The following is a 104,731-nucleotide window of genomic DNA, read 5'->3' as shown; positions in this document are numbered from 1 at the left end:
TAGCCTCTGGGGGGGGGGCCCGCCCCCCCCCCCCCCCGCGCGGACGCCCCCCCACCCACGGACGTCCGGCGCACATGGGTGGGCGCGCCCGGAGCCGGAGAGCCGTCTCAAATGGAAACACCAGCCCGCCGGCGTGCGTGGATCGCCGACGGGCTGGTGAGCCGGTGGGTGGTGCTCAGTCGATTTCCTCGTCGATGCGGCCGATGCGGGAATCGGGGGCGTGGCCGTCGATGGAGATGCCGGGGTAGCCGCGTTCGGCGAGTTCGGTGCACATGCGGCGGTATTTGCCCACGCCGCCGACGTAGCCCATGAAGGTGGTGGGTTTGCCGGCGATGTTCGAGCCGCGGTACCAGGAGTCGGTGCCGGCGTAGAGCGTCTGGCCGACGGTTTCCTCGGTGATGGTCACCCAGTCGTCCTGGGCCTCGCTGGTGGGTTCGATGACCTGGGCGCCCTGGGACTTGGCGTGGTCGATGAGCCCGGTGATCCAGTCGACGGCCTGCTCGATGGTGACGATGACGTTGCTGACGAGTGCGGGGCTCTGCGGGCCGCCGATCATGAAGAAGTTCGGGAACCCGGCGGTCATGATGCCCAGCAGGGTGCGGGTGCCGTCGCTCCACGCGTCCTGCAGCTTGCCCGCCTGCGGCGTGGTGATGTTGAGCGCGAACAGCGGGCCGGTGAAGGCGTCGAACCCGATGGCCAGCACCAGGGCGTCGACGGGGTAGGACTCGTTGCTGGTGATGATGCTGTCGGCGGTCATGGTCTCGATGGGTTCGTCGCGCAGCGAGACCACGGAGACGTTGGGGCGGTTGAAGGTTTCGTAGTAGTCGGTGCCGAAGCAGCTGCGCTTGGCGCCCAGCGGGTGGTACCGGGGCTCCAGGACGCGTGCCTTCTCGGGGAGGTCGACGATCTCGCGGATCTTCCCGCGCATGAATTCCGCGGCGGTCTCGTTGGCCTCGGTGTCGAGGAGCAGGTCGGCGAACTCCGCGCCGACGCCGAGGAATCCGCTGCGTTCGTAGGCCTTCTCGTAGCGCTGGTGCCGTTCTTCGGCGGGGACGTCGAAGGCGCGGTCGGTGACCGGCCGGTCCGGGATGCCGCCGGGGGAGTGGCGGCATTCTTCGCGGATGGCGGGGTAGTTGCTCTTGATCTTCTCGACGGTGTCGGGGTCGAGCGGGGCGTTGCGGGCGGGGAAGACGTAGTTGGGGGTGCGCTGGAAAACGGTGAGGTGCTCGGCGACCTCGGCGATGAGCGGGATGCACTGCACGCCGGATGATCCGGTGCCGATGACGGCGACGCGTTTGCCTCCGAGGTCGTCCAGGGAGATGTTCCAGCGGCTGGTGGACACCGTGATCCCGGTGAAGTTCTCCTGCCCGGGCACGTCGACGTCCTTCGGCGTTGACAAGCCGCCCGATCCGGCGAGCAGGTAGCGGCCCCGGCGGGTTTCGCCGGAGTCGAGCGCGACCTCCCAGAGGTGCTCGTCGGCCAGCCAGGTCGCGGAGACCACCCGGGTGTTGAACTGGAAGTGCCGGCGGAGGTCGAAGCGGTCCGCCACGTGATTGATGTAGGCCAGGATCTCGGCCTGCGGGGCGAAGCGCTCGCTCCAGGTCCACTCCTGCTGGAGCTCTTCGCTGAAGGAGTAGGAGTAGTAGACGCTTTCGACGTCGCAGCGGGCACCGGGGTAGGTGTTCCAGTACCAGGTTCCGCCGACGCTGGGAGCGGTCTCGAATCCGGCGAAGCTCCAGCCCTTCTCGGTGGTCTTGTACGCGGCGTACAGCCCGGAGAACCCGGCGCCGACGCACAGCACGTCCACAACAGGGGCGGTCGACGAAGGGGTGTCAGTCATGGTCTCTGCCTTCTCGTCGTCTGGAGCGGGTCATGGACAAGCCACACAAGATAGATTGTCAGCTGTCTGGGTCATTTGACTAAGAAGTTAAGCGCGGGCTGTTCGTTCGTCAATGGCAGGACCGCGCCTCAGGAAGGTGAGGGCGGCGCGGCGAGGCCGCGCAGATGGCGAACGACGTCGTCGATCGCCGCGTCGGTCTTGGCGAAGACGCCGACCTCGGTGAAGAAGCCGTGGAACACCCCCCGATAGCGGATCGCGGTCACCGCAACGCTGTCGTGGCGCAGTCGCTCGGCGTAGGCCTCGGCGTCGTCGCGCAGCGGGTCGACCTCGGCGGTCAGGACCAGCGCGGGTGGCAGAGCTCGCAACGACCGAGCCCTCATCGGGGCCGCGAGGTGTCCGACGTCCCCGCAACCGGCGCCGACGTACTGCTCCCAGAGCCAGCGGGCGTCGGCAGCGGTCAGCAGGGGTGCGTCGGCGAACTCCGTCCAGGACGGTCTGGAGAACGAATCGTCGACGGCGGGGTAGATGAGGACCTGCGAGGCGGGCCGGGGCAGTGCGAGGTCCCGGATCTGGAGGCAGAGCGCGGCGGCGAGGTTGCCGCCTGCCGAGTCTCCGCCCACCGCGATCACGTCCGGGTCGATGCCGAGCTCGGGTGCCGATCGGCGGAGCCAGGTCAACGCGTCGAAGGAGTCTTCGAGGGCGGCCGGGTGTGGGTGCTCCGGGGCAAGTCGGTACTCCGGGGACAGCACCGCCCACCCGGACCGCGCGGCGATGGCGCGGCAGACCTCGTCGGCGCCGTCGAGGGTGCCGAGGACGAATCCGCCGCCGTGGAGGTAGATCAGCGCCGGTCGTGGGTCTGCTGTGGCGGAGCGGGGCGGGTGGTACAGGCGAGCCCGGAGGTGTCCCGACCTGCCGGGCACGGTCAGCTCGTCGACGCGGTCCAGGTGGGTCTTGGGGTTCTCGGAAGGCGCTGTGGACAACAGCTCTCGCGCCGATTCGGCTCCGAGTTCGCGGAGCGGGCTCCTCAGCACTTCGGCGTTGGCCTGGGCGACGAGTTGGGCGTCGGCGTCGAGGTGGCCCCAGTGCGAGGGGCGGGGCTTGGTCACGCGATGACTCTCCAGGTTGAGGTGGGTTGGGGTGTTGACAGTGTGTGACCTGTGCCGCAACATAGTCAAACGTCCAAGTCGCCTGACTAAGACCGCCGGGTGGTGGAACGGGTGACTCTCCGCGCTTCGCGTGTGATCTCGCGAATTCGAAAGGACCACAAGATGACCGAAACCGCGACGGTCCCCACGGCGCCCCCTGCGGGTGCCGGACAGGTCGAGGTCAGGACCGAGGATGATGCGAGCCCGATCGTTCGGTTGATCGGGCGCACCTTGCGGGACTCAGCCCGGGCCGGGCACGCGTTCGAGACCCTGCGCAGGTCGGCGGGAACGGTGGCGATCTGTTCGCACGACACGCCGCAGGCGGCGACGATCGCCTTCGGCGACAACGGAATCGACGTGTCCAGCGGCGTGTTCGTCGCGCCGAACGTGACGCTCACCGTCGACCTCAACGCGCGGTTCGCGCCGGTCGGGGATCCCGTGGGCGATGCCGATCTCGCTGCCGGGATCCTCGCCGCCCTGGCTCCGCCGCTGCCGGACTGGCGCGCGGCGGCGCAGCACTTCTGGGAGGCCGCTCGGTCCATGCCGGGCATCCCCGACGTCTTGATCGCGGTGACCGAAGGTCCGGACGGCGTGGAACAAGCTGTTGTGGGCCAAGGGAGTTCGCAGTACTTGATCGCGGGCGAACCGGAAACGCTGGCCGGGATCTTCTCCGGCGCGGACGATCTGCTCGCGGTGCTGTCCTCGGGTGTGCTGGGGATCCAGGGCACGTTGTCTCAGCTGTCCGTGATGGTCGGCGCTTCCTGGAAGGTTCGTTACGATGACTGAACTCACCACGGCTGCACGGGGTGCGCACGCCCTGGAAACTCGTTCGCGGACGGTGCGTCTGGAGGCGACGAACCCAGAGGGGAGTTTCCTGGGCAAGAACGTCGCTCGGGAGAAGTTCGCCTCCGGTGCGGACTCCGGTTTCGCCTTCGCTGATCTGCTGTTCGGTCTGGACCTGGGCAATGCCCCGGCGTTCGGGTTCGCCTACCCGGAGTGGCGCGGGCATCTGGACGACGTCTACTTCCGCCCCGACATGTCGACGCTGGTGGAGTGGGCGCCGGGACTCGACGCGGTGATCGGTGATTACTGGCTCAAGGACGGAACGCCCGTTCCGCTGTGCCCGCGCAACCTCGTGCGGAAGATGGTTGATCGGCTCTCGGCTTCCGGTTTCACCGCCGCCGTCGCCGTCGAGATCGAGGCGACGGTCTTCGAGGAGTCGGTTCAGGAGGCGCGGTCCCGCGGTTACCGCGATCTCACGCCTCTCGGTGGGACCGCGGGAACGGCCTACCACCTCGCGAAGTCGAAGGACTGGGTCGAGTACATGAGCGCGGTCACACGTCGTCTCGACGAGGTGGGCATCGCGTGGGAGGCGTGGAGCGACGAGGACGCCGCCGGTCAGATCGAGCTGAACCTCGCGCCGGGTGATCCGATCGCGGTCGGGGATGCGTGGGCGCGGACCCGGCAGGTCATGCGGGAGGTCGCGTTCGAGCAGGGGCGCACCGTGACGTTCATGGCCAAGCCCACCGCCGGCTACGGCCAGGCGTCGCACCTGAACGTGTCGCTGCAGCGCGACGGGGTCAACGCCTTCCACGCCGAGGACGGGCCGTCGGCGACGATGCGCCACGCCATCGGTGGGCTGCTGGCGACGATCGAGGGCAACACGTCGATCGTGCTGCCGCAGATCACGTCGTACCGGCGGTTGGTCGACCTCAGCGGACCGCCGGTGACGATCACGTGGGGCATCAGCAACAAGACCACCGCGGTGCGGGCGGTGTGCGGGCATCCGACGCAGTCCCGCCTGGAGTACCGGCTCCCCGGTGCGGACGCGAACCTGTACCTCGCGCTGGCGGGTGTGCTGGCGGGCGTGATCGCGGGCGTGGAGCGCAAGATCGAGCCACCGGAGCCGGTGAGCGAGATGGCGTGGTGCCTGCCGCCGGGGCTGGGCGTCGAGCGGTTGCCGGACACCATGACCAAGGCTGCCGACAAGCTCGAGCAGGATCCGCTCCTCCGGGATCTGCTGGGCGGGGAGTTCGTGGACTACTGGGTCGGGTCTCGCCGGTGGGAGTGGATGCAGTTCCACACCGCAGGCGGTGATCCGTTCGCCGAGCTCTCGGAGTGGGAGTCGGCCCGGTACTTCGAACTGCCGTGACGGCGATGACCACCGACACCTCACCCCTGACGCGGCCGCTCATCGGCATCACCGGCCGGCGCTACCGCCTGGATCTGCTCGGAGGGGATCGCCGCTACGGCGATCGCTGCGCGGACAGCTACATGTCGGACTTCGCCGACCGGATCGCCCGAGCCGGTGGGCTGCCGGTGCACCTGTCGTACGACACCGATGTGGTGGCGATCTGCCAGTGGCTGTGCGGGGTGGTCATCACCGGCGGGCAGGACCTGCACCCGGCGTGCTGGGGCGGGGACACCTCGGTGGTCCGCGGGGTTGATCCTCGCGCGGATCCGATGGTCCACGACGTCGAGCGCGACGAGTACGAGATCGCACTCGCGCGCGCCGCCCTGGCGCGCGGGCTACCGGTGCTGGGTGTGTGCCGGGGCATGCAGGTCCTCAACGTCGCGCTCGGCGGCACCCTCGTCGCCGACCTCCCGCCGAGCGCGGTGCGGCACCTCTCGGAGGAGTCGGCGCCGACCGACGGCGCGGCCGACCACGTCGTGGTCTTCGAACCAGGCTCGATCGCGGCGGAACTGCTCGGGGACCGGGCGGTGACCAACTCGTGGCACCACCAGGCCGTCGACCGCTGCGGTGCGGGGCTCGTGGTGACCGGCCGGACGAGCGACGGCGTGGTCGAGGCCGTGGAGCTCCCCGGTTCACCGGTCCTCGGCGTGCAGTGGCATCCGGAGTGGATGGTGCGTGCCGATCCGACGATGAGCTGGATCGTCGAGGAGTCGGCCCGCCGGGTTCCCACGACAGCAACATCGACGAACGCGAGAGAAAGGCAGCAGTCATCGTGAACGAGTGGGGCGAAGGGGCCGACGTCGCGTCGCTGTGTGGTCAGCAATCGGTCGTGGCGATGGAGCGCATCGGGGACGACCCGTCCACTCCGACGCTGAACGCTCTGCTGTCCGCGTGCGCGACGCGCTTCCCCGACGAGGAGTTCCTGCGGTTCGGCGACACGTCGTGGACCTTCGCCGAGATCGACAGGTGGACGTCGAAGTTGGCGCACCGGCTGATCGAGGTCGATGGCGTTCGGGTGGGTGACCGCGTCGCGATCATGCTGCCGAACATCGTGCACTGGCCGGTCGCGTGGCTGGCCGCGCTCAAGGCCGGTGCCGTGGCCGTGCCGATCAACTCCTCGTACAAGAGCGCAGATCTCGCGTTCGTCCTGGAGGACTCGGGCGCGCGAATCGTGGTCACCGACAGGGAACGCGCACCGCTCGTGAACGACGCGGCAGCCGAACGCGGCCTGGAGGAGGTGCGCATCGTTGATCTCGCCGAGGACGGGACCGGTCCGTTCCCGGCGACCGCGCCGGAGGTGGTCGTCGACGCCGACACGCTCGCCAACCTGCAGTACACCTCGGGCACGACCGGTTTCCCGAAGGCGTGCGTGCTCACCCACGACTACTGGGTCCGCCTGGGCTGGGTCTGCGCCGCGGTCACCGAGCTCGGGCCCGAGGACGTCCTGCTGACGGCCCAACCGTTCTCGTACATGGATCCGCAGTGGAACACCGCGCTCGCGCTGACGGTCGCGGCTCCCCTGGTGGTGCTGCCGCGGTTCTCCGCCTCCGGCTTCTTCGCCGACGTCCGCCGTCATCGGGCCACGTTCTGCTACGTGCTCGGCTCGATGCCGACCCTGCTGTTCAAGCAGGCACCGCACCCCGATGACCTGGACAACGACCTCCGCCTGGTGCTGTGCTCGGGCATTCCAGTGGGCCTGCACGCCCAGCTGGAACAGCGCTGGGGAGCCCCGTGGCGGGAGGTCTTCGGCATGACCGAGTCCGGGGTCGATCTGTTCAGCCCGGTCGACGACACCGGCGCGGTCGGGAGTGGCAGCCTCGGTATTCCCGTGCCGACCAAGACGATTCGCGTGGTCGATCCGGACGGCAACGATGCTCCCGACGGCGAACCGGGTGAGATGGTCATCTCCGGCAAGCCGATGATGAACGGCTACTGGAACAGGCCGGAGGCGACCGCGGAGGTGCTGCGGGACGGTTGTCTCCGCACCGGCGACGTCGTCCTCCGCCGACCGGATGGCGGCATCCAGCTGGTCGGGCGGGTCAAGGACATGGTGCGCCGCGGCGGTGAGAACGTCGCGAGCGCCGAGGTCGAGGCCGCGCTGGAACGCGACGACGTGGTCGTCGACTCCGCCGTCGTCGCCGAACCCGACGAGGTGCTCGGCGAAGAGGTGAAGGCCTTCATCCAGCTCGCCGAGGGGATCGTGCCCGAGCGGGCGACAGCCGAGCGGGTCATCGAGCGCGTCCGTCACCAGCTGGCGCACTTCAAGGTGCCGCGCTACGTCGAGTTCGTGCCGGGGTTTCCCCGCACGCCGTCGGAGCGGATCAACAAGCCGGCGCTCAAGGCGCGCGCGGCGGACGAGCCCGGGATCACCTACGACCTGCGTCCGCGCCGTGAGAACACCTCGGCGACGGCGAGTTCTGGCGTCGTGGACGTCGAGGTCGTGCGGGAGGTGGCCGTGGTGACGTTGCGCCGCCCGGAGAAGCTGAACGCCCTGGACGTCGAGGCGCGGGTGCGGCTGGCGGAGGCCATCCGCGAGCACGGAACAGGTGACGCGGCCCGCGGGATCGTGCTCACCGGCGAGGGACGGGCGTTCTCGGCAGGGGAGGACCTCTCCTCCGCTCCCACCTCCTACGAACAGCTCCGGTCGGCCTTGGAGACGTTCCACGACATCACGCGAGCGATCCTGCAGACGAACGTTCCGGTCATCGCCGCGGTCAACGGCCTCGCCGTGGGCGGGGCTTCGGAGATCACGCTGTGCTGCGATGCGCGGATCGCGAACCCTGCGGCGGAGTACTACCAGCCGGAGAACCGCCGTGGCCTGACCATCTCCAACGCGTCGAGCGTGCTGCTCCCGCGGCTGGTCGGCAACCACGCGATGCGGATGATCCTCGGCTCGCCGCGCATCGGCGCCGACGAGGCACTGCGGATCGGGTTGGTGGACGAGATCGTGCCGCCGGACGAACTCATCGACCGGGCCATCCGCACCGTCCACGCCTGGACCCCGGAGAACAGCACGACGGCTCCCCACCTGGCACTCCTGCGGCCGCAGCTCGAGGAGATCGAGAAGGCCTTCGCCCGCGAGGACGTCGCCGGGCAGCAGGCGTGGGACAGCGGGGTGGTCAGCGCGGGCATCGCGGGCTTCTGGACGGCCAAGGCAGGTCGACCGTGACCCGGAAAGCCCAGAGCCGAAACGTCCATCGCACAGCAGAGGAGTGCGCGACATGATCGAGACGAAGGCCGCGGTCCTGAACGCGGTCAACGAGCCGTTGGACCTGGCCGCGATCCAGGCCGACGAGCCGGAACCGCTGGAAGTGCGCGTCGAAGTCACTCACGTGGGTCTGTGCCACAGCGACCTGCACTACATGACCGGAACCGTGCCCATCGACCTGCCGGTGGTTCTCGGCCACGAGGTCGCCGGCGTCGTCGAGTCTGTGGGGTCGTCGGTGTCCGATCTGCACCCGGGAGACCGGGTCGTCGGGGCGCTGACGCCGTCCTGCGGCCGGTGCACCAACTGCGAAGCGGGCCGGTCGACGCAGTGCCAGCGGGTGGCGGAGATCCGCCGGCGACCACGACCGGCCTTCCAGTTCCAGGACGGCAGGCCGGTCGAGCGGCTCGGCGACATCGGAGGTTTCTCGCAGCACACCCTCATGCGGGAGAACGCTCTGGTGAAGGTCGCCGACGACGTGCCGCTGCACGTCGGCTGCTTGCTCTCGTGCTGCATCACCACCGGCGTCGGCGCCGTCTTCCGCGGCGCCCAGATGCGCCCCGGCAGCACCGCCGCCGTCATCGGATGCGGTGGAGTCGGCTCGGCCATCATCCAAGGGGCCCGGCTCGCGGGAGCGTCGGCCATCGTCGCCATCGACCTCGACGAAGCACGGCTGAAGGCGGCCCGCGGCTACGGCGCGACCCACGTCGTCAACGGCGGAGCCGACGACGTCGTCGCACAGGTGCGCGAGCAGCTCGGAGACGGCGTCGACTACGCGTTCGAGGCGGTCGGCTCGGCGCGCACCGCGGCGACGGCCCTGGCCGTCGTGCGACCGACGGGCACCGCGTGCCTGGTGGGCATCGCCCCGGGAGGCACGGAACTGAGCCTGCCCGCACTGGACTTCTTCTTCGAGGAGAAGCGACTCATCGGCTCCTACATGGGCTCGGGCCAGGCGCGCCAGGACATCGCGCAGTTCGCCAGGCTGTACCAGCAGGGCCAGCTGCTCCTCGACGAGATGGTCACGCAGGTGATCCCGTTCCGCGAGATCAACGAGGGCTTCGAAGCGATGAAATCCGGTGACGTGACACGCGTCGTCGTCGACCTGCAGTCCTGAACACAGCACGAAGGCGATCCCCACTATGGCGAGCAAGGACAACAGGATTCCCCAGCCGGTGAACTACATCGCCGACGACTGGAGCGCATGCGAGGCGGTCCACGACGCGTGGAACGTCGACCCCAACACGCGAGAACCCGTTCACCGCGCGGTCACGACCGCTCCCGGTGAGCTGGAACGCGCGCTGCACCACGCGCAGCGGGTGTACGACATCGGGCGCTGGGACGACGAGGCCCGCCACGAGCGAGCGGACGTGCTCGAGCGCGTCGCCGCGCTCCTCGAGGCCCGCGTCGAGGACATCGCTCGGACCGATTCCCTCACCAGCGGTGCCCCGATCAGCATCACCCGGACAGCTGCGGCGTTCCTCCCGGCCAGGATTCGATCCGCGGCGAGCGATCTGCTGAGCATCCCCCGCGTGACGGCGTTGGAAGCGGGTGGCCGCGATGTCCGCCTCCACAAGGTCCCGTGGGGTGCGGCCGCGATCCTGACTCCGTGGAACGGCCCGAGCTTCATCCCCGCGGCGAAGGTCGTCAGCGCGGTCGCGGCGGGCTGCCCGGTGGTCCTGAAGCCGTCGGAGCACGCGCCGAGCAGTGCGCAGATCATCGTCGAGTGCTTCGTGGAGGCGGGCCTGCCCAGCGGTGCGCTGCAGCTCGTGCACGGTGCCGGTGACGTCGGCGCCGCGCTGACCAGCGATCCGCGCATCAAGATCGTCTCGTTCACCGGGGGACCGGGCGCGGGCCGCGCGATCGCCCGGGCAGCCGCGGAGGACTTCACGGTGCTGCAGCTGGAGCTCGGCGGCAACAACCCAGCGCTCGTGCTGGAGGACGCGGACGTCGAGGTCGCCGCCGACGGCATCCTCGAGGGCATGACCAAGCTGAACGGTCAGTGGTGCGAAGGCCCCGGGAAGGTGCTCGCGCACCGCCGTCTGGCCGATCCGCTGCTCGAGGCGTTGACCGAGCGCATCGCCAAGCTCGTGGTCGGCCACTCGCTCGACGAGGACGTCGAGATCGGCCCCCTCTCGAACGCGCCGCACTTCCAGACCCTGCAGGGCAGGATCGAGGGGCTGCGCGATCGCGGCGCGAGCATCCACCAGCCGGCCCGGCTGCCGGGCCTCGACGGGTTCTTCCTCTCGCCCACGATCGCCGTCCACGCCGATCCCGCGCAGGCCACCGCCGAACTCTTCGGGCCGGTCGTGTCGCTGCACCCCGTCGACTCCGACGAGGAAGCCTTGCGCACCGCCAACGCGACACCTTCGGGGCTCGCCGCCTACGTGTTCGGCACCGACACCGGCCACGCGATGGAGATCGGCTCGCGCGTCCTGTCCGGCGAGGTGCGCGTCAACGGCGCCAAACTCGCCGACCTCGGCGAGGACTCGGCGCAGAGCTTCTGGGGCCCGGCCGGAATCGGCGGCCACGGGCCTGCCGAGTCGGTTCGCGTCTTCTGCGGCGACAGGGTCGTCGGTGTCGACTCGCCCGACCTTCCGCTGTGAGACCGCGGAGCGGCGCTCGCGCCGAGCCGAGGGAGCCGATCACAGTGCGGCGGGCGACGTTTCGAGTCGAGTCGCGAGCCAGCTCTCCAGAACGGAAGTGGTGACCTGCATCTGTTCCGCTGCGGCGGATCGATCGCCGTAGGTCAGCCAGTTCAGGCCGAAGCCGTCGGCCAAGCTCGCGATGACGTAAGCGAGGTGGTCGACGGTCTCCGGTTCGAGCGGCTGGTCCGCGGCCGCGGACCGGAGCGTGGCGCGCAGGGTTTCCATGGCCTTGTCGTACACCGTGATGGCGTGGTCTCGGTTCTGCCGCCGTGCCCAGTTGGTGACCTCCAGGGCCGTCGACCCGAGGTTGGGCGATTCGAGGTAGAACTCCATGACGCCACGCAGGAGCGCACGAGCCGTTTCGACCAGGTCGGCGTGCGGGTCGCTGTCGGTGATGGCCTCGCGGAACCTGCCTGCGACGTGGTCGAAGACGTCGGCCAGCAGGTCCTCCTTGGAGTTGTAGCAGTAGTGCAGCGTCGCCAGCGGCGCCTGCGCCTGCTCGGCGATGCGCCGTGTCGTCGCGCCGTCGATGCCGTGGGTCGCGATGACGTCGACCGCTGCGCGGACGAAGTCGTTGCGCCGCTCCGCGGCGGAGATGCGTGGCACGAAGTCCTCCCGATCTCAGGGCGTCCGCAGCTAGTTGGACACTTGACCCAGTCAAGTACAAGCCTAACAGGCGCGCCGGAATCGGACGGCGAGGTTTCGATCTGAAAAACTTGGTCAAACGACTGGCTCAAATGACTAAGACGCGGCTAGGATATGGCCGGGATCACAAGTTCCTGGTCTGCGGCACGCAACCGCTGATGGCGAGCACACGCCACCCGCCACACCGGGTGTGCGTGTCCTGAATCAGTCGCCCGCGCCGACCGTCTCCACATCGGGCGCCGAGAACAGCGCACCGGTCTCCGGCGCAGGAGCGAAGGCTCGACCCAGAGGACAAGGAAAATGAAAGACCTGCTCTTCATGCTGGCCGATCTGTGGATGATCTTCGCCGGCTTCTTCTACGGGTGGAAGTTCATCCGGAACTACGGCAACTACCTGCTCGGCTTGGAATGGATGGTCGTGGCCACCTCGGGCACGAACTTCCTGATCTGGGCGCTCACCGGTGGTCACGACGGCAGCGTGCTGTACAGCATCGCCTACTTCTTCGACGCCTTCTCGCGATCGGTCGGCATCACGCTCATCCTCGTCATGGGCCTCATGCGGGTCACCCACCGCTACAAGCCCAGCGTGGTGGTCGATGTCGCCGCGTTCGGGTTGGCCATCGCCGCCGGGCTGTACCTCCAGCAGTTCCGCGCCCCCGCGTTCTACGTCGGCCCGGCCGTGTTCTACGTCGTGGTCAACGTGCTCACCACGCTCTTCCTCGTCTACTTCTCGTGGCGGCTCTGGCGCATCGGCGCCAAGCGGCTGGCCGTCGGAGCGGGGCTGGCGACGGCAGCGGCATCCGCCATCGCGATCACCTACGACTTCTTCCCGATCCCGGGCGACGACGCGCACCGGACGGTCTTCTACACCGCCGCGCTGGCCGTCTGGGGAACCCAGATGTGCGTGTACTACTTCGCCTACCGCGCCGCGCACGACCACAACGTGGCGACGGGTGTGGAGCCGACGGCGAACGACCGGAGCACGGCACGACTCTGAGCGTCGAGGCCTGAACAACGCATCTGCGAGGAGCACGTCAATGAGGACGAGCAACGTGGAGTACGAGCCCTTCAGCGGTTGGGTCGATCCTCCCGGTGATGTTCAGCCCGCCTTGGCCGACGACCGCACCTGCTCGGTCGCGGTCATCGGCGGCGGCATCAACGGCATGTCCACGGCGCTGCGGCTGGCCGAGCGCGGTCAGGACGTCCTGCTGCTGGAGGCGGAGTTCTGCGGTCACGGTTCCAGTTCCCGCAACGCCGGGCAGCTGGCCGGAGCCCCGGGCGGCGACCTGCAGCTGCTGAACCTGTTGTTCGGCAAGAAGATGCCCGCCATGGCGCGCTTCGCCGACCACGCCGCGCACCACGTGGAAGATGTGATCAAGCGGTACGACGTCGACTGCGACTACGAGCCGGTCGGCAACTGCTTCGCCGCGGTCTCACCTGGACAGATGGGGCGCGTGCGCCGAGTGGCCAAGATCCTGCGGAAGGCCGGTACCGACGTCGAGCTCGGCACCAGCGACGAACTCGGCATCCCGCGGGGATTCCTCGGTGGAATGCGCGAGGTGGTCGGCGGGATCATGAACCCCGGCAAGTTCGCCCTGGGCCTGCGCCGAGCCCTGCTGTCGTCGGACGCCCAGGTCTTCGAGCGGACGAAGGTCACCGACGTGGCCCGCGAGGGAGGCCAGGTCGTCATCTCCACCCCGCGCGGTGTTGTTCGTGCGGACGAGGTGGTGCTCGCGACCAACGCCTTCGCCGGCGAGTGGGACATCACCCCACGGCACCTCGCCGTTCCCATCTGGGTCTGCGAGGTCGAAACCGAGCCGATCGATCCCGAGCGCCTGACCGCGCTGGGCTGGACCAGTCGGTCGGGACTGGTGACTCAGCACGCCATCATGGAGAACTACCGGCTGACCTCGCGCAACACCATCGTCTTCGGCGTCCGCCGGCTCGAGCGGGGCAGGACCTACCCGCTTCCGTCGAAAACGCCGGATCCGGCACTGGTCGAGGAACTCGCGGAAGCCTTCGCGATGCGCTTCCCGGCCCTGGCCGATGTGTCCGTCGATCGCGCGTGGGGAGGCTGGATCGCGATCACCTCGACCTGGTTGCCGCTCGCCGGCAAACTCGGCGACGACATCCTCTACTCGATCGCGTGCAACGGGCACGGGCTCGCCCAGGCGCCCTACGTCGGGTCGCTCATGGCCGATCTGATCGTCGACGGCCAGCGGCACGAAGACCTCGAGGTCTTGTGGAAGAAGACGCCCAACTTCCCCCGCCCGATGATGATGGGCCCGCTGGGACTGCGCACCATCTGGGCCGTCGACCGGTTCAACGACGTGGTGAACGGCAGCCGGCGACGTGCTCGACGGCGTTCGATGCCAACGGCGTGAAAGCCGACTGAGCACATCCCGTCCTCTGGCACGTCGTCGCCGGCGACCGGCCGGCGCGTCTCCTGAGCGATGGCCCGATCTCGGTGGCGGATTGCCCCTCCCACATGCCGGCAAATGACCATTGGAAACGAACATGACCAGACTGACCAAATCGGTAAGTCCTGCGGCTCCAACGAGGGTTGGCCCTTCGCGCGGTGCGCTCATCAGCGTCGCGGCCGTCCTCGCCACCGTGACCAACGCGGTCTCCTTCATGTTCCCGCCCCTGCTTCCTCTGATGCAGGCGCAGTTCGAGCTCGACGTCCCGGCGTCGGCGTGGATCTTCACCGCGGCGACGCTGGGCGGTGGCGCAGGTTTCGTCCTGCTCCCGCGTCTCGCCGACGTGCTCAACGACCGCACCACGTCGCTGTTGTCCGGTGCTGTGCTCACGGTCGGCGCGCTCACGCCTGCCATCGGCAATTCGTACGTGACGCTGCTGATCGGGTCCGCGTTCCTCGGGTTCGGCAGCTCCGCCCAGCTGCTGCCGCTCGGCTTCCTGCGCCGGCACCTGCCAGGTGATGCGGTCTCCACGGCGGTCAGCGTGCTGATCATGGCCACCGGCTCCGGGACCGTTGCCGGCATGATCGGCGGCGGGCTGACGGTGAAGTTCCTGTCGCTGCAGAGCTTCTTCTTCATCCTGACCGCGGCCGTGGTGGCGACCACGGTGGCCTTGGTCGTCGTCATCCCCTCGTCCACACCGGAATCGTCGGGAAAGATCGGCATTCCCGGAACGGCCTGGATGATCGCGTGGCTCACCCTCATCCTGCTCGCGCTGACCCAGGGCCTCCTGTGGGGCGGTGCGGCGATCGTGCTGCTGCTCGCCGGTATCGCGGGTGGCGTGGCGTGGGTTCGGGTGGAGCGCCGTTCCACGTCGGCGGTGTTCGACGTCAAGGTGCTGCAGAAGCCCTTCGTCAAACCGGCGTGCTTCGCGGCCGCGATGTTCGGTTGCGTGGACGCCGGATTCCTCCTGCTGGCGTCCTACTACACCCAGACGCCCACCTCGGCCGGATACGGACTGGGTGTGGACGCTCTGGGCACGGGCCTTCTCATGCTGCCCTTCGCGCTGATGATGTTCGTCGGTGGGAAGGCCGCTGAAAGGGCTGTCGCGAAGGGCCGCAAGGCCGCCGTCCTCGTCGTCGGCGCCACGGTCTGCGCCATCGGGCTCGCCTGGCTCGCGGTCGCCCACCAGGAGTGGTGGCATTACCTCATCGGTGCCGCTCTCGTCGGGGGAGGTAGCCGCGTGGGCTACAGCGGCAGCTTCGCTGCCCCGCAGATGGTCGTTCCGGAGCACAAGGCCGGCATGGCCGCGGGCATGGTGGGCACCCTCATGGCCATCGGCATCGCATTCGGCGCGGCACTGGTCACCGGACTGCTCACGGTCGCCACCGTCCCCGGTACCAGCGTGCCGGAGCCATACCTCTACACGATCGGCTACGCGATCACCCTCGGCTTCTCGCTGCTGGTCCTGCTCGTCACGCTCATCGCGCGACTACGCCAGCGCAGAAGTCGCCCGGCGACCACCACGAGGATCACGCCTCACCCGCCTGCCCATGCCTCCAGGACGGGCACGGGACCCGAGCTCCCTTGACAGCGGAAGCCATTTCAAGAGAGGTAGCGCTGGGTTTCTACCCCGCACGAGGGGTCTCATCTGACGATGGGGCCTAGCCTTGAGTGTGCACCGATAGGGCGCGGGTAGGAATTATGGTCAACGAACAGACCGCGGAGCGGGCTGGGTGGTTTCACGCCCTGCCGGTGGCTACGGCTGTGTTCGACACCCACGGACGCGTGCTGGAGGCCAACGCGGCGCTCGGCGCACTGCTGGGCTACCCGCGCGAGGAGCTGCTGCGGCTCAGTGCGGTCGACCTGCTGCACCCGGGGGAGCGGGCCGACGAGTTCACGGGGGACGAGCGAAGGCTGGTCCGTGCCGATGGGCACTGCGTGTTCTGCGATATGTCGAGCATCGCGACCACGCGCGGCGATGGCAGCCGCGCGTGGCTGACCACGTTCGTCGACGTCGGCCAGCGGCGTCACGACATCGGGGTGTTGGAGCACGAGGCCAGCCACGACGAGCTGACCGGGCTGCTCAACAGGAGGGGCACCAAGGAACTGCTGAGCCAACTGCTGACCGAGGAAGCTGCGGAAGCCGACCGGCAGGTGGCGGTGCTGTTCTGCGACATCGACAACTTCAAGCGCATCAACGACGCGCTGGGCCACGAGGTCGGCGACGAACTCCTGGTGGCGCTCGCGCAGCGCTTGGAAGCCGGTTTGCCGCACGGGTGCACGCCGGCCCGGCATTCCGGTGATGAGTTCCTCGTCATCTGCTCGGATTTGGTCGCGGCCGGTGGCCTGGAGAAGCTCACCGACGAGGTCCTGAGGTTGCTGAGAACCACCGCGGCTCCGCACGGGTACGTGGTCGGGGTGTCGGCCTCCATCGGAGCCGCCACCGTGCATCATTCCGCGCAAACCCCCGAGGATCTGCTGCGCTTCGCCGACACGGCGATGTATCACGCCAAGGATCAAGGCCCCGGCCGCGTGGTCCGCGCCGATCCCGCTTTGGTCGCCTCCGTCGAGCACGAGGTACGTCTGGAAGGGGACTTGTGCCGGGCCCTCGCTCACGACGAGCTGGAGCTGCACTACCAACCCGTCGTGGATGGGGCCGGCAACGTGATCGGCGCCGAGGCGCTGCTGCGCTGGCCGCATCCGCAGCACGGCTGGCTGTCCCCGGGGGTGATCCTGCCCGCAGCCCGTCACGCTGGCCTGCTCAACGAGCTGGACCGGTGGGTGCTGCGTACCGCGGTGCGCCAGGCCGCGGTCTGGCCCGAACCCCACGGCCCGGTCGGGGTCGCGGTCAACCTCGGCAGCCAGCTGCTGCACGAGCCCGATTTCGGCTCGACCGTCACCGAGATCGTCACCGACGCCGCGCTGTCCTGGCATCGCCTAATTCTGGAGATCTCCGAAACCGACTTGCTCGACCTCGCCCCCGGCACTCACGAGGCGATGAGTGAGCTGGTCGCACGCGGGGCCCGGTTTGCCGTGGACGACTTCGGGACCGGCTACTCCACGCTGGAGCGCCTCAAGGAACTGCCCGTGCAGGTCATCAAACTCGACCGCACCTTCGTAGCCGGTATCGAGGACAACCCGGTCGATGCGGCGATCGCCGGGGCCGCCCTGAGCATCGCCCACGCCCGAAACAGCACCTGCGTGGCCGAAGGCGTGGAAACCACCGGACAGCTCTATCGGCTAGCCGCCCTCGGCTACGACACCTTCCAAGGGTTTCTGTTCGCCGGCGCCGTCCCTGCACCCGAGCTGCACACCCTCATCACCCGAGGAGGGTCCCGTGCGCTGCCCAGCACCGAACTACCCCCTCAACTCGAGGGCGAGCACAGCAGCACGTCAGAGCCGGACACCGAGGCTGCCCGAGCGGGCGGGCGCAGGCAGGGCGAGGTCACCGACGCCCGCAACCTCGTGCCTGACGGACACCTGTGCTGGGCCTACCAGCACCCGGACGACTTCCAAGCCCGCGCCCGGGAATATGCCCTCGACGGCCTGTCGGCCGGCCAACAGGTCGAATACGTCGGCAACGCCCCCACCTGGCAGCTACGGGCACAGCTGGCCGCCGACGACGCACTCGCCGGAGCCCTCGACACGGGCGCGCTCAAGGTGTCCTCGGTGCACGAGGCCTATCGCGCCGGTGCCGTCGGCCTTGTCGACCCGGACGCAGCCGTGGCCGTTCGCATCGACGTCACCAACGAGGCCCTCGCCGCCGGCTACAGCGGATTCCGCACGATCGTCGACGCCACCGAGATGGTCCGCACCCGCACCCAGCGCGAAGCCTTCGCCCACTTCGAATACCTCATCGACCACGTGATGAGCCACCAACCGGTCACCGCGCTCTGCGCCTACGACCTCGCCGAGCTCGGGAGCGCCGCCGTGGCCGAAATTGCCTGCCTGCACCCGCTGACCAGCCCCCAGACCAGCCCGTTCCGGCTCTACACCGACCACCCCAACACCGACGGCAGTGACCACCTCGCCCTCGCCGGGCACATCGACCTGCCCTGCGCCGCGCTGCTCGCCCAGGCCTTGCGTCACGCCCAGCACGACGAACTGATCATCAACGACCGCGGACTGACCTTCCTCGACCGCCACGCACTCCAGGTCCTGGACCACCACGCTCGCGAACACGACCAACACGTCCTGCTGCGTCTCGCCCAACCGCTGGCGACCCGCCTGACCCCACTGCCCGATCTCACCCACACCCGCATCGAACCAACCACCCACTGACCCACTGCGACCTCGAGCAAGACCACCAGGCGCACGGCTCCCACGAAGGATCCCCGCCGAGCCACCCCGGCCGCAGCACCACTGGCACCGCAGCCAGCGGCCATAGCTGGCCCTACCGGCGCTGGGTCGGTGTCCCACCGTCGAGCTGGAGGGCAGCCCGGGCACCGGACGGGGCATGAGCGCTCGGCCCTCTGGAGGAAACCACCCAGGACGAGGCTGATCTGTCCGCTTCGGACCTATGTTCCGTGGAGTCCTAGGAACGTCTGATCAAAGAGGACGAGGAGAAGCTGGGCGCTTACAAGCGCGATCCAAAAGCGTTCGACAACAAGCGTATTCTCGAGAAGGCGCCGAACGATGAGGTGCGCCAGCGAATCACCGATCGACCGGAAGCCGGTGGGCGTCACCGGCAGCCGGTGCCCAGGCAGTTGACGTGCAGGAACATCCTGTTGTCGAGCCGGATGACGTAGTCCTCTCGCTGGGCCGGGGTGCCCGCTGCGGTGACCACGCCGTGAACGGTCACCGCTGCGTTGTCCGGTGTCGAAGCCGTGCACTCGACGGTGAAGTCGGAGCCGAGGCGGGCGGTCTCGGCGCCGGTGCTGCGGCAAGCCGGGCGTTCTCGTAGCAGAACGCCGTGCTTCGCCAACTCGGTCCGAGCGCCCAGGGATACGGCGTTGCGGTGCCCGGCGGCCGAGATCGCCTTGGCCGGGTCCGCGCAGCCGGTAAGCACCAGGGCGACCAGTGCCAGTGCCAGCGCCAGTCCGGTCCTCATCTCCCACTTTCCGTCGCGGCCTCGATGGTCTCCACCACCACGTCCGGACATTCCCATGCCAACTGGTGCCGGCTGTGGGGCAGCAGACGGTGGTGACCTCCCAGGAGCCGTGCGAGGCGGGTGTGGCACCTCGTCCACCGCACGGCCGCGCTCGCGCGCATCCCACCGACGGCGGTGAGAATCCACACGGGAACGGGAGGGAACGTCGTGCGCTGTCGGAGCACGGCGAGGTCTCGCAGCATCGGCTCGAAGGCGAGGTATTCCTGCCATGCTGCGGTGAGCGCGGCCGGTGAGCGGAATCGTGCACGTCCTGCCGCTCGCACTGCCGGTGGCAGCGGTCGGGACGTTTGCGCGCGCGCACCGGCCGTCCAGATGGCTGGTCCGAACGGTGCGATGCAGGTGGCCGCGTGGCGGCCCAGCGCTTCTGCGGCCAGCAGCGACCACTCCGGGTGCGGCGAAGCGCTGCCGCAACTCGGGTCCAGCAGCACGAGCGCGCGCAGCGAGCTCGGATGCCGTCGACCCATCGCCTCGGCGTGCAGCGCCGAGACCGAATGCGCGACCACCACCGCACCGCCGTGTCGGTCCGCGGCGGCGCTCAGTCGGTCGGCCTCGTCGTGCAGGCTCGGTAACCCTGGTCGGGGAGTGCGCCCGTCGAGGCCGGGGCGTTCCAGCCGATGCACGCGATGCGGCGCTGACAACGCGGTCAGGACGGGTTCCCAGTCGTAGGCAGCACCGGCCATTCCCGAGGTCAGCAGCACCGCGGGCGATTCAGGCATCGATGCCACCCGCGGATCGCGTTCGGCGGGTGTGGTTGACGGCCAATGCGATCAGCCACGTCGCGATGAGGCCGAGCTGCGCTCGTTGGGTCACCCCGGCTCCCGTGCCCATCCACAGCGCTCCCAGCGTCGCCACCGTTGCCAGCCCGGTCACCGAACACCACGCCCAGCCCCAGCGCGCGTGCGGCCCGATACCGGCCCTGGCCAGGCCGCCCATGGCCACGAGCATGCCCAGCGCCGCAACGGAGCTGGTCATCTCGTGCAACGTGTGGGTGGCGGGGAGCGCTCCCACGAGCTCTCGCACCGCGCATCCCGAGTCGACGAAGCTCGCGCACGTCATCGGGGTCAGCGCTCCGTCCAGCCCGGTGGCGACGCCGAAGACCAGCAGACCGCTCCACCCCACGACCCCGCGGCCGTCGTACCGGATCCCGGCCACGGCAGCTGCGGTGGCCAGCAACCCGGCGAGTCCGTCACCCATGCGGAAGAGCCGGCTCCCCGGCTGGTCACGGGCGGCGAATTCGCTGACGTAGCCGTTGAGCGCGTCCAGATCCGGATTGATCCACGGTCCCAGCAGCCACAGGCTGTAGAGCGCAGCGGCGCCCACGCAGCATCCCGCGATTACACGGGCCTCCCACCGGGCCGCAACCCGGGCATCGGAGTCGGCCAGCATGAACTGTCCTAGGGTCGTGAGGTCAGCGTCGATCGTCCACTGCATGCCAGCTTAAGTGGAGGAGGTACGGATGGGTCGGGCAGCATCGGTGGGCCGGTCGCCGAGCGAGTGGGTGCCTGCGACTGAGCCGGTCTGGACGGCTCGAGTCCCGCGGATCGTGGCCGGGACATTGGCGTGCATCGCGGCCCTGTGCGCCTTGGCCGCTGTCGGAGCGGCGTTCCGAAGCGGGATGCAGCCGGTGCGCGAGTTCATCGACCTGGTGCTGTTCCCCGCTCCTGCGAACCTCGGATATGCGGCCTTCCTGCTGGTGTTGGCAGGGGCGTTGGGGCGCCGCAAGCGCATCGCCTACTGGATCCTGCTGCTGGTGCTGGCCTTGCAACTCCTCCTGTCGGGGCTGGTGCTGCTGATCGTCCTGGCGATCCCGTGGGAGCCGGGTTTCGTCGACCAGGTGCTGCCGAGCGGTCTGCGGTGGTCGCTGGGTGCGAACGTGCTGCTCACCATGACCGCGATGGTGGTGCTGGGGTTGGCCTCGCGGCAGTTCTACGGACGGGTGCAGCGTGCCAGCGTGCCCAAGGCGCTGGTGACGTTCGCCGGACTCGCCGCGGTGTTCATCGTGCTGGGCTACGGACTGGTCACGGCGTTCTCAGGCTCGTTGCACGACTCCGCTGACCAGTTCAGCTGGACGGTCGAACGAGTCCTGGGAGGTGCGGTGACCCTGGACATCACCCGTACCGGGGAAGCTCCGGGCTGGGTGAACCTCGTGCTCGGCACGTTCGGGATGGCCACGCTGTTCGCCACGCTGGCGGTGCTCTTCCGATCCCAGCGCACCGCCTCGGTTCTGCCTGCTGCCGACGAGCGCCGGGTGAGGAGGTTGTTGGCCGATCACGGCGAGGTCGACTCGTTGGGGTACTTCGCAACGCGGCGGGACAAGGCGGTGCTCTTCTCGAACAGCGGCAAGGGCGCCATCAGCTATCGCGTGGTCGCAGGCGTCTGCCTGGCCAGCGGTGACCCGCTCGGTGACCCCGAAGCGTGGGGACCGGCGATCGAGCGATGGCTGGGGATGTGCCGGGATTACGCCTGGCGGCCGGCCGTGATCGGTGCCGGCGAGCGCGGCGCCCGCGCCTACGCGCGGGCCGGCTTGAAGATCCTTCGGTTGGGCGACGAAGCGGTTCTGGATCTGTCCACCTTCAACCTGGAAGGCCGCGAGATGCGGCCGGTGCGCCAGGCGGTGAACCGGTTGCATCGCGCCGGATACCGGGCGCGGATCCGCAGGCAGGAGGAGATCTCGGCGGAGGAGATGGCCGAGGTCGCTCGCCGTGCTGTTCGGTGGCGCGGAGGCGACACCGAACGCGGCTTCTCGATGGCGTTGGGCCGCTGGGGCGACCCGGCCGATGGCGGATGCGTGCTGGTCGAAGCCGTCAACACCGACGGTGAGGTGTGCGCGATGCTGTCCTTCGTGCCGTGGGGGCGCACCGGCCTGTCCTTGGAAGCCATGCGCCGGGCGCCCGGGAGCGACAACGGGCTGGTGGAGTTGATGATCAGCTCCCTGGCGCGTTCGGGAGGGCGCGGGCGGGGTGCGACGCCTGCGGGCCTCCAGCGGCTCTCGCTGAACTTCGCGGTCTTCCGAGAGGTGTTCGAGGGTGGTGCCCGGTTGGGCGCGGGTCCGGTGCTGCGGTCCTGGCGCGGGATCCTGCTGTTCTTCTCGCGTTGGTGGCAGTTGGAGTCGTTGTACCGTTCGAACGCCAAGTACCAGCCCGACTGGGTGCCTCGGTTCATCGGTTTCGGCGATCGGCGCGATCTGGCCCGAGTCGGGTTCGCCTCCGCGGTGGCCGAGGGGTTCGTACCCCTGCTCGGTTCGAGTGGCACCGCCACCCCTGCCGCGGCCGCACCAGGTGAGGACCGGATGCCGGTGATCGAGCCGCACGAGCAGGAGCCCCGTCGGCGATCGGTCCCCGAGCAGATGCGGGTTCGCCTGGACACGGTCGCCAAGATCCGGGAAGCCGGGGGCGATCCGTACCCGGTGCAGGTCCCGCGCACCGATTCCTGCGCGGAGATCGTCGACCGGCATGCCGGAACCGCACCGGACACCCGCACCGGCGAACGCACCGCGGTCACCGGCCGAGTCGTGTTGATGCGTGACCACGGACGGTTGTGCTTCGCCACCTTGCGCGATTGGTCCGGGGACCTGCAGACCATGTTCACCACCTCCGACACGGGTACAGCTCGGTGGCGAGCTTGGAAGAACGAGATCGACATCGGCGACCAGGTCTCGGTGCAGGGGGAGGTCATCACCACTCGTCACGGCGAGACCACGGTGTTGGCCGATGATTGGACCTTGGCCTCCAAGTGCCTGCGTCCCCTGCCGGACAAGCATGCCGGTCTCACCGATCCGGAGACCCGATCTCGTGCACGCTCGGTGGACCTCATCGTCGGCACCGAGGCCCGGGACATGTTGCGGGCGCGCTCGGCCGCCTTGCAGGCGTTGCGCTCGACGCTGACCGCCGACCGGTTCCTGGAGGTGGAGACGCCGATCCTCCAACCCGTGCACGGTGGTGCCTCGGCGCAGCCGTTCCGGACTCACATCAACGCCTACGACATGCCGCTGTACTTGCGCATCGCCCCGGAGCTCTACCTGAAGCGGCTGTGCGTGGGCGGGGTGGAACGGGTCTTCGAACTCGGACGCACGTTCCGCAACGAGGGGGTTTCGGCCCGGCACAACCCGGAATTCACGATGCTGGAGGCTTATCAGGCCCACGCCGACTACACGGTGATGCGGCAGCGGTGCGAAGAGCTGGTGCAGGCCGCGGCCACTGCTGTGCACGGGGCGCCGGTAGCTCGGCGGCAGGGCACCGGCGATCATGCCGAGGAGATCGACCTGTCCGGAAGCTGGCCGGTGATCACCGTGCACGAGGCGTTGTCCTCGGCGTTGGGGGAGGAGATCACCCCGGAGACTCCGCCGGAACACTTGCGGTCGTTGTGCGAGCGGACGCAGGTCTCCTGCGATCCGGACTGGCCACGTGGCGCGTTCGTGGTCGAGCTCTACGAGCGCTTGGTCGAGCGCCACACGACGCGTCCGACCTTCTACACCGATTTTCCCGTCGACGTTTCTCCGCTGACCCGCCCCCACCGCCACGACCCGAGGCTGGCCGAACGCTGGGACCTGGTCGCCTTCGGCGTGGAGATCGGAACCGCCTACTCCGAACTCGTCGATCCGATCGAGCAGCGCCGCCGTTTGACCGAGCAGTCGTTGCAGGCGGCCGGTGGTGATCCGGAGGCGATGGAGCTGGACGAGGACTTCCTGCGCTCGTTGGAATTCGCCATGCCGCCCACCGGCGGACTCGGGCTGGGAGTGGACCGCCTGCTGATGTTGCTCACCGGTCGGCCGATTCGGGAGACGTTGCCGTTTCCACTGACCCGTCCCGCGCGTGGCGCGGTCGTGTCTTCGACTTGACCTTCGCGGGCGAGGGATTGCTTCAGCCTGGCCGGCTGTTCGGTGGGCGGTGGCTGGTGAGCGTGCGGGTGATCCCGCGGGCGGCGGCCAGGAGTGCGGGGATGCCCGCTTGGGCGTGTTCGTCGTTGGGGACGATGATCGACAGGCTGGCGACGACTTCGTTGAGCGTGTTGCGGACGGGGACGGCGATACCGGTTGCGTCCTCGTGGACGTGGCCGGGGAGAAAGGCGTAGCCCTGCCTGCGCACGGCTGCCCACGCGCGGTCGAGTTGGTCCGGGGTGGTGATCGTCGCCGCGGTGTAGCGGGGCATCGGCTGCTGCAGCACGCGATCTCGGACCTCGGGTGGTGCGTGGGCGGCGAGCACGTGTCCGCTGGAGGAGGCGTGCACCGGCAGTCGTCCGGCGATCTGCGAGTAGTTGATCACGGCGTCGCGGGCGGAGAGACGTTCGGCGAACAGCACGTCGTCGCCGTCGAGCACGCCGAGTTGGGCGTGGTGGCCGACGACCGCGTGCAGGTCCTCCAGGTAGGGCATCGCCGCGTCGCGCAGCGACGAGATGGGGGATGCCCGGGAGGCGAGTTCCCACAGCCTGACGCCGATCCGGACGTCGCGGTCGGGACCCCGGGCGAGCAGCCCGTGCGTGGTGAGTTCGGCGATGAGCCTGGAAGCGGTGGCGATGTGCAGTCCCGTGCGCCGCGCGATCTCGGTGACGGTCAGGGACGTCTCCTCGGCGGTGAACGCGGCGATGATCCGCGCGGCTCGCGCGATGGACGACTCGCCGGTGGCGGCTCGTGGCATACCCCTGAGTGTCGTGAGTCACCGGTCGTCTTGTCCATTGAGAGTTCGTTTTGCGTTGATCCGGACATCGGCGACGGTCGTGGGGCACGTCGAGGAAGGATCAACGATGACCCTGATGAGTGCGCGGGACGTGGCCAGGTTGCGCGTCCGGAGCAAGACCGTGGCGGCCGATGGCGTGGTGGCGGTCGAGTTGGTCGCCGCCGATGGCGGCCGGCTGAAGGACTGGACTCCCGGTTCGCACATCGACCTGGTGTTGCCGAACGGGATGACCCGGCAGTACTCGCTGTGCGGCGATCGCTGGGATCCGCGGCAGTACCGGCTCGGGGTGTTGCGCGAGCCCGGTGGGCGTGGTGGATCGGCTTACGTGCACGACGCGCTCGACGTCGGCGACGTGGTCGGTGCGGGGGGTCCGCGGAACAACTTCCCACTGGTGCCCTCGCCGGAGTACCTGTTCGTCGCCGGCGGTATCGGGATCACCCCGCTCCTGCCGATGGTGCGGCAAGCCGAGCTGCTCGGGGCCCGGTGGCGGCTGCTCTACGGCGGCCGGACCCGCGCGGCGATGGCGTTCCTCGACGAACTCGACGCCTGCGGCGACCGCGTCGAGGTCCGCCCGCAGGACGAGCACGGGCTGCTCGACCTACCCGGATTCCTCGGCGTCCCCCGCCCAGGAGTGAAGATCTACGCCTGCGGCCCGGCGCCGCTGCTGGACGCGGTCGAGCGCACCTGCTCCGCGTGGCCGCCGCACACCCTGCGCACCGAGCGGTTCGTCGGCGACAACTCCGCCGCGCCCGCCCGCGCAGCGCCGTTCGAAGTCGAGCTGGCCCGCACCGGCGGGAGCGTCACGGTGGCGACCGAGGCCAGCGTGCTCGACGCCCTCGCGGACGCGGGCGTCGACGTTCTGTCGTCGTGCCGCCAGGGCACGTGCGGCACGTGTGAAACGACTGTGCTCGCGGGCCGTCCTGAGCACCGCGACGCGATTCTGGAGGATCACGAACGCACCGCGGACGACTGCATGTTCGTCTGCGTGTCCCGTTCCCTGTCCGACCGGCTCGTCCTCGACCTGTGACCCGCGGAGGCAACCATGACGACTCCCACAACACCGTGTCCGGTCATCGTCGGTGACCCGTTCGATCACGCCGTCCTGGAAGACCCGCTGCCGTTGCACGCCGAACTGCGGGAAGCCGGGCCGGTCGTGTACCTGCCCGAGTACGACGTCTTCGCCGTCGCCCGCTACGAGCAGGTGCGTGCCGCGCTCACCGACTGGCAGCGGTTCCAGTCCGCCGCAGGCGTGGGTCTGGCGAACTTCCGCACCGAAAAGCCTTGGCGGCAACCGAGTCTGCTGCTGGAGGCCGACCCGCCTCATCACGACGCGCCACGTCGGGTGCTGAGCAAGGTCCTCGGTCCCCGCGCCCTGCGCCGGCTGCGCGAGCAGTGGATGGCCGACGCGGACGAGCTCGTCGACCAGGTTCTGGCCCGGGGAACGCGGTTCGACGGTGCCGCCGAGTTGAGCCATGTCTTTCCGCTGCGGGTGTTCCCGGACGCCGTCGGGCTTCCGGTGGCGGGGCGGGAGAACCTGCTGCCTTACGGGGACCACGCGTTCAACGCGTTCGGCCCGAACAACGCCCTCGTCGCCAAAGGCGCGCCCCGGGTCGAGGAGCTGTCGGACTGGGTCGGCGAGCAGTGCTGTCGCGAAACCCTCGCCCCTGAGGGCTTCGGTGCGGACATCTGGGCCGCCGCCGACCGCGGCGACATCCTGCCGGAACAGGCCCCGCTGATCGTGCGGTCTCTTCTGACCGCCGGAGTCGACACGACCGTGCACGCGCTTTCGGCCGTGCTGTACGCCTTCGCCACGCACGCCGACCAGTGGGCACGGCTGCGGAACAACCCCGGATTGGCGCGTGTGGCGTTCGACGAAGCCGTGCGATGGGAATCGCCGGTGCAAACGTTCTTCCGCACCACGACCACCGAAGTGACTGCAGGCAATGTCCACATCCCGGAGGGCCACAAGGTTCTGATGTTCCTCGCCGCCGCCAACCGCGACCCCCGCCGCTGGGAAAACCCCGATGCCTTCGACCTGTCCCGCGATCCCTCCGGCCATGTCGGCTTCGGCATGGGCCTGCACCAATGCGTCGGGCAGCACGTCGCCCGCCTCGAATCCGAAGCACTGCTCACCGCCCTCGCCCGCCGGATCGAAACCATGGAACTCGACGGCACACCCATCCGACACCACAACAACACCCTCCGCGCATGGGACTCCGTTCCCGTCCGCGTGGGTGTCGCGAACTAACGCCCGTCGTCGAGGGTGATCGCAGTCGTTCGCACCTTTGACGCATGCGTCGGTACCCGTGCTGATGGGCGTTACGAGCCGTGGCGCAGCTCGCCGTGGACGAAGGTGGGGCTGGTCCCAGGGCTGAGGACCGGGCGGGCGGTCAGCTCGCTGGTGGGGAAGAACTGCAGAAACCGGCTGTCGCGCTGGGAGCGGTCGACGAGGGTCTTCTCCACCACGCAGGAGTTGTACTGCGCTGCGGTGGTTTCCAGCACGTTGGCGTTGAGGATGACCTCTTGGCCCCAGCTGCGGGCCCAGCCCTTCACGCCGGGGATCTTGCTGTGCTCCGGTGTGAGGCACTCGGTGGCGATCATGTTCTCCGACAGCGCCCACACGCCGGTGTCGGTGTTGAGGACCAGGGTCTGGTTGCCGGTGGCGTGCCCAGGGGTGCGGATGATGGCCACCCCGGGGGCCAGCAGCCGGTCGCCGTCGATGGGCATGATCCGCTCGGGGTCCAGATCGACGTAGGTCTCGGGCTGGTACCACGGCCGCTGCAGCGGGTGCAGGTCGCGCATGGCCTCCAGTTCGGTGCGCTGCACCACCAGCTTGGCGTTCGGAAGCCAGGCCGGGACCGGGGCGTTCGGCGAGATGTCGGCCTGCGGCTTGGTGGTGCCGATCAGATGGCGCACGTCCTGGGTGTGCAGGTGGTCGAAGGCCACGTAGTCGACCTCGCCGGCATCGATGCCCACCTCGGCCAGGCGCTCGAGCACCGTCGCCTTGAAGTGGACCACGGTGCCCATCAGCGGCTTGGGGGTGCGGGCCTGCAGCGTTGCGAAGTAGGGGGTGTTGCCGTCCAGCTCGGTGTCGCTGGGCTCCCACAGCAGGGTCCTGCGCTGGCCGTCGGTGTCGGTCCAGCGGACGATCACCAACCGGTTGGTGATGAACAAGAACGGCGAGGGAGACACCGGGGCGCGCCACAGCCCGAACTTCGTCGGGTACGGCAGAGTGATCAGGTCGTGGGTGGACACGTGCGCGGGCGTGCCGGTGGCGGTGAACTCGCGTTTGAAGTCGGCCGCGGCCGTGCGAGCCATCCGCAAGCCCGCACCTGGGCCGCCCTCGGTGCGGTGGATGCGCTCCAACGTCGTGATCGGCGCGCCCAGCTCGACGACCTCCGGGACCGGGATGGCCAGCGGCGGGGCAGCGGTAGGTGCGGTCGGCAGTGGGTTGAGCCGCTTGCGCGCGGCGGTGGGGGTCGCGGCCATCGGGGTCTCCTCTTTCAGTGCGGTGCCCGGTTTTCGGGGGCGGATGCTCTGGTCAGCGGGAAAGCCGGTTGAACACCTCGCGGATCAGCCAGGAGGGGGCCACCCGGTTGACCACGGCGGTGGCCTTCGTCCGGCGGCCGATGATGCGGTGCGGGTGCGGCAGCCGGGGCCGATGCTCGGCCGCGGCGAACACGGCCTTGGCCACCTTCTCGGCCGTCAGGCTGCCCGAGAGGCGTTTGATGCGGGTGCCGGGCATGGACACCGCACCCATGTCGGTGGCCACGAAGGTCGGCTGCACATCGCACACGCGGATGTCCTGGCGCGACCATTCCATCTCCAGGGCCTCGGTCAGGGACCGGACCGCGGCCTTGGTCGCCGAATAGGTGGCCAGGCCCGCTACGCCGTACATGGCGCTGGCCGAGCACAGGTTGACCACGACCGAACCCGGGGTGCGCTTCAAGTGCGGGAAGGCGGTGTGGCAGCCGTTGAGCATGCCCTTGAAGTTGATCTCCACGATGGCGGCGTGCCGGGCGAGGGGCACCTCGGCGAAGTCGCCGGTGGTGAGGATGCCGGCGTTGTTGACCAGCACGTCGAGCCGTCCGCCGGACGCGGACCAGAACTGCTCGAGGCAGGCCTGCCAGGCGGCGGGGTCGGCCACGTCCAGTGCGCTGGAGGTGGTGGTGCCCTCGCCGGTGGTGGCGGCGATTTCCTTCGCGGTGGTGGCCGCGCCGTGGGCGTCGATGTCGTAGAGGCCGACGAAGTAGCCGGCGCGGGCGAAGTGCTCGGCGGTGGCGCGGCCGATGCCGCGGGCGGCCCCGGTGATGAAGACGGCCTTGCGGCGCATGGGATCTCCTCGGATGTGCAGGGCGGTCAGTCGGGGTTGGACTCGGCCGATGGTCCGTTGATGGCCTGGGCCGCAGGCGAGCTCGCCAGGTACGCCAGGGCCTGGTCGGTGGAGCCGTGCTCGATGGGGTGGTACTTGGGGTTGAGGAACTGCGGGATGGCCTCGAAGAGCAACTTCGGGCGCGGCAGCAGCCCTTGTTTGGCGGCTCGGCGCCATTCGCGCAGCACCTGCGCGTCGCGCAGCCTGCCGCGGTAGCGGCGCTTGGTCGGCTCGTCCACGGTGGGATCGGCCAGCATCAAGAACGCCGCGCCGTCGATCATCAGCTTCATCAGGCTGGGGAAGACCAGAGTCATCATGACGGTCTGGCGCAGCGGGTAGTTGCCGGAGATGTGCTGGTACGCGTCGAAGGCCACGGCTCGGTGCTCGACTTCTTCCGCGCCGTGCCAGCGCAGCAGGTCCAGCATGACCGGATCGGCTCCGACCGCATCGAGCTCCTCGGCGTCCAGCAACCACTGGCCCAGCACGGCGGTGTAGTGCTCGAGCGCTGCGATGGCGGCGATCCGGGCTTCCAGCCATCGGTTGCGCAGGGCTCGCGGGGCGGTGTCGTCGCTGAGGATCTGGCTGAAGACGTGCTCGACGCGCTCCATGTAGGCGGTGCAGTCCATCCCTTGGGCCTGCAGGTGGTCCAAGGCGGTGGTGTGGGCCACGGCGTGCACGCCTTCTTGGCCCATGAAGGCCCGGACCTGCTCGCGCAGCAGTTGGTCGGTGATGCGGGGCAGGATCTGCCGGTAGTCGTGGATGAACCAGCGCTCCAGCGGGGGCAGCAGCATGTGGAACACGTTGATCATGTGGCCGACGAACGGATCGTCGGCCTTGACCCAGTGCAGCGGGGTGTTCGACCAGTCGAAGCTGACCTGGCGCACGGTGGGGATCGCGGCGTGGTCCTCCGCCGAGGAGGTCGTGGGGTTCGTGGGGGTGTCTCCAGACGAGTCCATGGGTTTCTCCAGGGGTTGGTTCAGGATTCGATGCGGCAACGTCACAGGTCGTAGTTCACGACGACGGTGGGAGTGGTCGGCCGCGCTTGGCAGGTCAGCACGTAGTCGTCGGCGATCTCGTCGTCGTGCAGGGCGTTGTTGGCCGCCATCTCGACGCTGCCGGTGCAGACCTTGGCTCGACAGGTGGCGCACGCAGCGGCCAGGCACGAGTAGGGCATGTCGCCGCGGATGCGCATCGCCGCGTCCAGGATCGTCTCGGTGCCGGGCACCAGCGGGAACGAGGTCTCCTCCTCGTCCACGATCACGGTGACCTCGCTGGGCGCCACTCCTGCGGGGGCGGCGGGTTCGTCCACCCCGGGCTGACGGGTGGACCCGGCGACGAACAGCTCCAGGTGCACGTGCTGGGAATCGACCCCGTGGGCCAGCAGGGTGTCGCGGGCGGGCAGGACCATCGGCTGCGGCCCGCACAGGAACCACTCGTCGGCGTCCTCCGGTGGCACGAACTCCTCGAAAAGGCCTGCCAGGGCCTCGGGGGTCAGCTGCCCGGCGGCCACGTCGCCATCGACGAGGATCGGGCTGTCTGCGGGCTCGTCGCTGAAGTAGTGCCGGATGCGCAGCCGGTCGGGGAAGCGGCGCTGGAGTGCGGCCAGCTCGTCCCGGAACATGATCGAGTCCCAGGTCCGGTTGCCGTACAGCAGCGTGCACCGGCTCTTCTCCTCCTCCTCGAGCACCGTGGCCAGGATGGACAGGATCGGGGTGATGCCCGAGCCGCCGACGATGCCCACGTAGTGCTTGGCGTTGGCCGGATCCAGTTCGGTGAAGAACCGCCCGGTGGGCGTCATGATCTCCAGCACGTCCCCGACCTGCAGCTGCTCCATCGCGTAGGTGGAGAACGTCCCGCCCGGCAGGAGCTTGATGCCGATGCGCAGCCGACCGGAGCTCACCGGTTCGCAGATCGAGTAGTTGCGGCGCACGCCCTCGCCACCCAGGTCGGTCTGGACGGTGATGTGCTGACCCTGGGTGAACCGGTAGGCCTCGCGCAGTTCCTCAGGTACGTCGAAGGTGACCGCCACGCTGTCGGCGGTCAGCAGCTCGATCTCCGCGACGCGCAGCGGGTGGAACGTGCCGTGCCGCGGCTTCTTCGCCGGTGCCTGGGCCTGCTCGCGTCGGGCGCGGTCCTCGGTGACCTCGACCAGCTCGCCGATCCAGGCCGCCAGCCGCTCGGGGTGGGTCAGCTGGATCCAGTGCCCGGCCTCGGGCAGGTCCCGCCGCCACAGGTGGGGCAACCGGGAAGCGGTCTCCTCGTACATCCCCGGGGCCACGCACAGGTCGTGGCCGCCGATGACCACCTGCACCGGGACCTCCGTGCGCCCGTCTCCGGGGTGCAGCAGCTTGTGGGTGAAGTTGGCCCGGTACATCCACATGCCGCGCTTGGCGTCTGCGGCATTCGGGCCGGCGTACTCGGGTCCGGGGCGGATGCCCTCGCGGCGGCGCATCAGACCGAACCAGGCCCGTCCGGCTCTCGACAGCCACGCCAGCGGGGCGATCCCGGGCAGGTGGAACGCGCAGATGTACCAGGAGCGGGTCATCTGGTCGGCGAGGGCGGCCATGTGGCGCGGGATGGGGTGGCGCAGGCGGTCGCGGATCCACCAGGAGGCGTGATCCAGGCAGGGAGCGCCGAAGGCCGTGTAGGAAGCGAATCGGCGGGCGATGCGGGTACCGGTGACGGCCTCCCAACCCTGGATCGCTCCCCAGTCGTGGCCGACCAGGTGCACCTTCTTGCCGGGGGCGGTGATGTCCAGCACGGCCTTGAGATCGCCGACCAGCCGGTCGAGTTCGTAGCCGCCGTAGGACCAGCCCGGCCCGGACCGGCCGGAACCCCGCACGTCGTAGGCCACCACGTGGTAGCGGTCGGTCAGGTGCGGCAGCAACGGGTTCCAGACATCGCCGGTGTCGGGGTAGCCGTGGACGAGCACCACGGTGGGCGCATCCGGCTCGCCCCATTCGCGGGCGTGGAGCGTGACCCCGCCGCTGCCGGAGATCCGGTGTTCCTTCATCGCTGCACTCCTTGGATCCACGAGGCGGTCGTCCACTGCCACGACCAGTCGTCGGAGGCCACAGCCGCCCTGAGCTGGGAAGCGAGTGGCGTTACGTCGACGTTAAAGATCGTGGGCGTTCACCGGGAGCCGCTCCGTGGCCAAGGATTTAACATTTCCGGACAGGCTCACAGGGAGGCTTCGATGAGCGATTGGGATCTGCCTCGCGCCCCGGCGAGCGCCCTGGTGCTGACCGGACTGGGCGTGGAGAACGGAGTGCCGCACGAAGTCAGCTTGCGCGGGACCCGTCTGGACCCGGATGCGCTCGCCGACACCCAGGCCACCGTGACCGCCCACCAGGAGCTTCAGATCATCCGCAACCTGCTCAACGCTCTTGGCGAAGACGTGCCGTTGGGAATCGAGGCCGGGATGCGCTACCACCTGACCACCCACGGCATCTGGGGCTTCGCCCTGTCCAGCAGCCCCACCTTGCGCTCCGCGATCGCCGTCGGCCTGCGGTACGTGAACCTGACCTTCGCCTTCACCCGGATGTCCGCCGTCGAGCAGGACGACGGGATGCGACTGGTGCTCGACGGCTCGCACCTGCCCTCCGACGTCCGCCGCTTCCTGGTGGAACGCGAAATGGCCTCGAGCATTCACCTGGCCCGGCAGCTCTTGTCGGACCAGGGCGCCGTTTTCGAGGTGCACTTCCGGCACGCCGCTCCTCCTGCGAGCGCACCGCATGAGAAGGCGTTCGGCATGCGGCCGACCTTCCAAAGCGCCGACAACGCCGCCGTGGTCCCCGTCGAGCTGCTGGATCGTCCCTTGCCCCAGGCGGATGCCCACACCGCGGCGGTCACCGAAGACCAGTGCCGCCGGCTGCTGGCAGACCGGCGGGCCCGGGCAGGCATCGCAGGCACGGTGCGCGATCGCCTGGCGGCCCAGCCGGGGGACATGCCCGACATCGAGACGGTCGCCGCCGAGCTGCACATGAGCTCCCGTTCCCTGCGCCGGCGGCTGACCGCCGAAGGCACCTCCTACCGGGCGCTGGCCGATGAGGTCCGCGAACACCTCGCCGAGGAACTGCTGGCCACCAAAGCGCTGAGCGTGGAAGAGATCGGCCGCCGCCTCGGCTACGCCGCCACGCCGGCCTTCACCACCGCGTTCAAACGCTGGAAGGGCATGTCACCCCAGGCCTACGCTCGCCGCTGAACCATTCCGGTGGCCGGCTCGCCCGGCGGATCATCGTGGCGAGCCGGTGCGGGAGCCTCCCGTCACCGAGTGAGCAAGCCGCGGAGGTGCCCGCCAACTCAGTGAAATCGCTCCCGCTCGCGAGGACCGCCGGCACCAGCCGGTCGACATCCCGTCGTTGGCACGATGCCCTCCGGTTTTGCGGCCACGTGCGCTTCTGGCGGTGGCGAATTCGTCGACGTGGCGTGACATAGCACTCCCTCGCCCGGGTTGTGGATCTCCCCGTCGGGTCGTTACGGTCCCCGCCGGAACAAGGGTAGGCAAACCTAATTGGGTCTGGATGGTGAGCCGCGCGTGAACAACCGCGGCCGGTCCGGCCGTTCCTCGCCGCTTCGCGGCGCGAAATCGCACAACCCGACTACGAGGTGGAGCGCACGTGACGATCAGTACCCAGCTAGCGGGTGGCAGCAGCGGTCCCGGATTCTTGCGTCCGCTGCTGGCCACCGCGCTCGAGGCTCTCGAGAAGGGGACTGTTGAGCGCGATGGCCCCTTGCCCGCAGGCGGTCCGGGCGCCGTCAGGTCGCTGTTCTCCGGCGAGGTGCTTCCGGCGGAGGGACAGGGCGCGGAGACCGCGCTCGCCGGTGTGGCGCAGGGCTTCACCACAGGGGCGGCGGATCCGGCCGACCCGGGATGCGTGGCGCACCTGCACACGCCCCCGTTGGCGGTCGCGGTCGCGGCGGATCTCGTCGCAGGGGTGTTGAACTCCTCTTTGGACTCCTGGGACCAGGCGCCTTCGGGCACCCAGATCGAATCGGAAGTCGTGCGCGCGCTGTCCTCGCTGGTCGGCTACGACCCCGACGTCGCCTCCGGGGCGGTGACCTCGGGTGGTACCGAATCCAACCTCACGGGCCTCCTGCTGGCGCGGGAACACGCGGTTGCTCGAGCTTTCGGCGCGCAGGCGGTCGCTTCGGGAATTCCACCGGAGGCGCACGGGCGGCTTCGGGTTCTGTGCTCAGCGACGTCGCACTTCTCGGTCGCGCGCAGCGCGGGAGTGCTCGGACTCGGCGAGGACTGCATCGTGCACGTTCCCGTCGATGACCAACAGCGGATGGACGCGAACGCACTTCGCGTGGTGCTGTCCGACTTGAGCGACCGCGGCGACATCCCGATCGCGGTGATCGCCACGGCAGGTACGACCGACCTCGGCACCGTGGACGCGCTGTCGGACATCGCCGACATCGCCGCCGAGCACGAGGTGTGGATGCACGTCGATGCCGCGTACGGCGGAGGTGCGTTGTTCTCCGAGCGGCTGGGTCCGTTGCTGGACGGGATCGGGCGCGCTGACTCGGTCGCCATCGACCTGCACAAGCTGGGCTGGCAACCTGTCGCGGCCGGGGTGCTGCTCGCGCGGAGAGCCGCCGCGTTCGATCCGATGGAACGCAGGGTTGCCTACCTCAACACCGAAGATGACGAGGTCGCCGGATTCCAGAGCCTGCTGGGGCGTTCGTTGCGCACGACCCGTCGACCGGACGCGCTCAAGATCGCGGTGACCTTCCGCGCCCTGGGGCGTCGCGGGCTCGGTGAGCTCGTTGATCAATGTCACGAGCAGGCGTTGCACGCCGCCGCGGTGTTCCGCGACAGTCCCGATTTCGAGCTCTACCAGGATCCTGTGCTGACCACGGTGATCTTCCGCTACCGGCCGGAATCCCGCGACTCGGACCAGGTCAACGCCGAATTGCGGCGGACACTGCTGACCGAGGGCCGGGCGGTGGTCGGGCGCACCGAACTGGACGGCTCGGTGTGGCTCAAGCTCACGCTGCTCAACCCGCACACCACGCCCGTCGAGATCTCTGCGCTGATCGACGACGTGCGCGCCGCTGGAGAAAGGGAAAGCCGATGACCGGCATCGCGAGCGCGATGGACCACTCTCGTGTCGCCGATGCGGCGACCATCAACGGACTGCTGCGGTGCTGGTTGCGCGAAACCGCCGCGGAGGTACCGGAATCGGGGGTCCTGCAGTTGCCGCTTCCTGCCGCTGGGACGAGCGTGCACGTCGATGTGCTGCGCTGCTCGCCGACCGGTCACCACCAGTTCGGTGAGGTGCGGTTCCCCGGCGGTGGTGTGGTCAACGCCGTGACGTTGGCGGGGCTGCTGTCCGCGGAGAGCACGACCGACCCCGACACGGCCTCGGACCTCGTCGGACGCGTGGCGGACTCGCAGTACCGCACGGCTCGCCACCTGCGTGAACGTCGCGCTGAGACGGTCGTTCCGCAGGAAATCACGCCGTTCCTGGCCGCCGAGCAGGCCCTCCTGCTGGGGCACCCCATGCATCCCACGCCGAAGAGCCGCGTGGGCTGGACCGATGCCGAGGCCACCGCCTACTCCCCGGAACTGCGCGGGGCTTTCCAGCTCCACTGGTTCGCCGCGGACCGGTCCGTGGTGTCCTCGCAAGGCGAAGTCGCCGACCTGCTGGGCGGCTATGCCCCGGAGGTCGACGCGGGAGCGGTCGCGGTGCCCTTGCACCCGTGGCAAGCGGCAGAGGTGCGCGAAAGGCCTGGTGTGCGAGAGCTGTTCGACACCGGACTGCTGCGCGACCTCGGACCATCAGGCGTGCCGTGGTTCCCCACCGCGTCGATCCGGACGCTGTACCGGCCGGACGCCCCGGTGATGCTCAAGTTCTCGCTGGGCATGCCGATCACGAACTCCAAACGGGAGAACCTCCGCAAGGAGCTGCACCGCGGCGTCGAGATCGACCGCTTGTTGGGATCGGGGCTGGCCGCCGAGATCTCCGCGGCTCATCCCGGGTTCTCCATCGTGCGCGACCCTGCCTGGCTGGCCGTGGACCCGGCCGCCGGCAGCGGCAGGCAGGAGAGCGGGATCGAGGTGGTCGTTCGGGACAACCCGTTCGGCGTCGACGAGCGCGCGGCATGCGTGGCCGGGCTGCTCGCCGAGCGGCCCGACTTGGGCCGATCCGCGCTCGGAGAGCTCATCGCGGGATTGGCCGACCGGACCGGCACGACGGTCGCGGAAGTCTCCGAGCAGTGGTGCGCCCGCTACTTCGACAACGTGATCGCGCCGGTGCTGTGGCTCTACCGCGCCCACGGGCTGGGACTCGAAGCGCACCAGCAGAACACCGTCGTGGCCCTGGACGCCGAGGGCTGGCCGTGCGGCGGGTGGTATCGGGACAACCAGGGCTACTACATCTCCGCGACCCGGGTCGGCGAGCTGGAGCGGTTCCTGCCGGGCGTGGGCGAGTTCGGTGACAACCGGGTCGAGGACGCCGTCATCGACGAGCGCCTGGGCTACTACATCGGCGTCAACAACCTGCTCGGGCTCGTCGGTGCGTTCGGCTCGCAGGGTCTGGCCGACGAGCGGCGGCTGCTGGGGCTGCTCGGTGAACGGCTGCGGGAGTTCTCCGACCTGCCGCTGGCCAAAACGCTCGCCGACGCGACGACCCTGCGCTGCAAGGCCAACCTGCTCACCCGCATCGACGGACTCGACGAACTCGTCGGGCCGCTTGAAACGCAATCGGTCTACGTCGACATCGACAACCCGTTCGCAGAGGGGGAGACCGTCGCATGACCCGTGTGCACGACCTCGTCGGAGTCGGCATCGGACCGTTCAACCTGTCCCTGGCGGCCCTGGCCGAGCCGGTGGACGATCTCTCGGTCGCGTTCTTCGACGCCAAGCCGGAGTTCTCCTGGCACTCCGGCTTGCTCATCGACGGCACCACCTTGCAGGTGCCGTTCCTGGCGGACCTGACGACCCTGGTGGACCCGACCAGCCGCTGGTCGTTCTTGTCCTACCTCCGCGAGCACGAGCGGCTCTTCCCGTTCTACTTCGCGGAGAACTTCCACATCTCGCGCCGCGAATACGATCACTACTGCCGGTGGGTGGCCGATTCGCTGCCGTCCTGCCGCTTCGGACACCGCGTCACCGAAGTGCGCTGGGACGCCGACGACCAGGTGTTCCACGTCGAAGCCGAGGACGTCCAGACGGCGCGCCGGGAGACCGCGGTCACCCGCAACGTGGTCCTCGGCGTGGGCACCGAGCCCGTGGTGCCGCAGCCGTTGCGCGGGCTGCTGGGCAAGGAGGTCTTCCACGCCTCGTCCTACCTGGAACGCCTGGAGTCGCTGCGCGGCGCCGAGGACGTGACGGTGATCGGCTCCGGGCAGTCGGGCGCCGAGGTCGTGCTCGACCTGCTGCGGCACCAGGAAGAAATGGGGTGGCGGCTGCGCTGGCTGACGCGCTCGCAGGCGTTCGCGCCGATGGAGTACTCGAAGCTCGGCCTCGAGCACTTCACCCCGGACTACACCCGCTACTTCCGAACCCTGCCGCAGGAAACGCGGGACCGCGTGGTGCCCGCGCAGTGGCAGCTCTACAAGGCCAGCAGTGCCGGAACGCTCGCGGAGATCCACGACGTGCTCTACGAGCGCAGCATCGGTGGACGCTTTCCGGACGTGACGCTCATGCCGAACGTGGCCGTGACAGGTGCGCACCAGGACGGCTGCGGTCTTGAGCTGGCGTGCCACCACATCGAGCAGGATCGCGCGTTCGACGTCCGCACCGACCGGGTCGTGCTCGCCACCGGGTACTCGGCCAACACGCCGTCCTGCTTGCACTCGCTGACCGACGTGATCGACTGGGACGACCGCGGTCGCTACCAGGTCGACGACCACTACCGATTGGCGCTGTCCGACGAGGTCACCGGCGAGGTCTACGTCCAGAACGCGGAGATGCACAGCCACGGCGTGGGCGCACCCGACCTCGGACTGGGCGCGCACCGCGCCGCGGTGATCCTCAACTCCGTCTCCGGTCGCGACGCGTACGCGCTGCCGCAGCGCAACGCGTTCACGACCTTCGGCGTCGAGTGATGCGCTCGCGGCACGTCCTGCTCACGGCGGCAGGACTGCACATGGTGACCGAAACCGCACTGGCCCCGTTCTACCCGGAACTGTTCCGAGCCGCGTTCGGGGTGCACGACCTCGCCGCGACCGGCTGGTTCGTGGGCCTGAGCCGCATCGCGGCGATCCTCGCACTCCCGTTGTGGGGGCTGGCCACGCGGCGGTGGCGCATGGAACACCTTGTGCTGTGCGGTCAATCGATTGCCGTCGTGCTGACCGGATGTCTCGCGCTGGCACCGAGCTGGGCGGTGTTCACCGCCATCGGCGTCGCCCTGGTCGCTGCCAAGGCGGTCGTGCTGCTGGCCTATCCGGCCACGGCCCGCACCCATCCGGAAGGACTGCTGTCGGGCGTGCGCCAGTACGTCGCGGTGCTGCAGATCGCGATCGTCGCCGCGTCCGGACTTGGTGCGCTGATCGTCAGTGCTCCCGATCCGACGCAGGCGTTGCCGCTGCTCGCGGTGGTCGAGGGCGTGCTCCTCGTGGTGTGCGCCGTCGCGCTGCGGTCCCGACGGGCGACAGGCGAGGAAACGACGGTCAAGCCGGCGGACGTCGTGCCCCTCACGGCACGAGTGGTGCTACCGACGGCGGTGCTGGTGCTGGGTTTCCACCTCGCCGGCAACGTGGTGCGGCCCTACTTCACCGAATACTCGTCCGAAGCGGGCTTTTCGGAATTCGCCGGTGCGTTGCTGTTCGTCGTCGCCCACCTCGCGGCGCTGGTCGCCGTGAAGCAGGTGCGGACGAGGCCGCCCGGGCTCGTCGTGCCCTTCGCCGTGGCTGCGGCGGGACTGGTCCTGCAGGCGGTGACGGCGGACCCGTTGCTGCTCGCGCTGGGGCGCGCGGTGTTCGGGGCCGGCCTCGGCCTCGGTCAGGTCGCGCTGGACGTCCGGGTCCTGACGACCACCCGGGGCTCGGAGGCGGTCTACGGGCTGATCGCCGCTGCCCAGCACACCGCTCTGCTGTCGGCGCCGCTGATCGCCACAGCCGGCGCCACCTGGGACCTGGCCGTTCCGCTCGCCACCGGCGCCGGGCTGTTCGCGGTGCTCGCGGTCACCACCGCCCTGGTTCCCACGACCCTTTTCCATCCCCGCTCTTCGGAGGTGTCAGATGTCCCTGTCCGTACCCGCTGAACTCACCGCGGACAACTGGCGGCGCGCCGGGCGCGATCTGCTCGCCAAATCGCTGGGTGAGCTGTCCTACGAACTGCTGCTCGAACCGATCGAACTGGACGCCGGCCGGTACCGGCTCGACCTGCCCGGCAACGTGTCGTACCGCTTCGCCGCTCGGCGCTCCGCGTTCGGGCACTGGAGCGTCGACGCCGAGTCCATCGTGCGCACCGCCGGAGACTCGCAGCAGCCGGCCGACGATCCACTGCAGTTCCTCCTCGACGCCCGATCGACGCTGGGAATCAGCGGTGACACCGCAGGACATCTCGCCCGCGAGCTGAACGCCACGCTGGCCGCCGACGCCCGGTTGCTCGGCACCGATGGCGCCACCGCCGCCGAGCTCGCCGATCTGTCCTACGTCGAGCTCGAAGGTCACCAGACCGGGCATCCCTGGATCCTTCCGAACAAGGGCCGGGTGGGTTTCTCCGCCTCCGACGTCGCACGCTACGCACCGGAATCGCGACAGCAGCTGCGCCTGCCGTGGATCGCGGTGCACGCCTCGCTGGCCCAGTACCGCGGTGTCGAAGGCCTCACTGACGAGCGGCTGCTCAGCGGTGAGCTCGACGAGCAGACACGTGGGCGCTTCGCGCAAGTGCTGACCGACGCGGGACTCGATCCGCAGGATTACGTCTGGATGCCCGTGCACCCCTGGCAGTGGGACGAGGTGGTGCTGCCCGCCTTCGCCCCGGACGTCGCTGAACAGCGGATCGTGCCGCTCGGCGATGGCCCGGACCTCTACCGGCCGCAGCAGTCGATCCGGACCTTCGCCAACATCGACGACCCGGGCAGGCACTACGTCAAGCTGCCGCTGTCGATCCTGAACACCCTGGTCTGGCGAGGGCTGCCGACCGAGCGCACGGTCGCCGCGCCGGCGCTGACGTCGTGGGTGCTCGGCTTGGCCGCCAACGACGAGTTCCTGCGCGACCACACCCGCGTGGTGCTGCTCGGCGAGGTCGCGTCGGTCACCGTCAAACATCCCGTGCTGGAGGAAATCCCCGAAGTCCCGTACCAGTACCTGGAACTGCTCGGGGCGATCTGGCGGGAGCCGATCAGCAGCAAGCTCGACAGCGGCGAACGGGCCCGCACCCTGGCCTCGCTGTTGCACGTCGACCGCGATGGACGCGCGTTCGTCAGCGAGCTGGTCGAACGCTCCGGTGCGGATGCCAGGACGTGGCTGCGCAACCTCTTCGGCGCGCTGCTACCACCGTTGCTGCACTTCCTCTACCAGTACGGTCTCGTGTTCTCCCCGCACGGGGAGAACACGATCGTCGTCTTCGACGGCGACGAGATGCCCGTCCGACTCGCCGTCAAGGATTTCGTGGACGACGTCAACGTCGCCTCCGCGCCCCTGCCCGAACTGGAGGACATGCCGCAGGAAGTGGACGAGGTCCTGCTGCGCGAGGAGCCCCAGTTCCTGTGCCAGTTCATCCAGAGCGGCCTGTTCGTGGGTCACTTCCGGTACCTGGCACCGCTGGTGGAGGAGCACCTCGGGGTGCCGGAGAGCGAATTCTGGGCGATGGTGCGCGCCGAGGTCCTCGCCTACCAGGCGGGCGCACCCCAGCTGGCGGACCGCTTCAAGATCTTCGACCTGCTCACCCCGGAGATCGAGCGGTTGTGCTTGAACCGCAACCGCCTGTTGTTGGACGCCTACCGCGACCGGCCTGAGCGTCCTCACGCCGCTGTGCACGGAACGATCCCCAACCCCTTGCACGAAAAGGGCGTCGACTGAGGAAGGAGCCCTCGCCGGGGAACGCGGCAACACCGCAGCGATCAGGTGATCGCTGCGGTGTTGGAGCGCCTGCCGCGCGTGGGTGAAAGGCGGAGAAGCGCCGCGGCTCAGGCCGCGGCCGCGACCAGCTGCGGAGCCGCTGCCGGACGCCCGCCCTCGATGACCTCCAGCGCCGGAACCTCGCGGCGGGACTTGCGGTCCAGGCCGCTCGTCACCAGGGCCAGCGCTAGGCCCACCGCGGACAGCAGCATCCCCACCAGGTTCGGCGAGAGCAGGCCGAGCCCGTGGGCGATCATCAGACCGCCCGCGTAGGCACCGATCGAGTTCGCGACGTTGAAGGCGGACTGCAGCGCGGCGGACACCAGCGACGCCTCCCCACCGGCCTTCTCCATGACCAGCGCCTGCATGATCGGCGCCACCATGAAGCCGACGGCCCCGATGGCGAAGACGGTCGCCGCGGCCGCCACCTTGTCGCCGGAGGTGATGGTGAACAGGCCGAGCACGACGGCGATCCCGATCAGCGCGGCGTAGACGCCGGGCATCAGGGCCTTGTCGGCGATCCAGCCGCCCAGGTAGTTGCCGACCGTCATGCCGAGCCCGGCCAGCGCCAGCAGCAACGTCACCGCGGTCGGCGAGTACCCGGACACGTCGGTGAGGATCGGGGTCAGGTAGCTCATGCAGGCGAAGGTTCCGCCGAGGCCGAATGTGACGATCGCCAACGCCAACCAGACCTGCGGTGACCGGAAAGCGGTGAGCTGGTCGATCACAGCGGACTGTCCCGGCTCGGGGCGACCCTGGTCCGGGACCAGCCGCACGATGGCGGCGACGGCCACGACACCGATCGCGGCGACCACGGCGAAGGTGGCCCGCCAGCCGAACTGCTGGCCGAGCAGCGTGCCCAACGGCACGCCGACGACGTTGGCCAGCGTCAGGCCCATGAACATCATCGAGACCGCCTTGGCCCGGCTACCGGTCCCGGCCAGGCCGGCGGCGACCACGGCACCGGCGCCGAAGAACGCGCCGTGCGGAAGTCCGGCCAGGAATCGGAGGGCCACGCCGACCCCGGCGCTCGGGGCCAGCGCGAACAGCGCGTTCCCGGCGGTGAACAGCCCCATCGTCACGACGAGCATGGTCTTGCGCGGCAACCGAGCGCCGAGGATGGTCAACGCCGGAGCTCCGACGACGACGCCGAGCGCGTAACCGCTGATCAGGTGCCCGGCGGTCGGGATGGACACGCCGAGCTCGGCGGCGGCTTGGGGGAGCACGCCCATCATGACGAACTCGGCGGTGCCAATACCGAAAGCGCCAACGGCGAGCGCGAGCAGCGCGAAGGGCACAGTTCTCCTCTCGGGGAAGCAGACTCTGCGAGCAGTACGGGGGACGATGCAGATCACCGAGCTCGGGGAACCGACGATCTGTATCGATAAAGAAGAAGGCCAAAAGCAAGACAGTCGACCAAGCGGAACTCACGCTGTCATCGGCTGTCCTGGTCCCAGTCTCGACCCCGAACGGCCCCGATGTCCAACCAGAGGAGCGTGAACCGAAACACTCCGTGCATGAAACGCACCCCGCTGGCACCCACACGAGTGAAGAACAACCGCCAGCCTGTCCCACAGTAGCAACCCGTCACTGCTCACATGGTCGGCATGGCGTGACGGGTGGTGTGGGTGGTGTGCGTGATCCTTGCCCGTGTCGAGGCGCCGTTCGCCTCGGAAACCTGCAGCACGGCAGCGGTCAGCCGCACCGAGCCCAACCGGGCAACGGCGGCGAACGCCGCAATTGTGTCGGTGCGGCACCGATCATCGACCTCGCCGATCGCGCTGGACAGCGCCTCTGGCGGGTAGCTTCGAGGTCTCTCGACCGCGCTCAGGGAACGTCGAGCGTCATGGTGACCGGGCAGTGGTCCGACGCCTTCGGGTGGTCCTGCCCGACGCCCGGGAAGCGCTCGTCGGCGTAGCGCGTCGCCCGCAACGGCAGACCTTTGCGCAGGATCTCGGGCTTCGCCGCATTGGCATCGGCGAGCGAGCGCGACAACAACAGGTAATCGAGTTGATGGTACTTGTTGCCCTTGGCCCAGAAGTGCGTCCAGCGCTCATCCTCGGGCAGCCGGTTGATGACGTTGTCGACCTGATCCCACTCGACGAGCTCGGTGATCCCGGAGTCCCCCTGGTCATCGGACTCCAGGTAGTCGTTGAGATCGCCCATGATGATGAAGGGATGAGCACCCGGGTTCGAACCGAACCGGTCGGTGACGATGCGCTGCACCGCCGCTGCCTGCAGCATGCGGCGTGAACGCGTCGCGGCACGCCCACCCATCATCGACTTGAAGTGGTTGACGAAGAGGGTCACCATCGTTCGTTCCGTCAGCTGAACGTCGACTTCCAGGCAGTCGCGTGAGAACAGCGAGCTGGTGAGGGCGTCCGGGTCCGCGAGGTGCTGGTACGAGCGGATCCGGGTGATCGGTGAGCGCGAGAGCACCGCGACGTCGATCCGCCTCGGATCGTTGCCGTCCACGCCCGCGACGTGGGGATATTCGGAGCGTCCCCCGAGCGACCGCGCGCGGAAGTTCTTGAGCGTGTCGACGTTCTCGACCTCCTGGAAGCCGATGAGGTCCGCCTTCTCGCTGCGCACCGCCGCACCCGTGATCGCCTTGTCGCCGGCGCCGAGTTCGCTGAACAGCGTCTCGTTGACGGTCCAGCCGCGCGTGTTCGCGAGCGATGGGTCAATTCCCTCTTTGAATCGCCACCTGGCGAAGAGGTTTTCGACGTTGAACGTCGAGATTCGCACGGCGGTCATCTGCGATCCCTCCGGACGGTCAGGGTGGGCGTTGGTCTGTCCGGGTCACTGGACGTCCTCGTCCGGCGGCGGCAACTGGAACGACGTTTCCCGTTCGACGGCGGCGACGCCGGGAAGCCGCTGGGCGCTGGTCAGGCGGTCCGCTGGAAGAGACCCGGTGATCACGCCGATGTCGCCGAGCACCTGATCGATCCGCATTCCGGCCAGGCGCAGCCTCTCGGCGAGCTCACCGATCTCCGCCAACTGATCGTCATCGACGGTCACCACGACCTGCTGAGGCTCCGTCGTCACTGCGATGCCTGGGCCAGTCCCGCGCCCACGTCGATCGAGGGCAGTGGCAGTCGTCGCGCGGTGCGGGTGAGCATCGACCAGAGCGCCGCGCCGGTGGCTCCGGTCTGCTGCGCCCACAGCGAGGCGATGCCGGCCACGTGCGGCGTGGCCATGCTGGTGCCGCTGATCGTGTGGTAGCGCTTGGTCATCGGCCAGGAGGAGTACACCAGCACTCCTGGGCCGACGATGTCGACCTGGCCACCGCTGACCGGGTTGCTGCGGGCGGAGAACTCCGCGATGTGCAGCTGGGAGTCCACGGCTCCCACGGCCATGATCGACGGGCTGTTGGCAGGGATGCCGACGAAGCCGACGTCGCCGCTGGACCGGTCGGCGTTGTTGCCCGCCGCTGCCACGATCAGCGCACCGCGATCCAGCGCCCGGCGGCCCACCGCCTCGTAGCGCTGCGACACAGCGGGGATGTCGGCGCCCAACGACATCGAGATGACCTTCGCGCCGTTGGCGATGGCCCAGTCGATCCCGGCGAGGATGTTGGTGTCGGTTCCGGACCCCTGATTGCTGAGCACCTTGCCGACCAGGATGTGCGCGCCGTGGTCCACACCGTAGCGGCGGCTGCTCGGCGGGCTGGGCGGGCGCTGCGGTCCGCAGGCGGTCCCGATGCAATGCGTCCCGTGGCCCTGACCGTCCTGCACCGTCTGACCCGACACGAACGATTGGGCGGTGACGTTCCGGCCCGCGAAATCCGGGTGTCCGCCGTCGAACCCGGTGTCGAGCACCGCCACCTTGGTTCCCTGACCGGCCGGCTGCGCCGTGGCGACCCCGGTGGCCTGCAAACCCCAGGTCATCACGGGCGTGTCGACGAACTGCGCCGCCGCGGGCTCCGCCAGCATCGCGGCCCCATCGGTTTCGCTCAACTGATCGCAGAGCAGGCTGGCCGCGTCGCGGAAACCGTGCAGGTAACCGGCCGTCAGCGCCTGCGGTTGGGTCAACGTGTGCAGGATCTGCTCGGGTTCAACCGCGATCACGCGGGAGTCCTCGTCTGCCGTGGCGATGATCGAACTCGCCCGGTCCGGGTCCGCGGACACCACGGCCACGCCCAGCTCGCTGAACACCATGGCATCGGCGGATTCGGCTTGGTCGACATCCAGCGCGCCGGCCGCGAAGTCGCTCGACCGCGCGACGTTGGCGACCCCGGCCACCGACCGCAACGCCTCGGCTGTCGCGGTTTCGTCGCCCTGCACGTCGTCGGCGAGCACCACCACGTAACGTCCCGTCGGCGCGCCCAGCTCATCGGGTACTCGGCGACCGAACTCCGGATCACCGTTGGCGAACGACGGCATAGCCCCAGTCATCACAACCCCCACCGCGTACCTGCGGTTTCCCGCATGTCAAAAGGCTTTGTGCAGAACCAAAGTGGCATTCCGACGACACCTCACGACAGGGCCGTTGGACCCGGAAGCAACTTTCACAATCCGGATCCGGGCAGCTTGGACCTCCGTCGGTTCTTCTACTGCCTGGGCACATCGCGACCGTGACAGGAAGTGGCTTCGCCAGTGTGAAATTGCGTCTGACTGACTGGCTGAAGCAGGCGGGCGGAGGGCTTTCAGCGGGAGCGTCGGGGTTCCAGCTCAGGTTCAGTGGGGTGTCCGGCTCTCCGATTTGCGAGGCAGGTCGTCGGGGCCCGGAGCCGGGACCGCACGCATGACCGCTGTACCCCGCTCGTCGACGAACCGCGTGAACAACTGCTGGGCGGCTCCGAAGACGATGGCCCAGGCGATGATCTGCGCCGGGGTGTCGAGCGCGGTGAGTCCTGGCAAGAACTGCCCCTGCATGAGCAAGATTCCGAGGACTGCTGTGAGCGCCCCGGTCGGCAACTTGAGCACGGCGAGGGTGATGGGCACGTTGGACGCCGTCGCCGTTCCGCGGAGTTGCTGCAGGGCCGCGGCGCCGGTCACCGCGGCGGCGATCAGACCGGCCAGTTCAACCACGAGGTAGTCCCACCCCTGAACGGGTAGTGATCCAGGGTTCGGGGCGCCCCCGGTCGGGCACACCACCGCGTGGTGCGTCGGTGGAACGGGCGGTACTGGATGGAAGCACAGGGGAAGCGCTGCGGGGAAGTAGAACGCGAGGAGCGCGATCAGGACAGCGATGGCGAACAGGCCACCGGCCCACTTGTACACCAGGTAGGTGAAGCTCCGCTCGCGGATGACCTCGCTCTCCTGCACGTGGTAGGAGGCGCGCACGGCTTCGGCGATGGATCGCCTCTGGACGGCCGTGGGGATTCTCCCGTTGCCTTCTCCCCCTGGGGCACCCCCGTTCGCTTGCCGCGGCGGTGGTGAGTCAGCCGGGCCGGCGCCACTCTCCCCGGCCACCTCCACGGTGGTCACCCGACGCCGGTCGTGCGGCGGGAGGTGGCTTTCGATCACAGCGACGAGATCCGGAAGCATGGCCCGCAGGTCCTGGCGCGGCATCACCTGCAGCAGCAGCGCGTGCGCGGCGTTCATGTTCGCCAGCGCCCCGTCGACGGCACTGCCACGCCAGAACCAACGTGCTTCGAGCACAGCTCGCTCCGCGGTGTCCAGTTGATCCCTGGCATCGATCACAAGAGCCCTGCAAGAGGCGCTCGACACCTGCTTCTCCACGTACCCCGCCAGTGCTCGCAGCTCGCGGATGTGCGCGAGGGTTCGCTGGGCCCACGGCCAACGGCGGACGAATCGCGGTTGCTGCGCCTCGGCCTCGTTCCGCTGCACCTCGTCCGATGCGGTCATCTCCGCTCACCTCGCTCGGCTGTACGAGACCACCGCGCGCGGGCGAAGCGCGCGGTGGGACCGCGGAACCCCGTGCTCCCCAACAGCGTCCCGTGGACGAATCTCCCGGACGGCCTCAGCGGTTGCCGGTCTGCTGCGGAATGCAGATCTTCTGGCCAGGATGAATGGTGTCAGGATCGGCGAGGTGGTTGTAGTGCGCGAGCTTCTGCCACTTCACGTGGTAGCGCTCACCGATTTCCGAAACCGTGTCCCCCGCGCGCACCGTGTAGACCTTGCACACCTGTGCATCGTCCGCCAAGCGGATCTCCTGACCCGGGTAGATCAAATCCGGGTCTCGGATGTCGTTGAGGTACTGGAGCTCCTCCCACGGAACGTGGAACCACTCACCGATCTCCGAGAGCGTATCGCCCCTCTGGACCGTGTAGGTCTCGCAATTCATCATGATGCCCTCCTCCGTGCACCCCTCGGGTGCGGTCTGCTGCGGACGTGCAGTCGTTCTCAGGAAGGTGCACACCCGTCCTCTCCGGCGATGAACCCGCTGGATCCACCAGCAGGTGCGCCCGAACTTCCCTAGCCCGATTGAACGGTGAGCTCGACTGCTCCGGCGTTGTTGAAGTAGAACCCCCAGGCGTCGTTGGCGAAGGCGTAGAGGTAGCCAGGGCGGAAGACTTCGAAGTCGGTGACGCCATCGCCGATCTTGAAGGTCGTGTGGGGCTGCTGGAGTTCGGTGTGCGGGTCCAGCGCGCCGTCGGCGATCACGCCGACCAGGCACATCCAGGGGGTCGCGTTTCCGCTGATGTCGGCGCAGACGCGTCTGGTGCCGAACACTCGCGCCTGATCGTTCCTCGTGGCTGCCCGGATTCCGGCTTGGAGCGCTTCCAGCGCCCGGAGACCTCCGCGCAGGAGTGCGGCGAGGGGCGCTCCTCCCGTTCGCGTTCCCGACGGGCCGGATCGGACGCCGCTGTCGGACCATTCGCCTCGTGCTGATAGCCGATAGGTGCCTGGGGTGAGCCAGATCCCGGTGTCGTTCCACGCTTCGCGGGCGTGGACCAAAGCCTTTGCCCGTGGCGGATCTCCGATGAGCGATTTCTGAGGCCGATAGCCTTCGACGACCTTGACGCGTTGAAGCGCGGATTCGTGGATCTCGCCCAGGGTGGTGTCGTGCCTGTTCTCGGCGAGCTGTGGGACCGCCCGCGGGTGCGGATTGACGAATCGGTAGAAGCTCCTGAGGTTCTCCGTGAAATCACCGGAGGCGTCCGGAGTGAGCGGCACCTGAGCGAAGGAGATGCCGCGTTCAACGGCCTGGTCGATCATCCACTGCAACGTGACGTCGGACAGGTGGCCGGTGCTGGCACCGGGCTCCTGATCGCGGCCGGAACCACCGACGCTCCCGTGGTTTCCGGGGAACCAGACCTGGCGGAAGGTCGAACCGTTCGCGTCGGCTCGAGAGGTCCAGAGCGTGGGGGCGAACGGGCCTCGCCGCTCGTCGAGTGCGACGGCGTGGCGAGCGTGAACCACGTGATCGCTGAGGCGCGTGTTGTAGAACCGGTACTTGCCGGCGTCGAACGTGTCGAGGATGCCGAACTCCGCGGGAATGCCCAGTGATCCCACCGTGTCCCACACGCCCAGGAAGTGCACCTGGACGGGATGTGCGAACCTGCGGTGGAACCAGCGGCGCCACACCGTCGCGCTGTCCGTGTTCCGGTGGTACGCGGTATAGACGTTCTCAGCGTGCGTGCGGTCGGATTCGCTGGTGCTGGGCGGCACGGGTTCGATCCCGTAGGTCGTCAGCAGCCCCGCCAGGTTCCGCGCGAGGTAGGCGCCGCGGCTGAACCCCACCAAGCTGATCTTGTCCGGACGACCGTCGGTGTTCTCGTGCTGGTAGTTCCGGGCCAAGAAGTCGTAGGCCTCGACCATCTTCGAGTCCAGCCCGAGCCCAACTGCTCCGGCGACGACGTCAGCGGGAAGGAAACCGGTGGTGCCGATCCCCGACACGTAACACTTCTTCTGCTCGCCGTCGGCGTTCTGATCAGCCACGGCATCGTGGAGACGACGCACGTTCGTCTCGTCGTGCGGGGAGTTCCAGGTGCCGTCACAGCACACGATCAGGTGCTTCACAGCTGCCCCCAAAGCAAAGCTTGACCTCCCAAGTCTCTCCGAGGCGCTCGCCACGCTGTACAGCCTTTGGTCCCGACTACACACCGCGAACGGCGGTGGGGGGCCATTCAGCAGTCTGCGGTCTTGGAGCGCCAGCGTGCGAGGCTGGTGCGGATGCCGAGCGTGCGGGGGTGAGTGGAGCCAAACACGCGTTCGCAGTCGAAGAGGAGCGCGGCGAGGTCTGCTGTCGCTGCTGCGGGATCACCGGATTCTCCGCGCCAGCGGGCGAGGTTGCTGCGGGTGGTCAGCGTGTCGGGGTGGTCTTCTCCCAACACGCGGATTCGGTCGGTCAGCACCTCCTTCAACATTGACACCGCTCCGGTCGGGTCGCCGGATTCTCCTTGCCAGCGTGCCAGGTTTCCGCGGGCGATCAGGGTGTCGGGGTGGTCCGGCCCCAGGACGCGTTCCCTGGCGGCGAGCACCTCTGCCATCTCAGTTGCAGCCTTTGCCGGTTCTCCGGCTTCGCCGTGCCAGCGAGCAAGGTTCCCACGGGTCCCCAGGGTGTCAGGGTGGTCTGGGCCTAGTACGCGTATCCGGGCGGTGAGCACCTCTGCCATTTCGGCTGCAGCCTTTGCCGGCTGTCCGGCTTCGCCGTGCCAGCGAGCAAGGCTGTGGCGAGCTACCAGCGTGTCGGGGTGGTCTTCACCTAGCACGCGGCGGTAGTCGGCCAGCAATTCTTCGAGCGCGTGTGCCGCCTCTGCGGGGGAGCCGGATTCTCCGCGCCAAAAGGCGTGACTGCGGCGAGTTGCGAGCGTCTCGGGGTGATCGGGGCCAAGCACGCGTAGGAAGTCGGACAGCACCGCTTTGAATGTCTCTGCAGCGCCCGGCGTGTCCCCGGCGTGCCCGCGCCAGCGTGCGTGTTCCCGGCGTGCAGTCAGGGTGTCCGGGTGGGAGGCCCCGAGATGTTCTCGGGCGACGATGTGCTGCTGTTCGAAGTAGTCGCGGGCTTGGGCTAGCCGGCCTGCGTTTCCAAGACTTGTGCCGGCGCGGAAGAGGACCCGATGGACACGCGACTTGCAAAGGTGCTCGCCAGCCGTGTTGGCTAACGCATCGGTGTTAGCGCGCAGCACTTCGGCTAGCACCGTGTCGCGCTCCACGTCCGGCCAGACGTGCTGCAGGGCATCTGCCGCTGTCTTGGCCACAAGCCCGAGGCGTCGTGGGACGAGGGCGTCACGTGTAGCGCGCTGGACCAAGGCATGTACACGCACGGCATGTGTGGCAGACGAGCGGTCGAGAGAGATCAGGCTGAGCCTTCGCAAGCACCCCAGAGCATCGCTGGCCTCCTCGATGCCGACCTCGTGGTCAATTTCCTCGCTCAACAGTCTTGTGATGGCCTGGCTAGTGAACACAGCAAGAGGGATGCCGTCAGAACTCAGCAGGCTCGCAACCTCCAACAGCGGCCCTGCAACGCCTGCAGGCTCGAGTTGATTCGCTTGTTCCATCGACAACGACCAGGTGATCGCCACCGTCTCACCATGTCCATCTGGCAGCCCCTCGGGTTCAGGAACGAGAGTGGCCAAGCGTCGATTGCGGTTGGCGAACCTCTGTCGGTACTCCGCACAGGACAGGCCGCGGTCCCACATGTAGGCGCCGGCCTGGGCTAACGCCAACGGTAGATATCCCAACGCGGCGGTGAGCTCTGCGGCACCGTCCAGGAGTTGTTTCTGGTCAGCTAGCGCGGTGTGGAGATAGGTGAGCGCCTCATCGGGGGTAAACGTGTTCAGTTCGATGATGTGCCGGCGGTGGCCGCGGAGGGCGGCGTCTCGGCGGCGGGTGGTGATCACCACCCGGCCGGTGGAGGTGGTGGGCGGCCACAAGCCGTGTAGATCTCTAGGGTTCCGCAGATCATCCAGCACTATCAGCCACCGAGCCGAGGTGGCCGAAAGCCATTCCAGCAGTCGTGAAGCGCCTTGCTCGGCTGTTAAGCCGTCGACGCCGGTCAAATCCTCGGCCACACGCGCGAAGGTGGAGGTGATAGCTTCCCGCGACGCCGCGGTCACCCACACCACGAGTTCGGCTGCGCGGGTCGCCCAAACGTGCTCGGCGTGTTCCAACGCGACCTGAGTCTTGCCCACTCCGCCCAGTCCCGAGATCACGACGGAACCTGATTCCGGCCTTGCCGGATCATCCGAGTGGTGTGCCTGGGCCAGCGCGTCTGTGACGTTGCGACGCTGAAACGCCGCAGCCCGGGGTGGGAAGCTCCCCGCGCGATGGGGCAAACCAACGGGCGCTCGCGCGTGGTTATGGACGTGCACGCCACCCTCGATCGTATGAGCTTGGACCACATTGCGGGCGGTGCCTGCTACGACGTTGCTGGGGGCCGTAGGTGGAACCTCGCGGCGATCACTCACACAGCAATTATCGCGTTGTCGTGATCCCGAACAACCGGATTCGGCCGGTGGGTTCCGGTCTTTGCGAGCGCGAATTGGCGTGTGGCATCTTCAGCGCCGTGCCGATTTGCGGCCCTGGAGGTGTGTCGCGAGCCTCCGTCGGGTCGGCAGGCGTGTTCAAGTCCCCCTCGGACACGCGACGTGAAGGACCTGACCGGCGCTATCGCCTCGGCCCCGAGGCCTACGTGGTGGGCAATATCTGGCCGCGATGGAAGCCGACGAGGCCGCCGCGATTGTGGAAGCCAACGAGCCCGAAATCGTACGGGACTACAGCCCGCTGTCGTCTGCGGTCATCCTCAAACTCGTTGAAGAGGCCCGCGAACGAGGCGGATTGGCGATCAACCGGGGTATGGTCGTCGACGACTCCGTCGGCATCAGCATGGCCGTGCCGGCTCGCGCCGGGCACCCGGTCGTGGCAGTGGGCATCGCGACCATCGCTTCGCGGATGCAACCCGGGCGTGAACAGTGGCTGGAGTCCCTGCTGCGCCGGGAAACCGATCACCTCGCCGGACGGCACCAAGGCTGAAGTACACCCCGGGAGCCAGAACTCGAAACCCGCCGCTTGCATCGGTGCCGCAGCCGTTTTGACGCAGTGTTCAATTGGTGAGTAGGAGCGCCCGTCGGGGTGCCGCGAACGGGCTGGTGGCGGCAGTCTTGACCTGCCATGTCGCCCGCCTTCGCGCGACAGCAGAAACATCTGCCCGTCGCTTGAACCCTTGCCGAGGTCGATCTAGCCGCAGGTCCGCTATCGCTGCGCTGGGTGGCTCTGCGGTCTGGGGCGTTCATGCGTACGCCCCAGACCGCAGAGCCGCAATGCGACGCTCGCCGGGTTCGGCGAGAACTCGTTGCTCAGGGGAGTGCTGGGAACCCCAATGCCTCGGTCATGAGCGAGCAGTAGCCGGCGTAGGTCCGCGCGATCGCGTCCGCGGCGTCGTCCCGGCTGATGCGGTGGGCGCGGAAGTTCTGCACGGCTTCCCACCAGATGCTGCGGCCGATGGCGAAACCGACGAAGCCGGCTTCGGCGGCGTCGCGCAACCAGCCGTTCACCACGTCCTCCTCGGCGTTCTTGCCGAGGACGACCGCGTCGACCGGGTGCTCCACTCCGGCCCGGCAGCGCTGGAGCAGTGCGGCGAAGCGCTCGGCGTCGGGCATGCCCTCCAGCTTCCACAGGTCGACCCTCGCCCCGGTCTCCTTGATGTGGTCGATCGCGGTGAGGGTCAGGTCGGGCAGCAGCTCGGCGTCGAATCGTTCGGTCGACCCCATGTCGCTGAGCTGTTCCGGTGTCGGCGGGACGATGATCTCGACCAACAGCGGTGCGCCGCTCTGCCGGACTCGGTCCGATGTGGATTTCAGGTCGAGCAGCTGCTTGCGTGCGATGTCGTCGGCGGCCGCCGGGTTGTACCGGACCAGCACCTTGGGGATGTGCGGCCGGTGTGCCGCGAGCAGTTCCCCGCTGACCGAGCGCGGCTCCTCCTCGTAGACCGACGGTTGGGACTTCTCCAGCGCCATCGACAGCTGGAGCCCGGCGTCCTTGATCCTGGCGGGGCTCTCGCCGCCGAGCTCCTCATCGACGAGCACCGCGGCCGCAGCCGGGTCCACCCCGTGGTCGCGGATCGCGCGGATCGCCCCGTCGGCGATCAACTCCTTGATCGCCACCAGCTCCTCGGTCTGCGCCGTGGTGAGCTCGGTGGTGCCGAACACGGCCTCCTTGAGCCAGAGCCGCTGGTCCATGGCCAGCATGAACAAGGGGTTCATCGGGGATCTCCGTTCTTCGAGGTGGGGATTCGCACCAGCGGTTTGAGCTGTTCACCGGATCCGAACGTCCGGTAGGTCTGTTCGAGGTCCGCGAAATCCGTGCGCACGCACAGGGTTCGGGCCAGGTTCGCGCCGATCGAGCGCAGCAGCGCCCAGTTGTCGTCGACCTCGTGCAGCGGGAAGTAGAACGAGCGCACCATCGTCATGTCCGTGCGCCGCCAGCGAGGTCCCATCGGGAATGACAGGTCTGTCGCGCCCTCACCGAGCAGCAGCAGGACACCGCCGGGCTCGACCAGTTCCCAGGCGAGCCGGCGTCCGGCTTCCGAACCGGACGCCTCGATGACGAGGGGGTGGGCGTTGCCGGGCAGATCGTCGGGCATTGGTTCGGCGCCGACCTCGGCCGCGGCGGCCAGCCGGGTCGCGGACAGGTCGCCGGCCAGCACGCGGCAGCCGAACAGGTGGGTGCTGACCGCGGCGGCACCCACGCCCAGCGGCCCGCACCCCACGACGACCACGTGGTCGGGGTCATCGGTGAGACCGCGCCGGGCCATGCGCAGTCCGTGACCTGCCGTGCCCACGGTGTCGAGCGCGAGGACGGCGACGTCGGAGGGCACGTCGTCGGGCACCGGGATGAGGTTGCGCGGAGGCAGGTCCAGGAACTCGCGAAAGCCGCCGTCCGCGTGCCACCCGACGAGGCTGTCGAGGTGCAGGCATCGGTTGGTGTCCTGCCGCAGGCACGCGCGGCATTGCCCGCAGAACAGCGGGATGTAGACCAGGACCCGGTCACCGGGTGTGAAATCGGCAGTGGTGGTGCCGGTGTCGGTGACCCTGGCGACGATCTCGTGGCCCGGCACGAATCGCGCCCCGTCCTTGAGCAGCCGCTTGTCCGAGCCGCAGAGTCCGACGAGCTCCGCGCGCACTCGCACCAGCCCTGGTTCCAACGCCGGGACCGGCTGTCGTTCGAAGTGAACGGCGCCTTCTCCCGGGAATCGTGCGACGGTCATCGTGGTCAAACCTGTCTCCTTCGTTCTCACCGGTCTGCGGCGGTCGTGAATGTCAGGCGACCGGGCTGAGCCGGTTCCACCAGCTGCGGAAGTCCGCGGGTACGTCCGGGCAACCGGAAGCCAGCGGGTACGGCACCGAGCGAGTCCGCCCGGCGACCTCGTCGAGCGGCACCGTCGAGCACGTGCTCGGGGAACGTTCGTCGTCGAGTGCCTCAAGGCTCACCATGAGGCCAGACGCCCCCTGGTGCAGCAGGTGCGCGGCATGGGCGCCGACCTGCCAAGCGTCGGTGCGGTCCCGCTCGGGCGCGAGCCACGACGCTGCCCGCTGGACCATGCCCAGCACTTCCGGCCGGGTCCGCAGACCGAGGGCGTCCGTGGTGCGTTCGGCGAGATCGCGGACGGCTCCGTTGCGCAGCAACCGGCCGGGGTGCGGGGCGTCGAACTCGGCGCCGGTGAGTTCCGGGACGGCTCCTTCGGCGACGACGACGAGGACGTGGCCGTGCCGGGTGAGGACGCGGTCGACCTCCGGAAAGAAGCCGGCCAGCGTCAGCGGGGCCTCCGGCGTGTACACGAGGTGCGGTGCGTCGTGCTCGCCGTTGCGCGCCAGCGCTGCGGCCAAGGCGAGCCAACCCACCCCGCGGCCGAGCACTTCGACCAGCCGGACTTGTTCCAGCGGTGCCATGGCGCGCAGGTCGGCGCCGAGCGCGTGCACGGCTCGCATCGCGTAGGTGCCCGCGGTGAGGAAGCCGGGGGAGCGGTCCGTGCCGAGCAGGTCGTTGTCGACGGTCTTGGGGATGCCGACGACCTGCAACGGCACGTCCAGCCGAGCGGCGGTGTCGGAGAGTCCCGCGGCCAGCGCCATCGACCCGTTGCCCCCGGTGACCGCGACGCCCTGCACACCGGCGCCGGTCAGGTGCTCGACGCCGCGTTCGAGCTCGTCGGCGTCGGGAGGGCGCCGTCCGGCACCGAGCACCGCGCCGGGCTCGGCGGCCATGGCCGGCAGGTCGGGGCGATCGGTGCGCAGGGTGGAGAAGTTCTTCTCCACCAGGCCGTTGGCGCCGCCGTGCACTCCCACCACTTCCGCTTCGCCCTGCTCCGCGGCCTGCTGCAGGAAGCCTGCGACGCTGGCGTTGATGACGGGGCTGGGGGCGCCGGCCTGCACGATCGCGTAGCGGGTGCTCACGTCGTGCTCCTCGCAGGTGCGGGGGCGTTCTCCGCCGTGGTGCCTCCCGATGCGGAGCCCAGCTCGCGCTTGGCGGTTTCTCCCACGTAGACGATGCAGATGAGCGTGATCACGCACAGCACCAGCAGGTAGGTGCTCACCGGCCAGGACGCGCCTCCGGCCCACGCCGCGAGCCCGGTCGCGATCGCCGGGGTGGGCGCGCCGGCGATCAGCCCCGACGCCTGGTAGCCGATGGAGATTCCGGAGTAGCGCACCGAGGTGCCGAACAGTTCGGAGAAGAACGCCGACTGGATGCTGAACATCAGCCCGGTGCCGACGGCGTGCATCAGGATGATGGCCGCCCACACGACCGGCACAGATCCTTGTTCCAACGCCCAGAAGTAGCCGAAGACGCCGACACCGCAGATGACGGCTCCCGCGCCGTAGACCGGCCGCCGTCCGATCTGGTCGGAGAGCTTGCCGAACAGCGGGATCAGCACGATCTGCACGGCGGAGGAGACCATGAAACCGGTCAGCACGACGTTGCCGCCGAGCCCGAGGGTGTGCGCCGCGTAGGAGATGGCGAAGACGTTGATGACGTTGAACGTCGCGGCGTCGGCGAGCCGGGCGCCCAGCGCGAGCAGCGTCTGGCGCCAGTGCGTGCGCAGCAGTTCGACGACGGGGATCGAGGTGGGCGGGGCGGCGGTGGCTCGCGCGGCCTTGAACGCCTCGGTCTCCCCGACGCTCACCCGGACCCACATGCCCGCGAGCAGCAACAACCCGCTGAACAAGAACGGAACCCGCCAGCCCCAGGACATCATGTCCTCCTGCGGCAGCTGCGAGACCAGCGCGAAGGCGCCTGCGGACAGCAGCAGACCGATGGGCGCGCCCAGCTGGGGAACGGAGCCGAAGAAGCCGCGCCGACCGTTCGGCGCGTTCTCGACCGTCAGCAGCGTGGCACCGCCCCACTCGCCGCCGATCGCCACGCCCTGCAGCAGCCGCAGAACCACCAGGAGCGCCGGAGCCCAGAAGCCCCAGGTCTCGTAGGCCGGTAGCAGACCGATCGCGAACGTCGACAGGCCCATGATCATCATGGTGGTCACGAGCATCGACTTCCGGCCGAGGCGGTCGCCGAAGTGGCCGAACACGACGGCCCCCAAGGGGCGGGTGATGAAGCCACCGGCGAAGGACAGCAGCGCCAGGAGCGTCTCGGTCGACGGGTCCGATGCGGGGAAGTAGAGCGTGCCCAGAACGAGCGCGGCGGCGGTGCCGTAGAGGTAGAAGTCGTACCACTCGAGCACTGAGCCCACCAGGCTCGCCGCGCTCACTCGGCGCATGTGTCTTGTCGCGCTCATCTGATCTCCATTGATCGGGAAGCCTCGAAGTCTCGGATTGCATGTAGATTGAACCAACTGCATGTAACGTGTCAAGATGTCATGGAACCGCACACCACATGCGGGGTCGTGCAGGCCGGGACGGGAAGGAATGACGATGAAGGTTTCATCCGCGGAGCGGATCGCGGACGCCGTCTACCAGCACCTGCGGGAACAGATCTTCTCCGGCGAACTGCCGCCCGGCACGCGGTTGAGCGTTCCGGCGCTCGCCGATGAGCTGGAGGTCAGCCGCAGCCCGGTCCGGGACGCGGTGCTGCGACTGACGCAGGAACGGCTGGCGCGCGAGGAGCCTCGGCGAGGCGCGGTGGTGTCCCGGGTGGGGCCCGAAGAGCTCGCCACCCTCTACCAGGTCCGCGAAGTGCTCGAAGGCCTCGCGGCACGGCTGGCGGTGGAGAACGCCGGACGCCGGCTCGTAGACCGGCTCCGGGAAGTGCTCGAGGAACACGAATCCGCCGTCGAATCGGCCGATCTGGACCGGCACCTGGAGACCGACATGCGCTTCCACGCCCTGATCCGTGAGGCCGGGGGGAACGAAGAGGTGGTGCGGCTGCTCGACGACATCCAGACGCAGATCCGGCTGGCGATGCGCACCACCACGGTCACCGGCGGACCGCGGCACGCCCTGGACGATCACCACAAGATCCTGAGCGCCATCGAGTCCGGGGACCCGGCTGCGGCGGAGAAGGCCGCGCGGGCCCACATCGCCCGGCTTCGGCTGGCACTGCTGGCATCGACGGAGGAGGTGGACCACCGGTGAGCGCCACGGCCCCGAGCACCATCATCGAGGCTCGGCTGCACGTGCTGCGCGCCGCCACCCGGGACGGCGTCGCGATGTCGTTCGCACCGCTGACGCACCGCTCGATGGTGCTGGTGGAGTTGGAGACCGCGGACGGCCGGATCGGCTACGGGGAGAGCTGGACCAACTACCCGTCCTGGGCGACGGTCGAGCGGGTGGCGACTCTGCGGGAGGGGGTGTTCCCGCTCGTGATCGGCCAGGATTCGCGTCGCATCACCGAGTTGCAGCGTCGACTGGTCGTCGAGCTGACGCCCATTGGGCGCCAGTGGGGCGCACCGGGTCCGATCATGCAGGCGATCAGCGCGGTCGACATCGCGCTTTGGGACCTGCACGGCCGGGCTTGTGAGCGGTCGATCGGCTCGCTGGTCGGCGGCCGGATCCGGGAATCGAGCCCGCTCTACGCCAGCAGTCTCGGCCCGGAAGGTGTGGTGCGGCAGGGTCGGCACTGCCTCGCCGAGGGCTACACCGCGGTGAAGGTGAAGCTCGGTTTCGGCAGGGAGCACGACGAGCGCATCCTCGTCGAGGCGCGCGAAGCGCTCGGCGCCGACGTCGCGCTGTACGCCGACGCGAACCAGGCGTGGGGCGTCGACGAAGCGGTGGCGATGGCGCCGTTGTTGGCCGAGTACGACGTGGCGTGGCTGGAAGAGCCGCTGCGGGGCAACCGGCTGGACGAGCTCGAAGAGCTGCACCGGCGCACCGGACTGGTCATCGCGACCGGTGAGAACCTCTACGGGCGCGAGGAGTTCCGCCGCTTCGCCGCGTCCCCGGCGGTGGCGATCCTGCAGCCCGACATCGCCAAGACCGGCGGGTTCACCGAAGCCCTCGCCATCTGCCAGCTCGCGGAAGCCCACCGGAAACCGGTGATGCCGCACCTATACGGCGGCGCGATCGCCTTCGCCGCCACCCTCCAACTGGCCGCCTGCGCCCCCGCGGTGCACGCGATCGAGTACGACATCCGCGACAACCCGCTGCGCGATCCGCTGCTGATCGACGGACCGCGCCCGCACCTGGGGCGGATCATCCTCCCCGACGGTCCCGGACTGGGTGTCGATCTGGACCTGCACGCCGCGCAGCGGCACCTCGAGCCCGCACCGCACTCCGAAGAGGAGCTCACCGCATGACCACGACCGGCACCGAAGTCGAAGCGCTCGGCGGCGCTCGCATCAACGGTCAGCCCGTGCAACCGGCGCGACCCTGGCGCACCACCGTGACCGAGCCCGCGACGGGCGAGCCCCTGTTCGAGCTCATCGGCGGCGGAACGACCGAGGCGCGGGCAGTCCTGGACGAAGCCGAGCGCGCGCAGCGCGGGTGGGCCGAAACCGCGCTGGCGGCAAGGGCCGAAGCGCTGCGGGCGATCGCCTCGGCGCTGCGCAGCGAACCCGAGGCCGAACGGCTCGCAGTGCTGATCAGCCGGGAGACCGGCAAGCGGCTAGCCGAGTCCCGTGCCGAAGTGGGCCTGTCGGCGGCGTTCTTCGAGTGGTTCGCCGATGCGATCCGCAGCCGAAGCGGTGCGTCCCATTCGGTGGTGCCCGGCTTGCGGCACGAGGTGATCCAGCGCCCGCTCGGAATCGTCGCCGTGCTCACCCCGTGGAACTTCCCGTTGTCCATCCCGGCCCGCAAGATCGCTCCCGCCCTCGCCGCAGGTTGTCCGGTGCTGTTCAAGCCGTCCGAGGTGGCCCCGGCCTCCGCACTGCGCCTGGCCGAGATCGTCGAAGCCCACGTCCCCGCAGGTGTGGTGGGCACCGTGCTCGGCGACCCCGTCGAGGTGTCCGGTACCTGGCTCGAGGACCCGCGGGTGCGGGGGTTGACCTTCACCGGTTCGACACGCGTCGGAAGGCTGCTGGCGGCGCAGACCGCACCGAACTTCACCCGCAACGTGTTCGAACTCGGTGGGAACGCGCCGTTCGTCGTGCTCGACGACGCCGATCCGGCTCGGGCGGCGGACGTGCTGGCCGTCGCGAAGTACCGCAACAACGGCCAGTCCTGCATCGCCGCCCAGCAGGTGTGGGTGCCGCAGCACCTCGTCGACGACTTCGCCGCTGCCTTCCTCCGCGTCACCGGCGAACTCGTCCTGGGCGATCCGCTCGACCCGGACACCACGCTCGGACCGCTCGCACTCCCCGGTGACCCCGCCCGCATCGCCGAGATCGCGCAGGACGCGGCCCGGTCCGGCGCCGACGTCCACACCGGCGATGTCGCGTTGCCCGACCGGGGGCACTTCGCTCGGCCGGTGCTGTGCGTCAACCCTGCCGGTGGGCGTGCGGTCGAAGAGGAGGTCTTCGGGCCGCTGGCGACCCTCCGCGGTTACACCGACCTCGGCGAAGTGGTGACCGCAACCCGTGCGGACCCGTGCGGGCTCGGTGGTTACGTCATCGGAGAGCCCGTCCGCGCCACGGCTGTCGCGCAGGCGCTCGACGTGGGGATCGTCGGGGTCAACAACGCCACTCCGAACGCACCGGTGGTGCCCTTCGGCGGGCTCAAGCACAGCGGACTCGGGTGGGAAGGCGGTCAGATCGGCCTCGACGCCTTCCTGACCTGGCACACCACCGCGGTCGGAGCGTGAACCGCCGGCGGAGCGGTCAGGTGCTGGATATTGTGCAGGTCGTGCGGCAGGTCTTGGTCCCGAGGGCCGATGATGCTGTGAGGAGATCATGCCGCTCGCGGACCTGGCGATCTCGAAGTCCGGGTGTTCCTGCCCTTCTGACAGCCGCGCGCTGGCCTGTGCGGACCTGCGGCGGGTACACCGACTCGATGGCCTTGTGCCGCGGCTAGATCATGGGATTCCTGTGTCAGGACAGAGAAGGAAGAAATGAAAGGGCCTCCGCAGCTGCGGAGGCCCTTTCTGGAACGCCAGCTCGAGTTTGACGAGCGTCTTTCGCACTTCTGAACTCCGCCTGCTTCAGAACTTCCGGCGAGGCTCAGGACTACGAACGTCCTTGACGTTGGACCATGCATTCCTTCGGGGCTGTCGCGCCATCGCCCCTTCGGTTCACCGACCCTTTCAATCGATTCACCGCACCCTCAGTACACGCCCGTTGCAGGCATAAGTCAATGAAGCGTGAGCCGTCTGATCTGCTGAAACCTGGCGCAGGCCCTGCTGCGGATCAGCACGGTGGTGCCGGCTGCGACGCACTCCCGCGTGCGCATCCCCGGTCTGCGCGGTTGTTGCCACGCGGGGGAGCGGTGCGCTTCACCGTCACCGTTCCCAGCAGCAGCTTTCGGTCACCGCCGATGACACTGCTTCCGCCGGGTCGAGCACGCTTGGCGGTTGGTTTTGCGCGCCTCGGGGCTCATCGCGCGGTGGCGAGCTCGGTCTCCACGTGGCGGGGTTGGGCTGCGATGAGACCGACGATCAATTCGAGGACCAAGGTGGCGATCAGGACGATGAGGGGCACGGTCCAGGTCGTCGTCAGGTCGTTCAACGCTCCGATGGCGAGGGGGCCCAGGGCTGCGAGGACGTAGCCGCCACTTTGGACGAACCCGGACAGCTGTGTCGCGGTGGCGGGTTCTCGGGCTCTGAGCGCGATCAGCGTCACTGCCAGCGGGAACGCGCCGTGCAGCGAGGCGAGCAGCATCACCCAGAGCAGGGGTGCGATGGCGGGCGCGAGGAGGAGACCGAGGTATCCGGCGAGCCCTCCCGCGACTATGGCGACGACGTAGCGGCGCTGGCTGTCTCGCCGGGTCGCGATTCGGGGCAACGCGAGGCTGATGGGAATCGCGATCAACGCCGACACCGACAGCATCAGAGCCGCGTTGCGCGAGGTGAGTCCGGCGCTGGTCAGGATCGCTGGGAGCCAGCCCATCATCACGTACGCGTTGAGAGACTGAAGTCCGAAGAACGCCGTGAGGCTGAGCGCGGTCCGACTGCGCCACAGAGCGGCGGTCGAGCAGCCGCGGGGCTGATCATGTTCCACTGCGGAAGTCCCGTGGTGTCCGGTGCTGAGCAGGACCATCCAGGGGATCACGGCCACGGCGGCCAAGACCGCCCAGCTCCCGAGTCCGCCCCGCCAGCCATATCCGGTCGCGTCGCTGAGGGGAACGGTGACTGCGGCGGGCAGCGCGACACTGGCTGCGGCGCTCATGGAGTAGATGCCCATCATCAGGCCGACTCGGTGCGGGAAGTGCCGCTTGATCAGGGACGGAAGCACGATGTTGGCGACAGCGATGCCCGCCAGTGCGAGCACGCTGCCCGCCACGAACCCCAGCGGTTCGCCCGCGGTGGCCCGGGCACCCAAACCGACCACGATCGCGATGACCCCGACGAGCACCACCTGCTGTTCCCCGATGCGCCGGGACAGAGCCGGGGCGACCGCGCCGAACCCGGCGAAGCAGATCACCGGCAACGCGGTGATCACGCCCGCCAGCGTCGCGCTGATCTCCAGTGATTCGCGCACCTGGTCCAGCACGACCCCGAGACTGGTGACCGCGGACCGCAGGCTCAGCGCGGTGAGCACGATTCCGATGACCACGAGACCACGCCTCAGGCCGGTGCCGGCCAGGTGGGTGTCGCTGCTCTCCGCTGTGACCACTCATCCTGTATAGCTGGTCACATGTAACCAGTCAACGGTGTTCGCTGGTAACATCGGGGCATGGAGCTCCGCTACGAGCGGCCGGAGGACCGCCCCGCCGCCCCGGCCCCGCTCGACCGGGTGCAGGACTTCGTCAACACACGGATCAACATCCGCGACACTGGTCAGTTCCGAGATGAGTTGTCCTCGCCCGCGGCGCTGCGGAACTGGATGAGCACCCGTGGATTGACGTCGGAGCGCGCCCGCGTCAGCCGAGCCGATGTCGAGCGTGCCATCGTCGTCCGCGAGGGTCTGCGTGCTCTGCTCGCTCGCGACGGCGGCGCCGACGACGACTTGCGCGGACTCGACGAGGTGGCCGCGACGCTCCCGCTGCGGGTGAGAATCGGGACCGAAGCCGGGACGGTACTCTTGCCCGCTGCTCGGCAGGGCGTCGACCACGCGCTCGGCACCCTCCTGGCGGACACCGTCGTAGCGCACTCGAACGGCACGCTGTCCCGGCTCAAGGCGTGCCGTGATGAGTCCTGCCGGTGGGTCTTCTACGACTCGTCGAAGAACCGGTCGGGTACCTGGTGCTCCATGGCCACCTGCGGATCCGCCGCCAAGAAACGCCAATTCAGCGAACGGCGTCGACAACAACGCCGTGGGTGATCCGTCATGATCTGACAGGGGTGGTGCTCGCAGCTCGGCCTAGGGCGAACCGCTGTCGACGTCTTGGCGTCGCAGAAGTCTCAGAGCCTGTGCATCAGGCTCACGTCGCGCGTTTTCGACACGCCACGATCAACGACGTCATCACACAGGTGTCAGTGGCGATGCCGGATACACCGGCATGGTGGGACGGCTCTGCGGAGGAACCTCGTCAGGCACAACAGCAAGGCCGACCGAGTCACCGCCCCACGCCGTGGACGGTGCAACTGCTGCGGGGCAACGGGTTTCACGCGTAGGGCTCGCTCAGCTCTCAACGGCGCGCTGCTGCTGGCCCTGACCGCGGCTCAGCTGTTCACGGGTGAGGAGCGCATGGCCGAGGTGCGCGCCGCTTTCGTCCCGGTCGACGCCGATCAGCTCATCGCTCAAGCGGACGTTACCGGTGCCTCCCAGCGGGCGCACCGGCAACTGCTCCTGGGGGCGGCTATCACCTCTTCGTCGTCAGGTCCAGGGCGATGTCGGCGATCATGTCCTCCTGGCCGCCGACCAGTTCGCGGCGGCCGACCTCGAGCAGGATGCTGCGCACGTCGATGCCGTACTGCTTCGAGGCTGCTTCGGCGTGGCGCAGGAAGCTGGAGTAGACCCCGGCGTAGCCGAGGGTGAGGGTCTCCCGGTCGACGCGGACGGGGCGGTCCTGCAGTGGTCGGATCAGGTCGTCGGCCGCGTCCTGGAGCGCGAAGAGGTCGCTGCGGTGCTTCCAGTCGTTGATGTTGGCCACCGCGATGAACGCCTCGATGGGGCAGTTGCCCGCTCCTGCGCCGTGACCGGCGAGCGAGGCGTCCACGCGATGCACGCCTTCCTCGACGGCGACGACCGAGTTGGCCACCGACAGCGAGAGGTTCTCGTGGGCGTGGATGCCGATCTGGGTGTTCGGGTCGAGCACGTCGCGGTAGGCGCGCACGCGTTCGCGGACGCCGTCCATGGTCAACCGGCCGCCGGAGTCGGTGACGTAGACGCAGTGCGCGCCGTAGGACTCCATGAGCTTGGCCTGCTCCGCCAATGCCGTCGCCGGGGCCATGTGGCTCATCATGAGGAAGCCGGAGACGTCCATGCCGAGATCGCGGGCTTTGGCGATGTGTTGTGCGGCGACGTCGGCTTCCGTGCAGTGCGTGGCGACGCGGACCGAGCGAACTCCCAGGGAGTGGGCGCGTTCAAGCTCGGCGATGGTGCCGATGCCCGGCAGCAGGAGGGTGGTGAGCGTGGCTTGATCGACGTGCTCGGCGGCGGCTTCGATCCACTCCCAGTCGCTGTGCGAGCCGGGCCCGTAGTTGAGGCTGCCGCCGGCGAGACCATCGCCGTGGGCGACCTCGATCGCGTCCACGCCCGCCTGCTCCAAGGCGGCGACGATGCGAGCGACGTCGGTCGGCGAGATGCGGTGCCGCACGGCGTGCATGCCATCGCGCAGGGTGACGTCTTGGACGTAGAGGTTCACTGCGTCGTTCACCGGGTCGCTCCTGATGCTGCTCGTGCGGTGAGGCGTTGGGCGATGGCTTCGCCGGCGCGGAGCGCGGCGGAGGTCATGATGTCGAGGTTGCCGGCGTAGGAGGGCAGGTAGTGCGCGGCGCCCTCGACCTCGAGGAACACCGTCACCTTGGTGGTGACGGTGGGCGCGCAGTCGGGGAGCAGCGTGTGGACGGGGTCGTCCGCGTTGATCGGGGTGAACTGCACGTCCTGCTTGAGCCGGTAGCCGGGGACGTATTCGGCGACGTGGTCGACCATGGTTCTGATCGAGTTCTCGACCGCCGCGCGGTCCGAGTCGCCGATCAACGTGAAGACCGTGTCGCGCATGATCAGCGGTGGCTCCGCGGGGTTGAGGATGATCACGGCTTTGCCGCGCTGGGCGCCACCCGCGGTTTCGATCGCCGCTGCGGTGGTCTCGGTGAACTCGTCGATGTTCGCCCTGGTGCCCGGTCCCGCTGAGCGGGAGGAGATCGAGGCGACGATCTCGGCGTAGGGCACGGGGGTGACCTGTGCGATGGCGTGCACGATGGGGATGGTGGCCTGCCCGCCGCAGGTGACCATGTTGATGTTGTCGGCGTCGCGGTCGAGGTGCTCGTCGAGGTTGACGGGCGGCACCACGTACGGGCCGATCGCCGCCGGTGTCAGGTCGATCAGCTTCTTGCCGTGCGGTGCGAGTGTCGCCGCGTTGGCCCGGTGCGCGGCTGCGGAGGTGGCGTCGAAGACGATGTCGATGTCGTCGAAGCCGTCCATCGCGATGAGACCGTCGACGCCCTCGTGCGTGGTGGGGACCTTGAGCCGGCGAGCCCGGGCGAGACCGTCGGAGGCCGGGTCGATGCCGACCATCGCGGCCATCTCGAGGATGGGCGACAGGCGGAGGACCTTGATCATCAGGTCGGTGCCGATGTTGCCGGAGCCGATCACGGCCACCTTGGTCTTGTTCATCGCTGTTCCTCGGTGGAGAAGTGGGCGGTCACGGAGCCGAGCGAGGAGATCTCCGCGCGGACGGAGGTACCTGGGGGAGCGGGGACCATGGGCCCGAGGGCACCGGAGAGCACCACTTGACCTGCCCGGAGCGGCGCACCGAAGGTCCAGGCCGTTCGAGCCAGCCACAACAGCGCGTTGAGCGGGTCGCCGAGACAGGCTGCTCCGGTTCCCTGCGAGGCGGGTTCGTCGTCGACGAACAGCTGCATGGTGACCTCACGCGGTTCGAAGTCCTGCAACCGGGCCTGCTGCGAGCCCAGCACGTACAGGCCGCTGGAAGCGTTGTCGGCGACGGTGTCGGTGATCCGGATGTCCCAGTCCGCGACGCGGCTGTCGACGATCTCGATCGCGGCGACGGCGTGGTCCACGGCCGCGCGCACCGTGCGCAGATCGAGGGCGTCGGTGTCCAGGTCCGCGCCGAGGACGAAGGCGATCTCGGCCTCCGCCTTGGGCTGCAGCAGCTGCCGGCTGGGCACCGCGGGAAGCGCTGAGACGTCCATGTCGTCGAACAGCACGCCGAAATCGGGCTGTTCCACACCGATCTGCTGCTGAACGGCGGGTGACGTGAGCCCGATCTTGCGGCCGACGACCGCCGCCCCGCCGGCGATGCGCCGTTCGTTGAGGCGTTGCTGCACGGCGTAGGCGATGTCGATGTCGGTGGTGCCGAGCAGGTCGCGGACCGGCTCGCACGGCACGCGGTCGCGAGCGGCGGTCTCGAGTCGGTCAGCGGCCGCGTCGATCTCGGCGCTGCGTTCGGCCGTGGTTGTGTGGCCTGTCATTGTCCTTCTCCGGTTCGGGTTTTCGATCGAGCCTGCAGCCCCGCGGACCCGATGGCCACGGTGGCGTTCCGATGACCGGACCGGGGAGCTCCGCAGGGCTGTGCGAGCGGAGCGTTGCTGGAGGCGGATCGTGTCAGGAGGGGCGGAACGTGCTGATGGTGCGCGAAATCCTGCGTCCGACCATGTTCAGCAACCCGGCGTACTTCGCCTCATCGGCTCGGTAGATCGGTGCCGTGATCGACAGGGCGCCCATCAGCGCGCCCGTCGCACCGGCCAGCGGGATCGCCACGCTGAGGTACCCGAGCCGGGTCTGCTCGTGCTCCACGGCGTGTCCGGTGGACCGCGCCCTGACGAGTTCCTGCAGGAGCAAACCGGGCGCGGCGACCGTGTGCGGGGTGACTCGTTCCAGCGGACAGGCGATCACCTCGTCGACCAACGACTGCGGCCCGAAGGCGAGCAGCACCTTGCCGGTGGCGGTGCAGTGCAGCGGCATCCGCCCGGCGACCCGCGACGGCTTGGTGACCTGGCTGTGCCCGGAGACCTTCTCCAGGTAGAGCACCTCCCGCCCATCGAGCATCGCGAGGTGGATGGTCTCGTTCGTCGCCTGGTAGAGGTCCTCCATGTACGGTCGGGCGGCGTCGCGGAGGATGCGCTGCCGGGGCACGCGCTGGCCGATCTCGAAGAGCCTGACGCCGAGCCAGTAGTCGGTGCCGCGGCGCTCCAGCAGCCCCCAGCACAGGAGTTCTTGGGCGAGCCGGTGAACCGACGCCTTCGCCACTCCCGACCGCCGGGAGAGCTCGGTCAGGCTCAGGTGCTCGTCCTCCGGCCCGAAAGCCTCGAGGATGAGCTGGACCTTGTGGAGCACGCTGCTGGTGTTCGTCTCGGTGATCGCCATGCTCGTCCCTGCCAGACTGCGCATCGGTGCAAGAGTGTCCAGCGGCTGCTGCGCGGGTTGCGCTGCCGCGGGCGGCGGAGCTGGGAGAACCCCCATCCTCGGTCAGCGGAGCGGTCCGGCCAACGGACCGGTCCGCTGACCGGACCGGCTAGGGAACGAGGACCGCCCGGCCGCGCACCTTCCCGGCGCGCAGGTCCGCCAGCGCGGTTGCGGCCTCGGCGAGGCCGTACCGCTGGGTTTCGATGTGGAGCTGCCCCGCGGACAGCTGCTCGACGAGCTCGCCGGCCACCTCATGAGCCCGGCGTTCCCGCCGGATCATGTTGACCGGCAGCAGCGCGACGTCATCGAGCAACCACGAGGGCAGGTGGAGCCGCACATCGGTACCGGCCACGTAGCCGATCGCCACCACGCGTCCGCCGGGGCGAACCCAGCGACCGCGTTCCGCGAGGCCCTCTCCGCCCAACGTGTCGACCAGCAACGACGTCGAGCGCTCGGCCGCCAGCCGGTCGATGGCCTCGGGCGAGTCGAGGCACAACGCGGTGACCCCGTTGGGCACGTCGGCCACCTGGTCTTCTCGGCCCACGACACCGGTCACCTTCGCCCCGGCGAGCAGCGCCTGCTGCGCGACCATCGCGCCGACCGCGCCCGCCGCACCGACCACGACGACTTCCTCGTCGTCGTCGAGGCGGGCGACGTCGTGCAGCACCACGAAGGCGGTCGTGGCCGGTACGAAGAACGTCGCAGCGACCTCGGGCGGCAGCGGGCTGTCCAGGCGGGTGACGGCCTTGGGCGACACGCTGACGCGTTCGGTCCAGGTTCCGCCGCGCAGCAGGCCGAGCCCACCGCCGCGCAGCATCACCTGGCATCCGGGTTCGAGACCGGAGCCCTCGTCGCATTCGAGGACGACACCGGAACCTTCGACCCCGCCGATGTAGGGCAGCTCGGGTGTGAGCTCGAAGTTGCCGCTCGCCACGGTGGCGTCCAGGTGCGCCACCGCGGCCGCCTGGACCTGGACCAGCACGCGGCCGGTGTCTCGGGTGGGCTCGTCCACCTCGTCGAGAACCGGGTCCTGTCCCCAGCCGTGGAATCGCACCGCCCGCATCAGGCGGCCGCCTTCCCGGCCTTGCGGAGGAACTCCAGGCTCAGCGCGTTGTAGCGGTCCGCCTGCTCGTGCTGCGGCCAGTGCCCGCACTCCTCCAGCAGTTCGAGCTGGGACCCCGCGATGTTCTCGTGCATGGCCGAGGCCTCCGGCACCTCGCCGAACGGGTTCTGCCTGCCCCAGACGATCAGCGTCGGCAGGCTGATCTGGGCCAGGTGTTCCGGGCGCAGCAGATTGCGCTGACGCCGCTCCATGTCCTGCAACGACAGCAGGTTGTCCACGTTGGCCACGAAATCCGGTGCGTGGTAGATCGCGTGCCGGACCTCGACGAGCTCTTCGGTGGCGTCGGCGTCGTCGGCCATCAGCAGGCGCATGCGCTGTCGGGTCAGTTCGATGTCGTCGGTGGCGACGGCCTTCTTGGTGCTGGTGCGGATCCGGTCCATCACCTCGGGTCTGGCGACGGTCCCGCCGGCGCACAGCAGCTGCAGGCTCAGCACGCGCTCCGGGTGGTCGATCGCGGCGCGGGCTCCGACCCACCCGCCCAGCGATTCGCCGACGATGTGCGCGCTGTCGATGCCGACCGCGTCGAAGTAGTCCAGCAGGTGCTTGACGTAGTCGGAGATCTCGTAGGGGGTGTTGGGCTTGCCGGTGTAGCCGTGGCCGAGCATGTCGATGGCGTGCAGGTCGTAGTCGGCGTGCGCGGTGAAGTTGCGCGCGAAGGCTTCGAGGTGGCCGCTGGTGCCGTGCAGGAACACCACGGCCTCGGCGTTCGGGTTCCCGGCCCGCAACGTGCGGGTGGGCACGCCGGCCGCGTCGACGTACTCGAGGCGGTGCGCGATCGCGCCCAGTTCGGTCCAGATGCTCACGAGTGCTCCTCCTGGTTGATGCGGTGTACCTGTGTGTTGCTGCGGGCGGCGAGCTTGCGCAGGGCGGCCAGTGCGGCCGCTGCGGCGGACAGTGCGAGCAGGAATCTCATGCGTCAGCTCCTCCAGCGTCGACGGAGCGGAGGAATCCGCTGACCACCGAGTGGTAGGTGCGCGGGCGTTCCTCCTGGGGGTGGTGCGAGACGTGGTCCATGACGTGCAGGTTTCCGTTGGGAGCCATGCGGGCCAGCATCAGCGGGTAGTCCGGGGTGAGGAACGCGTCGTGCATGCCCCAGACGAACAGCACCGGTGCCTGGATCCGGCCGAGTTCCTCGGTGAGGTCCTGCCAGTCGCCGCGCGGGGAGTCCGACATGGCGGCCAGCGCCCGCTCGCCGGGGTCGAGGCTCTGCTGGTACCGCAGATCCAGGGTTTCCTCGGGGAGTGCGGTGCCGTCGTACCACTCGAGCGTGGTGATCAGGTGCCGCATCTTCTCCCGGGTGGGCCCCTCTCCGCCGTAGTAGGCATCGCGCGCGTTGCGTCCGCGGCGGCCGCCCTCCGGCAACGGGGCGAGCGGACCGTGGAAGACCGGCATGCTGCCGGTGATCACCAGCGAGCGGACGCGATCCGGGTACTTGGCCGCGAGGTTCAGCGCGATCGTCCCGCCCCACGAGTTGCAGATGAAGTCGGCTCGTGGCACGCCGAGGGTGTCGAGCAGCGCCACCGTCTTGGCCGCGTGGTGGTCCCACATCGGGCCGGTGATGGTGGTCTTGGCGGACTTGCCGTACTGGTGGATGTCCACCAGCAGGCAGCGGCGGTCGGATGCGAAAAGCGGTGCGACCGGTCCGAAGTCGCTCCAGGCCGTGCATCCCGGACCACCGCCGTGCAGGAAGACGGTGTCGTTCCCGGTGCCGAGGTCGTGGTAGTGGTACTCGACGCCGCCACCATCGGCGTAGCGGCTCTCGGGCGGTGGGGTCACGGTGCTTCCTTCCGCGTGGTTGTCAGGGTGATGCGCGCCAGCACTTCGCAGAGGCGGCGCATCGCTCGTACGTCGACGGTGTTCATGCCGCGGCTGAAATCGACGTCGAACTCGGTCGAGGTGACCTTGGGCATCCCGACGCGCGCGGTCGGGATGCCGCGTGCGCGGAGGATGTTCGCGTCGGTGGCTCCGCTGTTGTCGGCCACGGGCGCGTGGCTCGTGCCCGAGGTGAGTTCCCACGCCTCGACGGCGGTGCGCACGATCGGCGAATCCGGCGAGGTGCTCGTGCCGGGGATCGCCAGGACCATCTCGACCCCGAGTTCGCTGTCGAGATCGCGGGACAGCCGCGCCACGTGGGCGGTGAGTTCGCGCTTGACCGCGAGGGGGGATTGCCCCGGTGCGATTCGGAGGTCCAGCCGGATGCGGCACGCCGCCGGGGTCACCGCGAGCATCCGCTCCCAGCCACCGGCGATGGAAGCGATCACGCCCTGCGGTGCCGCGGTCTCGGTGCGGTGGCGAACCGGGTAGTCGGCGAGCCACTTCTCCAGCCGCGTCACGACTTCGCCCGCCGTGACGATCGGATTTCGGTAGGGCAGGCGGTGACGGCTGCCGACGTAGGTGTGGATGCCGGGCACGGTGATCTCGAACCAGCACAGACCGACCTCGTCGTGGGCGACGAAGTCACCGGGTTTGGCGATCACCGCGCAATCGGTGTGCCAGCCGCGTTCGAGCAGGAACGAGCAGCCCACGCCGTGGCCGGTGTTGGCGCGGGCCGGGTAACCGGGCGCCTCGATGGCGTTGGTCGGCATGCCTCCTGCGCCGAACGCGAAGACGACATCGCCCGCCAGGTCCGGGCGGACGCTCGCCAGCGCCTCGGCGAGCACCAGGACGCAGGCGGCGTGCCCCTTCGGGTTGCTCGCCCCCAGCCCCGACACGAACGGTCCTTCGTCGCGTGCTTCCGGGCGCATGTCCGGGCGCAGCTCCGAGCCGACCCAGGGCAGGTCGAGTTCGGGCCGGCCGGTGGTGAGGGTGTCGATCGGGGCGTAGAGCATCAGGTCCGCGCCGGAGCCCGCCCCGCGCAGGCGGCCGACGGCGTTGGCCTGGAACTCGTCGAGGTGCTGGGTGGTGGCCTCGATCCCGGCGGTCGCCATTCGCTCGGTGAGCAGCTGCGCGAGCGGCGCCTCCCGCCCTGTCGGGCTCGGCACCGCAGCCACCGCTCGTGCGGCTTGCCGCAAGCGGTCCTCGGTGGCGAAGTCCAGCAGCCGGGACAACGTCTCCTCGGTGGAGGTCATGGCCGGATCACCGCCACCCCCATCCCGGTCAGCCACTCCGGCATGGGGGAGTAGGCCAAGGATTTGCCCGGTGCGAATCCGAGTGCGGCCGCCATGACCAGCCACGTGCGCAGCTCCTGCCCGCCGTTGCCTGCGACCTCGCCGATCTCCCCGGCGGTCATCTCCGCGTACCGCGCGAGCTCCCCGCGTTCCAGGTCGGCAAGGAACGCCTCGTCGAAATCCGGGAACAGGACGGGACGGGCAGCCGTGATGATCTCGCGGCGCCTGCCGTCGTAGCGCTCCCAGTCGCCGCGGCCGTTCAACCACGCCTCGACCAGGAATTCTTCGTCCGCCCCCTCGGGTGCCCTCCAGTCGTCCGGCCAGGGGAGCTGGTGCGACAGGCCGCCCGAGGCGATCACGACGACCCGGAGGTCATCGGGCAGCGCCTCGATGGCGGCGGTGATGTTGCGGCCCAGCTCCGCGCACCGGTCGGGGCGCGGCAGCGGAGCGGCGAAGACGTTGACGACCAGGGGGACCACCGGCACCTGGGTGCCCTCCAGCAGGTACTGGATCGCGTGGGTCTGCCCGTGGTCGATCTGCAGCCGGGCGGAGATCGCCACCTCGGTGCCGCGCTCGACGAGGTCCTCGGCGAGTCCCTGGGCGAACGCGGGATCGGTGAGCTGGGGGCCGGAGGGTGTCTTGGCCTCGCCCGCGCCGATCACCTCGCCCACGCCGAGGGTGAAGGGCGGGATCATGTCCAGCCAGAACCCGCGGAAGTGGTTGGAGCCGACGATGATCGCGATGTCGGGCTCGGCCTGCGCGATCGCTTCCCGGGCCTCGTGCAGGGCGTCGCGGAAGCGTTCGGCGCGGTCGGTGTGCACGACCTTGTCCCAGTGCGTGTTCATCAGCGTCGAGTGGGAGGCCCCCACGCCGAGCACGACCCGAGCCATCAGTCCACCTCCGGAACCGTCGGGTTGATGCCTTGGGCGCGCAACCGCTCGACCCGCTCCTCGGAGGTGTCCTCGGCGAGCTTGCGCCACTTCAGCAGCGATTCGTCCGGGCGGTAGAGCTTCTCCGGCGGGGCATCGGTGACCTCGACCATCCACTTGTCCTGCGCGGAGAACTGGCCGTGGAACAGCCATCGGATGAAGCCCAGGTACTTGGCGTAGAACGGCAGCGTCCTGAGGCCGCGCTGGAAGCTGGCCATCACCCCGACGTAGAGGTGGTTGTCGGCGTCGACCGGCACGTAGAACTCGTAGTGGACGAAGGTCGGGTAGGCGATGCGCAGAACACCGGGCATGCTCACCGAGGCGAATCCGGGGAACTCCTGCGCCGCGATCACCGGGTCGGTCTCGCGGTGGCTGCTGGTGTTGCCGATGTTGGCGACCTGCTTCGGCGGCTTCATCTTGTACCAGGCCTGGCTGCTCCAGCGGCCCAGCCCGGGGAAATCGGCTTCCCAGTACTGCTTGTCCTGCACCCGGTAGATCCACCGGCCGCGTTGGATGATGCGCGTGTCGTTCCAGACCGGCATCGGCTTGAACAGCCGCCACAGCGCGGTGCGATGCAGGTACTTGGCGTGCCCCTCGTCGTAGCCGTTCTCGCACGCGAAGCGCCAGTTGCCCTCGCGCGGCTGAATCCGCGACCCGACCACGGCGGCATTGCTGACCAGCTCTTCCGGCAGCTGGTCGTCGATCGGCGGGGCCGCTTCGCCCTCGCCGACGAACACCCAGACCATGCCCAGCCGTTCCTCGGCCGGGTAAGTCGGCTGGGTGATCTTGCCGCAGATCGGTGATTCCGGCCCGTCGGTGATCGCGGCCTTGAGATCTCCGGTGGCGAGGTCGAAGGTCCAGCCGTGGTAGGGGCACGAGATCGTGCCGGGGAACTGCCGGTTCCCCTCGGACAGCGGCACTCCGCGGTGCGGGCACCTGTCCTTCAGCGCGTAGACCTTGCCGTCGTCGCGGACCAGGACGATCTTCTCGCCGAGCAGCGTGATCTGCCGGGGTTTGGCGGTGAAGCGCGACGAGTAGCCCACCGGGTACCAGTAACCGCGGAAGCCCGACGCCGCCGCCTGGTAGTGGGGCCAGCTCGACCAGTCCTGCCGACCTGGAAGCCTGTCCGCCCGCGGGGGCCGACGGCGCGGGGTGGAGACCTCGTCCCCGTTCTTGACGCTCATGACCGCTCCAAGTTCGTTGTGCCGAAGCTGCGGAGGAGTCCACCACCGCGCTCGGCCACGCCCAACGGAGTTGGTCCGCTCACCGGACCCCGATCCGCGATTCGGGCGCTGTTCCGCTCACCGGTCCGCGATGAGCCGTGAGGCCGTTGCCGACACCTAGCCTTCGTTCATCCCCGGACGGTTGACCGTCCACTACAGACTTCGAACACGACGGAGGTTCGTTGCATGCCAGCAACATCCACCACAGACGTCCTGCTGATCGGCGCCGGACCCACTGGCCTCTACGGCGCGTACTGCGCGGGATTCCGCGGTTTGCGCACGACTGTCGTCGATGCCCTTCCGCAGCCGGGCGGGCAGATCGCCGCGCTCTACCCGGAGAAGGAGATCCGGGACGTGGCGGGGCTTCCCGGTGTTCGCGGCAGGGACTTCGTGGCGGCCCTGCTCGAACAGGCGGACGAGTACGGGCCGCAGTACCTGCTGGGCCAGCAGGCCGTCTCGTTGGCGCGCGGTGCGGGCGGCCGCCCTGAGGTGACGTTGGCCGACGGGCACGTGATCGACGCCGGCGCCGTGATCCTCACAGCGGGCATCGGCACCTTCACCCCGCGCCGGCTCCCCGCGGGCGAGGAGTTCCTCGGCCGCGGTCTGAGCTACTTCGTCACCGACCTCGAAGCGCACGCCGACCAGGACGTGCTCGTGGTGGGTGGCGGCGACAGCGCGGTCGACTGGGCACTCGCGCTGAACCCGATCGCCAAGTCGGTCACGCTCGTCCACCGCCGTTCGGCCTTCCGGGCGCACGCCGCGAACGTCACCGCCGTCACCGAAGGCGGGGTCCGGATCGTCACCGACGCCGAGGTGGAGGCGCTGACCGGCGACGACGTGCTGCGCTCGGCGCAGATCCGCGTGCGCGGAAGCGACGCTCCCGAGGTGTTCGGGGTGGACAGCGTCATCGCTGCGCTGGGGTTCATCAGCGACCTCGGTCCGCTCGCCGAATGGGGCCTGACGGCGCGCGGCCGCTCGATCCTGGTCGACACGAGGATGCGCACCAACCTCGACCGCGTGTACGCGGCCGGTGACGTCACCGAGTACGAGGGCAAGGTCCGCCTGATGTCCGTCGGCTTCGGAGAAGTGGCGACAGCGGTCAACAACGCCGCGGTCGCCCTCGACCCGGAGCTGTCCCTGTTCCCCGGTCATTCGACCGAGAACTCCTGAGAGCGAAGGGAATCACCATGGCCTACGTCATCGGAGCCAACTGCATCGACGTCACCGACCGCGCGTGCCTCGACGTCTGCCCCGTCGACTGCATCTACGTCGGAGACCGCAAGAGCTACATCAACGCCAGCGAGTGCATCGATTGCGGCTCCTGCGAGCCGGAGTGCCCGGTCGATGCGATCTTCGTGGACCGCAAGGCGCGCTCGGACGAGGGCAAGGCGCAGTTCGTCGCTGATTCGATCGCGTTCTTCGAAGAGCCGCTGCCCGGCAGGCAAGCCCCGCTGGGAAACCCCGGCGGGGCGGGCAAGGTGGGTGAACTCGGTGTGGACACGCCACTCGTGGCCGGGTACTGACGAGAGCGGCGCCGGGAATCCCGGCGCCGCTCCCTTGTTCACCGTCCGGTGAACTCCGGCGGACGACCGTCGAGGAAGGCTTGCAGGCCTTCGGCGGCGTCGGCGGTGCGCATCAGTTCGAAGACGGCCTTCTCCTCGTGCTGCAGAGCCTGCTCGATCGGCAGGCCATGCCCCTCGTCGACGATCCGCTTCAGCAGCCCGATCGCGGTCGTCGGTTTGGCGGCCAGCTCGTGCGCTTCGGCCGCCACTGCGGCATCGAACTCGTCCGCCGGCACAACCCGGTCCACCAGGCCCAGCTCCCACGCGCGCGCCGCCGGCAGACGTCGGCCCTCGATCATCAGCCGCTTCGCCAGGTGCGGTCCGACGAGCCTGGGAAGCCGCTGGCTGCCGCCGGCCCCGGGGAACAGGCCTACGCCCATCTCCGGGAACCCGAAGGTCGCCTTCGCGGACAGGATTCGCACGTCGCAGGCCAGGGACAACTCGGCTCCGCCACCGAGCGCGTGCCCGTTCATCGCGGCGACCACCGGCTTCGGGGCCAGTTCGATGACCCGCTGCACCTCGATCCACCTGCGCATCTCCGCCTGGTTGGCTTCCGAGAGGTCGCGCATGACGCCGATGTCGGCACCTGCGACGAAGAACCGCCCGGTGCCGGTGATGACCACGCACCGGATCGAGGGATCAGCCGCGATCGGTGGCAGCACGTCGAGGAACTCGCCGATCATGCTCGGATCGACGGCGTTGGCCGGGGGACGATCGATTCGGATCGTCGCCACCGGCCCCTCGTGGGTGATGTTCAGTACCGGCATCGCTTTCCTCTCACTCCGTGACACCTGCGGCGGCGAGGGCCGCCAGCGTGTCCTCGTCGATGTCGAGCAGTTCGGTCAGCACCGCAGCGGTGTCCTGCCCCAGCAGGGGAGCGGGGGAGGACAGCGCGCCCGGAGTCGCGGACAGCCGAGCGACGATGCCCTCGTGCAGCACCGGGCCGACGAGCGGGTGGTCCAGGCTCTGGTAGAAGTCGCGTGCTCGGAGGTGTTCGTCGGTTTCCACCAGATCGCGGCCGGTGGCCACCACTGCGGCTGCCACCCCGGCCGCCTGCAGGCTGGCCGCCAACTCGGCCGCGTCGTGGTGGCGGGTCCACTCAGCCAGTGCGGTGTCGATCTCGTCCTCGAAGGCCCGTCGTTGGTCGACACCGCCGCGGTCTGGGAGTCCGGCCAGGTTTCGCAGGACCTGCCACTGGTCGTCGCTGCGGACCGAGATCGCGACCCAGCGATCGTCGCCCGCGGCCGGGTAGACGCCGTGCGGGACCGCGTGCTTCGAGCGGTTCGGGTGTTCCGCCGTGCGCGGGTCGACGTCCCCGTGGTCCAGCACTGCAGGCCCCATCGTGGCCGCCATCGCCTCGAGCTGCGACAGATCGACGTGACCGCCGTGCCCGCGGGTCAGCAGGTCCAATGCGCCGAGGACCGCGGCGTTGGCCGCCACGATGTCGCCCAGCCCGAACACGAGCCCTTGCGGTGCTTCGCCGGGGTCTCGGGTCTCGCTCGACAGCCCGGACATCGCAGCGAGCGTGTCGGCGAAGGTCACCGCCTTGCGCCACGGGCCGGTGTGTCCCACTCCGGACATCGACACGAGGATCGCGCGCGGGTTGAGCTCGCGAAGGGACTCGTGGTCCAGGCCCCACTTCGCCAGCACACCGGGGCTGAAGTTCTCCACGACGACGTCGCATCGGGACGCCAGCTCCCGCAGGATGCGCTGGCCTTCCTCGGTGCGCAGGTTCAGCGCGACGCTCCGCTTCCCGCGGTTGTAGTTCAGGAAGTAGCCGGACTCGTCCGGACCGGCCCCGGGCCGCAACCGCATCGACGGGGAGAACCGGGTCGGGTCGTGCCGATGCTTCGACTCGACCTTGATGACCTCGGCTCCGTGCTCGGCGAGGATCTTGGTCGCGTAGGGACCGGCCAGCACCCACGTGAGGTCGAGCACCCGCACTCCCGCGAGGGCGCCCCCGCCGACGTTCGAGCTCCGCGAGGTTCCACGACCTCGCGGACGCGGGGTGCTCCGCGCCTCCGCCTGCGGTTTCTCGGTCAGCGCGCGCAGGCCGACCGGACGTGGAAGGCCCGGCGCGTCCCACGGGAAGCCCGCGTCCTCCACGCCGTCGACCGAGACGAAGAACCTGCGGTCGCGCAGCTGCGGGTTGTCCACCAGCCGAGCGGGTGCCGTCACCTCCGCCCACGGAAGGGAACGCGCCCGGCCCTGCTCGGCGATCTCCCGCGCGGTGCGCTTCGCCACGAACCGGGCGATCACCTCGTCGACGTGCGCCCGCTCCGACCAGCGCACGACCTGATCGCTGAACCGGCCATCGACCAGGTCCGCTGCCTCCCCCTCCTCGGCCAGCCAGGCGAGCAGATCGGTCCACATGCGCTCGCTGCCCGAGTAGCCACCTGCCACGTACCCGTCGGCGGCGGCGAAGATCCGGTGCGCGACGTGCTCGTAAACACCTCCGGTGCGGCTCGGGAATCGGCCCGCGTGAACCCAGGAGATCGCTGCCGTCTCCAGACTGGCGGCCACGGCTTCCTGGGCGGAGACCTCGATCAGCTGACCGGTGCCGGCACGATCGCCCGCGAGCACGCCGAGCAGCGCGGCCATGGCCGCGTGGGCACCGGCGAGCTGGCAGGCCTGCTCGCGAGGCGGTGGTTTCGGCTGGCCGCCGCGCCGGCCACCGAGCCAGGTCATGCCCCCTGCCGATGCGAGCACGAGATCATCGCCGGTCCAGTCCCGGCGCGGTCCGGTGAGACCGAACGGGGTGACGACCACGTGGACCGCGTCCGGCCACCGCGAGGATCCATCCGCGCGGATGCCGCGCAGCTGCGCGACCGGGCCGCTCTCCAGGATCACGTCCGCGTTCCGCGCGAGTTCGTCGAGGCCATCGGCGTCCGCGCGCACCCAGGTCTTGCCCGCGTGCCAGTGCAACCGGGCAGGCTCGTCCAGCGATGCGTCCGGATCGATGCGCACGAGGTCGGCCCCCAGCCCGACCAGCAACCGCGCTCCTTGGCGGGCGAGCTCATCGGTGAGGTCGAGTACGCGCAGCGGTGCGGGCTGCAGAACCACATTTCCTCCTGGTGTGACGCCGGAACGTGGGTCAACCGTAGGCGCGGACCGCGGGGCGGTGGCGGACCTAGGTCTGCTCAACGGACCGGGTTTCCAGAACGATCGGCGTCCCAAGTGGACGGATCGACCTGCGTGGGAATCCGCGACTTGACCACCTTGCCGTTGCCGTTGCGGGGCAGTTCCGGCGCGATGCGCACGTAGCGGGGCACCGCGTGACGTGGCAACCGCTCGCGGCACCACTCCCACACCGAGCGCCCGTCGATGCTCGGATCGGCAGCGAGGGCCACGACGAGGAGCTCCTCGTCCGTCAGCTCCGAAGCGACCCCGATGGCGGCCGCGTCCACGACGCCCGGCAGGGACCGCACCACCTGCTCGACCTCCCAGGTCGAGATGTTCTCCCCGCGGCGCCGGACGACGTCCGAGCGCCGACCGGCGAAGGTCAGGTAACCGTCCTCATCGAGGTATCCCTGATCACCGGTGTGGAACCAGCCATCGCGCAAGACGGAGGCCGTCGCCGCCGGGTCGCCGGCGTAGCGTCGGAACATCATGCCCGGCTGCCGCGGGCGCGCGGCGATCTGCCCGGTCCGCCCTGGCGGAAGGCGCCGCCCGGAAGGATCGAGCACCGCGACCTCGTACTCGGCCACCACGCGGCCAGCAGTGCCGGGACGCCAGTCCTGCGGGGTGTTGGTCGCGACGTCGCCGAGTTCGGTGCTCGCGTAGGCCTCCAGCGCCCGCACGCCGAACCGGTCGTGGAATCGGCGGGCCAGTTCGACCGGCGCGGGTGCCCCGTAGGCGAGGCGCACGGCGTGATGTCGATCCCGGTCGGTGGGCTCCCGGCGATCCAGGATCGCCAACATCGCGCCCATGAAGTTGAACGCCGTGACCCCTTCGCCCCGGCAGACGTCCCAGAAGCGCGACGCGGAGAACCGCCCGTGGGCCACCAGCCTCGCGCCGGTGATCAGTGCTGGGAGCACAGCGGTGTGCCTGACGTTGACGTGGTTCCACGGGAACACGTTCAGCAGGACGTCGCCCGGCGCGTACCGCATGGTCGCCGACACGCGGTGGGCGTGCCGCAGTGCCGCGCGGTGCGGCAGCTCGGCTGCCTTGACCCGGCCGGTGGTACCCGATGTGGACAGCACCGCGAGCACGTCCTCCGGTCCGGGCGGCAGGTCGTGGAAGTGCGAGTCCGGCAGCTCGTCGAGCAGCGGGTGGTCCACGCCGGCGGGGGCGCCCTCGTGCACCAGCACAGAACGCGGCACGGACCGCAGGAGGGCGTCGAGAGCCGGATTTCCAGCGAGCGCGGACGTGCCGACCACCAGCAGATCCGCGCCGACCGCGGCCCGGAGCGCTTCGGCGGTCGAACGGGAGACGTCCAGCGCCAAGGGCACCTCCACCAGCCCCCGGCGAGCCAGGCCGAACATCAACTCGGTGGCCTCGCGGCCAGGACGCAGACAGGTCAGCACCCGGCTGCCGCGCGGGACCGGCAGCTTCGCCGCGATGCGGCGCGATCCCACCTCCAACTCGCCCACCAGCAGCCGCGCTCCGTCGTCGAAGCGCACGAGCTCGGCGTCCGGGTCCTCCCGGGCGCGGCGGTCGAGCAGATCGATCAGGGTTCCTTCGCGGTCACCCGCAAGCTCCTCGTTCAGGGTCGTGCTCCCTCCGCGACGGGTTCGACGTGGTCACCGTCGCGGCGGCCTGGCGCTGCGAACAAGGAAGCGGCCCGCTCAGCGGACCGCGCCCGCTCAGCCGGCGATGCGCGCGGCCGGGATGCTGGAGACGTCCGCGGCCGTCAGCATGACCTGGTCGAGAGCACGTGCGATCGAGGCGGCTGCCGAGCGGAGCTCGGGCAGCAGTCGCTGCGGAACGAGCCGCTTCAGCGGAGCCGTGGTCGAGACCGCCGCACGGGTCGTTCCGTCGGCCCCGACGATCGGCACCGCGATGCTCCCCACTCCCGGCATGGTCTCCTCGAACTCGACCGCGTGGCCCTTCGCCCGGACCACCGCCAGCTGTTTGCGCAGCTCATCGACGGAAGGAACGGTCCGCGACGTCAAGTGGGTCAGGCCCGTCCGGTTCAGCCGGTCGAGGTGGTCCTGCAGGTCTGCGGCCCCGGCCAGCAGCACCTTCCCGGTCGCGGTGCCCGGCGCGGGGAGTCGGCCGCCGATCCGCGAGTGCGAGTGGATGTTGGCCTCTCCGGCGATCTTCTCCAGGAACAGCACGTGGTCGCCGTCGAGCACGGCCAGGTGGATCGTGGCGCGCGTGGCCGCGAACAAGTCGGCCAGCGCCGGACGGGCCACCGACCGCAACACCGCCGAGGCCGACGCCCGCTGACCGAGTTCGAACAGCCTCATCCCCAGCTGGTAGCAGTCCCCGTGCCGCTCCAGCAGCCCCCACTCGGTCAGCTCCTGCGCCAACCGGTAGGCGGTCGCCTTCGGCACGCCGGAGCGGCGGCTCAGATCGGTGAGTCCCAGCTGGTAGGCGCCCGATTCGAACGCGCCGAGCAGCAGTTGCGCTTTGCCGAGCACGGAGCTCGGGGGCCCGCCATCCGCTGACGTCATGGCGCCTCCTCGGCGGTCGGGGAACGGGCCGTGATTATCACCAGGCGTCGAGATCCAAGTCCAGCACTGGCCACCGCGCTGTTACCAGGAGTTTCCTATCGGGGTCCGGTGGGCGGACTGCGAACGTAGGCCCGGCAGGCCTGGACGGCGAACACTCCCACGCACTGCTCGCGGCGTCGCGAGTCCGATCACAAGCTCGGTGGAGGTCGATGGTGACGACGACAGTTCCGTTCATGGCCGGAGCGCGGCGAGCCGCCGCGGTCGCTTTCCTCTCGGGGCCGCACAACATCGCCTTCGCGGGAACAACCGTGGTGGGCCAGTGGTGACGTTCGGGTACGTCCCGGTGCCCGGCGGGCAGGTGCACTACGCGGAGCAGGGCACTGGCCCGGCCGTGCTCCTCCTGCACCAGACTCCGCGTTCGCTGGATGAATTCCGGGAGCTGCTGCCGGTGCTGGCCGACGGCCATCGCGTGATCGCGATCGACATGCCGGGGTTCGGCAACAGCACACCGCTGCCGAGGCCGCAACGCATCGAGGACTACGCCCGGGGCGCTGTTGCCGCTTTGGCGGCGCTGGGCGTGGAGCAGACGGCGATCCTCGGTCACCACACGGGTGGCGCGGTCGCGATCGAGATCGCCGCAGCGAGACCCGACCAGGTCACCGCAGTGGTGCTGTCCTCGACACCCTGGGCGGATTCCGCCTACCGTACGTCTCACGCGGAGGGGCCCGGGGTGGACGACGCCCCACGCGATCCCGGCGGCGGACACCTGGTCGCGTGGTGGGAGCAACGGCGCCCGTACTACCCGCCTAGGGCGACGGCCCTGCTCGATCGATTCGTCCGAGACGCCCTCGCCCCGGACCTCGACCCGAGAGAAGGCCACCTCGCCTGCGCGCGTTACGAAATGGAGCACCGGATCGGAAGCGTGCGGGCTCCGGTTCTGCTGCTCGGCGCGGACGGCGATCCGTTCTCCCTTCCCGCGCTGGACCCCTTGGCGCGGCACCTGACTGCGGCCGAGTCCGTGCGCCAGGCGGTGATAGCGGGCGGGACGGTTGCGCTCATGGAGGACAGGCCGGGCGACGTGGCGGCCGCGGTGCTCCCGTTCTTGCGGCGGTTCGCCCGTTGACCCGTGCGCTCGCTTCGCCTCAACACGCTACCGAGGAGACATGGTGAAAGGCAGACCGACCTTGCGCTTAGTGCACTGTGGACGGACGAAAACGTCTCCTGTGGAACCTGAGAACGCCCGTGCGCGCAACTCGCGCGGAACCGCACGGGAGTCCTTCGAACAAGTGCGGTTCGCTGAGCGGACCTTCGGCGTTGCCGCGGTCTCGGTCCGCAATCAACAGTACCTCCACTTCAACCGGATCCCGGGAGGCAGCAATGCCCGCTGACGCACGACTGCAACGACAATCGACCAGGGCCGCATTGGCCGGTTGGTTCGGCACCACCATCGAGTTCTACGACTTCTTCATCTACGGCCTCGCTGCTTCGCTGTTGTTCCCGCAGATCTTCTTCCCGGCGAGCGACCCGGCGGTCGGAACGCTGATCTCGCTGTCCAGCTTCGGCGTCGGATACGTGGCGCGGCCCTTCGGCGCGTTGTTGTTCGGACACCTCGGTGACCGGATGGGCCGCAAGTCCATCCTCGTCAGCACTCTGCTGATGATGGGAGTCGCGACCACCGCGATCGGCTTGCTGCCGTCCTACGACCAGATCGGTCTCGCCGCACCGGTGCTGCTGGTCGCGCTGCGCATCGTGCAAGGCGTGTCGCTGGGCGGAGAGTCCAGCGGCGCCGTGGTGCTCACCGTGGAGCACGCCGAGAAGCATCGCCGCGGCTTCCTCGGCGGTGTGCTCAACACCGGTACGGCCATCGGCACCATCCTGGCGAACGGGATGTTCCTCCTGGTGGCGCAGCTTCCGGAGAGCGCGCTGCTGGCGTGGGGATGGCGGATCCCGTTCCTGGTGAGCGTGCTGCTCGTGGTCGCCGGAATCGTCATCCGGATGGGCCTGCGCGAGAGCCCGGAGTTCGCCGAGGTCAAGGGAACCGGCTCGGTGCACACCCTGCCGCTGATCGACGTGCTGCGGAAGTGCGGTGGCACCGTGGTGCTGGTGACGCTGGCGACCATCGGCGCGGGGGTCGTGATCACCGTGACTTCGGTCTACGCCCTGACCTACGGAAAGACGGTGCTCGGCCTGAGCACCTCCACGATGCTCGGCGCCCTGCTGCCGGGGCTCGTCGTGGTGGTCATCACCGCTCCGCTGTACGGCAGGCTGGCCGACCGGATCGGGCCGCGCACGGTCTTCACCGCCACCGCCGCGTCGATGGTCGTGCTCCCGTTCGTCTGGTTCCCCTTGCTCAACACCGGTGACCAAGGCCTGATGCTGCTCGGTTTCGTGCTGCTGTTCGCCGGCTACGCGGGCAACTACGCGATGTTCCCGGTGTACTTCTCGGAAGCGTTCCCGATCTCGCTGCGGTTCAGCGGCATGGCGATCGGCTTCACGATCGGCACGATCGCCGGCAACGCCTTCGCCCCCGCGATCAGCACGTGGCTGCTGGAATCGACCGGCACTTGGGTCGCGGTCGCCGGGTACATGGCAACGGCGGCGGCGGTGAGCCTCGTCGCCGGGCTCCTGATCCGAGAAGCGCGTTCCGAGCAATCCGGCAGCAGCCTTCGCCAGGAGTCGGGAGTCCCGGCGGCATGAGGATCGGGGTCCGGGTCCCTCCGTGCGCACCTCTGCCCGAGCTGGTGGCCTTCGTCCAGGAGGCGGAGCGCCGGGGGTTCGACGACGTGTGGTTCCCGGATTCGCAGCTGCTGTGGCGAGACGCCTTCGCCACAGCAGCTGCGGCGGCCGAGGGCACGTCGAGGATCGGCTTGGGCACGGCGGTGACGAACGTGGTGACCCGGCACCCGTCGGTGGTGGCAGGCGCAGCGCGGACAGTGGCCGAGCTCGCCCCGGGCCGGTTCGTCCTCGGGATCGGGGTCGGCAACAGCTCGGTGGCCCCGGTCGGCCTCGCCCCGTCAACCCGATCCGGTTTGCGCGCAGGAGTGACTGCGATCCGGCGCCTCCTTTCAGGCCAGGAGACGGACTTCGGTGGCGCGCGGGCACGACTGCGCGATCCCGCGGCCGTACCGATCCACGTGGCGGCAAGCGGGCCGCGGAACCTGAGGCTCGCAGGTGAGCTCGCGGACGGCGCGATACTCCTGTCCGGGGTGGCGCCTGAACCACTAGGTGCCGCGATCCGGCAGGTGGCGGCCGGCGCTGCCGGCCGGGAGTTCGGACCGATCACGGCGTCGGCGTTCTGCCGAGTCACCGGCGCGGTCCGACGGGACGCACGAGAACTGAAGCCGGTCTGCCTCAGCATCGCGGCGAACGGCGGAGCGGCATTCCTCGAGGAGGCGGGAGTTCGGGTGCACGTGCCCGAGCGGCTGCCGGACGCTCGCCCTGATCTCCTCCACGCAGAATCCTGGGAGTCCGCAGTCCGCGCCTGCGAATCTCTTGTGGACGATGACGCGGCGGAATTGTTCGCCCGCCGGTTCTGCCTGTACGGCACGGCGGAGGAGATCGCGGATCGGCTCGCCGAGCTGAGCCGGTCCGGCGTCTCGTCGGTGCTCCTCCAACACGTCGGATCGTACGACTTGCCGCGGAGCCTGGTCGCGGACTTCGCCGACCTGGTTCTGCCGATCGCAGGGCCCTAGTGCTTCTGCCGTAGACCGAGGTGATCGAGGTTCTCGTGTGGCTTGCCGCTGGTGGTCCGCCGGACTCGCTATGAGCGCGTCTACGCCAGATCGAGTAGCGCAGTTACGTGGGCGATGCCGTTGACCGGCGTCAGACGGCTGTGGCGAATGAATATTGGCCAGGTCGGAGAGATCCGGCTCATCTGGTCGGCGTTGCCCCGTCGGTCGAGCATCGAATGATCATTTGGCCGACTGCGCGCGCCGGGACTGCGAGCATCGGCGCTGTCATGGGCGGCAGTAGACGGCGAGCGCGTGCCCGGCCGTGACTCCCGGCCGGGCACTGCGGGTCGTTTCGAGGGTTTTCGCCGTCCCGTCCGTCCCGGCGCAGGTCCACTTGGGACATCTTGGTGGGACAGGCAGGGCTGCACTGTCGGCTCTGGCCCGCAATTCAACAGACCGCAGACGTTGGCCGCGCCTCCGTGTCCCGCGGGGTGGCATGGCAAACCTGCCGCAGTGTCGCGGCCTCTTGAGGTTTGAGAATCACGATGGCTTCAGTGCCAGGTGTGCGGGTCAGTAGTTGGCGGAGTCTCGCCAGAAGAGGTCGGCGAGGCGGTCGACGGTGCCCTGCATCTGCTGCAGGGCTTCGGGGATGTGGGCGCGGCCGAAGCGGCTGCGGGGGCCGTTGAGGGTCAGGATGGCGACCATGGTTCCCGCGCTGTCGCGGACCGGGCGCGACAGCGACAGCAGTTCCGGTTCGAGCTCGTTGTCGATGATGGCGAAGCCTTGTTCGCGGACTTGCTCCAGCTCCTTGAACAGGGCGTCGCGGTCGGTGATGGTGTACGGGGTGAACGCCTCGAGCTCGTCGGGCAGGGTTCGGCGCAGCTTCTCCGCGGGCTGTTCGGCGAGCAGGACCTTGCCGGTGGAGCTGGCGTGCATGGGGTAGCGCTCGCCGACCATGTTGCGCGAGACGATGCCGACCACGTGCGAGCCGGCGGCCTCGGCCACCAGATCGAGGCCGTCCTGGGCGTTCGGGATCGACAGGGTCACCGACTCGTTGAACTTGTCGGCCAGCTCCTGCAGCAGAGGCTGGGCGTGGGCGACCAGGCCCGCGTAGGGGTCGGCCTGCCTGCCCAGGCGGGCGAGTTCCCAGCCGAGGACGTAGTTGGTGTCGATGCGGTCGACGAAGCCGCCTTGTTCCAGGCTGTGGAGCAGCCGGAACGCGGTGGGCCTGCTCAGGCCCGCGGCCTTGCCGAGGGTGGTCACGGTGGCGCCGGTGCGCGGTTGAGCGGCCAGTTCGCGGAGCAGGCGCATTGCTTTGGTGACCGACTTGTTGGCCAAGTCGGGGTGCTCGGGCTCGTCGCCCATCGCTGCTCGCCTCCTGATCGCGCGGGTCCTGTCGTGCGAACAGCCTAACAGGCGCGTTCACTTAGTGGACGCGCTGGCGAGGACGTTGCCGAGGCGTCGTGCGCCTCGCTGGAGGGCCTCGGCGAGGTTGTGGCACCCGACGAGTGGAGTCGCCGCTGGTGAGCGGGCAGCGTGCCGCGGCAGGAGGTGCTGGTGCCGCCTTCCGCTCCGAGGGGTGCTAGTGGTGACGTCTTCGGGTCGACGCCGGTCGTGCCATCAGCCTCCATGAGTGTTTGCATTCTGAACGAATCGTTTGCCCGGCTGAGCCTTCTTCGGGGCTTGCGGGTTGAGCAGAACCCGCAAGCCCCGAATGCCGCAGGTCAGGCCGGGGAGACTTCGAACTGCACCGAGCCCCAGTCGGCGAACTCGCCGGTCCAGGTGCCGGGGGCGTTCATGCGGACTGCTTCCAGGCAGCTTCCCGGGAGGATGATCTGGCCGGGCTCGAACTCGACGTCGTAAGCGGCGAGGCGGTTGCACAGCCACGCGGTCGCCGACAGCGGGTTGCCGAGGATGTTGTTGGTGTTGCCCGACATCACCGGTTCACCGTTGAAGTGCAGGGTCCCTCTGGTGTCGCTGAGCCGGAGGTCGGTGATCTGGCGGGGCGTGCCGCCGAGGATCACCGCTCCGGTGGAGCCGTTGTCCGAGAGCGTGTCGGGCAGGTCGATCGCCCAGTTCTGCACCCGGGAGTCGATGATCTCGATCGCAGGCACGGCGTGCTCGACGGCGTTGATGACGTCGGCGACGGTGAGGTTCGGGCCGCGCAGGTGCCGTTTGAGCAGGAACGCGGGTTCCAGCTCGACGAAGGGTTCGATGAACCGCGCGGGGTCGACCGTGGTTCCTTCGTAGGTGAACGTGCTGGCCAGCAGGAAGCCGTAGTCGGGTTGGTCGAGCCCGAACGCGGCCTGCATGGCCTTGGCGATGTTGCCGAGCTTGTATCCGACGACGCGGTCGCCCTCGGACACGGCCATCTCGACGGTGAGCCGCTGGACCTCGAACGCGGCATCGGCGTCGAGCTGCTGCCAGGTCTTGGTCGGTGCGGCGATCGGGGTGCGGTTGAGGCGCGCGTGGCGCAGCGTCGTGGCGATCTCGTGGAGTTCGGTTGTCTGCATCGGGGTTTCCTCTTCTTTGAGGGCTGGGGCGTCAGTGGCCCGCGGCGAGTGCGGCGTGGGCGTACTTGTGGCCGGGGTGGTCTTCGGCGAGCCGGGTGTTGCCGGGGCCGTGGAGCTTCTCGCGCAGCGTGCGGCCCTGGTATTCGGTCCAGACGGCCTCGCGGCGCTGGAGTTCGGGCACGACGAGCTCGATGAAGTCGGCGATGTCCTGGTACTTCACGGCGTTTCCGAGGTTGAAGCCGTCGATGTCGCAGTCCTCGACCCAGCTGATGAGCTCGTCGGCGACGGTCTGCGGGGATCCGACGATGGTGGGGCCGCTGCCGCCGATGCCGATGAACTCGGCGATGTCGCGCGGTGTCCACTCCTTGTCCGGGTCCATCTTGGAGAACAGGTCCACCATGGTCTGGCCGGCGTCGGTCTTGACGTGCCGCAGCGGCACGTCGGGGTCGAACTGGGACATGTCCAGCGCGGTCCAGCCGCTGTAGCGGGCCATCGCACCGGAGTAGCTGACCAGCTTGCGGTACTGCTCGTACTTGGCCTGCGCCAGCTCGTCGGTCTCGGCGACAACGACGTTGAGCATCTGCAGCACCCGCAGCGAACGCGGATCGCGGCCGGCTTCGGCGGCCTGCGCGCGCAATGCGTCGACCTGGCGGCGCAGCGCCTTCTTCGAGACCGCGTTGACGAACACGCCCTCGGCGTGGGCTGCGGCCAGCGCACGGCCCTTCGACGAACCGCCTGCCTGGAAGATCACCGGGGTGCGCTGCGGCGACGGTTCGCAGAGCGCGAAACCGGGGACGTTGAAGTACTTGCCCTGGTGGTTGATGTCGTGCACCCGCTGCGGGTCGGCGTAGAGGCAGCGCTCCACGTCGCGGACCACGGCGGCGTCGTCCCAGGAGCCCTCCCAGAGCTTGTAGCAGACCTCCAGGTGTTCGGCGGCCACGTCGTAGCGCTCGTCGTGCGCGGGTAGCTGGCCGTTGCCGACGTTGCGGGCGGCGCTGTCGGCGTAGGAGGTCACCAGGTTCCAGCCGATGCGGCCGTCGGTGAGGTGGTCGAGCGTGCTGAACTTGCGGGCCAGCGTGTAGGGGTGCTCGTAGGTGGTCGAGCCGGTCAGGCCGAAACCGAGGTGCTCGGTGGCGGCGGCCATGGCCGAGATGACCAGCGCCGGGTCGTTGGCGGGCAGCTGCGCCCCGTCGGCCAGCGCGCCTGCGGCGCTGCCCTGGTAGACGTCGTGGTAGCCGGCGTTGTCGGCGAAGAACACGCCGTCGAAGTGGCCCTGCTCGAGCAGCTTGGCGTACTCGGTCCAGTAGCGGACGTCCTTGTAGCGGTGGCCCTGGTCCTTCTCGTGCCGCCACAGGCCCGCCGAAAGGTGTGCGGGCCCCTGGAACTCGAAGGCGAACAGGCGCATGCGGCGAGACGGCATGTCTTCTACTCCTCTGTGAGCTTTCCGGAGAAGGGTGGAGGCACCTCGAGCCGCTTTCGGTTCGAGGCGGGGGAGAGGCCGGCGGGCGGGGGCCGTCCGCCGGCGTGTGGTCACTGCGGCGGCGCCCAGTTCCGCGAGGCGCCGGGCTGGTGGGTGCTGCGCGGCAGTCCGAGCGGGTTGGACTCGCGCAGCGCTTCCGGCAGCAGGAATTCGGGCGCGTTCTGGTAGGTCACCGGCCGCAGGAAGCGCTCGATGGCCGCGGTGCCCACCGAGGTGGTCGACACCGCGGTGGTCGCCGGGTAGGGGCCGCCGTGCTGCTGTGCCGGGGTGACCGCGACGCCGGTCGGCCACTCGTCGAACAGGACGCGTCCGGACCGCGAGGCGGCCAGCGCGACCAGGCCGGTGACCTGCTGCCGCTCGGCGTCATCGGGCTGTCCGGCCAGGTGCGCGGTGACCGTGAGCGTCCCGGGAACCGCCGAGATCACCTCGCGCAGATCGTCATCGGTGTCGTACTCGGCGATGACCGCGCAGGGGCCGAAGTTCTCCTCCATCAGCACGGGCTCGGTCAGCAGGTCGGCCACCGATCCGGCGTGCAGGACGGTCGGGGACACCTGCGGGACACCGGAGGGATCGGCGTGTTCGGTGCCGCGCACGAGCACCTCGACGCCCTTGGCGGCTGCGAGCTCGGCGGTGCGTTCGCGGTAGCGCTCGGCGATCGACGAGGTGAGCATCCGCGCCGGCGGAACTTCCTGGGCGAGTTCGGCGATCCGCTTGGGCAGCTCGGAACCACTGGGCAGCAGCAGGATTCCGGGCTTGGTGCAGAACTGACCGGCGCCGAGGGTGAAGGAGCCGACGAAGCCCGCGGCGATCTGCTCGCCGCGCTCGCGCTCGGCCCCGCTGGTGACCACCGCGGGGTTGATGCTGCCGAGTTCACCGAAGAACGGGATCGGGTTCGGCCGCGATGAGGCGATGTCGAACAGGGCCCTGCCGCCGGCGACCGAACCGGTGAACGCGCCCGCGGCGATGCGCGAGTCGCGCAGCGCGGTGACCCCGGCCTGCCTGCCGGTGAGCAGCGCGAAAGTGCCCTCCGGTGCTCCCGCGGTCCGCAGGGCGGAGTTCACGACTTCAGCGGTCTTGCGGGAGGTCTCGGGGTGGCCGGGATGTGCCTTGAGCAGGACCGGGCAGCCCGCGGCGAGTGCCGAGGCGGTGTCGCCGCCGGCGACGGAGAAGGCGAAGGGGAAGTTGCTCGCGGCGTAGACCAGCACGGGCCCCAGCGGGATCAGCCACCGGCGCAGGTCCGGACGGGCGCCCAGCACGAAGTCGGGGTCCTGGCGGTCGAGGGCGATGCGCAGGTAGGAGCCGTCGCGCAGGTGCTCGGCGAACATGCGCAGCTGCACGGTGGTGCGCTTGAGCTCGCCGGTGAGCCGTCCTTCGGCGAGGCCGGTCTCGCGCATGGCCTCGGCGATCAGGTCGTGGCCGGCGGTGTCGAGCGCGTCGGCGACCGCCGACAGCGCGTCCGCTCGATCGTGCGGTGACCGCTGTCCCCAGTCGGCTGCCGCGGAGGTCGCGGCGGCCAGCAGCGCCTCGAGCTCCTCCGGGGTTTCTTCCGGTTCGGTCAGGTGCGGTGTGGTGTTCATCTGGTGGTGTGCTCTCACTTCGTCGCGATGGGGGAGCGGGTTCAGGGCTGGGGCTGCTGGTAGGTGCCCAGTTGGCCGCGGTGGAAGATCAGGGGCTGGCCGTGGCCTGCTTCGAGGCGCAGGACTTCGGCGACGACGATGACGTGGTCGCCGCCTTCGAGTTCGTGCAGCGGCTTGCAGTCGATCCAGGCGTGGGCGCCGGCGATCTGGGGGCTGCCTTCGGCGGATGTGCGCCAGTCGAGCTGCGCGAACTTGTCGGCCTGCTTGCTGGAGAGGGCTTTGCAGACGTGGTGCTGGTCGTCGGCCAGGACGCTGGCGCTGAAGTGGCCGCTGCGGATCTTGGGCCAGCTGCTGGAGGTGGTGGCGACGCTGAAGGTCACCAGCGGCGGGTCCAGCGACAGCGATTGGAAGGTGCCCACCACGAGTCCGGCGGGGGTGCCGGTGGCGGGTTCGCGGCCGGCCACCACGGTCACGCCGGTGGGCAGGTGGCCGATGACGTCGCGGAAGTAGCGGGGTTCGATCGTCGGGGTCGACAGTGTCATGATCGCGTTGCCTCCCAGTCAGTGCCGGTGTTCGATGGGTGGTCAGGTGAGAGCGGTGGTGATGTCGCGGGCGACGCGGTGGCCGCTTTCGATGGCGCCATCGATGAACCCGGCCCAGAGGTTGGCGTAGTCGCTGCCGGCGAAGTGCAGGACGCCTTCGGCGCGCTGCTGGGCGGCGAAGTAGCGGGTCAGCTGGTTCGGCTTCTGCATCAGCCAGGTCTCGCGGGAGTGCGGGTCGGCCATCCAGTCGTGCCCGGTGACCTCCAGGACTTCCAGGTCGTCCCGCCACACCCGCAGCGCCTCGGCGACGGCGTCGCGGTCGTTCGGGGAGATCCGGGAGGCGTCGGCGCCGAAGGAGACCAGCACCGCGTCGTCGTCGCCCAGGAATTCGGTGCGCACCACCGACAGCGGGTGCGCGGCCGAGGAGTAGGCGAAGAACGGCTTGATCGGGCCGCGCACCCGGATCCAGACCTTCACGCCCTTCGAGGCCGTGCCTTCGGCGGTGACGGCCTTCTTCTCCGCGCACAACCCCGGTGAGATGTCCAGGTCACCGAGGAGGTTCTGCGGCAGGGTCAGCACCACGCGCCGCGCGCGGATCCGCTCGCCGCCGGTGGTGGTCACGACTGCGCCGTCGGCGTCGTGCTCGATGCGGGAGACTTCGGTGGAGGTGCGGATGTCGGCGTCGGTGTCGGCCACGATCGCCTCGATCAGCGACCGAGTTCCCGAGGCCAGCCGGAACACCGCCGAGGCCTCGTGCATCAGGTGCCACGAACCCGCGGTGGCCGCGGTCCAGCGCAGCGCGCTGGTGAAGGCGCCGTCGCCCAGCGGGGCGTTGAAGTGCCCCACCCACGCGGCCTCGTTGGCGCGGTACTCCTCGACCGGCAGGTCGAGCTCGTCGAGCTTGTCCTGCACGCTGAACCCGTCCACCGAAGCCAATTCGGGGTTCGACAGCGGCTTGTCGGGCCGGGGAATGTGTTGCATCGTGCCTTCGAGCAGGCGACGCATGCCCGGGTCGATGAGCTCCATGAACCCGTCGAGGGTCCCGGTGCGGACGTCGTCGCCGGCCAGCCAGTAGGCCTCCTCCGGTCGCGGCCCGCGAGTGACCTCCAAGCCGTAGCGGTTGACCTCGGCCCACGCGTGCGGCTGCACCCAGTGCAGCCAGGTCCCGCCGATCTCCAGGTCCCGGCCCAACCGGTGATCGGTCCACACCCGGCCCCCCAGCCGGTCGCGGGCCTCCAGCACCGTCACGCGCAGGCCCTTGCGGTCCAGCTCGCGGGCGGTGATCAGACCGGCGACCCCGCCACCGACCACGACGACATCGGTTTCTTCAGACACAGCGGCACTCCCTCGCAGTCGGCAACGCCGGGTTTCACGCGCTCAAGATCGAGCAAATTACGAACAGAGCGTTCAATATACGAACGCAACGGGGGATATTGTGACCCCGCTCGCTCGGCGCGTCAAGAGTCTTATCCGGTGCGGACTTGCAAGGTCAGGGGCGCATTTCTGCTTGACGGCGCACCGGCGCAGTGCGAGCATCCGTGAACAAGACGTTCATTACTTGAACGAGCGTTGCGGTGTGTCCTTCGGACGGCCCAGCGCGCAGGATCCGGCCATCACTCGCAGCGGCGGTCAGCGTCCAGCCGGGTGATCCACGCGTGCAGGAGAGATCGATGCCCACGTCGAGCATTGCCGAAGCCGTCGCCACCCTCGCCGCAGGCGGGAAGGTCCTCGTCGTCGACGACGAGGACCGGGAGAACGAAGGCGACCTGATCATGGCCGCCGAACACGCCACCACCGATGAGGTCGCGTTCTTCCTGGAGCACACCTCGGGGTTCCTGTGCGTGTCGGTCGACGAGCGCCGGGCCGCCGAGCTCGACCTGGACCTGATGGTTTCCGCCAACACCGAGAGCCACGGCACCGCGTTCCTGGTCAGCGTCGACTACCGGCACGGCACGACCACCGGCATCAGCGCGAGCGACCGCGCCGCCACGATCCGGGCGTTGGCCGATCCGACGCTGGCGCCCTCGGAGCTGGCCCGTCCCGGCCACGTGATGCCGCTGCGCGCCAAGCCGGGCGGGGTGCTGGAGCGCACCGGTCACACCGAGGCCGGCGTGGACCTGTGCCGCGCGGCCGGGCTCAGCGGTGCCGCTCTGCTGTGCGAGATCGTCACGCCGGACCGCAAGGCCATGATGCGCCGTCCCGAGCTGGATGCCTTCGCTGCGGAGCACGCGATTCCGATGATCTCGATCGCCTCCCTGGTGGACTGGATGCGCGAGCACGGCGGAGTTCGCCGCACCGGGCAGGCCGAACTGCCCACCGATCTCGGGCACTTCCGCGCGCTGAGCTACGAGACGGCCGACGGCGTCGAACACCTCGCACTGGTGATGGGCGAGGTCGACGGCGAGGACGTGCTGGTCCGCCTGCACAGCGAATGCCTCACCGGGGACCTGCTCGGCTCGCTGCGCTGCGACTGCGGTGCGCAACTGCGCACCGCGATGGAGTCGGTCGCTGCCGCAGGGCGCGGCGTCATCATCTACATGCGCGGGCACGAGGGCCGCGGCATCGGGCTCGGGCGCAAGCTGCGCGCCTACGAACTCCAGCAGCACCAGGGCATGGACACCCTAGAGGCCAATCGCGCGCTGGGCCTACCGGTCGACAGCCGCGACTACGACCCGGCCGCGCTCATCCTCACCGAACTCGGTGTCGGGTCGGTGCGCTTGCTGACCAACAACCCGGACAAGTGTCGCGCGTTGGCCGACCGGGGTATCACCATCAGCGAGCGGCTTCCGCTGGAGGCCGAACCCAACGCGCACAACATGCGCTACCTGGCCACCAAACGAGACCGGATGGGCCACCTGCTCGAACAGCCGGCCTGAACGAGGACTGGAGCCATCGATGACGGATTCGTTGCCGTCCACCATGCACGCGGTGATGCTCAACGGCCACGGCGGTCTCGAACAGCTCGAATACCGCACGGACGTGGCCGTGCCCCGGCCTGGTCCCGGCGAGGTCCTGATCAAGGTTGCCGCGGCCGGGATCAACAACACCGACATCAACACCCGGATCGGCTGGTACTCGAAGTCGGTCGGGCAGGCCACCAACACCGGCGGCACGACCGGCTTCGAGGGCGTGAACGACGCCGACGCGACCTGGTCGGGCGAGCCGATGCAGTTCCCGAGGATCCAGGGCGCCGACTGCTGCGGCCACGTCGTCGCGGTCGGTGATGAGGTGGACCCGTCGCGGATCGGGGAGCGGGTCCTTGTGCGGAACATGCTGCGCAGCTACGTCGACTACCGGCCCTACGAGTGCTGGACCTTCGGCAGCGAATGCGACGGCGGGTTCGCCCAGTTCGCCGTGGCACCGGCGCGCGAGACCCACGCGGTGGACTGCACCTGGTCCGATGTGGAGCTCGCCGCCGTACCGTGCGCCTGTTCCACCGCCGAGAACATGCTGCACCGCGTCGACCTCGGCTCGGAACGGGTGCTGGTCACCGGTGCTTCGGGCGGTGTGGGCTCGGCCGCGGTGCAGCTGGCCAAGCGCAGGGGGGCGACCGTGATCGCGGTCTGCTCGGCCGCCAAGGCCGAGGAGGTGCGCGCTTTCGGTGCCGACCGGGTCGTCGATCGCGGCGCCGACCTGGTCGCCGAGCTGGGTCAGGGTTCGGTCGACGTCGTGGTCGATCTCGTGGGCGGCGAGCAGTGGCCGGCGTTGCTCGACCTGCTGCGTCGTGGGGGTCGCTACGCCACGGCGGGCGCGATCGGTGGGCCCATCGCGCAGATCGACCTGCGCACGCTCTACCTCAAGGACCTGACGCTGGTGGGCTGCACCTTCCAGGACGACGAGGTGTTCGCCAACCTGATCTCCTACGTCGAGGCCGACGAATTCCGGCCGCACGTCGCGAAGGTGTTCCCGCTCCACGAGATCGGGAAGGCGCAGGAGGAGTTCTTGAACAAGAAGTTCATGGGCAAGCTCGTGCTCACCATGCCGGAGGCCGAAAGTTGAGGATCGCCGAAGTCCACGTCTACAGCCACGATCTGCCCGTCCACGACGGTCCGTACCGGATGGCCCACGCCGATGTCCGGGCGTTGAAGACCACGCTGGTGAAACTGGTCGCTGACAACGGGCTGACCGGATGGGGCGAGACGTGCCCGGTCGGCCCCACCTACGCTGAGTCCCACGCGGCCGGTGCGGTCGCGGCGGTCTCGGAGATCGCGCCCGGGCTGCTGGGAACCGAGGTGTTGCCGGTTCCGTTGCACCGGCGGATGGGCGGGCTGCTGCACGGCCACCACTACGCCAAGGCCGCGATCGACATCGCCGCCCACGACCTGCTGGGCAAGCACCTCGGTGTCAGCGTCTCCGACCTGCTCGGCGGTGCGATCACCGACCGCGTTCCCTCCTACTACGCCCTCAGCATCGGTGACCCGGGGGAGACCGCGCGCCTGGCCGCGGAGAAGCGCGACCAGGGCTACCCGCGCCTGCAGGTCAAGATCGGTGGCCGACCGGTGGAGCAGGACATCGAGACCATCCGCAAGGTCTGGGAGGTCACCCGGAGTGCGGGCACAGCCCTGGCAGTCGATGGAAACCGCAGCCTGACCACCCGCGACGCGCTGCGGATCAGCCGCGAGTGCCCAGACGTCCCCTTCTTCCTGGAACAGCCCTGCAACACCGTCGACGACCTCCGCAAGATCCGCCCGCAGATCGATCACGCCCTCTACCTGGACGAGAGCGGCACGAGCCTGGACGCGGCGATCAGCGCGGCCGGGACCGGACTGGTCGACGGGTTCGGGATGAAGGTCACCCGGCTCGGCGGACTGCACCCCATGCGCGGCTTCCGAGATCTCTGCGCAGCCCGGGGTCTGCCGCACACCTGCGACGACTCCTGGGGCGGCGACATCATCGCCGCGGCCTGCACCCACATCGGCGTCACGGTGGCGCCTGAGCTGCTGGAGGGCGTTTGGGTGGCGGCTGATCACATCGACGGCCACTACGACCCGGACAACGGCATCACCGCCGAGAACGGCCACATCAAGCGTCCCGATGGCCCCGGACTGGGCATCACCCCGGACGAAACCCTCTTCGGTGCCCCAACGGCGTCCTTCTGAGAGGAGATTGCGGTGAAGATCGACAAGATCGAGCTGTACCAGCTGGATCTGCCTTATTCGGGTGGGGTTTACCGGCTGTCGGGCGGTCGGGAGTACCGCAGTTTCGACGCCACCTTCGTGCGGTTGGTGACCGACACCGGACTCGAAGGGTGGGGCGAGAGCACGCCCTTCGGATCCACCTACATCGCCGCGCACGCGTTGGGCGCGCGGGCCGGCATCACCGAGATCGCACCCCGGCTGCTGGGGAGCGATCCGCGTCAGGTCGATCGGATCAACGAGGCGATGGACGCTGCGCTGGTCGGGCACAACCACGCGAAATCGGCGATCGACCTGGCCTGCTGGGACGTGTTCGGCAAGTCGGGCTGCCGGCCTGCGAACTCCTCGGCGGTTCCACCGGCCAGCGGCTGCCGGCGATCTCGTCGATCTACTCCGGAACCCCGGAGGAGATGCGGGAACGCGTGGCCCAACACCGCGAGCAGGGCTACCTGGGGCACTCGATCAAGATCGGTGCCCTCGACTCCGAAGGCGGGCCGGCGTTGGACGCCGAGCGGATCAGCGCTTGCCTGGCCGACCGCAAACCGGGCGAGTTCTTCCTGGCCGACGCCAACGGGGGACTCACACCGGAGACCGCGCTGCGGATGCTGCGAATGCTGCCCGGAGGAACGGATTTCGTGCTCGAGGCTCCGTGCGGGACGTGGCGGGAGACGATGTCGCTGCGCCGCCGCTGCACGGTCCCGATAGTCATCGACGAGCTCGTGCAGCACGAGGACGACCTGATCACGATGATCAGCCAGGACGTCGCCGACGGGATCGGTCTGAAGGTCTCCAAGGCAGGCGGACTGACCCGTGGGCGACGGCAGCGCGACATCGCGCTCGCCGCGGGAGCGACGGTGAGCGTGCAGGACACCGTCGGCTCGACCATCGCCTTCGCCGCCGTGGCCCACCTGGCTGCAACCGTGCCGGAGCGCTTCCTGCGGTGCGTGCTCGACTGCCGCAGCATGGTCAGCACCGAGACGGCCGACTTCGACGCTCCGATCACCAGAGGTGGCGTCCTGGTCCCGGACCGCCCAGGACTCGGCCTCGACGTCCGCGTCGACCGACTCGGCGCACCGCTCCAGGTGTGGGAGGCCTAGGCCCAACGGCGAGAAGTGCTGTGGTCCCTGGAACTCTCCGAGGACCACAGCACTTCCGCGTCTCAGCGCCTCGCGGCGTGGTTGTGCATCACGTGCTTGGTGCGGGAGTAGTCGTCGAGGGCGTAGAGGGACAGGTCCCTGCCGTATCCGGAGCCCTTGAAGCCGCCCCACGGCACCTCGTTGGCCAGAGCGAGGTGGGAGTTGACCCAGACGGTGCCGGCGTCGATGCGCGCGGGCAGCTCGTGCGAGCGTCGTGCGTTCTCGGTCCACACCGAGGCCGAGAGCCCGTAGGGCACGTCGTTGGCACGGCGGATGGCCTCGTCCTCGTCGCGGAAGGTCTCCACGGTGACCACCGGGCCGAAGACCTCCTCGCGGGTGATCTCCGCGCCTTCCGGCACGTCGACGAGCACGGCGGGTGCCACGAAGTATCCGGGCCCGTCGAGCGCAGCTCCGCCGAGCGCGGCCCGTGCCCCGTCCCGCTGCGCGCGTTCCAGGTAACCGCGCACGCGGTCGAAGTGCGCCCGGGACACCACCGGACCGATCTCCACGCCGTCCACAGCGGGTTCTCCCGCGGTCAGCGACGCGGCTTCACGCACCAGGTGCTCGACGAAGCGATCGGCCACCGACTCGTGCACCAGCACGCGGCAGGCCGCGCCGCACTCCTGGCCGGAGTTCCAGAACGAGGCGGTGCGCAGGGTTTCGGCTGCGGCGGCGAGATCGGCGTCTTCGAAGATCAGCACCGGCGCCTTGCCGCCGAGCTCGAGGTGGACCCGCTTGAGGCCTTCGGACGCGGCCCGGGCCACCGCGCGACCGCTGTTGACCGAGCCGGTCAGCGCCACCAGGTCGATGTCGGGGTGCGAGGACAGCCGCGCACCCACCACGTCACCGCGGCCGGTGACGATGTTGAGCACGCCCGCCGGGATCAGATCGTTCACCAGCTCGGCGAACTTCAGCGTGGTCACCGGGGTCTGCTCGGAGGGCTTGAGAACGCAGGTGTTGCCCGCGGCCAGGATCGGCGCGATCTTCCAGGCGGCCATCATCAGCGGGTAGTTCCAGGGCGTAACCACACCGACCACGCCGACCGGCTCTCGCTGGATCACCGACAGGTGCCCGTCGAGGTAGTCGCCGCCGGCCATCGAGGTCGTGGCGCGCACCGCGCCGGCCATGAAGCGGAAGATGTCGACGGTGCCTGCGATGTCGTCGTGGGCGACGGCCAGCGGTTTTCCGGTGTTGGCCGCTTCCATCCTGGCGAGCAGATCGCCGTGCGCCTCCACGCGGTTGGCGATCGCGTGGAGCGCGTCGGAGCGGTCCTTGGGAACCAGCCGAGCCCACGACGTCTTGGCCCTCATCGCGGCGGCGACCGCCTGGTCGACGTCCTCGGCGGTGCCGTCCGGGGCCTGGCACAGGACCCGTTCCGAGCATGGGTCGACCACGTCGAGCACCCGGGTCGAGGTGGAGTCGACGTAGCCGCCGTCGATGAAGTGGCGGGACGGCGGCAGGTCCGAGGACGAGCACAGCGGACGGGAATCGGCGCTGCGCAGCACCGTGCCCGACACGGCGGTCGGCAACGGTGCCCGCTGACCCAGCGCCGCGGCCGCTTCGGCCGAAACCCGTTCTGCGGTCTCAGCATCGAGTTCCAGCAGTGGACTGCGCGGAGCGCCCATCGGCAGGCCCAGCGAGTTGAGGATGGCCTTGACCGCGGGGACGAACGGCATCGACATCAGCGACTCCATCAGCGGGTAGAGCCGAGACCACTCGGCGCGCGCCCGGTCCAGCTCGCCGGCCTGCAGCGCGCGGTGGAGGGAGACCAACTCGGCCGGCACCACGTTGCCGCTACCGGCGACCACGCCGGCCGCGCCTTCGGTGAGGGTGGCCAGGATGAGCGTGTCCCAGCCGCCGAAGGTGGTGATCACGTCGCCGTAGCGGTGGATGAGCTGGCGCACCCGCGACATGTCCGCGTTGGTGTCCTTGACGTAGCGGATGTTGTCGACTTCGCGAGCCAGCCGTCCGATTGTCCCGGGGGCGAGGTCGACGCCGGTCACGCCGGGCAGGTTGTAGAGCATCACCGGGATGTCGACGCTCTGGGCGACGGTGCGCAGGTAGTGCTCGGTCTCGTCCTCGCTCAGCGGCTCGTAGTAGGGCGTGACCAGCATGACGACCGAGGCGCCGGACTCCTGCGCGTGGCGGGACAGCCGGATGGCCTCCGCTGTGCTCACCGCTCCGGTCTGTGCGATCACTGGGACGCGCCCGGCCGCGTGCTCGACCACGGTCTCCACGACCAGGCGACGCTCCTGCTCGCTCATCGCGGCGAACTCGCCGGTCGAGCCGCACGCGACCAACCCGTCGACTCCGCCGTCGATGTTGCGGTCGACCACACTCCTCAGTGCATCGACGTCGATTCTCCCGCCGGCGGTGAACGGGGTCGGCAGGGCGGTGAGAATACCGCTCAATTGCTGCGACATGCAGAAATCTCCTCGGTTCGTCTGCGTTCGGCTTCAGTTCCGGGTGACAGGCCGCGAGGCGTTGGAGCAACGCGGGGCGGAAGCACCTCGTCGACCGCTGCACTCGAAAGGGGCGATGTGCGGTGCTCATCGAGCGATCGCGCATGGTGTGGCGGCTGGCCTCGGGGCGCGAGCTCGATGCCGTGCTCCGGATGTCTTGCACGTCGCTGCGCTGCGTCGTGGTGGATTCTCTGCAGTCATCGGACGGCTCCCGCGGCGGCCCGGAACGCCGCGAGCTCACGCGGCGCGCAATGTGCGAGTAGCAACACCTCCGCGAGACGTTCATTATACGAACGAAATGTTCGATGTAGAGAACGTACTGAGGCGGCTGTGTCGCGGTCAAGGGGGCGTCGGGTGCGATGGGGCGGGGTTGTCGGTCAGGCGCGGCCTCAACGCGTTGGCCCACCTGTGAGCGAGGGCTGTAGTGCGGTTCTTCGCGAGATCGCCTTGCCTGCTCGCTGTTTGGCCGTTTTTTCGGGAGGGCTCCCGGCAAGGCGTCGTCCACTTCACGGAAACCCTTGACTTGCTTGCCGAGCCTCTGTCAAAGTTTTTGGTCATCACGTTCGAAAAATGAACACGGTCGGGTGTTTGGTTGTGGCGGGGCTGATTCGCCGCCGCGTGTCAGCACCCGCTCACCAGTTCGTCCGCGCTCGGTGCCGATCTGCGGCCGCAGCCATGAACCAGGAGGGCCGCGCAGCCGTAGCCAGGACCCGCTCCAGGTCCGCACCACGTTGATTCGCCTCGATCGTCAGAAACGAGGGACAAGGATGTCCGATAGAAGAAATGACCACTCCGCAGAGCCCGAAGGTGCGCGGAACCTTCGCGAGGAGGACTGCATCGTCCTCGACAAACCGGCCCTCGTCCGCGCACAGGTCGGTGCCGGCGTCGGCAACTTCATGGAGTGGTACGACGTCGGGGTCTACGGCTACCTCGCCGTCACCCTGACCCAGGTGTTCACCGCCGGCATGGACCCAACGCTCGGCCTGCTCGTGACGCTGTTCGGGTTCGCCGTCTCGTTCCTGGTCCGCCCGCTCGGTGGCATCATCCTGGGACCGCTGGGCGACAAGATCGGCCGCCGCAAGGTCATGTTCTTCACCATCGCCCTCATGGCCGTGGCCACCACTCTGATCGGCCTCCTGCCGAGCTCGGGCACGCTGGGCGCATGGGCTGTTGTGCCCCTCTACTTGCTGCGCATGGTCCAGGGTTTCTCCACCGGCGGCGAATACTCCGGTGCGGCCACGTACATCGCGGAGTTCGCGCCGGACAAGAACCGCGGATTCTGGACCTCGTTGCTCAACAGCGGCTCGCAGCTCGGATTCGCGGCAGGTGCCGGAGTCGTTGCTGCGACCAGCGGCATCGCCACCCAGTTCTGGGGCCCGGACGCCATGGTCAACGGCGGCTGGCGCATCCCGTTCCTCGTGGCGTTCTTCCTCGGCATCATCGCGATCGCACTGCGCAGCAGGGTCTCGGAGTCGCCCAGTTTCGAGGCCGCGCAACAGAAAACCGTGGAACAGGCGGCGAATCCGATGTTCGTCCGCCACAACCTGCCCGGCGTTTTCAAGCACTACTGGCCTCAGGTGCTGATCGGCATCGCCCTCATCGGTGCCGACGGCGCATCGTCCTACACCCTGACCAGCTACATGCCCACGTACTTGGAGACCCAGGTCGGGATCGCCACGTTCCACACGGCGCTGGCCACCGTGGTCATCCTCGTGCTGCAGGCTGCGCTGCTGCCGGTCTTCGGGCGGATGTCGGACAGGCTCGGGCGCAAGCCGGTCTACCTCGCAGCGGCGATCGGCAACCTGATCCTCCTGGTCCCGGCGTTCGCGCTGATGAACCTGGGGACCACGTGGTCGCTCTACGTCGCGCTGATGCTGGTGATGATCCCGGGAACGCTGTTCCTGTGCATGAACGCCGCCGTGATGGCCGAGCTGTACCCGACCGCGTCGCGCTACTGCGCCGTCGGATTCGTGCAGAACATCGCGACCTCGCTGTTCGGCGGCACGGTGCCGCTGGTCTCCCAGCTGCTGGTGCAGGTGACGGGCAACAGCTACGCGCCCGCGTTCTACGTCATGTTCTTCTCCGCCATCGCAGTGGTAGCCGCCCTGTTCATGCGCGAGACCGCCGCTCGCCCGCTGCGCGGATCGGTCCCGGTGGTCTCCAGCAGGGAAGAAGCCCGCGAACTAGTCGCAGGCCAGGACGCCGACGAACGACTGGACACCTCGACCATGCTCCTGGCGCCCCGTCCGAAGGTGGACGATCGGGCCTGAAACCACGACAGCGAGCAAGAAGCGGCTCGCACCAGAGTGGAGTCGTCGTGCTGGTAGCGGTGATTCGATACTCGATGGCCCAGATTCGGATGGCTACCGGCGACCTCTGAGGCAAACGATTTGGGGTGTGCGGCTTGGTAACCCGCACACCCCAAACCCCAGCGTCGAGGTCGCGCCTGAAACTCCCGCCGGGGCGGCGAACGGATTCGGAGCCGCGCACGATACTCGCCTGGTTCAGTGCGATCGCGAAAGAGCGCTTGGAAGCAGCGATCGCGTTGAGTCCGTCCCACCGCATGTCGTGATCGTGTTTCTGCTGGTCAGGAGGTCTCACCCGCCTTCTGCTTCCTGAGACCAGTTGAAGCAGAGGGCTGCTAGAGCACGCGACACCAGGTTCCACAAGCCGTTTGATGTTGGCGAGTGTTTGCTCCAGTCCGGCGCGAATTCGGGGTCCGTCCGCGCGTTCGGTATCAGCGTTACCGTGACCGTGACGCCCTCGGCGTCGGCTACATGCAGGTCGCCGTGGTACTCGTTCGGGCCTTCCGGGGTTCCAGCACATGGAGCGTGCCTGCGAATGTGTGCGACCAGGCGTGGCGCGGCGTCGTCCCTCGACTTCTGCGACGACGTGGACTTCCTGTTCACCGTTGGTTTCGGCCGAGGTCATCGCTTCGAAGTAGTGGGGCAGGTTGGCCACGTCGCGAGGTAGTCGAACAGTGCGTCGGCGTCACAACGCAGCGTCGTCCTGTGCTCGTGGTGTCCCATGGCCACTCTTCTGCCGCTTCGATTTGTGAGCCGCACTCCGAGAACTCCAGCAGTCGTCACCAGCGCTGTGCGGTGACCGTCGGGCAGTTGCCGTCCGTGCCCAGCAGACTGGATTGGAGCGGAGCCACCGCGGGTAGCACACCAATGAGGACACAACGCGATGAGGGCAGGGAGACACGCTGATGTTGCGCAAGCTGGCTAACGCTGGAGTCACCTCGGACATGATGTTCGTCGCCGGGTTCGCCTCGATCGGGGCGAGTTTCGTGTCATGGATTGCCTCCGCCAAGGTGGAAGAAGCTGACGTGGACCGCGCGGATCGGTGGGGGATTTTCGTGGGGGAGTGGGCCCCCACCTTCTTCGCTCTCGGTATCGCCCTGCGCCTGGAGGAGGACAGCCGTCGAGGAATCGGTGACAGGGTGCGTCGGTCGTGCGGACGCTGACTGGCAAACTCCATCTGCATGGATCCTGCTCAGGCCGCTGCCGAAGGAGCCCCGAGGACCCCGCTGCCACGCCGTGCCCGCGGCGTGATCCGTTAGCTGCCCAGCATTCCTGGGGTGAACCAGGAATGCTGGTCTGTGATTCCGCTCGTGTCCTGCTCGGTTGCCCTTCGACGAGCATGTGGACCGGAGTCATGTTGCGAGAGCGGTGCCGACCTCAGCCCGTCGAGTCCGGTCTTTCCATCAACTTGAAGGTGTCGAGCGCGCTTTCGACCTTTCTTGCGGTAGCGGGTGCGGCAAAAGGTCTGCACTAGGTTTCCGCAGTTCAGACGGCCCACGGTTCATTGACTTATGCCCTGGACAGGTGTTTACTGAGGGTGCGGTGAATCGATTGAGAAGGTCGGTGAACCGAAGGGGCGATGGCGCGACAGCCCCGGAGGAATGCATGGTCCAACGTCAAGGACGTTCGTAGTCCTGAGCCCTGCCGGAAGTTCCCTAGCAGGCGGAGTTCAGGAGTGGGAAAGACGCTCGTCGAACTCGAGCTAGCGTTCCGGTAAGGGTCTCCGCAGTGCGGAGGCCCTTACATCCGTATGCGGCCGGTTGTGTGACGCTCGTGCAGCGTCTTCGCGATTCGGGGTTACCGGAGACGCCCGGTGCGAGCAGCGTCATGCCGCAACGCTTCGTCAACGCCTGGGAGATCAACGATTTCCGCTGGGTCCCTTCGGAGTCCCCCAACCGAACGTCGTCGCCGACCTGCTGGTGGCCGAACCCTTGGAGGGCGACCGGCGCGAGTGCTTGAGCGACGTTTTGTGGGTGGAGTCGACCCGTGTCAGGCTTGTTCGCTCGCCTCGTGCCGGTCGGCGGCGTAGACCGTTGCGGCGGCCTGCGCGAGTCGTGCCCATATCGCGGCCTCGGTCAGGCGTGCCTGCCTGATCTCCCCGGTGGAGTGTTCCTTGGCTTGCTGCAGACATTGCTCGGCCGATCTCGTGTACTCCTCGGGGTGCTTCATGACGTACTCCTGTTCGTTGCGACCCGACGCGCTGTTTCGGCGCCTCCCAGCGCACGCCCGGGTCCCAGCCTCTGGTCCAGAGGCTGGGCCGGCACGGGGATCCGCTGGAAGAGAGCCGACCTGTTTAGCCGTCGGAGTCTTCGGTGGCCCCGGCGATCACGCGGGGTTCGTCGCCTCGATCGACGCTGATGCGGCGGGGTTTGGCCTGCTCGGCTACCGGGATCCGCACGGTCAGCACCCCGTTGCGGTACTCAGCCTGGATTCGGTCGGCATCCAGGGCTCCGCCGAGCTGCAGTTGCCGGGCGAACGTTCCGGTGGGGCGTTCGGCGACCACGTAGCTGATTTCCGCATCACTGGGCTTGGTCGGGCTGCGCTGAGCATGCACTGTCAGTGTGTTGTGCTCGGCGATGATTTCCAGAGATTCGCCCTCAATGCCTGGTAGGTCGAACTCGACGACGTACTCCTCACCGCGACGGTAGGCGTCCATCGGCATGGGCTGCGGCGCGCGGGTCGCACTGAGCACCTCGTTGGCCAACCGGTTGATGTCGCGGAACGGGTCGAACCGCAGTACCGGCATCGCACACCTCCTTAAGAACACAAACCCTGGGGATTTGCCGTTCCTGGATGGCAGCCTCAGGTGCGCTCTTGGTGGCGGGGTGACGTCCCCGCTGACACATGGTGCAACTCGACTGCTAACAGAATTCTAGTCCGGTAAGGACAGATTCCTCCATGCACAGCGACGCTTGTGACAGACGCGCATTCGAGAGTCGACTGGGCATGATGACTGCGGTGTCAGCCCGTTTGAATAGGTAGCGTGGGCACTGAAGGTCCGCTTGCGCCCGGCTTCGCTCGCGTTTCCGATGATGAAACCGACGCCCAGCGGGATCACCACTCCGATGACCATGTCGACGGGCAGACCGACGGCGCCGGTCGGCGTGCCGGAACGAGGTGCGAGGGACGCGCGTGCGGGTGTCAGCCGTGCACGTGCAGCGGCTTGCCGGCCAGGGCGAGGTGGGCCTCGCCCAGGGCTTCGGTCTGGGTGGGGTGGGCGTGGAC

At 68.9% G+C, this 104,731-nt stretch carries 83 protein-coding genes and 1 pseudogene; 36 read left to right on the top strand and 48 right to left on the bottom strand.

Annotated elements, in window-relative coordinates:
* Positions 1 to 175: 175 nt before the first annotated feature.
* The gene (locus AB0J91_RS20535; protein ID WP_363871154.1) at positions 176 to 1,840 is read right to left on the bottom strand and encodes an NAD(P)/FAD-dependent oxidoreductase; all 1,665 of its coding nucleotides are present in this window, start codon (positions 1,838 to 1,840) and stop codon (positions 176 to 178) included.
* A 128-nt stretch (positions 1,841 to 1,968) separates the two neighbouring features.
* Positions 1,969 to 2,946, bottom strand: a complete 978-nt coding sequence (locus AB0J91_RS20530) for an alpha/beta hydrolase (protein WP_363871151.1) — start codon at positions 2,944 to 2,946, stop codon at positions 1,969 to 1,971.
* Between the two features lie 162 nt (positions 2,947 to 3,108).
* Between AB0J91_RS20530 and AB0J91_RS20525 the strand changes: the two genes are divergently transcribed.
* The 6 genes from AB0J91_RS20525 to AB0J91_RS20500 are packed head-to-tail and all read left to right on the top strand — an operon-like array spanning position 3,109 to position 10,987.
* Positions 3,109 to 3,771 (top strand): hypothetical protein, encoded by a 663-nt coding sequence (locus tag AB0J91_RS20525; protein ID WP_363871149.1) that lies wholly within the window; start codon positions 3,109 to 3,111, stop codon positions 3,769 to 3,771.
* A complete protein-coding gene (locus AB0J91_RS20520) occupies positions 3,764 to 5,137 on the top strand; it encodes a glutamine synthetase (RefSeq protein ID WP_363871146.1) in 1,374 nt (457 codons plus the stop codon). The genes AB0J91_RS20525 and AB0J91_RS20520 overlap by 8 nt, the downstream gene beginning before the upstream one ends.
* A 5-nt stretch (positions 5,138 to 5,142) precedes the next feature.
* Positions 5,143 to 5,955, top strand: coding sequence for a gamma-glutamyl-gamma-aminobutyrate hydrolase family protein (locus AB0J91_RS20515; RefSeq protein WP_363871144.1), 813 nt, complete (start codon positions 5,143 to 5,145; stop codon positions 5,953 to 5,955).
* A complete protein-coding gene (locus tag AB0J91_RS20510; RefSeq protein WP_363871141.1) occupies positions 5,952 to 8,348 on the top strand; it encodes an AMP-binding protein in 2,397 nt (798 codons plus the stop codon). The genes AB0J91_RS20515 and AB0J91_RS20510 overlap by 4 nt, the downstream gene beginning before the upstream one ends.
* A gap of 52 nt (positions 8,349 to 8,400) precedes the next feature.
* Positions 8,401 to 9,498, top strand: coding sequence for a Zn-dependent alcohol dehydrogenase (locus AB0J91_RS20505; RefSeq protein ID WP_363871138.1), 1,098 nt, complete (start codon positions 8,401 to 8,403; stop codon positions 9,496 to 9,498).
* 25 nt (positions 9,499 to 9,523) lie between these two features.
* The gene (locus AB0J91_RS20500; RefSeq protein ID WP_363871135.1) at positions 9,524 to 10,987 is read left to right on the top strand and encodes an aldehyde dehydrogenase; all 1,464 of its coding nucleotides are present in this window, start codon (positions 9,524 to 9,526) and stop codon (positions 10,985 to 10,987) included.
* 39 nt (positions 10,988 to 11,026) lie between these two features.
* On the opposite strand, the gene AB0J91_RS20495 is transcribed toward AB0J91_RS20500, so the two are convergent.
* The gene (locus tag AB0J91_RS20495; protein ID WP_363871132.1) at positions 11,027 to 11,635 is read right to left on the bottom strand and encodes a TetR/AcrR family transcriptional regulator; all 609 of its coding nucleotides are present in this window, start codon (positions 11,633 to 11,635) and stop codon (positions 11,027 to 11,029) included.
* Positions 11,636 to 11,974: 339 nt separating this feature from the next.
* Between AB0J91_RS20495 and AB0J91_RS20490 the strand changes: the two genes are divergently transcribed.
* From AB0J91_RS20490 to AB0J91_RS20475, 4 genes are all read left to right on the top strand, one after another.
* Positions 11,975 to 12,670 carry a transporter gene (locus AB0J91_RS20490; RefSeq protein WP_363871129.1) on the top strand — a complete coding sequence of 232 codons (696 nt, stop codon included), beginning with the start codon at positions 11,975 to 11,977 and terminating at the stop codon, positions 12,668 to 12,670.
* A 40-nt stretch (positions 12,671 to 12,710) separates the two neighbouring features.
* A complete protein-coding gene (locus tag AB0J91_RS20485) occupies positions 12,711 to 14,057 on the top strand; it encodes an FAD-dependent oxidoreductase (protein WP_363871126.1) in 1,347 nt (448 codons plus the stop codon).
* 229 nt (positions 14,058 to 14,286) lie between these two features.
* Positions 14,287 to 15,681 (top strand): MFS transporter, encoded by a 1,395-nt coding sequence (locus AB0J91_RS20480; RefSeq protein WP_363871123.1) that lies wholly within the window; start codon positions 14,287 to 14,289, stop codon positions 15,679 to 15,681.
* Positions 15,682 to 15,794: 113 nt separating this feature from the next.
* Entirely contained in the window at positions 15,795 to 18,374 is a 2,580-nt protein-coding gene (locus AB0J91_RS20475; protein ID WP_363871120.1) for an EAL domain-containing protein, read from the top strand.
* 400 nt (positions 18,375 to 18,774) lie between these two features.
* Here AB0J91_RS20475 and AB0J91_RS20470 read toward each other — a convergent pair whose 3' ends face one another.
* The 3 genes from AB0J91_RS20470 to AB0J91_RS20460 are packed head-to-tail and all read right to left on the bottom strand — an operon-like array spanning position 18,775 to position 20,523.
* The gene (locus AB0J91_RS20470; RefSeq protein ID WP_363871117.1) at positions 18,775 to 19,143 is read right to left on the bottom strand and encodes a hypothetical protein; all 369 of its coding nucleotides are present in this window, start codon (positions 19,141 to 19,143) and stop codon (positions 18,775 to 18,777) included.
* Positions 19,140 to 19,919, bottom strand: a complete 780-nt coding sequence (locus tag AB0J91_RS20465; RefSeq protein WP_363871114.1) for an alpha/beta hydrolase — start codon at positions 19,917 to 19,919, stop codon at positions 19,140 to 19,142. The genes AB0J91_RS20470 and AB0J91_RS20465 overlap by 4 nt, the downstream gene beginning before the upstream one ends.
* On the bottom strand, positions 19,912 to 20,523 hold the full coding sequence (locus AB0J91_RS20460) for a DUF998 domain-containing protein (protein ID WP_363871112.1): 612 nt from the start codon (positions 20,521 to 20,523) through the stop codon (positions 19,912 to 19,914). Before AB0J91_RS20460 ends, AB0J91_RS20465 begins: the two co-directional genes overlap by 8 nt.
* A 136-nt stretch (positions 20,524 to 20,659) precedes the next feature.
* On the opposite strand from AB0J91_RS20460, the gene lysX reads away from it, so the two are divergent.
* The gene (lysX, locus tag AB0J91_RS20455) at positions 20,660 to 24,040 is read left to right on the top strand and encodes a bifunctional lysylphosphatidylglycerol synthetase/lysine--tRNA ligase LysX (protein ID WP_363871109.1); all 3,381 of its coding nucleotides are present in this window, start codon (positions 20,660 to 20,662) and stop codon (positions 24,038 to 24,040) included.
* A gap of 22 nt (positions 24,041 to 24,062) precedes the next feature.
* Here the strand turns inward: lysX and AB0J91_RS20450 are convergent, their stop codons facing one another.
* A complete protein-coding gene (locus AB0J91_RS20450; RefSeq protein WP_363871106.1) occupies positions 24,063 to 24,836 on the bottom strand; it encodes an IclR family transcriptional regulator in 774 nt (257 codons plus the stop codon).
* 106 nt (positions 24,837 to 24,942) lie between these two features.
* Between AB0J91_RS20450 and AB0J91_RS20445 the strand changes: the two genes are divergently transcribed.
* Positions 24,943 to 25,902: a PDR/VanB family oxidoreductase gene (locus AB0J91_RS20445; RefSeq protein WP_363871103.1), complete on the top strand. Its 960-nt coding sequence runs from the start codon at positions 24,943 to 24,945 to the stop codon at positions 25,900 to 25,902.
* A gap of 15 nt (positions 25,903 to 25,917) precedes the next feature.
* The gene (locus AB0J91_RS20440; protein ID WP_363871100.1) at positions 25,918 to 27,123 is read left to right on the top strand and encodes a cytochrome P450; all 1,206 of its coding nucleotides are present in this window, start codon (positions 25,918 to 25,920) and stop codon (positions 27,121 to 27,123) included.
* A gap of 71 nt (positions 27,124 to 27,194) precedes the next feature.
* On the opposite strand, the gene AB0J91_RS20435 is transcribed toward AB0J91_RS20440, so the two are convergent.
* From AB0J91_RS20435 to AB0J91_RS20420, 4 genes are read right to left on the bottom strand one after another with little or no spacing between them, the layout of a single operon-like run.
* Entirely contained in the window at positions 27,195 to 28,364 is a 1,170-nt protein-coding gene (locus tag AB0J91_RS20435) for a hypothetical protein (protein WP_363871098.1), read from the bottom strand.
* Positions 28,365 to 28,416: 52 nt separating this feature from the next.
* On the bottom strand, positions 28,417 to 29,208 hold the full coding sequence (locus AB0J91_RS20430; RefSeq protein ID WP_363871095.1) for an SDR family oxidoreductase: 792 nt from the start codon (positions 29,206 to 29,208) through the stop codon (positions 28,417 to 28,419).
* Positions 29,209 to 29,234: 26 nt separating this feature from the next.
* Positions 29,235 to 30,203, bottom strand: a complete 969-nt coding sequence (locus AB0J91_RS20425; RefSeq protein WP_363871092.1) for a metal-dependent hydrolase — start codon at positions 30,201 to 30,203, stop codon at positions 29,235 to 29,237.
* A gap of 41 nt (positions 30,204 to 30,244) precedes the next feature.
* A complete protein-coding gene (locus AB0J91_RS20420) occupies positions 30,245 to 32,260 on the bottom strand; it encodes an alpha/beta fold hydrolase (protein ID WP_363871089.1) in 2,016 nt (671 codons plus the stop codon).
* Positions 32,261 to 32,443: 183 nt separating this feature from the next.
* Here AB0J91_RS20420 and AB0J91_RS20415 point away from each other — a divergent pair, with 183 nt between their 5' ends.
* The 6 genes from AB0J91_RS20415 to AB0J91_RS20390 all read left to right on the top strand — a co-directional run bounded on the left by AB0J91_RS20415 (position 32,444) and on the right by AB0J91_RS20390 (position 41,226).
* A complete protein-coding gene (locus tag AB0J91_RS20415; RefSeq protein ID WP_363871086.1) occupies positions 32,444 to 33,451 on the top strand; it encodes an AraC family transcriptional regulator in 1,008 nt (335 codons plus the stop codon).
* 415 nt (positions 33,452 to 33,866) lie between these two features.
* Positions 33,867 to 35,330: a pyridoxal-dependent decarboxylase gene (locus AB0J91_RS20410; RefSeq protein WP_363871083.1), complete on the top strand. Its 1,464-nt coding sequence runs from the start codon at positions 33,867 to 33,869 to the stop codon at positions 35,328 to 35,330.
* The gene (locus AB0J91_RS20405; protein ID WP_363871080.1) at positions 35,327 to 37,012 is read left to right on the top strand and encodes an IucA/IucC family protein; all 1,686 of its coding nucleotides are present in this window, start codon (positions 35,327 to 35,329) and stop codon (positions 37,010 to 37,012) included. The genes AB0J91_RS20410 and AB0J91_RS20405 overlap by 4 nt, the downstream gene beginning before the upstream one ends.
* A complete protein-coding gene (locus tag AB0J91_RS20400; protein WP_363871077.1) occupies positions 37,009 to 38,304 on the top strand; it encodes a lysine N(6)-hydroxylase/L-ornithine N(5)-oxygenase family protein in 1,296 nt (431 codons plus the stop codon). The genes AB0J91_RS20405 and AB0J91_RS20400 overlap by 4 nt, the downstream gene beginning before the upstream one ends.
* Positions 38,304 to 39,461, top strand: a complete 1,158-nt coding sequence (locus tag AB0J91_RS20395) for an MFS transporter (RefSeq protein WP_363871074.1) — start codon at positions 38,304 to 38,306, stop codon at positions 39,459 to 39,461. The genes AB0J91_RS20400 and AB0J91_RS20395 overlap by 1 nt, the downstream gene beginning before the upstream one ends.
* Complete coding sequence (locus AB0J91_RS20390; RefSeq protein WP_363871071.1) at positions 39,439 to 41,226, top strand: IucA/IucC family siderophore biosynthesis protein; 1,788 nt, start codon at positions 39,439 to 39,441, stop codon at positions 41,224 to 41,226. Before AB0J91_RS20395 ends, AB0J91_RS20390 begins: the two co-directional genes overlap by 23 nt.
* A 107-nt stretch (positions 41,227 to 41,333) precedes the next feature.
* On the opposite strand, the gene AB0J91_RS20385 is transcribed toward AB0J91_RS20390, so the two are convergent.
* The 8 genes from AB0J91_RS20385 to fxsT form a co-directional block, all read right to left on the bottom strand.
* Complete coding sequence (locus AB0J91_RS20385) at positions 41,334 to 42,563, bottom strand: MFS transporter (protein WP_363871068.1); 1,230 nt, start codon at positions 42,561 to 42,563, stop codon at positions 41,334 to 41,336.
* Positions 42,564 to 43,092: 529 nt separating this feature from the next.
* Positions 43,093 to 44,022, bottom strand: a complete 930-nt coding sequence (locus tag AB0J91_RS20380; RefSeq protein ID WP_363871065.1) for an endonuclease/exonuclease/phosphatase family protein — start codon at positions 44,020 to 44,022, stop codon at positions 43,093 to 43,095.
* A 45-nt stretch (positions 44,023 to 44,067) separates the two neighbouring features.
* Positions 44,068 to 44,313, bottom strand: a complete 246-nt coding sequence (locus AB0J91_RS20375; protein ID WP_363871062.1) for a hypothetical protein — start codon at positions 44,311 to 44,313, stop codon at positions 44,068 to 44,070.
* A complete protein-coding gene (locus tag AB0J91_RS20370) occupies positions 44,310 to 45,662 on the bottom strand; it encodes a S8 family serine peptidase (protein ID WP_363871059.1) in 1,353 nt (450 codons plus the stop codon). Before AB0J91_RS20370 ends, AB0J91_RS20375 begins: the two co-directional genes overlap by 4 nt.
* Positions 45,663 to 45,944: 282 nt before the next feature.
* The gene (locus tag AB0J91_RS20365; RefSeq protein WP_363871056.1) at positions 45,945 to 47,078 is read right to left on the bottom strand and encodes a hypothetical protein; all 1,134 of its coding nucleotides are present in this window, start codon (positions 47,076 to 47,078) and stop codon (positions 45,945 to 45,947) included.
* A gap of 115 nt (positions 47,079 to 47,193) precedes the next feature.
* Entirely contained in the window at positions 47,194 to 47,592 is a 399-nt protein-coding gene (locus tag AB0J91_RS20360) for a LysM domain-containing protein (RefSeq protein ID WP_363871053.1), read from the bottom strand.
* A gap of 56 nt (positions 47,593 to 47,648) precedes the next feature.
* Positions 47,649 to 49,181: a DUF2235 domain-containing protein gene (locus tag AB0J91_RS20355; RefSeq protein WP_363871160.1), complete on the bottom strand. Its 1,533-nt coding sequence runs from the start codon at positions 49,179 to 49,181 to the stop codon at positions 47,649 to 47,651.
* 122 nt (positions 49,182 to 49,303) lie between these two features.
* On the bottom strand, positions 49,304 to 51,490 hold the full coding sequence (fxsT, locus tag AB0J91_RS20350; protein WP_363871050.1) for an FxSxx-COOH system tetratricopeptide repeat protein: 2,187 nt from the start codon (positions 51,488 to 51,490) through the stop codon (positions 49,304 to 49,306).
* Between the two features lie 343 nt (positions 51,491 to 51,833).
* Here fxsT and AB0J91_RS20345 point away from each other — a divergent pair, with 343 nt between their 5' ends.
* Complete coding sequence (locus AB0J91_RS20345) at positions 51,834 to 52,151, top strand: hypothetical protein (RefSeq protein ID WP_363871047.1); 318 nt, start codon at positions 51,834 to 51,836, stop codon at positions 52,149 to 52,151.
* Positions 52,152 to 52,474: 323 nt separating this feature from the next.
* Here AB0J91_RS20345 and AB0J91_RS20340 read toward each other — a convergent pair whose 3' ends face one another.
* Genes AB0J91_RS20340 through AB0J91_RS20325 form a run of 4 tightly spaced genes read right to left on the bottom strand, consistent with a single transcriptional unit; the run spans position 52,475 to position 56,901 of the window.
* Positions 52,475 to 53,380, bottom strand: coding sequence for a 2-deoxy-5-keto-D-gluconate 6-phosphate aldolase domain-containing protein (locus tag AB0J91_RS20340; RefSeq protein WP_363871044.1), 906 nt, complete (start codon positions 53,378 to 53,380; stop codon positions 52,475 to 52,477).
* The gene (locus AB0J91_RS20335; RefSeq protein ID WP_363871041.1) at positions 53,377 to 54,384 is read right to left on the bottom strand and encodes an alcohol dehydrogenase catalytic domain-containing protein; all 1,008 of its coding nucleotides are present in this window, start codon (positions 54,382 to 54,384) and stop codon (positions 53,377 to 53,379) included. Before AB0J91_RS20335 ends, AB0J91_RS20340 begins: the two co-directional genes overlap by 4 nt.
* A 52-nt stretch (positions 54,385 to 54,436) precedes the next feature.
* Positions 54,437 to 55,567 (bottom strand): 6-phosphofructokinase, encoded by a 1,131-nt coding sequence (locus AB0J91_RS20330; protein ID WP_363871038.1) that lies wholly within the window; start codon positions 55,565 to 55,567, stop codon positions 54,437 to 54,439.
* A complete protein-coding gene (locus AB0J91_RS20325) occupies positions 55,564 to 56,901 on the bottom strand; it encodes an MFS transporter (protein ID WP_363871035.1) in 1,338 nt (445 codons plus the stop codon). The genes AB0J91_RS20330 and AB0J91_RS20325 overlap by 4 nt, the downstream gene beginning before the upstream one ends.
* 136 nt (positions 56,902 to 57,037) lie before the next feature.
* Between AB0J91_RS20325 and AB0J91_RS20320 the strand changes: the two genes are divergently transcribed.
* The 3 genes from AB0J91_RS20320 to AB0J91_RS20310 are packed head-to-tail and all read left to right on the top strand — an operon-like array spanning position 57,038 to position 60,299.
* Positions 57,038 to 57,697 carry a GntR family transcriptional regulator gene (locus tag AB0J91_RS20320; protein WP_363871032.1) on the top strand — a complete coding sequence of 220 codons (660 nt, stop codon included), beginning with the start codon at positions 57,038 to 57,040 and terminating at the stop codon, positions 57,695 to 57,697.
* A complete protein-coding gene (locus AB0J91_RS20315; RefSeq protein ID WP_363871029.1) occupies positions 57,694 to 58,857 on the top strand; it encodes a mandelate racemase/muconate lactonizing enzyme family protein in 1,164 nt (387 codons plus the stop codon). Before AB0J91_RS20320 ends, AB0J91_RS20315 begins: the two co-directional genes overlap by 4 nt.
* Entirely contained in the window at positions 58,854 to 60,299 is a 1,446-nt protein-coding gene (locus AB0J91_RS20310) for an aldehyde dehydrogenase family protein (RefSeq protein ID WP_363871026.1), read from the top strand. The genes AB0J91_RS20315 and AB0J91_RS20310 overlap by 4 nt, the downstream gene beginning before the upstream one ends.
* Before the next feature lie 727 nt (positions 60,300 to 61,026).
* Here the strand turns inward: AB0J91_RS20310 and AB0J91_RS20305 are convergent.
* The gene (locus tag AB0J91_RS20305; RefSeq protein ID WP_363871023.1) at positions 61,027 to 62,265 is read right to left on the bottom strand and encodes an MFS transporter; all 1,239 of its coding nucleotides are present in this window, start codon (positions 62,263 to 62,265) and stop codon (positions 61,027 to 61,029) included.
* A 60-nt stretch (positions 62,266 to 62,325) separates the two neighbouring features.
* On the opposite strand from AB0J91_RS20305, the gene AB0J91_RS20300 reads away from it, so the two are divergent.
* Positions 62,326 to 62,913, top strand: coding sequence for a CGNR zinc finger domain-containing protein (locus tag AB0J91_RS20300; protein ID WP_363871020.1), 588 nt, complete (start codon positions 62,326 to 62,328; stop codon positions 62,911 to 62,913).
* Positions 62,914 to 63,213: 300 nt separating this feature from the next.
* Here the strand turns inward: AB0J91_RS20300 and AB0J91_RS20295 are convergent, their stop codons facing one another.
* From AB0J91_RS20295 to AB0J91_RS20245, 11 genes are all read right to left on the bottom strand, one after another.
* The gene (locus AB0J91_RS20295) at positions 63,214 to 63,336 is read right to left on the bottom strand and encodes a hypothetical protein (RefSeq protein WP_363871017.1); all 123 of its coding nucleotides are present in this window, start codon (positions 63,334 to 63,336) and stop codon (positions 63,214 to 63,216) included.
* 58 nt (positions 63,337 to 63,394) lie between these two features.
* Positions 63,395 to 64,411, bottom strand: a complete 1,017-nt coding sequence (dmpG, locus tag AB0J91_RS20290; RefSeq protein WP_363871014.1) for a 4-hydroxy-2-oxovalerate aldolase — start codon at positions 64,409 to 64,411, stop codon at positions 63,395 to 63,397.
* Positions 64,408 to 65,370, bottom strand: coding sequence for an acetaldehyde dehydrogenase (acetylating) (locus tag AB0J91_RS20285; RefSeq protein ID WP_363871011.1), 963 nt, complete (start codon positions 65,368 to 65,370; stop codon positions 64,408 to 64,410). Before AB0J91_RS20285 ends, dmpG begins: the two co-directional genes overlap by 4 nt.
* On the bottom strand, positions 65,367 to 66,188 hold the full coding sequence (locus AB0J91_RS20280; protein WP_363871008.1) for a fumarylacetoacetate hydrolase family protein: 822 nt from the start codon (positions 66,186 to 66,188) through the stop codon (positions 65,367 to 65,369). The genes AB0J91_RS20285 and AB0J91_RS20280 overlap by 4 nt, the downstream gene beginning before the upstream one ends.
* Before the next feature lie 133 nt (positions 66,189 to 66,321).
* Positions 66,322 to 67,107 (bottom strand): IclR family transcriptional regulator, encoded by a 786-nt coding sequence (locus AB0J91_RS20275; RefSeq protein WP_363871005.1) that lies wholly within the window; start codon positions 67,105 to 67,107, stop codon positions 66,322 to 66,324.
* 124 nt (positions 67,108 to 67,231) lie between these two features.
* On the bottom strand, positions 67,232 to 68,185 hold the full coding sequence (locus AB0J91_RS20270; protein WP_363871002.1) for a zinc-binding dehydrogenase: 954 nt from the start codon (positions 68,183 to 68,185) through the stop codon (positions 67,232 to 67,234).
* Entirely contained in the window at positions 68,185 to 69,048 is an 864-nt protein-coding gene (locus AB0J91_RS20265) for an alpha/beta hydrolase (protein WP_363870999.1), read from the bottom strand. The genes AB0J91_RS20270 and AB0J91_RS20265 overlap by 1 nt, the downstream gene beginning before the upstream one ends.
* A 106-nt stretch (positions 69,049 to 69,154) precedes the next feature.
* A complete protein-coding gene (locus AB0J91_RS20260) occupies positions 69,155 to 70,021 on the bottom strand; it encodes an alpha/beta hydrolase (RefSeq protein WP_363870997.1) in 867 nt (288 codons plus the stop codon).
* Complete coding sequence (locus AB0J91_RS20255; RefSeq protein WP_363870994.1) at positions 70,018 to 71,313, bottom strand: peptidase dimerization domain-containing protein; 1,296 nt, start codon at positions 71,311 to 71,313, stop codon at positions 70,018 to 70,020. Before AB0J91_RS20255 ends, AB0J91_RS20260 begins: the two co-directional genes overlap by 4 nt.
* On the bottom strand, positions 71,310 to 72,242 hold the full coding sequence (locus AB0J91_RS20250; protein ID WP_363870991.1) for a hypothetical protein: 933 nt from the start codon (positions 72,240 to 72,242) through the stop codon (positions 71,310 to 71,312). Before AB0J91_RS20250 ends, AB0J91_RS20255 begins: the two co-directional genes overlap by 4 nt.
* The gene (locus AB0J91_RS20245; protein ID WP_363870988.1) at positions 72,242 to 73,465 is read right to left on the bottom strand and encodes a Rieske 2Fe-2S domain-containing protein; all 1,224 of its coding nucleotides are present in this window, start codon (positions 73,463 to 73,465) and stop codon (positions 72,242 to 72,244) included. Before AB0J91_RS20245 ends, AB0J91_RS20250 begins: the two co-directional genes overlap by 1 nt.
* A 225-nt stretch (positions 73,466 to 73,690) precedes the next feature.
* Between AB0J91_RS20245 and AB0J91_RS20240 the strand changes: the two genes are divergently transcribed.
* Both AB0J91_RS20240 and AB0J91_RS20235 read left to right on the top strand, forming a co-directional pair.
* Positions 73,691 to 74,674 (top strand): NAD(P)/FAD-dependent oxidoreductase, encoded by a 984-nt coding sequence (locus AB0J91_RS20240; RefSeq protein ID WP_363870985.1) that lies wholly within the window; start codon positions 73,691 to 73,693, stop codon positions 74,672 to 74,674.
* A 17-nt stretch (positions 74,675 to 74,691) separates the two neighbouring features.
* Positions 74,692 to 75,027 carry a 4Fe-4S binding protein gene (locus AB0J91_RS20235; protein WP_363870982.1) on the top strand — a complete coding sequence of 112 codons (336 nt, stop codon included), beginning with the start codon at positions 74,692 to 74,694 and terminating at the stop codon, positions 75,025 to 75,027.
* Positions 75,028 to 75,065: 38 nt separating this feature from the next.
* Here AB0J91_RS20235 and AB0J91_RS20230 read toward each other — a convergent pair whose 3' ends face one another.
* The 4 genes from AB0J91_RS20230 to AB0J91_RS20215 all read right to left on the bottom strand — a co-directional run bounded on the left by AB0J91_RS20230 (position 75,066) and on the right by AB0J91_RS20215 (position 80,684).
* Entirely contained in the window at positions 75,066 to 75,833 is a 768-nt protein-coding gene (locus AB0J91_RS20230; protein WP_363870979.1) for an enoyl-CoA hydratase-related protein, read from the bottom strand.
* A gap of 10 nt (positions 75,834 to 75,843) precedes the next feature.
* Positions 75,844 to 78,129 carry a CoA transferase gene (locus AB0J91_RS20225; protein WP_363870976.1) on the bottom strand — a complete coding sequence of 762 codons (2,286 nt, stop codon included), beginning with the start codon at positions 78,127 to 78,129 and terminating at the stop codon, positions 75,844 to 75,846.
* 77 nt (positions 78,130 to 78,206) lie between these two features.
* Positions 78,207 to 79,730: an AMP-binding protein gene (locus tag AB0J91_RS20220; RefSeq protein WP_363871157.1), complete on the bottom strand. Its 1,524-nt coding sequence runs from the start codon at positions 79,728 to 79,730 to the stop codon at positions 78,207 to 78,209.
* A gap of 141 nt (positions 79,731 to 79,871) precedes the next feature.
* A complete protein-coding gene (locus AB0J91_RS20215) occupies positions 79,872 to 80,684 on the bottom strand; it encodes an IclR family transcriptional regulator (protein ID WP_363870973.1) in 813 nt (270 codons plus the stop codon).
* Positions 80,685 to 81,003: 319 nt separating this feature from the next.
* Here AB0J91_RS20215 and AB0J91_RS20210 point away from each other — a divergent pair, with 319 nt between their 5' ends.
* The 3 genes from AB0J91_RS20210 to AB0J91_RS20200 all read left to right on the top strand — a co-directional run bounded on the left by AB0J91_RS20210 (position 81,004) and on the right by AB0J91_RS20200 (position 84,376).
* Complete coding sequence (locus tag AB0J91_RS20210; RefSeq protein ID WP_363870970.1) at positions 81,004 to 81,807, top strand: alpha/beta hydrolase; 804 nt, start codon at positions 81,004 to 81,006, stop codon at positions 81,805 to 81,807.
* A 254-nt stretch (positions 81,808 to 82,061) separates the two neighbouring features.
* Positions 82,062 to 83,381 (top strand): MFS transporter, encoded by a 1,320-nt coding sequence (locus AB0J91_RS20205; RefSeq protein WP_363870967.1) that lies wholly within the window; start codon positions 82,062 to 82,064, stop codon positions 83,379 to 83,381.
* Complete coding sequence (locus tag AB0J91_RS20200) at positions 83,378 to 84,376, top strand: LLM class flavin-dependent oxidoreductase (RefSeq protein WP_363870964.1); 999 nt, start codon at positions 83,378 to 83,380, stop codon at positions 84,374 to 84,376. Before AB0J91_RS20205 ends, AB0J91_RS20200 begins: the two co-directional genes overlap by 4 nt.
* Before the next feature lie 549 nt (positions 84,377 to 84,925).
* Here AB0J91_RS20200 and AB0J91_RS20195 read toward each other — a convergent pair.
* The 6 genes from AB0J91_RS20195 to AB0J91_RS20170 form a co-directional block, all read right to left on the bottom strand.
* Positions 84,926 to 85,720 (bottom strand): IclR family transcriptional regulator, encoded by a 795-nt coding sequence (locus AB0J91_RS20195; protein WP_363791256.1) that lies wholly within the window; start codon positions 85,718 to 85,720, stop codon positions 84,926 to 84,928.
* Positions 85,721 to 86,079: 359 nt separating this feature from the next.
* On the bottom strand, positions 86,080 to 86,868 hold the full coding sequence (locus AB0J91_RS20190) for a fumarylacetoacetate hydrolase family protein (RefSeq protein WP_363870961.1): 789 nt from the start codon (positions 86,866 to 86,868) through the stop codon (positions 86,080 to 86,082).
* 31 nt (positions 86,869 to 86,899) lie between these two features.
* A complete protein-coding gene (locus AB0J91_RS20185) occupies positions 86,900 to 88,288 on the bottom strand; it encodes an LLM class flavin-dependent oxidoreductase (RefSeq protein WP_363870959.1) in 1,389 nt (462 codons plus the stop codon).
* A gap of 110 nt (positions 88,289 to 88,398) precedes the next feature.
* On the bottom strand, positions 88,399 to 89,925 hold the full coding sequence (locus tag AB0J91_RS20180) for an aldehyde dehydrogenase (NADP(+)) (protein ID WP_363870957.1): 1,527 nt from the start codon (positions 89,923 to 89,925) through the stop codon (positions 88,399 to 88,401).
* A 41-nt stretch (positions 89,926 to 89,966) separates the two neighbouring features.
* Positions 89,967 to 90,467 carry a flavin reductase family protein gene (locus AB0J91_RS20175; protein ID WP_363870954.1) on the bottom strand — a complete coding sequence of 167 codons (501 nt, stop codon included), beginning with the start codon at positions 90,465 to 90,467 and terminating at the stop codon, positions 89,967 to 89,969.
* 42 nt (positions 90,468 to 90,509) lie between these two features.
* The gene (locus tag AB0J91_RS20170) at positions 90,510 to 91,802 is read right to left on the bottom strand and encodes an NAD(P)/FAD-dependent oxidoreductase (protein ID WP_363870951.1); all 1,293 of its coding nucleotides are present in this window, start codon (positions 91,800 to 91,802) and stop codon (positions 90,510 to 90,512) included.
* Between the two features lie 335 nt (positions 91,803 to 92,137).
* Between AB0J91_RS20170 and ribA the strand changes: the two genes are divergently transcribed.
* The 5 genes and pseudogenes from ribA (at position 92,138) to AB0J91_RS20145 (ending at position 96,699) form a co-directional block, all read left to right on the top strand.
* Positions 92,138 to 93,343: a GTP cyclohydrolase II gene (gene ribA / locus AB0J91_RS20165; protein WP_363870948.1), complete on the top strand. Its 1,206-nt coding sequence runs from the start codon at positions 92,138 to 92,140 to the stop codon at positions 93,341 to 93,343.
* A 19-nt stretch (positions 93,344 to 93,362) separates the two neighbouring features.
* Complete coding sequence (locus tag AB0J91_RS20160) at positions 93,363 to 94,466, top strand: alcohol dehydrogenase family protein (protein WP_363870945.1); 1,104 nt, start codon at positions 93,363 to 93,365, stop codon at positions 94,464 to 94,466.
* Positions 94,463 to 95,566, top strand: a complete 1,104-nt coding sequence (locus tag AB0J91_RS20155; protein ID WP_363870942.1) for a mandelate racemase/muconate lactonizing enzyme family protein — start codon at positions 94,463 to 94,465, stop codon at positions 95,564 to 95,566. The genes AB0J91_RS20160 and AB0J91_RS20155 overlap by 4 nt, the downstream gene beginning before the upstream one ends.
* Before the next feature lie 12 nt (positions 95,567 to 95,578).
* A pseudogene (locus AB0J91_RS20150) lies at positions 95,579 to 95,914 on the top strand (mandelate racemase/muconate lactonizing enzyme family protein); the annotation flags it as partial.
* A 98-nt stretch (positions 95,915 to 96,012) separates the two neighbouring features.
* Positions 96,013 to 96,699, top strand: coding sequence for an enolase C-terminal domain-like protein (locus tag AB0J91_RS20145; RefSeq protein ID WP_363870939.1), 687 nt, complete (start codon positions 96,013 to 96,015; stop codon positions 96,697 to 96,699).
* Between the two features lie 62 nt (positions 96,700 to 96,761).
* Here AB0J91_RS20145 and dapA read toward each other — a convergent pair whose 3' ends face one another.
* On the bottom strand, positions 96,762 to 99,161 hold the full coding sequence (gene dapA, locus AB0J91_RS20140; RefSeq protein WP_363870936.1) for a 4-hydroxy-tetrahydrodipicolinate synthase: 2,400 nt from the start codon (positions 99,159 to 99,161) through the stop codon (positions 96,762 to 96,764).
* An 806-nt stretch (positions 99,162 to 99,967) separates the two neighbouring features.
* On the opposite strand from dapA, the gene AB0J91_RS20135 reads away from it, so the two are divergent.
* Both AB0J91_RS20135 and AB0J91_RS20130 read left to right on the top strand, forming a co-directional pair.
* Entirely contained in the window at positions 99,968 to 101,470 is a 1,503-nt protein-coding gene (locus AB0J91_RS20135; RefSeq protein WP_363870933.1) for an MFS transporter, read from the top strand.
* Positions 101,471 to 102,411: 941 nt separating this feature from the next.
* Positions 102,412 to 102,669 carry a hypothetical protein gene (locus AB0J91_RS20130; protein WP_363870930.1) on the top strand — a complete coding sequence of 86 codons (258 nt, stop codon included), beginning with the start codon at positions 102,412 to 102,414 and terminating at the stop codon, positions 102,667 to 102,669.
* 826 nt (positions 102,670 to 103,495) lie between these two features.
* Here AB0J91_RS20130 and AB0J91_RS20125 read toward each other — a convergent pair.
* Both AB0J91_RS20125 and AB0J91_RS20120 read right to left on the bottom strand, forming a co-directional pair.
* Positions 103,496 to 103,675, bottom strand: a complete 180-nt coding sequence (locus AB0J91_RS20125) for a hypothetical protein (RefSeq protein WP_363870927.1) — start codon at positions 103,673 to 103,675, stop codon at positions 103,496 to 103,498.
* A 124-nt stretch (positions 103,676 to 103,799) separates the two neighbouring features.
* Positions 103,800 to 104,252 (bottom strand): Hsp20/alpha crystallin family protein, encoded by a 453-nt coding sequence (locus tag AB0J91_RS20120; protein WP_363870924.1) that lies wholly within the window; start codon positions 104,250 to 104,252, stop codon positions 103,800 to 103,802.
* Positions 104,253 to 104,731: the final 479 nt, after the last annotated feature.

The organism is Saccharopolyspora sp. NPDC049357 (assembly GCF_040677225.1).
In the GTDB taxonomy this organism is placed as follows: domain Bacteria; phylum Actinomycetota; class Actinomycetes; order Mycobacteriales; family Pseudonocardiaceae; genus Saccharopolyspora.
This window is presented reverse-complemented; position numbering and strand designations above follow the sequence as displayed.

Coding starts and splice junctions, on each gene's coding strand:
- AB0J91_RS20415 (WP_363871086.1), top strand. CDS start 32,444: ATGAGCGATTGGGATCTGCCTCGCGCCCCGGCGAGCGCCCTGGTGCTG.
- AB0J91_RS20390 (WP_363871071.1), top strand. CDS start 39,439: ATGTCCCTGTCCGTACCCGCTGAACTCACCGCGGACAACTGGCGGCGC.
- AB0J91_RS20190 (WP_363870961.1), bottom strand. CDS start 86,868: ATGCAGACAACCGAACTCCACGAGATCGCCACGACGCTGCGCCACGCG.
- AB0J91_RS20205 (WP_363870967.1), top strand. CDS start 82,062: ATGCCCGCTGACGCACGACTGCAACGACAATCGACCAGGGCCGCATTG.
- AB0J91_RS20215 (WP_363870973.1), bottom strand. CDS start 80,684: ATGACGTCAGCGGATGGCGGGCCCCCGAGCTCCGTGCTCGGCAAAGCG.
- AB0J91_RS20335 (WP_363871041.1), bottom strand. CDS start 54,384: ATGACCGTCGCACGATTCCCGGGAGAAGGCGCCGTTCACTTCGAACGA.
- AB0J91_RS20325 (WP_363871035.1), bottom strand. CDS start 56,901: ATGAGCGCGACAAGACACATGCGCCGAGTGAGCGCGGCGAGCCTGGTG.
- AB0J91_RS20425 (WP_363871092.1), bottom strand. CDS start 30,203: ATGGACTCGTCTGGAGACACCCCCACGAACCCCACGACCTCCTCGGCG.
- AB0J91_RS20175 (WP_363870954.1), bottom strand. CDS start 90,467: ATGACACTGTCGACCCCGACGATCGAACCCCGCTACTTCCGCGACGTC.
- AB0J91_RS20235 (WP_363870982.1), top strand. CDS start 74,692: ATGGCCTACGTCATCGGAGCCAACTGCATCGACGTCACCGACCGCGCG.
- AB0J91_RS20185 (WP_363870959.1), bottom strand. CDS start 88,288: ATGCCGTCTCGCCGCATGCGCCTGTTCGCCTTCGAGTTCCAGGGGCCC.
- AB0J91_RS20345 (WP_363871047.1), top strand. CDS start 51,834: ATGGAAGCCGACGAGGCCGCCGCGATTGTGGAAGCCAACGAGCCCGAA.
- AB0J91_RS20285 (WP_363871011.1), bottom strand. CDS start 65,370: ATGAACAAGACCAAGGTGGCCGTGATCGGCTCCGGCAACATCGGCACC.
- AB0J91_RS20255 (WP_363870994.1), bottom strand. CDS start 71,313: ATGACCTCCACCGAGGAGACGTTGTCCCGGCTGCTGGACTTCGCCACC.
- AB0J91_RS20320 (WP_363871032.1), top strand. CDS start 57,038: ATGAAGGTTTCATCCGCGGAGCGGATCGCGGACGCCGTCTACCAGCAC.
- AB0J91_RS20120 (WP_363870924.1), bottom strand. CDS start 104,252: ATGCCGGTACTGCGGTTCGACCCGTTCCGCGACATCAACCGGTTGGCC.
- AB0J91_RS20280 (WP_363871008.1), bottom strand. CDS start 66,188: ATGACAGGCCACACAACCACGGCCGAACGCAGCGCCGAGATCGACGCG.
- AB0J91_RS20310 (WP_363871026.1), top strand. CDS start 58,854: ATGACCACGACCGGCACCGAAGTCGAAGCGCTCGGCGGCGCTCGCATC.
- AB0J91_RS20470 (WP_363871117.1), bottom strand. CDS start 19,143: ATGAGGACCGGACTGGCGCTGGCACTGGCACTGGTCGCCCTGGTGCTT.
- AB0J91_RS20430 (WP_363871095.1), bottom strand. CDS start 29,208: ATGCGCCGCAAGGCCGTCTTCATCACCGGGGCCGCCCGCGGCATCGGC.
- AB0J91_RS20525 (WP_363871149.1), top strand. CDS start 3,109: ATGACCGAAACCGCGACGGTCCCCACGGCGCCCCCTGCGGGTGCCGGA.
- AB0J91_RS20370 (WP_363871059.1), bottom strand. CDS start 45,662: ATGACTGGGGCTATGCCGTCGTTCGCCAACGGTGATCCGGAGTTCGGT.
- AB0J91_RS20400 (WP_363871077.1), top strand. CDS start 37,009: ATGACCCGTGTGCACGACCTCGTCGGAGTCGGCATCGGACCGTTCAAC.
- AB0J91_RS20250 (WP_363870991.1), bottom strand. CDS start 72,242: ATGGCTCGGGTCGTGCTCGGCGTGGGGGCCTCCCACTCGACGCTGATG.
- AB0J91_RS20395 (WP_363871074.1), top strand. CDS start 38,304: ATGCGCTCGCGGCACGTCCTGCTCACGGCGGCAGGACTGCACATGGTG.
- AB0J91_RS20490 (WP_363871129.1), top strand. CDS start 11,975: ATGAAAGACCTGCTCTTCATGCTGGCCGATCTGTGGATGATCTTCGCC.
- AB0J91_RS20145 (WP_363870939.1), top strand. CDS start 96,013: ATGCGGGAACGCGTGGCCCAACACCGCGAGCAGGGCTACCTGGGGCAC.
- AB0J91_RS20270 (WP_363871002.1), bottom strand. CDS start 68,185: ATGCGGGCGGTGCGATTCCACGGCTGGGGACAGGACCCGGTTCTCGAC.
- AB0J91_RS20180 (WP_363870957.1), bottom strand. CDS start 89,925: ATGAACACCACACCGCACCTGACCGAACCGGAAGAAACCCCGGAGGAG.
- AB0J91_RS20475 (WP_363871120.1), top strand. CDS start 15,795: ATGGTCAACGAACAGACCGCGGAGCGGGCTGGGTGGTTTCACGCCCTG.
- lysX (WP_363871109.1), top strand. CDS start 20,660: ATGGGTCGGGCAGCATCGGTGGGCCGGTCGCCGAGCGAGTGGGTGCCT.
- AB0J91_RS20420 (WP_363871089.1), bottom strand. CDS start 32,260: ATGAAGGAACACCGGATCTCCGGCAGCGGCGGGGTCACGCTCCACGCC.
- AB0J91_RS20125 (WP_363870927.1), bottom strand. CDS start 103,675: ATGAAGCACCCCGAGGAGTACACGAGATCGGCCGAGCAATGTCTGCAG.
- AB0J91_RS20160 (WP_363870945.1), top strand. CDS start 93,363: ATGACGGATTCGTTGCCGTCCACCATGCACGCGGTGATGCTCAACGGC.
- AB0J91_RS20230 (WP_363870979.1), bottom strand. CDS start 75,833: ATGCCGGTACTGAACATCACCCACGAGGGGCCGGTGGCGACGATCCGA.
- AB0J91_RS20485 (WP_363871126.1), top strand. CDS start 12,711: ATGAGGACGAGCAACGTGGAGTACGAGCCCTTCAGCGGTTGGGTCGAT.
- AB0J91_RS20435 (WP_363871098.1), bottom strand. CDS start 28,364: ATGGCCGCGACCCCCACCGCCGCGCGCAAGCGGCTCAACCCACTGCCG.
- ribA (WP_363870948.1), top strand. CDS start 92,138: ATGCCCACGTCGAGCATTGCCGAAGCCGTCGCCACCCTCGCCGCAGGC.
- AB0J91_RS20245 (WP_363870988.1), bottom strand. CDS start 73,465: ATGAGCGTCAAGAACGGGGACGAGGTCTCCACCCCGCGCCGTCGGCCC.
- AB0J91_RS20445 (WP_363871103.1), top strand. CDS start 24,943: ATGACCCTGATGAGTGCGCGGGACGTGGCCAGGTTGCGCGTCCGGAGC.
- AB0J91_RS20275 (WP_363871005.1), bottom strand. CDS start 67,107: ATGCGCAGTCTGGCAGGGACGAGCATGGCGATCACCGAGACGAACACC.
- dapA (WP_363870936.1), bottom strand. CDS start 99,161: ATGTCGCAGCAATTGAGCGGTATTCTCACCGCCCTGCCGACCCCGTTC.
- AB0J91_RS20450 (WP_363871106.1), bottom strand. CDS start 24,836: ATGCCACGAGCCGCCACCGGCGAGTCGTCCATCGCGCGAGCCGCGCGG.
- AB0J91_RS20240 (WP_363870985.1), top strand. CDS start 73,691: ATGCCAGCAACATCCACCACAGACGTCCTGCTGATCGGCGCCGGACCC.
- AB0J91_RS20500 (WP_363871135.1), top strand. CDS start 9,524: ATGGCGAGCAAGGACAACAGGATTCCCCAGCCGGTGAACTACATCGCC.
- AB0J91_RS20135 (WP_363870933.1), top strand. CDS start 99,968: ATGTCCGATAGAAGAAATGACCACTCCGCAGAGCCCGAAGGTGCGCGG.
- AB0J91_RS20535 (WP_363871154.1), bottom strand. CDS start 1,840: ATGACTGACACCCCTTCGTCGACCGCCCCTGTTGTGGACGTGCTGTGC.
- AB0J91_RS20200 (WP_363870964.1), top strand. CDS start 83,378: ATGAGGATCGGGGTCCGGGTCCCTCCGTGCGCACCTCTGCCCGAGCTG.
- AB0J91_RS20515 (WP_363871144.1), top strand. CDS start 5,143: ATGACCACCGACACCTCACCCCTGACGCGGCCGCTCATCGGCATCACC.
- AB0J91_RS20300 (WP_363871020.1), top strand. CDS start 62,326: ATGGAGCTCCGCTACGAGCGGCCGGAGGACCGCCCCGCCGCCCCGGCC.
- AB0J91_RS20440 (WP_363871100.1), top strand. CDS start 25,918: ATGACGACTCCCACAACACCGTGTCCGGTCATCGTCGGTGACCCGTTC.
- AB0J91_RS20465 (WP_363871114.1), bottom strand. CDS start 19,919: ATGCCTGAATCGCCCGCGGTGCTGCTGACCTCGGGAATGGCCGGTGCT.
- AB0J91_RS20340 (WP_363871044.1), bottom strand. CDS start 53,380: ATGAACCCCTTGTTCATGCTGGCCATGGACCAGCGGCTCTGGCTCAAG.
- AB0J91_RS20505 (WP_363871138.1), top strand. CDS start 8,401: ATGATCGAGACGAAGGCCGCGGTCCTGAACGCGGTCAACGAGCCGTTG.
- AB0J91_RS20380 (WP_363871065.1), bottom strand. CDS start 44,022: ATGACCGCCGTGCGAATCTCGACGTTCAACGTCGAAAACCTCTTCGCC.
- AB0J91_RS20520 (WP_363871146.1), top strand. CDS start 3,764: ATGACTGAACTCACCACGGCTGCACGGGGTGCGCACGCCCTGGAAACT.
- AB0J91_RS20365 (WP_363871056.1), bottom strand. CDS start 47,078: ATGACCGCATCGGACGAGGTGCAGCGGAACGAGGCCGAGGCGCAGCAA.
- AB0J91_RS20130 (WP_363870930.1), top strand. CDS start 102,412: ATGTTGCGCAAGCTGGCTAACGCTGGAGTCACCTCGGACATGATGTTC.
- AB0J91_RS20195 (WP_363791256.1), bottom strand. CDS start 85,720: ATGGGCGACGAGCCCGAGCACCCCGACTTGGCCAACAAGTCGGTCACC.
- AB0J91_RS20405 (WP_363871080.1), top strand. CDS start 35,327: ATGACCGGCATCGCGAGCGCGATGGACCACTCTCGTGTCGCCGATGCG.